General features: G+C 46.2%; 84 protein-coding genes and 4 riboswitches (1 of these 88 running past the window's edge). Of the genes, 39 read left to right on the top strand and 45 right to left on the bottom strand.

Translation table 11 applies throughout. The annotated features are described in order from the left end of the window. Positions 1-44, top strand: the final stretch of a protein-coding gene (locus tag BN8899_RS06550; RefSeq protein WP_065218810.1) for a 4'-phosphopantetheinyl transferase family protein. It extends 634 nt beyond the left edge of the window; only the last 44 of its 678 coding nucleotides appear in the window; its start codon lies beyond the left edge, outside the window; its stop codon occupies positions 42-44. A 69-nt stretch (positions 45-113) separates the two neighbouring features. Here the strand turns inward: BN8899_RS06550 and BN8899_RS06545 are convergent, their stop codons facing one another. The 13 genes from BN8899_RS06545 to cobI all read right to left on the bottom strand — a co-directional run bounded on the left by BN8899_RS06545 (position 114) and on the right by cobI (position 17,398). Further along, the gene (locus BN8899_RS06545; RefSeq protein ID WP_065218809.1) at positions 114-1,193 is read right to left on the bottom strand and encodes a thioredoxin family protein; all 1,080 of its coding nucleotides are present in this window, start codon (positions 1,191-1,193) and stop codon (positions 114-116) included. Positions 1,194-1,195: 2 nt separating this feature from the next. Next, complete coding sequence (locus BN8899_RS06540; RefSeq protein WP_065218808.1) at positions 1,196-2,263, bottom strand: TlpA family protein disulfide reductase; 1,068 nt, start codon at positions 2,261-2,263, stop codon at positions 1,196-1,198. Between the two features lie 95 nt (positions 2,264-2,358). Further along, the gene (locus tag BN8899_RS20710) at positions 2,359-2,865 is read right to left on the bottom strand and encodes a hypothetical protein (protein ID WP_065218807.1); all 507 of its coding nucleotides are present in this window, start codon (positions 2,863-2,865) and stop codon (positions 2,359-2,361) included. A 68-nt stretch (positions 2,866-2,933) separates the two neighbouring features. Next, the gene (locus BN8899_RS21115) at positions 2,934-3,290 is read right to left on the bottom strand and encodes a hypothetical protein (protein ID WP_065218806.1); all 357 of its coding nucleotides are present in this window, start codon (positions 3,288-3,290) and stop codon (positions 2,934-2,936) included. A 429-nt stretch (positions 3,291-3,719) separates the two neighbouring features. Next, the gene (locus BN8899_RS06525; protein ID WP_065218805.1) at positions 3,720-5,294 is read right to left on the bottom strand and encodes a RagB/SusD family nutrient uptake outer membrane protein; all 1,575 of its coding nucleotides are present in this window, start codon (positions 5,292-5,294) and stop codon (positions 3,720-3,722) included. Positions 5,295-5,306: 12 nt separating this feature from the next. Next, the gene (locus BN8899_RS06520; protein ID WP_065218804.1) at positions 5,307-8,909 is read right to left on the bottom strand and encodes a SusC/RagA family TonB-linked outer membrane protein; all 3,603 of its coding nucleotides are present in this window, start codon (positions 8,907-8,909) and stop codon (positions 5,307-5,309) included. A gap of 47 nt (positions 8,910-8,956) precedes the next feature. Beyond that, positions 8,957-10,090 carry a FecR family protein gene (locus BN8899_RS06515; RefSeq protein WP_065218803.1) on the bottom strand — a complete coding sequence of 378 codons (1,134 nt, stop codon included), beginning with the start codon at positions 10,088-10,090 and terminating at the stop codon, positions 8,957-8,959. 104 nt (positions 10,091-10,194) lie between these two features. Continuing rightward, positions 10,195-10,761, bottom strand: coding sequence for an RNA polymerase sigma factor (locus BN8899_RS06510; protein ID WP_065218802.1), 567 nt, complete (start codon positions 10,759-10,761; stop codon positions 10,195-10,197). A 99-nt stretch (positions 10,762-10,860) separates the two neighbouring features. Further along, positions 10,861-12,225 (bottom strand): peroxiredoxin family protein, encoded by a 1,365-nt coding sequence (locus tag BN8899_RS06505; RefSeq protein WP_065218801.1) that lies wholly within the window; start codon positions 12,223-12,225, stop codon positions 10,861-10,863. Between the two features lie 122 nt (positions 12,226-12,347). Beyond that, positions 12,348-13,337, bottom strand: a complete 990-nt coding sequence (locus BN8899_RS06500; protein ID WP_065218800.1) for an aspartate-semialdehyde dehydrogenase — start codon at positions 13,335-13,337, stop codon at positions 12,348-12,350. 372 nt (positions 13,338-13,709) lie between these two features. Further along, positions 13,710-15,407: a lipid A phosphoethanolamine transferase gene (locus BN8899_RS06495; RefSeq protein ID WP_231932284.1), complete on the bottom strand. Its 1,698-nt coding sequence runs from the start codon at positions 15,405-15,407 to the stop codon at positions 13,710-13,712. A 16-nt stretch (positions 15,408-15,423) separates the two neighbouring features. Next, on the bottom strand, positions 15,424-16,587 hold the full coding sequence (locus BN8899_RS06490) for a BamA/TamA family outer membrane protein (protein ID WP_018339249.1): 1,164 nt from the start codon (positions 16,585-16,587) through the stop codon (positions 15,424-15,426). 88 nt (positions 16,588-16,675) lie between these two features. Beyond that, positions 16,676-17,398, bottom strand: a complete 723-nt coding sequence (gene cobI, locus BN8899_RS06485; protein ID WP_065218799.1) for a precorrin-2 C(20)-methyltransferase — start codon at positions 17,396-17,398, stop codon at positions 16,676-16,678. A gap of 70 nt (positions 17,399-17,468) precedes the next feature. Continuing rightward, positions 17,469-17,663, top strand: a riboswitch (cobalamin riboswitch). A 20-nt stretch (positions 17,664-17,683) separates the two neighbouring features. Between cobI and BN8899_RS06480 the strand changes: the two genes are divergently transcribed. Genes BN8899_RS06480 through BN8899_RS06470 form a run of 3 tightly spaced genes read left to right on the top strand, consistent with a single transcriptional unit; the run spans position 17,684 to position 20,914 of the window. Next, on the top strand, positions 17,684-18,838 hold the full coding sequence (locus tag BN8899_RS06480; protein ID WP_369800411.1) for an ABC transporter substrate-binding protein: 1,155 nt from the start codon (positions 17,684-17,686) through the stop codon (positions 18,836-18,838). Positions 18,839-18,869: 31 nt separating this feature from the next. Next, on the top strand, positions 18,870-19,886 hold the full coding sequence (locus tag BN8899_RS06475; RefSeq protein ID WP_026207819.1) for an iron chelate uptake ABC transporter family permease subunit: 1,017 nt from the start codon (positions 18,870-18,872) through the stop codon (positions 19,884-19,886). Positions 19,887-19,900: 14 nt separating this feature from the next. Further along, positions 19,901-20,914 carry an ABC transporter ATP-binding protein gene (locus tag BN8899_RS06470; protein WP_065218797.1) on the top strand — a complete coding sequence of 338 codons (1,014 nt, stop codon included), beginning with the start codon at positions 19,901-19,903 and terminating at the stop codon, positions 20,912-20,914. Here the strand turns inward: BN8899_RS06470 and BN8899_RS06465 are convergent. The 9 genes from BN8899_RS06465 to BN8899_RS06425 all read right to left on the bottom strand — a co-directional run bounded on the left by BN8899_RS06465 (position 20,879) and on the right by BN8899_RS06425 (position 33,334). Beyond that, positions 20,879-21,094, bottom strand: a complete 216-nt coding sequence (locus tag BN8899_RS06465) for a hypothetical protein (RefSeq protein ID WP_065218796.1) — start codon at positions 21,092-21,094, stop codon at positions 20,879-20,881. The genes BN8899_RS06470 and BN8899_RS06465 overlap by 36 nt on opposite strands. A gap of 103 nt (positions 21,095-21,197) precedes the next feature. Then, the gene (locus BN8899_RS06460) at positions 21,198-22,343 is read right to left on the bottom strand and encodes an MFS transporter (protein WP_065218795.1); all 1,146 of its coding nucleotides are present in this window, start codon (positions 22,341-22,343) and stop codon (positions 21,198-21,200) included. Positions 22,344-22,447: 104 nt separating this feature from the next. Further along, the gene (gene cbiD, locus BN8899_RS06455; RefSeq protein ID WP_065218794.1) at positions 22,448-24,226 is read right to left on the bottom strand and encodes a cobalt-precorrin-5B (C(1))-methyltransferase CbiD; all 1,779 of its coding nucleotides are present in this window, start codon (positions 24,224-24,226) and stop codon (positions 22,448-22,450) included. A gap of 14 nt (positions 24,227-24,240) precedes the next feature. Further along, complete coding sequence (gene cobM, locus BN8899_RS06450; RefSeq protein ID WP_065218793.1) at positions 24,241-26,052, bottom strand: precorrin-4 C(11)-methyltransferase; 1,812 nt, start codon at positions 26,050-26,052, stop codon at positions 24,241-24,243. Next, the gene (locus BN8899_RS06445) at positions 26,045-27,238 is read right to left on the bottom strand and encodes a bifunctional cobalt-precorrin-7 (C(5))-methyltransferase/cobalt-precorrin-6B (C(15))-methyltransferase (protein WP_065218792.1); all 1,194 of its coding nucleotides are present in this window, start codon (positions 27,236-27,238) and stop codon (positions 26,045-26,047) included. The genes cobM and BN8899_RS06445 overlap by 8 nt, the downstream gene beginning before the upstream one ends. 15 nt (positions 27,239-27,253) lie before the next feature. Beyond that, positions 27,254-28,660: a precorrin-3B C(17)-methyltransferase gene (cobJ, locus tag BN8899_RS06440; protein ID WP_065218791.1), complete on the bottom strand. Its 1,407-nt coding sequence runs from the start codon at positions 28,658-28,660 to the stop codon at positions 27,254-27,256. 30 nt (positions 28,661-28,690) lie between these two features. Then, a complete protein-coding gene (locus BN8899_RS06435) occupies positions 28,691-30,190 on the bottom strand; it encodes a PepSY domain-containing protein (protein ID WP_026207820.1) in 1,500 nt (499 codons plus the stop codon). 4 nt (positions 30,191-30,194) lie between these two features. After that, a complete protein-coding gene (locus BN8899_RS06430) occupies positions 30,195-31,121 on the bottom strand; it encodes a sirohydrochlorin cobaltochelatase (protein ID WP_065218790.1) in 927 nt (308 codons plus the stop codon). Then, positions 31,121-33,334, bottom strand: coding sequence for a TonB-dependent receptor (locus BN8899_RS06425; RefSeq protein WP_018339261.1), 2,214 nt, complete (start codon positions 33,332-33,334; stop codon positions 31,121-31,123). The genes BN8899_RS06430 and BN8899_RS06425 overlap by 1 nt, the downstream gene beginning before the upstream one ends. 55 nt (positions 33,335-33,389) lie before the next feature. Next, a riboswitch (cobalamin riboswitch) is annotated at positions 33,390-33,598 on the bottom strand. Positions 33,599-33,727: 129 nt separating this feature from the next. After that, positions 33,728-33,929, top strand: a riboswitch (cobalamin riboswitch). Between the two features lie 107 nt (positions 33,930-34,036). Between BN8899_RS06425 and BN8899_RS06420 the strand changes: the two genes are divergently transcribed. From BN8899_RS06420 to BN8899_RS06390, 7 genes are all read left to right on the top strand, one after another. Beyond that, positions 34,037-36,418, top strand: a complete 2,382-nt coding sequence (locus BN8899_RS06420; RefSeq protein ID WP_231932282.1) for a TonB-dependent receptor — start codon at positions 34,037-34,039, stop codon at positions 36,416-36,418. Between the two features lie 143 nt (positions 36,419-36,561). After that, entirely contained in the window at positions 36,562-38,052 is a 1,491-nt protein-coding gene (locus tag BN8899_RS06415; protein ID WP_082986938.1) for a PepSY domain-containing protein, read from the top strand. Positions 38,053-38,226: 174 nt separating this feature from the next. Further along, positions 38,227-38,428, top strand: a riboswitch (cobalamin riboswitch). A 105-nt stretch (positions 38,429-38,533) separates the two neighbouring features. Beyond that, positions 38,534-40,918 (top strand): TonB-dependent receptor, encoded by a 2,385-nt coding sequence (locus BN8899_RS06410; protein ID WP_065219417.1) that lies wholly within the window; start codon positions 38,534-38,536, stop codon positions 40,916-40,918. A 12-nt stretch (positions 40,919-40,930) separates the two neighbouring features. Continuing rightward, positions 40,931-41,971 carry a leucine-rich repeat domain-containing protein gene (locus BN8899_RS06405; protein WP_148375308.1) on the top strand — a complete coding sequence of 347 codons (1,041 nt, stop codon included), beginning with the start codon at positions 40,931-40,933 and terminating at the stop codon, positions 41,969-41,971. A 156-nt stretch (positions 41,972-42,127) separates the two neighbouring features. Beyond that, complete coding sequence (locus tag BN8899_RS06400) at positions 42,128-43,339, top strand: C1 family peptidase (RefSeq protein WP_065218787.1); 1,212 nt, start codon at positions 42,128-42,130, stop codon at positions 43,337-43,339. Between the two features lie 10 nt (positions 43,340-43,349). Next, positions 43,350-44,657 (top strand): cobyrinate a,c-diamide synthase, encoded by a 1,308-nt coding sequence (locus BN8899_RS06395; protein WP_065218786.1) that lies wholly within the window; start codon positions 43,350-43,352, stop codon positions 44,655-44,657. A gap of 115 nt (positions 44,658-44,772) precedes the next feature. Continuing rightward, positions 44,773-45,255, top strand: coding sequence for a ferritin (locus tag BN8899_RS06390; protein ID WP_065218785.1), 483 nt, complete (start codon positions 44,773-44,775; stop codon positions 45,253-45,255). Between the two features lie 100 nt (positions 45,256-45,355). On the opposite strand, the gene cbiB is transcribed toward BN8899_RS06390, so the two are convergent. The 6 genes from cbiB to BN8899_RS06360 form a co-directional block, all read right to left on the bottom strand. After that, positions 45,356-46,333, bottom strand: coding sequence for an adenosylcobinamide-phosphate synthase CbiB (gene cbiB / locus BN8899_RS06385; RefSeq protein WP_065218784.1), 978 nt, complete (start codon positions 46,331-46,333; stop codon positions 45,356-45,358). Positions 46,334-46,341: 8 nt separating this feature from the next. After that, positions 46,342-47,355: a pyridoxal phosphate-dependent aminotransferase gene (locus BN8899_RS06380; RefSeq protein WP_065218783.1), complete on the bottom strand. Its 1,014-nt coding sequence runs from the start codon at positions 47,353-47,355 to the stop codon at positions 46,342-46,344. 2 nt (positions 47,356-47,357) lie between these two features. Next, positions 47,358-48,833 (bottom strand): cobyric acid synthase, encoded by a 1,476-nt coding sequence (locus BN8899_RS06375; RefSeq protein WP_065218782.1) that lies wholly within the window; start codon positions 48,831-48,833, stop codon positions 47,358-47,360. A 33-nt stretch (positions 48,834-48,866) separates the two neighbouring features. Then, positions 48,867-49,439 (bottom strand): cob(I)yrinic acid a,c-diamide adenosyltransferase, encoded by a 573-nt coding sequence (locus BN8899_RS06370; protein ID WP_065218781.1) that lies wholly within the window; start codon positions 49,437-49,439, stop codon positions 48,867-48,869. 59 nt (positions 49,440-49,498) lie between these two features. After that, a complete protein-coding gene (locus BN8899_RS06365; protein ID WP_065218780.1) occupies positions 49,499-50,014 on the bottom strand; it encodes a histidine phosphatase family protein in 516 nt (171 codons plus the stop codon). A gap of 347 nt (positions 50,015-50,361) precedes the next feature. After that, positions 50,362-50,862, bottom strand: coding sequence for a GNAT family N-acetyltransferase (locus BN8899_RS06360; RefSeq protein ID WP_231932281.1), 501 nt, complete (start codon positions 50,860-50,862; stop codon positions 50,362-50,364). Positions 50,863-50,960: 98 nt separating this feature from the next. On the opposite strand from BN8899_RS06360, the gene BN8899_RS06355 reads away from it, so the two are divergent. The 4 genes from BN8899_RS06355 (at position 50,961) to cobS (ending at position 53,824) form a co-directional block, all read left to right on the top strand. After that, on the top strand, positions 50,961-51,350 hold the full coding sequence (locus BN8899_RS06355) for a ribosomal maturation YjgA family protein (protein ID WP_369800403.1): 390 nt from the start codon (positions 50,961-50,963) through the stop codon (positions 51,348-51,350). Between the two features lie 63 nt (positions 51,351-51,413). Next, positions 51,414-51,926: a bifunctional adenosylcobinamide kinase/adenosylcobinamide-phosphate guanylyltransferase gene (locus tag BN8899_RS06350; protein WP_026207824.1), complete on the top strand. Its 513-nt coding sequence runs from the start codon at positions 51,414-51,416 to the stop codon at positions 51,924-51,926. 16 nt (positions 51,927-51,942) lie between these two features. Beyond that, positions 51,943-52,983 (top strand): nicotinate-nucleotide--dimethylbenzimidazole phosphoribosyltransferase, encoded by a 1,041-nt coding sequence (gene cobT / locus BN8899_RS06345; protein WP_018339278.1) that lies wholly within the window; start codon positions 51,943-51,945, stop codon positions 52,981-52,983. A gap of 79 nt (positions 52,984-53,062) precedes the next feature. Then, entirely contained in the window at positions 53,063-53,824 is a 762-nt protein-coding gene (gene cobS, locus BN8899_RS06340) for an adenosylcobinamide-GDP ribazoletransferase (protein WP_065218779.1), read from the top strand. Positions 53,825-53,871: 47 nt separating this feature from the next. Here the strand turns inward: cobS and BN8899_RS06335 are convergent, their stop codons facing one another. Continuing rightward, the gene (locus BN8899_RS06335) at positions 53,872-54,216 is read right to left on the bottom strand and encodes a WG repeat-containing protein (protein WP_148375307.1); all 345 of its coding nucleotides are present in this window, start codon (positions 54,214-54,216) and stop codon (positions 53,872-53,874) included. A gap of 136 nt (positions 54,217-54,352) precedes the next feature. Here BN8899_RS06335 and cobC point away from each other — a divergent pair, with 136 nt between their 5' ends. Continuing rightward, entirely contained in the window at positions 54,353-54,880 is a 528-nt protein-coding gene (cobC, locus tag BN8899_RS06330; protein WP_018339281.1) for an alpha-ribazole phosphatase, read from the top strand. Continuing rightward, the gene (locus BN8899_RS06325; RefSeq protein WP_065218778.1) at positions 54,877-57,633 is read left to right on the top strand and encodes an ATP-binding protein; all 2,757 of its coding nucleotides are present in this window, start codon (positions 54,877-54,879) and stop codon (positions 57,631-57,633) included. Before cobC ends, BN8899_RS06325 begins: the two co-directional genes overlap by 4 nt. Here the strand turns inward: BN8899_RS06325 and BN8899_RS06320 are convergent. The 8 genes from BN8899_RS06320 to BN8899_RS06285 form a co-directional block, all read right to left on the bottom strand. Continuing rightward, positions 57,628-57,903, bottom strand: a complete 276-nt coding sequence (locus tag BN8899_RS06320; RefSeq protein ID WP_065218777.1) for a hypothetical protein — start codon at positions 57,901-57,903, stop codon at positions 57,628-57,630. The two genes, BN8899_RS06325 and BN8899_RS06320, sit on opposite strands and share 6 nt — an antisense overlap. 118 nt (positions 57,904-58,021) lie before the next feature. Then, positions 58,022-59,068, bottom strand: a complete 1,047-nt coding sequence (locus BN8899_RS06315) for a winged helix DNA-binding domain-containing protein (protein ID WP_065218776.1) — start codon at positions 59,066-59,068, stop codon at positions 58,022-58,024. A 64-nt stretch (positions 59,069-59,132) separates the two neighbouring features. Further along, on the bottom strand, positions 59,133-60,941 hold the full coding sequence (typA, locus tag BN8899_RS06310; protein WP_065218775.1) for a translational GTPase TypA: 1,809 nt from the start codon (positions 60,939-60,941) through the stop codon (positions 59,133-59,135). Positions 60,942-61,024: 83 nt separating this feature from the next. Beyond that, entirely contained in the window at positions 61,025-62,020 is a 996-nt protein-coding gene (locus BN8899_RS06305; protein WP_018339286.1) for a class II fructose-bisphosphate aldolase, read from the bottom strand. Positions 62,021-62,180: 160 nt separating this feature from the next. Further along, positions 62,181-62,849: a uracil-DNA glycosylase gene (gene ung, locus BN8899_RS06300; RefSeq protein ID WP_018339287.1), complete on the bottom strand. Its 669-nt coding sequence runs from the start codon at positions 62,847-62,849 to the stop codon at positions 62,181-62,183. Positions 62,850-62,945: 96 nt separating this feature from the next. Continuing rightward, positions 62,946-64,073 carry a glutaminyl-peptide cyclotransferase gene (locus BN8899_RS06295; RefSeq protein WP_018339288.1) on the bottom strand — a complete coding sequence of 376 codons (1,128 nt, stop codon included), beginning with the start codon at positions 64,071-64,073 and terminating at the stop codon, positions 62,946-62,948. A gap of 4 nt (positions 64,074-64,077) precedes the next feature. Then, complete coding sequence (gene cysS / locus BN8899_RS06290) at positions 64,078-65,547, bottom strand: cysteine--tRNA ligase (protein WP_018339289.1); 1,470 nt, start codon at positions 65,545-65,547, stop codon at positions 64,078-64,080. A gap of 296 nt (positions 65,548-65,843) precedes the next feature. After that, on the bottom strand, positions 65,844-66,650 hold the full coding sequence (locus BN8899_RS06285) for a M48 family metallopeptidase (protein ID WP_065218774.1): 807 nt from the start codon (positions 66,648-66,650) through the stop codon (positions 65,844-65,846). 215 nt (positions 66,651-66,865) lie between these two features. On the opposite strand from BN8899_RS06285, the gene BN8899_RS06280 reads away from it, so the two are divergent. From BN8899_RS06280 to BN8899_RS06260, 5 genes are all read left to right on the top strand, one after another. Beyond that, positions 66,866-67,432: an RNA polymerase sigma factor gene (locus BN8899_RS06280; protein WP_065219414.1), complete on the top strand. Its 567-nt coding sequence runs from the start codon at positions 66,866-66,868 to the stop codon at positions 67,430-67,432. A gap of 117 nt (positions 67,433-67,549) precedes the next feature. Beyond that, on the top strand, positions 67,550-68,707 hold the full coding sequence (locus BN8899_RS06275) for a FecR family protein (protein ID WP_065218773.1): 1,158 nt from the start codon (positions 67,550-67,552) through the stop codon (positions 68,705-68,707). Between the two features lie 139 nt (positions 68,708-68,846). Next, complete coding sequence (locus BN8899_RS06270; protein ID WP_065218772.1) at positions 68,847-72,320, top strand: SusC/RagA family TonB-linked outer membrane protein; 3,474 nt, start codon at positions 68,847-68,849, stop codon at positions 72,318-72,320. A gap of 11 nt (positions 72,321-72,331) precedes the next feature. After that, positions 72,332-73,813 (top strand): RagB/SusD family nutrient uptake outer membrane protein, encoded by a 1,482-nt coding sequence (locus tag BN8899_RS06265; RefSeq protein WP_026207825.1) that lies wholly within the window; start codon positions 72,332-72,334, stop codon positions 73,811-73,813. A gap of 2 nt (positions 73,814-73,815) precedes the next feature. After that, positions 73,816-74,622, top strand: coding sequence for a hypothetical protein (locus tag BN8899_RS06260; protein WP_018339296.1), 807 nt, complete (start codon positions 73,816-73,818; stop codon positions 74,620-74,622). Positions 74,623-74,701: 79 nt separating this feature from the next. Here the strand turns inward: BN8899_RS06260 and BN8899_RS06255 are convergent, their stop codons facing one another. From BN8899_RS06255 to BN8899_RS06235, 5 genes are read right to left on the bottom strand one after another with little or no spacing between them, the layout of a single operon-like run. After that, positions 74,702-77,323, bottom strand: coding sequence for a valine--tRNA ligase (locus BN8899_RS06255; protein WP_065219413.1), 2,622 nt, complete (start codon positions 77,321-77,323; stop codon positions 74,702-74,704). 58 nt (positions 77,324-77,381) lie between these two features. After that, positions 77,382-78,224 (bottom strand): zinc ribbon domain-containing protein, encoded by an 843-nt coding sequence (locus BN8899_RS06250; RefSeq protein WP_065218771.1) that lies wholly within the window; start codon positions 78,222-78,224, stop codon positions 77,382-77,384. 3 nt (positions 78,225-78,227) lie between these two features. After that, positions 78,228-79,013, bottom strand: a complete 786-nt coding sequence (locus BN8899_RS06245) for a Nif3-like dinuclear metal center hexameric protein (protein WP_018339299.1) — start codon at positions 79,011-79,013, stop codon at positions 78,228-78,230. Between the two features lie 20 nt (positions 79,014-79,033). Next, on the bottom strand, positions 79,034-79,369 hold the full coding sequence (locus BN8899_RS06240) for a MerR family transcriptional regulator (RefSeq protein WP_197496239.1): 336 nt from the start codon (positions 79,367-79,369) through the stop codon (positions 79,034-79,036). A 13-nt stretch (positions 79,370-79,382) separates the two neighbouring features. Then, positions 79,383-80,357: a M23 family metallopeptidase gene (locus BN8899_RS06235; protein ID WP_018339301.1), complete on the bottom strand. Its 975-nt coding sequence runs from the start codon at positions 80,355-80,357 to the stop codon at positions 79,383-79,385. Between the two features lie 160 nt (positions 80,358-80,517). Between BN8899_RS06235 and alaS the strand changes: the two genes are divergently transcribed. From alaS to BN8899_RS06205, 6 genes are all read left to right on the top strand, one after another. Further along, positions 80,518-83,145 (top strand): alanine--tRNA ligase, encoded by a 2,628-nt coding sequence (gene alaS, locus BN8899_RS06230; protein WP_026207828.1) that lies wholly within the window; start codon positions 80,518-80,520, stop codon positions 83,143-83,145. 116 nt (positions 83,146-83,261) lie between these two features. After that, positions 83,262-84,983 carry a tetratricopeptide repeat protein gene (locus tag BN8899_RS06225; RefSeq protein ID WP_065218769.1) on the top strand — a complete coding sequence of 574 codons (1,722 nt, stop codon included), beginning with the start codon at positions 83,262-83,264 and terminating at the stop codon, positions 84,981-84,983. 121 nt (positions 84,984-85,104) lie between these two features. Continuing rightward, entirely contained in the window at positions 85,105-86,409 is a 1,305-nt protein-coding gene (locus BN8899_RS06220) for a TlpA family protein disulfide reductase (protein ID WP_026207829.1), read from the top strand. A 141-nt stretch (positions 86,410-86,550) separates the two neighbouring features. After that, a complete protein-coding gene (locus BN8899_RS06215) occupies positions 86,551-87,234 on the top strand; it encodes a hypothetical protein (protein ID WP_018339306.1) in 684 nt (227 codons plus the stop codon). 156 nt (positions 87,235-87,390) lie between these two features. Then, entirely contained in the window at positions 87,391-88,989 is a 1,599-nt protein-coding gene (locus BN8899_RS06210) for a sensor histidine kinase (protein WP_065218768.1), read from the top strand. Between the two features lie 45 nt (positions 88,990-89,034). Next, positions 89,035-89,721, top strand: a complete 687-nt coding sequence (locus BN8899_RS06205; protein WP_018339308.1) for a response regulator transcription factor — start codon at positions 89,035-89,037, stop codon at positions 89,719-89,721. Between the two features lie 94 nt (positions 89,722-89,815). Here the strand turns inward: BN8899_RS06205 and BN8899_RS06200 are convergent, their stop codons facing one another. The 3 genes from BN8899_RS06200 to hisS all read right to left on the bottom strand — a co-directional run bounded on the left by BN8899_RS06200 (position 89,816) and on the right by hisS (position 98,787). Beyond that, the gene (locus BN8899_RS06200) at positions 89,816-95,578 is read right to left on the bottom strand and encodes an alpha-2-macroglobulin family protein (protein ID WP_065218767.1); all 5,763 of its coding nucleotides are present in this window, start codon (positions 95,576-95,578) and stop codon (positions 89,816-89,818) included. Positions 95,579-95,774: 196 nt separating this feature from the next. After that, complete coding sequence (gene hutH / locus BN8899_RS06195; RefSeq protein WP_065219412.1) at positions 95,775-97,271, bottom strand: histidine ammonia-lyase; 1,497 nt, start codon at positions 97,269-97,271, stop codon at positions 95,775-95,777. A gap of 154 nt (positions 97,272-97,425) precedes the next feature. Further along, positions 97,426-98,787, bottom strand: coding sequence for a histidine--tRNA ligase (gene hisS / locus BN8899_RS06190; RefSeq protein WP_065218766.1), 1,362 nt, complete (start codon positions 98,785-98,787; stop codon positions 97,426-97,428). 170 nt (positions 98,788-98,957) lie between these two features. On the opposite strand from hisS, the gene BN8899_RS06185 reads away from it, so the two are divergent. The 11 genes from BN8899_RS06185 to BN8899_RS06135 form a co-directional block, all read left to right on the top strand. Next, positions 98,958-99,524 (top strand): RNA polymerase sigma-70 factor, encoded by a 567-nt coding sequence (locus BN8899_RS06185; protein ID WP_065219411.1) that lies wholly within the window; start codon positions 98,958-98,960, stop codon positions 99,522-99,524. Between the two features lie 64 nt (positions 99,525-99,588). After that, positions 99,589-100,941, top strand: a complete 1,353-nt coding sequence (locus BN8899_RS06180; protein WP_065218765.1) for an ATP-binding protein — start codon at positions 99,589-99,591, stop codon at positions 100,939-100,941. Positions 100,942-101,083: 142 nt separating this feature from the next. Further along, positions 101,084-102,241: a FecR family protein gene (locus tag BN8899_RS06175; protein ID WP_065218764.1), complete on the top strand. Its 1,158-nt coding sequence runs from the start codon at positions 101,084-101,086 to the stop codon at positions 102,239-102,241. Positions 102,242-102,412: 171 nt separating this feature from the next. Then, positions 102,413-106,051, top strand: a complete 3,639-nt coding sequence (locus BN8899_RS06170; protein ID WP_187376787.1) for a SusC/RagA family TonB-linked outer membrane protein — start codon at positions 102,413-102,415, stop codon at positions 106,049-106,051. A 1-nt stretch (position 106,052) separates the two neighbouring features. Further along, a complete protein-coding gene (locus BN8899_RS06165) occupies positions 106,053-107,669 on the top strand; it encodes a RagB/SusD family nutrient uptake outer membrane protein (RefSeq protein WP_065218763.1) in 1,617 nt (538 codons plus the stop codon). Positions 107,670-107,688: 19 nt separating this feature from the next. Then, positions 107,689-108,696: a hypothetical protein gene (locus BN8899_RS06160; protein ID WP_065218762.1), complete on the top strand. Its 1,008-nt coding sequence runs from the start codon at positions 107,689-107,691 to the stop codon at positions 108,694-108,696. 46 nt (positions 108,697-108,742) lie between these two features. Then, on the top strand, positions 108,743-109,429 hold the full coding sequence (locus tag BN8899_RS06155) for a DUF4369 domain-containing protein (protein ID WP_065218761.1): 687 nt from the start codon (positions 108,743-108,745) through the stop codon (positions 109,427-109,429). 95 nt (positions 109,430-109,524) lie between these two features. Then, complete coding sequence (locus BN8899_RS06150) at positions 109,525-110,673, top strand: TlpA disulfide reductase family protein (protein ID WP_065218760.1); 1,149 nt, start codon at positions 109,525-109,527, stop codon at positions 110,671-110,673. 16 nt (positions 110,674-110,689) lie between these two features. Beyond that, positions 110,690-111,835, top strand: a complete 1,146-nt coding sequence (locus tag BN8899_RS06145) for a TlpA disulfide reductase family protein (RefSeq protein ID WP_065218759.1) — start codon at positions 110,690-110,692, stop codon at positions 111,833-111,835. A 19-nt stretch (positions 111,836-111,854) separates the two neighbouring features. After that, positions 111,855-113,060, top strand: a complete 1,206-nt coding sequence (locus BN8899_RS06140) for a TlpA family protein disulfide reductase (protein ID WP_065218758.1) — start codon at positions 111,855-111,857, stop codon at positions 113,058-113,060. Positions 113,061-113,160: 100 nt separating this feature from the next. Continuing rightward, on the top strand, positions 113,161-115,343 hold a 2,183-nt coding region (locus BN8899_RS06135; protein WP_065218757.1), incomplete at its 3' end, for an insulinase family protein.

Here is a 115,343-nt window from a genome sequence, read left to right as displayed (position 1 = left end):
AACCCGAAATGTATGATGTTACAATACAAGAGGTCATGTCCTGAAATTGCTTATTGAAGTATTCATCCCTAGTTGTCCCGCGTATGGGAGGGGCTAGGGATGAGAGCGTCGCTCTATTCTTTTGAAAAGCGTGCTATTATATTGTTTATCCGGGAAGAGTTTTCCGGTTGAAGGTTTTTGGCGATCTCCTGTAAGTAGAAGCAAGCTTCTTTTTGTTGTGCAGGGGTTGTAGTCCTTTCAAAGTTTTGCAGTTCTTGTAAAACATTCATGAGTTCCTGTTCGTTCGGTATTTGTTTGGGAAGATTTTGTAATACTTTAAGAATTTCGCCAACTCGCTTTGTTTGTTTATTATTGATGATTTGTCGAAAAAGCATACAATATCTTAGCGATCGGGCTCCTTTGTAGTTATCTTTCTCGAATTGTTTTAAATCTTGCATCCGGCTGTCGAAATTCATGTTCATCATTTTCTGTATACGAAATTCATTTGAATAGGTGTTCATGATTTTGTCTTCGACTTCTTGTTGTCCCAGTTGCCGGCTAAATGCATCCCTGTTATTCACGAGATAACGGAAAAGCGGGGAGTCTATACTTTCAATTTCATTTTTAATAAGATTCCAGTTTTCCGGTTCGCACAATTTGTTTACTCCAAGAGAGAGCATCGTTTCGCTTAGAATTTTCTGAAACTGTTTTTTATCGTGTGTTTGCAAGAAAGCGATATATTCTTTTAAAAAAGCATCGCTACGGTCGCCTTTTTCGTATTGTTGTTTCATTTCGGTTAGCTTCACCACGTTCTTGACTTTTTGCACGAAATCATCTTCCGGTTTGGAAACGGCTCCTCCATCCAGGCGGCAGTAAACGCTTCCGTCGTGATTCAGTATTAAATAAGTTGGAAACATCTTTACGTTGTATTTCTTCGCAATGTCGATGCCTTCGCCTTCCTGCATATCTTTCATGATACAGATATAATTGCTATTGAAATACTCGCCGCATTCCTTTAATGGGAAAATGAACTTGACCATATATTTGCACGGACCGCAAGTTTTCGTGTAGCAATCAATGAATAACTTTTTTCCTGTTTGTTTCGATTTTGCTAACGCTTCTTTAAAAGTCAGGTCTTCAAAATTTGTACCTTTTTGGGCAATGCAATTGCTCGTGAGGCAGATTAGCAAAAAAGTGAGATAAATGAATTTCATAACTATTGTTTTAATGCATTTAGAATTAATTCTTTCATTTCTTTACCGGGACCGGGAGCGAATGTTGTCACGATTTGTCCCTTTTTGTCTATGATACAATAACGGGGAATTCCCACCACGTGATATTCCGTTTCAAAGTTGGACTCTTTCGTCGGTGTTGAAATCAGGTTCAACATATCGGTCATATTATTCTTTTTAATCGCTTTTAGCCATTTGTCGCGGGCGTCTTTGCGGTCAATCGAGACGGTGAGAAATATGATCTTGCTATTTCCCCGGAATTCCTCTTTTAATTGCATGAATTTAGGCATCTTTTCAATGCAATTACAGCACCATGTAGCCCAGATGTCTACGACAATTACTTTCCCTTTGAAATCGGCAAATGTGTAATTTTTACCGTCTACATCTTGTAAAGGAGATAAGGGGGCGGGCTTTCCTTCGGCAAGGGGGGCATATTGTGCGTATAGTTTTAATATCTCTTGCTTTAACGGGGAATCTGCCACGTGCGATTCTATGATCGGTTGTAATTTGGCAATTTCTTTCGGGTATCCGTTATTTCGAAAAAGAAATTTCATCTTTTCCAAGTAAGTGTCGTGTAGTAATGTATTGTTATGAGAAAAAATATCTTTTAATTTGGTATAATCGTTGTGATTGAGCGAGCGTGTGGGGAATTCGGTGGACATGGAAATTCCATCCCGGGCAGCATCAAATGTCTCCCCCTTTTTCAATGCCTGGAGCATGTAGTAATAGTCGGTAAATTTTGCCGTCCCGTGTTGACTCATGAAGGCGGTCACAATGGAATCTTCGATGTTTATTCGGGGGAGGTGCTTCAATAACAAGGAAATATCTTGAGGCTTACCTCGGTGGGAAATAATATATGCTCCTCCTTGCAGGATGAAATGGCACTTGTTCCGTAGATTGGCTGCCGAATGTTTGGGGCTGCAATTAGGGTAAGCAGTTAGGATTTCTCGGGCGGAAGTAAAAGAGTCTTTCTGTTTTTCCGTTGATTGAAGTGTTTGGGCAGAAGAGACAAGGGCAAAAAATAACGAGAGGATGGAAAATACTGATTTCATATAGATTTATTAATGTGATAGGATACCATGATTGTAATACACTTGATTTTCTAATTTTATAAATTAGAGGGTGTGTCGAAACACACCCACCTAATTTATTCTTGTGGTCCGTTCACGATACCGTCAATGTCAAATCCTAAATCTTTCATGTGTTGTACAACCAAGTTGAATTTCTCGTTCACCAAAGGGTATGTTTCCGGTGGATATTCTTTCTGAAATTCTTCTTGAGAATACCAAAGAGCAGCTCTTAGATATGTGATAAAGTAAACGTAAGACTTGCTTTCTGTTTTTTCATCTGGATAAGAGGTTGTTGATAGAGTGTACATGCTGAGAGAGGATACTGCCGTAGAAAAATAAACAGGCGGTCTGCTCGTGGGGGCATCCGTGAATGTAGGATTGATTCGTTTAATAAATCCGCGAGTGATGTAATAATCCTTATCCTCTTTATCACGATCGCTTGTATAGTAGCGATTTGTAAAATCAATGCCATCTTCCATGTTAACAGGTTCACTAAGCACTCCTTCCATAAGGGCAGCGATGAACATGTTTGCCAAGAATGTACAGCGTTTGACTTTGTAGGCTTTTTTATCTTTGTTTGCCATTTCCGATGCGGTAAAGGATACGGCCCAATAATCGAAACCGTCAGTCTTTAAAGGAACAAAGTTTGGGTCTACCGGAGTTGTTGTAGATCCTGTTCCCGTTCCGGTCCCAGTGCCTGTTCCCGTTCCAGTCCCAGTGCCTGTTCCCGTTCCAGTCCCAGAGCCTGTTCCCGTTCCGGTCCCAGAGCCTGTTCCCGTTCCGGTCCCAGTGCCTGTTCCCGTTCCAGTCCCAGTGCCTGTTCCCGTTCCAGTCCCAGTGCCTGTTCCCGTTCCAGTCCCAGAGCCTGTTCCCGTTCCGGTCCCAGTGCCTGTTCCCGTTCCAGTCCCAGTGCCTGTTCCCGTTCCAGTCCCAGTGCCTGTTCCCGTTCCAGTCCCAGAGCCTGTTCCCGTTCCGGTCCCAGTACCTGTTCCTGTTCCTCCAGTCCCACCGGTATCGGATCCGGAATCTTCTGCTACTTTTCTAAAATTATCTAACATATAAATTTTGACAGGTAGGGCATATCGAGCCACTTCCGGGGTAATGAAATTAAATACATGCTGTTTGAAAAAATTGATATAGAACTCTGCCTGCTCGTCATTCAAGGCGTTTCCGGCATAGAGAGAACCGCTACCTAATGACTGCCATTTTCGGTTCAAGTCATAGTCGGTAATGTCCTTGTATAGCAAATATACTTGATACTTCTGGTGAATTTCTTCAGCATCATGATCCCATAGGTTGTCACCTTGCGGAAATTCGAATCGAAGCGTGGAATAGTTTCCCGATGGGGTCACCGGATCCTCATTGTAACATCCTGTCGCTAGGGAAATGAGGCCTGCAGCGAATAGTGATAATAGATGTTTTTTCATGCTTTTATTTTTTAGTTGTTTATTGTTGAGATATCTCCCACGCGCGGAGCTTCTGCCAATGGGTTTTGATGTAGGTAAGCATTTGATTCCAACGCTGTTGAAGGAAGAGGTACGGTGTAACTCGGGTCGTTTTTCTTTAACGTGTATACGATTCTCGTGTTTTCGTCCGGATGCCACGTGTGTTGAATTTCTGGCATGCCCCAACGACGCAAGTCAAACCAACGGTGGTCTTCAAAGCACAATTCTCTTCGCCGCTCTTCCCGAATGAAGTCGATTAAATTCTCTATGCCGGTAATATTTGCTGCGTGATAATTTTCCGGGGCAAAGCGTTTTACACGCAATTTTTCCAAAACATGGATAGCCTCGCCTTGGGCTGCGGTATTGCCTTGCTGTGCCAACATGGCTTTTGCCTCGCAATAGTTCAGGTAAGCTTCTGACAGGCGCAAACTTCTTCCGAAGGTCAATACGGCATTGAATAAAGGTTGATAATAATTTTCTCCGCTTCTCATGGCTATTTTACCGAATGCTTGGTACATGTATCCTTCTTCTCCGGGAGCGATATAGTTGCTGCGGCTGATGTAGCGGGTTTTGCGTAAATCTGTGGATTCAAAGGTATTCAGTAATTTTGGGGAAGCCCGGAAATACGGGTGTTCACCCTCACTACTGCGTGCATTATATAACCAATTTACGCAATCACCTACATTGAAGTACGGGAAGATTGTTTCCGGTGAAGTCTGGTACGTGTGGTAGTCCATGTAAACGGGGATACCCCGTCCATCTTCGTCGGCAACGGAGTTTAAGTCTAACAATTGGAAATTCTTGTTCGACATGACGGAGTCCGCATAAATGGCGGCATTCTCCCACTCTTCCATGTATAAATATGTTCTGGAAAGTAGTAAATGTACCATGGGCAGGCTGGTCCGATAGTTGGCTTCCCATTGTTGGGCCTCAGGTAGTAAATGGTAGAGGCGTCCCGCCTCTTGCAAATCTGCTATCACTTGAGAGTACACCTCCTCGACGCTGTTTCTTGCCAGGTCCTTTAATTCCACTCCGCTATTTAGTTTCAACGGTACGCCCATAGCCGTTTTGTCATAATTGTAAGGGGTTCCGAAAATATTGACTAGTGTCAGGTAATAGAATGCACGCAATGTCAACGCCTGTGCTTTCACTGAATTCATCATTTCTAGGTCTTTGTCATTGATCTCTTCGATGTAATCCAGCACGGCATTTGCCCCTAAAATCAGTTCGTAAAACCTTCTATAGGTGGAAATATTAAGGTTAGAGGCTTCGTACATCTGTTCGTACATCTCCGGTTGCCAGCTAAAAGCGGCGACCCAAAGGTCGGGATTGACTCCGCCTCCTTCTTTAGGTTTTTGATAAGGCGCTCCGTCTACATCGTCATCCAATAAACCGAGAAAGATATTTAGATCTGCCCGATCATAGCGGGGATAAGCCTCTCCCAGCAATAATTCATTCATCGCTGCGGCGTCTTTGGGAACGAATTCGCTTTTGGCTTTCGGTTCTAGGAAATCACCGCAACCGAAAAGAAAGCTGGCTAAAAATATAAATATAGTGAATTGTTTCATAATTTCTATTGATTAAAATCCTACACTCAATCCGAATGAAAATATCTTCGGCATAACACTTTGAGAAGAATTATTGCTTAATTCGGGATCAAACCCGTCGAATCGTTTGCTGGCAATGACAAACGGATTGCTTACCGTTGCGTTAAGACTGAAAGAGGTTGCCCTAAATTTTTGACATAACTTGGGAGACATATTCCACGAAATGGCGATGGATGTGCAACGCAGGAATGAGGCATCCACTACCATAGCATCCGAATTTGCCCACATGTCGTACCGTGAATTAGTCGTAATGCCGTCCGGTGTTGTCAGGTTAAGGATATTGTCCACGGAAGTATACAGTGCCGGAATAATCGTTGATTTCTCATCTCCCGTTTTTTTCCAGCGTTTGGTCAAATCTTTGGACAAATTCTTGATAGGATTGGGTAGTTTACCGCTGGTAAAATTGGCGTATGGATTGGGCAAACGCTTCTTGGCGCCCACCAAAGCGGAGAAATAAGCCGTTACTTGCAATGATTTGTAACGGACGCTGGTATTGAAACCTCCCGTGAAGTAGGGTTCACTTTGCCCGGAGTACACTAGGAAAGTAGTGGGGTCTATTTCCGGATCGGCGGTTTCAAAATCGAGCAGGTTGAATTCCGGGTAACCGTTTTCAGAATTTAAGCCTGCGAAAGAATAGGACCAAAAAGCACTCAGAGGCTTCCCCTTCTTTAAAGGACGTTGGCTGCTACCGTTGATGAATGAGCTTTTAGTGAGTCTATTCGCTTTGGCGGTCAGATCATTGTTTTGCGATGAGTTCCAGTTTTTGGAAGCGTTCAAACCGATGGTCCAGACAAAATCTTTTTGCTTGTATGGGGTCATGTTCATGGAGAATTCCACTCCCTCGTTGTAGATGCGTCCGCCGTTCAAACGAAGGGTGGACATACCGTACTCTTCTGCCACGTCTTCCGATAGGAAAGTATTTGAACGTCTTCCGTAATACTCGAGTACCATGGTAATTCCTCGGAATATTTGCATATCTAAACCGAAATTCCATGTGCGGGTGCGTTCCCATTTCAAATGCGGATTGGGAATGCTGGATATGGTGATGGTGTATTCGTTATATCCGCCAAGGACTCCTTCTTGGTGGGCAATCAAGTCCGGACTGATAGATGTGACCACGTATCCCTGTATTCCGTATGTGGCACGCAGGTTCAATTGGTCAAGCCAAGTGATATTATCCTTGATAAAGTTCTCTTCTGCCATTCTCCACGATAGACCGAAAGAATAAGTCGGGTCGAATCGTTTCCGGGTATCTTGTCCGAATCGGTTGGAACCGTCTCCTCGGATATTTGCGTTGATGACGTAACGGTCTTTTAGTGCGTAGGCTATTGTTCCGAAAAAAGACAAGGAATTATTCGTGACGGTCGTGTTTTTCCAGCCTCCCGAGAAAAGTTCTTCATAAACAGCCCAATCACCGACATTAGGTTTTGCTATAGGTTCGATTTGAGAGGGGGCAGTGGGTCTTACTAAGATTTCTCCTCGTTCCGGAACGTATCCCCAGATGGTATTGGTATTATTTCTATTTACGTTAGAAGTAAGTTCCACCGCAAACATGGCATTCAAACGGTGAATCTCGTTGAACGTGCGTGAAATACTCACTTTGTGTTGCATGTTATAATTGATAGAATTCGTGTTGTTGGTGGTCAATTGGCCTCCATAAGGCAACATGGCAGCATTGAATCTTGCGGAATTAGGTTTTTCCGTTCCGTAATCGTATCCCCGGTAGTTGCGGGCAATATAAGTGGTTTTTTCTCCCGCGTAAGAGGTAGATTGGTTCCCAGAGGAGGAAATGCCGCCAACAAATGAGTATTTCAACCAATTGGTGATATCCCAGTCTAAATTGATCGTCGAGCTTATACGGGTCAGTTTGTTTTTGGAATAACTATTGTCGAATTCATTCATGAAATTGTACCCGAACTCTAAATTTCCCAAGCCATTCCAGGCATACGTTCCGTATTCCTTGTAAAATGCACGCTCTCCGTTTTCCTCGAAAGCGGGAACGGAGCGACTGGTTGTCGTGGCGTATGACAGCGGTGACACACCGGGACCGAAACCGTCACTGTTGCTTAGCGTGGCGTTGATGTTGAAGCTCACCCGAACCTTTTCCCACAATTGAGAAGAGATATTCAAACGGGATGTCAATTGGTTATAGTCATCTCCGATTTCAATACCGCGGCTATTGTTATACCCGAAAGAAGCGTTGTAGGTCGTTTTCTTTGAACCACCGGAAATACTTATATTATGGTTGTGGCTGAAAGAATTGCGGGTCAACAAATCGAACCAGTCCGTGTTGCACGTCTCCAGCCATTCCATTTTGTGCATAAATTCGCTTTCCGAGATTTGGCGTTGGTTATACAAAGCCATTAACCCTTCGTACGTGTAAATCTGGGGAAGTGGGTCGCTTTGATACCGGGCACCGGCATCGTAAGCCTCTTTGCTGAACTGGATGCGCTCCTTGGAGTCCATGAAATTGAACATCCCGTAGTTCGGGCGTGCTCGCATGGAGAAGTTTACCGAATAGCGAACGCTCGTTCTTTCTGTTTTGCCTTGTTTTGTCGTGATCACGATGACACCGTTGGAAGCTTTCGAACCGTAGATAGCGGTTGCCGAAGCGTCTTTCAGTACGGTGATAGTTTCGATGTCCGCTGGGTTCAACCATGAAATTTGGTTCCCGATCAGGTTCTTCAAATCGCCGGCAATGTATTGGGTCGCATCAATGGAAAGCGGGTCCGGTTGGATAATACCGTCTACTACCCACAATGGGTCGGTGTTACCCAGAAGCGTGGAGCGTCCGCGGATGGTGATTTGCGGTTTGCTACCCACGCGGGAGGAACTGTTTACTACCATCATTCCCGGGATCTTTCCTTGCAACATCTGATCGATGGAGTTGGCGCCGGGCATCATGATATCCTCGGCCTTTACCGTGGTGAAGGAACCTACCATATCCTTGCGGGGAAGGCGGCTATAACCCGTTTCCACGATCTCCACCTCTTCTAGTTGTGTCTCGTCCAGTTTCATGACGATATGCAACGGTTTGTCATCCTTGCAGGCAATTTCTTGTCTTTGCATACCGATGAAAGAAAAAATGAGGGTTTGCTCTCCGGAACTGGGAATCGTGATGTTGAAATTTCCGTTCACGTCCGTGGAAACGCCCACGCTGGTACCTTTGATGAGCACAGTCACCCCGGGAAGAGGGTCTCCGTTTTCGTCAACCACGGTTCCTTTGATGACTTTTTTCGTTTGAGGTTCTTCTGTTTTTTCTTTCACCACGACCACGCCTTCTACCATCGAGTAAGTTAACCCGAAATGTGTCAGCACGATGTCAATGGCTTCTTTCACGGGGGCGTTCTTGACGACAAGGTCTTTGCACCTTTTGTCTTTCACCTTTTCCAGGTTGTACATGAATTTAACCCCAGTCTGTTTGCGGAACTCGTTGATGACTTCCACGAAAGAGGCATCTTTGTAGTTCAAGTTTACCGTCTTATCTTGTGCGTAAGTCTGTCTACCGCACAACAATGCAACGGATAAGAATAGAAAACTAACAAAAATGTACGCTGTTCTGTTCTTTTTTTTCATAATATTGATTTATTGTTTGATATGGTTATCCACTGTCGCCGCTGGTATTATTGTATTCCGACGATTAGCTTTCTTCCTTGTATTTCGATTTTTATATCCGAACTTTTCTCGAACATTTCGATGAATGTGCCGATATTTTTGAAGCGGCTCAAGTCGCCCGAGAAGTGCAGGTCTTTTGCCTTTTCCTCCGTGTAGCACACTTGGACGTCATACCATCTCTCGAGTTGGTTCATGATATCTTCCAACCTCATTTCCTGGAACAGGAACATGCCGTTTTTCCATGAAGTAGCGTATCGTGTGTCCACGTTTTTAATTTCTTTCTGCCCGTCTTGGTTTATGGTGATTTGTTGATTGGGAGTTAAGACAAACTTTTCCCCGTCAGGAGAGAGATAGGCTATTTTCCCGTTTACCAGGGTGGTCACGGTTTCCCGGTTTCCCGGGTAGTTGTTCACGTTAAATTCCGTGCCCAGCACAGTGATGTCACCCTTGTCTGTTTTCACGATAAAGGGAATGTCCGAGCGGGCAACGCTGAAATAGGCTTCTCCCGATATGGATACCTCTCGTGTTGTGCCGTTGAAATTTGTCGGGTAGGTAAGCCGTGAATCGGAATTCAGCCACACTTTGGTCCCGTCCTGTAACGTGAGCGTGAACTCTCCGCCCCGGGGGATGACCAACGTGTCGCGGAATGAGCTTGGCGCGGTGGTATCGTTCGTGTGGTATTGCAGTCCTGCCGTGTCGATTTGCATCCTCGTCCCATTTTGTTTGATGGTTTGGCGGGTATTCCGGTTAAGTTCTATCCTCTGTCCGTCGTGCGTGATTAACAATGCTTGTTGTTTGCCTGGATGAATGTTCGATAAGAATATCTCGTTATAATATTCCTCGTTATTATCTTGCTGGCGCGTGTACAAAAATATGCCCGAGCCGATCAGAAGCAAGATGGCTGCGGCGATTTTTAAATAGGGACCGCGGCGCATGGCTTTAGCGGGAGCGATGTTCTTGTGATAGGCTTTCAAGTAATCGAACCGTTCCTGGGCTTCTATTTTTTTACGCAGATACCGTTTGTCGGATAATTTCCGCACGAGATACTCCAGGCGGGCGTCCTCGTGCGAGGATCCTCTTTCCTTGCCCAAAATCTGGCGGAACAGCCGTTCCGATTTGTCTGAAAAAGTATTCCACTTCATGATATAATATTTTTTGCCTATTATATCCCAAAAGTGGTCCTGCGGGTGACAGCTGGAGTGTTTTTTTTTCTTAAAAATTTATTTTCGAGAGCTAAAACGTTCAATTACTTCAATATATCCAGCAAAAGCAATAACCCGAAATAGTCTTTTAAATTTTCTTTTATAAATGAATATGCCCTTTTCTTCTGTGTTTTGACGGTATTGGCGCTTACGCCGAGTTGCAATGCGATTTCTTGGATGGAAAGCCCGTCAATGCTTAATTGCACGATCGCTTGGCGTTGCTCGGGGAGGCGGCTGATCGCGACACGCAATTTACGGATGACGTCTTCCTCTATGGCCTGGTAGAACATGTTATCTTCCAGTTCCTCCTGCGTGAGGCTCCATTCTGTTTTTCGCTTGTCTTCGACCTTCTTGTCCCGGATGTATTTTAACGTGTTATTGTACACAGAACGGTACAAATAAGAGGTAAGTATTTTAACATTCTGGAAATACAAGTCCGATTTCCAGACCACAACTAGGCACTCCTGCACGATATCCTCGACGAAGTTCGTTTCGTTCACGAGCGAGGAAGAATAATTACATAATGCCCCGTAGTAAAAGCGATATAATTCTTTCCATGCGAGAGGGTCCTTGTTGTTTATGCCTTGTATGAATTTATCGGACTTTACCATGATACGGGCGTTTTTCACGTAACAAAAAAACGAAAAATAGTTGAAATAGCAAAGTACAATCCTGTTAATGATTGTACTTTGTTATGATTATTGATCGATTCAAAGCTGTTCTTTCAAATATTTTTCAAGTTCTCCGGAGGAGGCTTTCGGGAGGTGGCTGCCCGCTATTTTCCCGTCCGGGGTGATTAAGATGAATTGGAAAACGTTCCAGGAACTGTAGTGGTATTTCGAGAGGAATTCTCGTGTCCCCTCCAGGTAAAGGTGGGTTCCCGTCTGGAGATTTTTATTCCTGATCACTTCCCTCCACGTTTCGTTTTTGGGTTCAATGGAGAGGTTTACCAGGTGGACGTTCTTTTCCTTGAACAGGGGGGCTAGTTCCTGCAGGTGGGCGAATTCCACGAGGCAAGGGGAGACGTTTTGCCAGATATAGAGGCAGACGTATCCGTTGCGGAAATTTTTTAGGCTATACTCTTTGCCCGTTGAGTCTCTGGCGATGAAATCTATCGCTTCATTGCCCGGTTCCAGGCATTTCCAGCTATCATATACGCTCGTGTAACGGGAGAGTAAGTCTGGGTTTGTCAGTCTCTCTCTCGTGATTTTATCCAGTTCCTCGATTTGCGTGATGCCGTTGCGTTGCACGTACTCGCTAGCCCAAGTGGCGATGAACCTTTGTATCACTTCATCTTGTTTGAAATTTCGGGCGGCGTATTGTATTTGTTTCAGTACATTCTCGTAAGGAGTCGCTGCGTTTTCTTCGTTCCGCGAGCCCAGGAATGAGCATGCATGCGTGACGAATGTCCGGTATTCCGGAAGGTCGAGGTAGTTGTTGTCCTCCTCGATCCAGTTTTCGAGCATGGTGTAGTAATCGGCATCGATGTCCTTTCGGTTTTTCCAGCCGTGGGCGTAAGGATAATTCACGAGGACAGACCCGAGCAGGTATTTCATGCGGGCACGTTCCAGTTTCACGAATTTCTTACTTGCCTTGTTCAATGCACTTTCACAAGAATCCAGCAAACTTGAATTTGTTTGTATCGTTTCTTTCAATTTCATCTCAAACTCGGGCAACGGCAGGGTGTAAATGCTGCGGGAGGGGAATACGGCTTTCCAGCGGGACAGATATTCCGTGATGGGCGGGCGGTCCCCCGTGATCTTGGACGTGCGGTGAAGGTTTTTCCCGTCGAAAGCGAGGTGAATATGGTCTCCTTTTTCCGCGTAAAGTTGTTTGCGTTCACTGAAGCCGTTGTGTAAGGTTAGATAGACGGTTGCGGCGTCTTCTATGATACGTTCCCCGTGTTTGGCGGAATCGAATTCAACGACTCGCAGGTCAGTGGTTGTTGTCGATATGCCTAGCCCGATTTCCGGTAATTCATCAACGTCGACGGAAGTTTTTATATTGTTCCCGTGGCGCAAGGGGGTGGCGCAAGAGAATAGCGCAAATAATAAAAGTAAAAAATAGCATTTCATCTTCGGATATTGTTTAAGTGATTACTATGTATAGTAATCCCAAAAAATGCGAAAGGGTGACAGGAAGGGCGAGAAAAATTTGTGATGAGAGAAGAGCCGCCTTCGTGGCGGCTCTTCCCGTGTTATATTAGATGATGTTCATTCAAGTATTCCGCTATTTGTACGGCGTTCGTGGCGGCTCCCTTGCGGAGGTTGTCGGAAACGACCCACAGGTTGAGGCTGTTTGGCTGGGAGAAGTCTCGGCGGAGGCGTCCCACGAATACCTCGTCTTTCTCGTTGGCGGTGATTGCCATGGGGTAGAGGTTTTGCGAGGGATCGTCTTGAACAACGATTCCGGGTGTGTGAGCCAGCAGGTCTCGGAGTTCTCCCAGGTTATAATCTTGCTCGAACTCGATGTTGACGCTCTCGGAGTGACCGCCTTCGACGGGAACTCTTACCGCGGTAGCGGTTACCTTGATGGTGTCGTCGTTCAATATCTTGCACGTTTCGTTCACGAGTTTCATTTCTTCCTTCGTGTACCCGTTATCGGTGAACGAGTCGCAATGCGGCAGGCAGTTGCGGTCGATCTGGTGGGCGTAGGCTTTTTTTACCTCTTTGCCTTCCCGTTCCCCTTCCAGTTGGTTGATGCCTTTCAGACCGCTTCCGGTGACGGACTGATAAGTGGATACTACCACCCGCTTAATGCGGTATTTCTTGTGCAGGGGGGCGAGTGCCACTAGCATCTGTATGGTGGAACAATTGGGGTTGGCTATGATCTTATCCTCCCGGGTCAGTGTGTCGGCGTTGATTTCCGGGATCACGAGTTTTTTCGTCGGATCCATTCTCCACGCAGATGAGTTGTCGACCACGGTAATGCCAGCGGCGGCAAACTTGGGAGCCCATTCGAGCGAGGTGTCCCCCCCGGCGGAGAAAATAGCGATCTGGGGTTTCATGTCGATAGCGTCCTGCATTCCCATGACTTTATAGTTTTTCCCTTTGAAGGTGATTTCTTTACCCACGGAACGCTCACTGGCGACCGGCAACAATTCTGTAACCGGGAAATTTCTTTCTTCTAAAACCTGCAACATTTTTCTCCCCACGAGTCCTGTTGCTCCTACTACTGCTACTTTCATTTTGAATGGATTTTTTAATGTTTAAATGCCTGTTGTGGCATTTTTGATACAAGTTAGTTTTTATTACCGGGTCAAAAATAGTGAATAAGCCTTGCTTCGGCAATAGGGAAGAGGTATTTTTTCAACACGGTTGCCTTGTGTTAAATATTTAACATCTTTCGGGATGCCTCCTCTCTTCCCCTACTCTTCTCCCACTCTTCCCCTAGTTTTCTAGGGGAATTAGCGTGTTGATATCATATTATAAGTTTATTGTTGTTCTATTTAAATAGAATAGCAATAGAATAGTAATAGAATGACAATAGAATAACGGGTAGGGAAATGTGCGGGAAGACTAGGAGAAGACTAGGCTAAGAGTGGGATAACAAGGATTGTTTAACGGGAGATGTCTACCGTGCAGTCCATACCCCTGTGTTTTACCATTTCCTTGTCTTGTTTTTTTAGACCCACTTCATAGTAATTGATCGGGGTGTCGTGATCGCCGAGGTACATACGCGGTTGCCGCTTGAATACCGGGTTGACAAGCGAGAGTTCCGGCTCGAAGTGTGAGGTGTTGATTTCGGCAAGGTTCAACAGGGTATGGAAAATGTGGTTCGTGGCAACGGGGGCGTTGCTGTTATAGCGTGCCACCTGGTAGAAATTGGGGCGAGCCTCGATGTAGTTGTCCGAGAACCAGATCAGGAACGGGATGTGCAACTGGTAATAAGTCGGGATGGGCGAGGCGTGCAGGAAGCGTTTCCGGCTGTCGTCGAGCAGGTCTTCCCCGTGATCGGGGGAATAGATCATGGTGGCGTCGCTGCCGGATTGCTTTAGAATCTCGATCACGTTGTACAGGAAGTTGTCCGTGTACAGGATGCTGTTGTCGTAGGCGTTGACGAGTTGCGTTTTGTTTTTGTACTCGATTTCCGTGGCGTTCGCCGGGGTAAAGCGGGCGAACTCTGCGGGGTAGCGTTCCTTGTAGTTGAAGTGCGACCCGTAGGTGTGGAACACGATCAGGAGGTTGTCGTTTGTCAGGGAATCAATGTAGTGGCGCATGAGCGGCAACATTTCCTCGTCGTAGTTGTTTATCGTGATTAACCCGCCGTCCTCGATGGGGCGGATGTTCACGTAAAAGTCCGCCTCTTTACCGAAATAGTCGGTAAACGAGCGATTGGGCACTTGATTGGAGAGAAACACGGTTTTGAAGCCCGCTTCCTTGAAGGCTGTCAGAACGCTTTTCTGCGTGTATAGTCGTTCGTAGTGGCAGGCGTCCGCTGCGGAAAGGATGAGCGGCACGCTTTTGTGCGTGGTGTTCGATTGCGTGATGGCGTCTTTATATAGTACGAGTTGCGATTCCTGCTTCAATTTCGGGTTGGTTTCCCGCCCGTAGCCCCACAGTTCCCAGTTTTCGGCACGTCCGGCTTCCCCGATGACGAGGACGTATATTTCCCGGCGTTCATGGGCGGAGTCCCTCGTGGCACGGAACTCGAAATCTTTGGAGGTGACGGGATAGTTCATGCTGCGGTTCCATTTCTCGCAGGCAAAGTAGAAGTTGTACATCACGTTCGCGGGGTAGATGTCTGTTTTGACTTCGTAGGTATTGTCCCGTCTTTTCTCGTAAGCGGTAAGTCCCGCGCTGATAATAAGGAGGACGATGCCCCACGTGATCATCTTCCGGCGGAAGGCGGCAGGGCGTACCACCTTGTGGTGGACGGCGATGGAGGCAAGCGTGATGACGGGGACGTAGAGCACGCACACGATGATGATGGAAGGCCAGATATTGCCTAACAATTCACCCGCCTCGGAGGCATTCGTGGTGGGTAGGTTCAGGAACATATCCACGGCGATGACGGATTCCCCGAAGAGGTAGAATAGCACGAGCTGGAAGGCGTGCAGGATAAGCACGGGTATGAGTATCAGTTGCATGATGCCCGCCCGTTTGAGCAGGGAGAGGACGATCATGTAAATGCTTAACGGCGCGAGAATGAGGATGACTTTTCCCACGAGGGAAAGTGGTTCCGTGAATAACAGGCAAAAGTTCGGGACGAGGTTCAACACGATGAAGAGCCAAAACAAGGTTTTGCTCTTTTTCACGAAGTTGACAATTCCCCTAGAAAGCCTCGTTAATATTGAAGTAGAATGCTTTGACGCCTTTGCCGATTCCATAGTCTAGTCTTACGTTAATTCTATTTTTAAATTCCCAACGGTAACCGATACCGTAAGTGGGTAAAGTTTGATCCCATTTGAACCCGTCCATGTCCGGGAACACGTTGCCGGCACCTCCCCAGAGGGTGATCCCGTGGCGGTTGTATATCTTTTGCCGGAGTTCTACCTGTGCCTGTACGAGGTCGTTGTCCCGATAACGTCCCTCGTAATAGCCTCTCATGCTGTACGAGCCTCCCATCAGGGCGACCATGCTCCACGGGGTGTCCCCGTAATTGAATATGCCCTGTAATTGCGATGCCACGATAGCTCCTTTCCAGGCTTTCCTGTAATACCGGAAGTCAAAGCTGGTGCGTTTGAAGTCCTGGTCGTTGCCGAGGAAGCCGGGGAAGAACTGTTGTTCCAGTTGTACGAATATTCCTCGTGCCGGGTTCGGGATGAAGTCCCTTGAATCATACGAAATGATGATACCGGGTCCGAAGGTGGTAACGTTCTTGGGGGCGCCGTTCAAGTAACTGATGTCGTCGAAGTCTTTCGCTACCACGTTACGGAACATGAGGTTAGGGCCCACGTACAGGTTAGGCGCCAGCCGCCAGAGGAATTCGAATTTGACTTGTTGTTCCAGGCGTTTGTATTCGGTACTATTGTCGCTGTGTCCCGCCTCGTAACCGATACCCCAGAATTCGCTGGGGAACGAGAAAAAGTACATATTGGCGTTGAGCCGGAAACGGTCTTGCGGGAAAATGACGTTGCCTCGGATACCCAGCAGGTAGAATCCCGTGGTGGTGATGTCCCCGTAAATGGAAATGTTGGATGGGGATATGCTCTTGTCATTCCGATCGATGCGAAATAACCCGGAAGCGACTAGCCCGAGCCCGAGTTTCGTGTCACTCGAGAAGTGGGGGCCCCCGATGACGGAGAAGTCGAATCGTTTCTCTTCTTTTTCTTTGTTGGCGTCTGCGAAATAGCGGTAGAAGCGATGGAAGAAACCGTTTTTCGAGGTTGTCGTGTCCGTGGAGCTGTTGGTTGCCAGGTTATTGTCCTGGGTTTGACCAAAAACAGAGAGCGACAAAACGCACAATAACGTGATATATAACGTACGTAAAATCATTTTAGGTTGATAAAGTTATATTAGCATAGATTAAATAATCATTCGTTCCGTGATTACGTTGTACGCAATATTTGTGCCAATTGTTTAGTTAGCCGAGAGAGTTTCTGCCCGCGGGACGTATAATCATCAGGGAGAAATAAGGGAAATCCATGTCGAGAAGGCTGCTCGGTTCCGTTTCGTGGCGTTCGTCGGGAGTGCCCACGTTCTGGTAATAGTGAAACTCGGCGGGGGGATTCCGGCGAATGAACTCGTGTACTTCCCGGGTGCACTGGGATAGCTTCATGATGACAGCAACGTGGTTCGTGGCTATCAACTCGCCGAGTTCTTCCGGGGTGGTTTTGCCCGGCAGGACGACCAGCCGTTCTTCCTGTTTCACGATATGAAGCCCCGATGCGGCTCCCGCAGCGATGAATGCGGGGACTCCGGCGATGACGGAGATAGGAACGTGCATGGATGCTAGTTTCCCGAACATGTAATTCCCCGAGGAGTAGAAGCCGGAGTCGCCTTCCGCCGTGACGGCAACGGTTTTGCCCGTGGCGGCAAGTGACGCCACTTCCATGCTGAGGGCGTCATAAGCCCGGTTGGCAAGCGTGCGGTCTTTGGACATCGGAACGTGGAAAAGGCTGATTTTGGTAGTGTCGACAGGTAACGCTTCGATGATGTTCCGGGCGTATGATTTGAAGTTGCCTTCTTTGTCTTTCGTGCCGGGACAATAGATCACGTCGGCTTCTTGCAAGGCTTTCAGTGCCTTGACCGTGATCAGTTCGGGGTCGCCTGGCCCCAGGGATACGCTAACGACTTTACCTTTCATATGATGAGTTTATAAACTGATTTCGGGTGCAAAAGTCGTTAAAAAACGGATACGCTCAAAATAATATTTATATATTTGCAGGCGTCTTGGTGCTTCCTTGTTGGAAGAAAAGGGAATCCGGTGAAATTCCGGGGCTGTCCCCGCAGCTGTAAAGTCGTTTCCTGCCTCGAAGGTGGGCAGATCTTTTCGGTAAAACCACTGGATCGAATCTGGGAAGGAGAAAAGATGACAAGCCAGAAAACCTGCCGGACGACACGAATGATTAATACTTTCGGAGGAAAAGAGATGAATGGATTAGTACGTTTATTATGTTTTTTGTGTGCCTGCGGCGTGTTCTGCTGCTGCAAGTCAGGCACGGGTAAGAAATCCGCGGATAAACAAGCGGTTCAGGCGGGGAAGGATTCGATTCCCCGGGTTCAGATTAGATATGCCAAGGGGTTCTGGTTGGAATACCGGGAAGGGTATGCCGTGTTGAATATCAAAGACCCGCAGGAGAGTAGTCATACCCATTACCAGTACGTTTTGATTCCCCGGGGGACAAAGGTACAAACCCCGGCGGAGCTGCCCGTGGTGGAGATCCCGGTGCGGAGCGTGGTGTGTATGACTTCTTTGCAGTTGTCGAATTTTATCAAGCTGGAGGCGATTGATAAGGTGGTGGGGATTACGAGTACCCGTTTCCTTTTCAACGGGGAGATGCAGCAACGGGTAGATGAGGGGAAGACCCGCCGTATCGGTATCGAGGGAAACTTTGACAACGAGGTGATTATGAGCTTGAATCCCGATCTGATGCTGATTTCTCCTTTCAAACGCGGGGGATACGATGCCGTGAAGGATATTGACATTCCTCTGGTGCCGCATCTCGGTTACAAGGAGATGACCCCGCTCGGACAGGCGGAATGGATTAAGTTCGTGGGGCTGCTGTTGGGGATGGAAGATAAGGCTAACGGGGAGTTCGACCGGATAGAGAACCGGTATAATTTGCTGAAAGCCCTCGTCGGAGAGGTGAAACGCCGTCCGGTGGTGTTTAGCGGGGAGTTGCGGGGAGGGGTATGGTATGCAGTGGGAGGCAAAAGTTTCTTGGCTCAGCTTTTCCATGACGCGGGGGCGGATTATTTCCTGAAAGATGATCCCCGGTCGGGCGGGGTGACACTAGACTTCGAGACGGTGTACAATCAAGCGGAGAGTGCCGATTACTGGCGGATAGCGAATAGTTTCGCCGGGGAGTATTGTTATGACGCATTGAAGGCTCAGGACGAGCGTTATGCGGACTTCAAGGCTTTCCGGGATAAACGTGTGATCTATTGCAATATGCGTGAAAAGCCGTTTTACGAGAGTATGCCTGCCGAACCGGAGGTGGTACTTGCCGATATGATTCGGGTGTTCCACCCGGAGATATTGCCCGATCATGATCCGGTGTATTACGATCTGCTCAAAAAGTAAAGGTATGGGACGAGGACGGAATACTATATGGATGTTTTTTATCACGGTGTCGATCGTCGTGTTTCTGTTGTTGAATATGTTGCTGGGTTCCGTGTCGATCCCGTTTTCCTCGGTATGGAACGTGCTGGTGGGCGGTGGTGACGAACCGGTGGCATGGCAGAATATTATATTGAAATCCCGGTTGCCACAGGCGTTGACGGCGTTGGTGGCGGGTGCGGGACTTTCTATCAGCGGGTTACAGATGCAGACTATTTTCCGCAATCCTTTGGCGGGACCTTCCGTGTTGGGTATCAGCTCGGGGGCGAGCTTGGGGGTGGCTTTTGTGGTGCTGTTGTCTGGTAAGTTGGGTGGGGTAGCTTTGAGCCGTTTGGGATTTATCGGGGAGGTCGCCTTGTCGGTGGCGGCTATCGTGGGCGCCCTGTCGGTCATGGGGTTGATCGTGTTCGCTTCCCGGAAGATACGGGGAAGTGTCACGCTGCTGATTATCGGGGTGATGATCGGGTATATCGCGAATGCCGTTATCGGGGTGTTGAAGTTTTTTAGCGTGGAGGAAGATATTAAGGCATACGTGATCTGGGGATTGGGTAGCTTTGCCCGGGTGTCGGGAAACCAGATGATGTTGTTCGTGACGATCATGGCGGTGATTATACCCCTGTCTTTTCTACTGATTAAACCCTTGAATTTGTTGATGCTGGGTGACGGGTATGCCCGTAACCTGGGACTGAATATCAATCGTGCCCGGGTGTGGGTGATAACCTGTTCCGGGGTATTGACGGCGATCGTCACGGCTTATTGCGGTCCGATTATCTTTTTGGGATTGGCGGTGCCTCACTTGTGCCGGGCGATATTCCAGACTTCCGACCACCGGATATTGATGCCGACCTCGATGCTGGTGGGGGCGTCGCTGGCGTTGCTTTGTAATCTAATTGCCCGTTTGCCGGGGTTCGAGGGGGCTTTGCCCGTGAATTCGGTGACGGCATTGGTGGGTGCCCCCGTGGTGGCATCCGTGTTGTTCAGGAAAAGGAAGAGGAATGAGGTGGAAATCTGAATAAATTTTAAACTATGTCTACGGTTCGTTTGGTAAATCTTTCTATCGGGTACAAGAGTAAGCATGACACGAAGGTGGTGGCGGAGGGGATTTGTACGGAGATAAACGGGGGTGAGTTGACTTGCCTTTTAGGGGCGAATGGGGTTGGAAAGTCCACGCTGTTGCGAACTTTATCGGCTTTTCAGCCCAAGTTGAGCGGCGAGATTTTTATCATGGATCGGGAGCTCGGGACTTATTCCGACAAGGAATTGTCAAAAACGATCGGCGTGGTGTTGACCGAGAAGTGCGATGTCCGTAACATGAGTGCCCGGGAGTTGATCGGTATGGGGAGAAGTCCTTACACGGGTTTTTGGGGAACGTTCGGGGAGGAGGATAGCCGGATCGTGGAGGAGTCGATTGCTTTGGTGAAGATCGAGAATCTGGCATCCCGCATGGTACACACGCTGAGTGATGGCGAGCGGCAGAAGGTAATGATTGCCAAGGCTCTGGCTCAACAGACACCCGTGATCTTTTTGGATGAGCCGACGGCGTTTTTGGATTTTCCCAGCAAGGTGGAAATCATGCAATTGCTCCATCAGTTGACCCGGGAAACGGGAAAAACGATATTCCTTTCCACGCATGATCTTGAACTAGCCTTGCAGATTGCCGACAAGATATGGCTGATGGATAAGCAACACGGTATCACGATAGGGACGCCGGAAGACTTGGCTTTGGAAGGTCACTTGAGTAGTTTTTTTGCCCGGAAGGGGATTGTCTTTGACATGGAAACCGGGTTATTCCGGATCGAGAATCAATATACTTCCCGGATTCGGTTGATCGGGCACGGGCAGAAGTATGCCATGGTACGAAAAGCGTTGCAGAGGAACGGTGTGTTGGCGAACCGGAACGTGGAGGCGGACGTGTGGGTGGAAACGGGAGATCTGACGACATCGGGCTTCAAGATTAATGCGCCCGGGAAGCCTGTTATGGAGGTGGCAAATATCGCGGAGTTGTTAAGCGCGGTGGCGAACGTGTTGCCGAGAGGGTAAAAAATAAGGCAGATCCTTATTCAGATCCGCCTTATTCCGTTTGCGGTTGTAAACTTTCTTTGACTTGTGTACCCTGTTAATGTTCACGGGGTGGAGATGTTCCCTGATCTCTTCTTCTCTCCGGGCTTTCCTCATGGCTTTCAAGTAGTCTGCCCGGGTAATTTTGGTTTTGTTTTTCATTGTAAATTGTTTTCGCAAAGATAGTAACCTTTGACGAAGGTTGCAAATTCAGGTGAAATCGTATTCTGTAATGGCGTTTTTTTGCACTTTCTGGATAAATCGGCTACATACGTTTCTCGTGATAATACAACGTGTAGAGTGCAATTGCCCCGACGATGGCGCAAGGAATTCCTGCCAAAGCGGGTGAGGCCAATCCGAAGCCATGTTTGATGACCGCTCCACCTAGTATCGCGGCAACAGCATTGGAAACATTGAAGGCTATCTGTATTCCTGCACCGCCAAGCATCTCTCCTCCTTTGGCATAGCGTACAATAAGATACTGCAACGGTCCCCCAAGACCGAACAACAAACCCGGGGCGATGAATGCGAATAGCAGCGATGGGATTTTATAGCTGGCAAACATATACATCATTGGCATAAGCACGATGGTGAGGGTCGCGATGATTGCTGTAACGATAGAGGGGGTATATTTGTCCGATAGTCGCCCGGCATAGAAATTGCCGAATACCATGCCTGCACCGACTAAAACCATGATGAATGTCATTGAGGATTCGGAGAAACCGGCAACTTTTGTCATGATCGGGGATATATAGCTTAGCCAGCAATATACGCTTGCCTGTCCGAAAAAGACTCCGGCATATATCAGCCACGGGGCTGGCTTTGACAGGAACCGGAACTGCCCTTTCATGCCGGAATCAGGTAGTGGCGACAGTATGGGTACCCAATATTTTATCGCGATGAATGTAATTAACCCGAATAAGGCAACCATTCCGAAAGGTAAACGCCATGAGAGTATATGACACATAAAAGTAAAGCCCGGTACTCCGATCAGGTTTGCAATGGTCATGCCGCCAACAAGAACCGCAACAGCAGATGCCCCTTTACCGTTATCAGCCAATTTAGAACAGACTATGGCACCGGCACCGAAAAATGCCCCATGGGGCAAACCGGCAATAAATCTTGCTGACAGCAGACAAACATAATTGGGCGACAGGGCAACCAAGGCATTTCCAACAGCTATTATAGCAGCTAGTAGTAACATCAGACGGCGCAATGGAAATTTGCGAAGGAATAACAATGATGGCGCTCCTACAGCCACACCTGCCGAATAGGCAGAGATTAAATGCCCAGCCTTGATGATGCTTATATTTAAGTCATTGGCAATATCACTCAGAATCCCCATCATACCGAATTCGACTATCCCGAGTGCAAACGTACCAAATGCGAGTGAAAGTAACGATTTCTTCATGACGATCTTTCCTTTGGTTTTTAGCCCACAAAAGTACTTAAAAATGTGAGTTGCGATTTTTTCCAGTACTAATTTTTAAATGAAAAATCAGTGCGTATTTGTCGTTAATCCGGAATAAGAATGATCTCCAGTCGAGTGTCGGTTAGCAGAGGGAGGCAGTGGGAGTAACAATGCTGCACGAGAGTGTCGAAGAAGGCGGGGACGTCGGCGAAGATGTCCCATAGTTCACGGGCGAGGGTGATGTCGGCAATGCGGGCGATGGCAGGAGCGGGACAGTGGCTCTCGGAGGCAAGGCGGGTGATGAAGGCTTTGTTCATGACCACGTGTTTGCTGTGCGTGTCGAGGTTGCCTTCGGCGAGTTTGACGGCTTTGCCGATCATGATGCCCATGGTGACGGAAGCGATGGACTCGGCTTCTGCTAGTTTGAGGGTTTCGCCGATGAAGTTGCCGTAGTGGATAAAGGCTTGCTGGGGTAACTCGGGGAAACGGGCACGGAGGGTCTTTTCGCTTTTGGCTCCGGAGTTGATGACGATACGGGAGCAACCGAGGGCTTTGGCTACTTGTATTTCTTTACGGATGCTGTTGACAAAGGCTTCCGAGGAGAAGGGGCGAACGATGCCGGAGGTGCCGATGATGGATATACCACCCGTGATGCCGAGGCGGGGGTTGAATGTCTTGGCAGCGAGTTCTGTACCGCCGGGGACGGAGATGCGGATGTCGATGCCGGAAGTGACCTCATGATGATGAATCATGCGTTCCGCTTCCCGGATCATCATGGCTCGGGGAGTGGCGTTAATAGCGGGATCGCCGAGGGGGATACCCAAGCCCGGGAGAGTGACTGTGCCAACGCCTTCACCGTGCAGGAAACGGATGCCGGGGGTATCGGACAGGGATACTTCCGAATAGATGGTGTAGCCGTTCGTGACATCAGGGTCGTCGCCGGCGTCTTTGGTGATGCCACAGGTGCAGGAGCGTGAGGCAAAGGTACACGAGGCGACGGGGAAGGTGATCGTTTCGTCGTTGGGAAGGGTGATCGTGGCGGTATGTTGCGGCATACCCGAGAGAAGTCCTTGCAGGGCGGCAACTGTGGCAGCCGTGGCGCAAGAACCCGTGGTGAATCCGCTGCGCAGGGGATAGAATCCCGGCACGAGTCGTTCCACCCGGTAGCGTAGTCCGTGTTCGCCGTTCACCGTGTAGAAACTTTCCGGTAGCGGGGGACGGCGGATAACCAGCACGGGGATGCCGAGGCTTTTGGCGGCGGCGATCTTCTCGGAGTAGAATCCCGATTCTCCGCTTTCTTTGGTGAGTATGGCATCCGGTTGGATTTCCCGGAATAGAGCTAGTTCGTCTTGTTCATTTTGCCAAAAGAGTAATCTTTCCCGGGGAAAGCCAGCCCGCAGGGCTAGGGCGAGTGATTCTTCCCGATCGAGCACCCGGAACCAGCAAGGAGTCTTTTCCCAGTAGCGGCGCATTTTAGTGATGGTCTGTACTCCCGAAAGGGCGAGAAGGTTGCGGATATGATGTTGTTCGAGGAATTCGATGGCGTCGTCAAAGGTATCACACCAGAGGAGTGATTCGTCCCGCTCGGGGTAAAGGCGCTCGAAGCGAATCACGGGGAGTTCAAGGCGTTCGGATACGGTGGCGATATTGGCGTGCAGGAGGCTGGCAAAGGGATGGGCGGCATCGACAATCAGGCGGATGTCATGGCGGGAACAGAAATCTGCTATGGTGTCGGCATCCATACCTCCGGAGACACGGGAACCGTGCTTGCACTCGATTTGCTGCGTGTCGCTCTTGGTCGAGTAATAATAGGGGGAACCTGCCTCGTCAAGTACTCGAACAGCTGTTCTGCCTTCTGTTGTGCCACCGAAAATGAGAACCATAATGATTGAGTGATTTAATTTCTAAACAGGTGTTTGAATTTATGCGAGTACAGCTTCGATAGTCCTTTCCGGTTGTCGATGGCGTCACCGACGACAATCATGGTGGTGAGGGTAAGGTTGTTTTCCTTCACGATGCGGGCGAGGTTTTGTAGCTGTCCCCGGAAAATGCGTTCGTCCTTCCACGTGAGGTGGTAGCAAGCTGCCACGGGGGTGGTTGGCGGGTAGTGTTGCAGGAGTTCATCCTGTACTTGGTCGACAATGGAGGCACTGAGAAAGATGCACATGGTGCTTTGCGAACGGGCGAGCAGGTGCAGTTTTTCTTTCTCGGGCATAGGGGTACGTCCTTCGCCCCGCGTGAGGATAATCGTCTGTACTTTTTCGGGTATGGTAAATTGTGATTGCAGGGCAGCAGCGGCGGCGAGGAAGGAGGATATGCCGGGAGTGATGTGGTAGTCCATGTCGTACTCGTCGAAGAATGCCATTTGTTCCTGTATTGCCCCGTAAATGCAGGGATCACCTGTATGTAAGCGTACGATGAAAAGTCCCTTGTTATAGAATTCTTTCATGAGAGAGAATTGTTCCTCCAAGGTCATGGAGGCAGAACTGCGTACCGTGGCGTTGGGTTTGGCGTAATAGGTCAGTTCCACGGGCACGAGGCTTCCGGCATAGAGAATCAGGTCAGCCGCCTCGAGGAAGTTTTTGCCCTTCACGGAGATCAGTTCCGGGTCACCGGGTCCGGCTCCCACGATCTCGATGAATCCCCGGCGTTCAGCTGTCCGGTCGAGGGCGACGGCAAAGGTGAAGTCATTGCCGTCGGACAGTTTCTGCTTCTGTTTTTCCACGAGCAGGCGAGTGTTCCTGGCGCTCTTTAAAGCACAGGCTTCTGCCACTCCCGGTACGGAGGTGACTTCCGTGACTTTCTCCGAGGGATTGGGGACTTCTATTTCCTTGAGATCATCCGCCGTGTAAACGTGAAGCGGGATGCCGGCTTTTCGGGCGATGTCATGCACGAGCGGTTCATCTTGCTTCAAGTCTATTGTCGACACGCTGGCGAGGGAGTGCGGGGACAGCTTTTCCGCTGTAAGGGTTCGGGTGATGCTTTCCCATACTCCAGTCGGGTCGCAGTTCTTGCGACAACCGACACCGAGGTGCAGGACAGCAGGGCGATAATATAGGGTTTGTACCGGGCTTTCGTGTTGGTATGGGGTGACCGCGACGAGCAATTCAACGGCTTGAAAGTCGATGTCCTCGAAACGGTAGAATATTTTCACGTGCTCGGGAGCGGTACGTTCCAAGTAACGGGTACCCTCGTCCTTCACGTCGAGAAGCAGTGCCGTGGGGCGGGTGTTGACGAAAGCCGTGATGATGGCGTTCATGGGAACGGTTGTTTCCGGATGCCACCTGTGTTCCCGTGCGAGGGTGTCGAGTGCCCAAAGCCCGGTGTTGTCGCTTTGTGTCGTGATGACGGCTTCTGCCCCGAGAATGTTTGCTACCCGGCGGGTAAGTTGATTGGCTCCCCCGATGTGTCCCGACAACACGGAAATGACATGCCGTCCGGTGGAATCCACGTTAATGACGGCGGGGTCGGTGTATTTTGATTGAACGGATGAGGCTATGGCACGGACGCATATCCCGAGAGCCCCTACGAAGATGAGGGCGTCGTATCGAGAGAATTGTTCGGACACGAAAGCAGTGATCGAGTCCACGGAGGTGCAACTTTCCCGTTTCCCTGTCGCGAATAATTCTGCCTCGGGCAGTTCTTGCCGGATCGTTCGGGCGATTTGTACGCCTTGGTCGGAGGATATGATAATAGCTATTTTATTCATGTGCGGTTGTTTTTTGTACTTGTATAATGTCTATCGGGTTGTGTGCGTCCACCGTGAGGCGGTGTTCTCGGGTGACCGAGAACCCGTGGCGGGCGGCGCATTCGATGAACAGGGTTCTGCTCTCGGGTGATACCGAATTGAAGACGATGACTCCGCTGGGAAGGAGTACTTCGTCAAGGCGGCGGATGATTTCGTCCATTTTGCCACCATGTCCGCCAATGAAAACAGCGTCCGGGGCGGCAATGCCAGAGAGTTCGGTCGCGGTGAAGTCTCCGATATGTACCTCTATGCCGGGGGTGCCAAAGCGTGCGGTGTTGACGGTCATCAAGCGTTCTCCTTCCGGGCGTTGCTCGAAAGCTACCACGCGGAGGTGGGGAAACTGGAGTTTTGCCTCAATAGAAACCGAACCCGTGCAAAAGCCCACGTCCCAAAACGTGTGCCGTTCCCGTAAGTCTAGCAGGGCGAGGGTGAGCAGGCGGACAGGCATTTTCGTGATCATCCGGGTACGACCGTCGAGCAGCTCAAAGTCGCTTTCCGGTATGCCGAAAGGACGGTTATGTGTTCGGGTACGTTGCAGGATGACGCAATTGGGAGCGAGGAATGTATTTTCCTTGGCTTCTTCTAGTGTGAGGGTACGAACACGTTCGTGTTCGTTGCCAAGGATTTCGCCGGCGTGCATCATGTAATTGTCATACCCGTAAGCGAGCATCCGCCGGGCAATAGCGTCGGGCAAATGTTGTTCGTCCGTGAGTAAGCCTATTTTCTCGTGTCCTTCGATCAGAGCCCGGTCGAACTCGTGCCACGGTCTTCCCGTGAGCGACACGACGTGCATATCGTGATAAGGAAGCACGAGCCGGTGTGCCAGTATCTGCAAGGAGTTGAAGCAGGGATACAACCGGATGTTCGCTTCGGAAAGGCGTTTGCGTATGGTGTTGGCAAAACCGAAGAAGAGCGGGTCACCGGAGGCAAAAACGACAATCTCGTTGTGCCCCTCGTACTGCCGGAACACGTCGTCTAGCGGCACGGTGATGTCTATCCAGCGGTAGCCTTCCGGTAAGAGCGTCCGCACGATGCCGTGGTGCCGCTTCCCTCCCGAGAATACGGTGTGTGAGGCGATAAGCCCGAGAATCTCTCTCGTGAATTCCTGCTGTCCGTTGTCGTCAATGCCGATGATTATAAAGTTCATAAGGTTTACTTTTGTTTACACGTCTCTTCCCGGGCGCAGTCCTTCCGCGTCATCGAAGCAGAGGAGGGCGTTGACGAGGGTGGCGGCTAAGTTGCTGCCTCCCTTGCGTCCATCGATGATGAGCTTCGGGATGTTGGTGAAGGATTTTAGCATATGCTTGGATTCCCGCACGTTGACAAAACCGACGGGAGCTCCGATGACCCCGGCGGGGTGCGCTTTCCCGGTACGCGTCAAGCGACAGAGTTCCATGAGGGCCGTGGGGGCGTTGCCGAAAACGTAGAGGGCGTCGGGGTGTTCTTCTGCGGCAAGGCGGATGCCCGCCTGCGTGCGGGTAATTTTCAGCCGGGATGCAATCTCCGCGGTACGTTCGTCAGCGAGGTAACATTTTACCTCTATCCCCAGCCGTTCGAGTGCTCCTTTGCGGATACCGGATGCAGCCATGGTGACGTCCGTGACGATCGTGTTGATCTTCCCGTCATGCAGGAGAGCGTGAAGGGTTTCCACGGCACGGTCGTCGGTGTAGAGAATGTTTTCCATGTCGAAGTCTGCGGTCGTGTGGATGGCGTGCAATAGAGCCCACTTGCGCCCGAGGGGTATATCTTTGTTTTTCAATTCCGACTCGATGGTGCGGAAACTGCGTATCATGATCTCCTGCCCGATGCCGACGTCTTCCGTGAATTGTTCCCGGTAGTAGCCGCGGGGAGTGATGATTTTATCGTTCCATGCGTAGGATTGCGAGTTGCCGATAATCACGATGGTGAACATATCGATCTCCTCGGGGTCGAAGTCGGCGAGAGTGGTGATCTTTATCTCCTGTTCCTCCCGACCAGCCTGGCGGATAAACCCGATAGGGGTGTCCGGGGTACGGTGTTGCCCGAAGATTTCTTTCAGGCGGTAAAGCTGCCAGTAACGCCCTTCACTCTTGGGGTTGTACACGGCAGTCACGAAGTCGGCAGAAGCAGCTGCTTCTACGCGGCGTTCGATTCTCTCCCACGGGGTCATGAGGTCGGAAAGGGAGATGATGCAAAAGTCGTGACCGATGGGTGCGCCGAGCAATGCCGCTCCTTTCTGGAATGCACTGATACCGGGCAATACCTCCACTTCCACGGGGCTTGCTTTCTCCTTTTTCATCTCGAGAACGAGGGGGGCCATGCCGTATATCCCGGCATCACCGGAACTGACAACGCAGACTGTTTTGCCCTGTTCTGCATACTCAAAGGCGAGGGCGGCACGGTCTTTCTCTTTTTTCATACCCGTGTCGATACATTCCGTGCCGGGGTGAATGATGGTGCGGATAAAGTTGAAGTAGTACTTGTAGCCGACCACCACGTCCGATTGTGCGATTGCCGCACGTACTGCGGGGGTGATGTCTTCTTCACTTCCCGGTCCTATGCCGGCAACGTATATTTTTCCTTGATTCATAGACTAAGAATTTTGTTGTAGAGGACAAAATTACATATTAATTTTAAATTTAGAGGTTCTCGGTCTTTTAAACAGCCGGATAATGTATTTCACGGAAAGAATAATTCCCGTGAACGAAACGGCAGCTCCTCCCAGTAAAAGAGTCCAAATGACAATCGTCCACAACACGGGGCGTTCGACGAGGAACTTGATGTCCAACGTGTGTAGTCCCCGGTATAGCCAACGTTTCCAGCGTCCGTTTGTATCGTAGTGCATGGGTTGGAAGGATTCCAGGTTATAGTAATAGACATCTTTTGCCTCGTTGTCGAGGGCGACTTTGTATGCGGGTAATGGCAGGGAACGGCGGCGTGAAATGTAATAATTGTCGTATTCGTCCATGCGGGTTACCTTGTAGGGAACCGAGTCCCGGGTGAGCCGTTTGATGGCGGCAAACAGGTGTTCCTCCGTGATGCGGAAGGGGCGTATCGTGTCGACCGAAGCGTCGAGGGTGATCGTGGAGTCAGCCGTCCGCAGCCTGTACAAGGGGATGCCCTGGTAATGGCTCCATTCTACTTGTTTCACGTTGCCGACTGTTTTATTGATTCCGGCTATAGCATGGCGATAGTCCAGGGTGTAGTTTGCGGGTGTCGGGGCGTCCCTTTCCGAACTGCCTTGCCGCATCGTACCGCGTTTTTTTTGTTCACCGAATAGCCACGAGGGGAGCGGTGCCATGGACATATACCCGCTCAGTAACCACGTGAATACGAATATTCCGAAGAAGAATCCGGTGATGTGGTGCCATTTGAACCACTGTTTTTTGTACGGCGAGCGTAAGAATCCTTTCCGGCGGTTTAGCCAGTAGGAGCGGATGCCGAGGATGAATCCTGCGAAACACATGAACATGCCGAGGTAGCATGACCAGTACATGAATTGCGTCCACAAGTTTTGGTTTTCCCGGAGTATCCTGAAATATACCCAGTGAGGAATAGCCCCGAACCATGCCCAGAGGCGTTCGTCGGAGTCGGTGAATTGTAATATTTTGCCGCTGCGGGAAGATATATATAGCTGGTAACCTTCCGACCCGTCGTAGTGGAATTTGTAGATAGGCAATTCCTGCTTGTAATGGGCGAGGGGGATCCATTGGTCTAGCGACCGGAGGGTGTCTACCCGGGTGATGCGGTGGGCAGGGCACCAGTTTTTAGCCCGCCACTCGCAGAGGGCGTAATCCACCACGGGGGTGACGGCGTTGGTGTCGGCATAGACGTCGAGGCTTTTTCGCCAGTTGCCGAAATGGAACTGGGCTTGCCCCTCGGGATTGTCAAGGCTCATGCCTTGGGTACGGGTGTCAGTGGGCAAACGGCTGGTGATTTCCTGTATCGAAGGGAGTCCCGCCGTGTCGAGAACGCATTGCCGGGCGAACCGTTCTTCTTGGCTAACCCGGGGAAACGAGTGGTAAATCATCACGATGCCGGAGATAAACCACATGAAACACAGGATACAAAGAAGTAATCCCAGTATCCTGTGCGTGTGAATGAGTAATCTCGTTAACATATCTTTAGTTGATGTCGTCCGTATTCTCGTATTTCTTTTTCTTCACGATGATGTCCTCCCGTTGGTGGGTGGCGGCGAATTTGGCCTGACCGATAAAAAGGTCTTGTATTGCCGGGTTCTGCCCCAGTCCTTCAAGGATGACGTTGACTGTATATCCTTTCTTTTCCAATTCGTCTTTCCAGTCACCGGCGATGTCGTTCTTGGCATGGTCACCTGCCACGAACATGAAAGGCACGAGGGTGACTTCTTTCGCGTTATTGGCTTTTAGTTCCCGGAGCACGTCATCCATGGTCGGGTAACCTTCGATGGTGCCCACGTGGAAATTTTTGTGTCCTTGTGCCTTCATCACGTAATCTAGCATCCCGTAAGTAGAGTTTGCCGGGTGGTAAGTGCCGTGGCACACGAAGACGCAATCGCCTTTTGCCTTCCCTTTCAGTGATGCGGCAATCGCTTTCACGGTAGCCTGATAATCTTCCGGGGAATACAGCAGGGCATTGCCCAAGCGGATGTCCTTGAATTTGTTCCGGTAGGAAGCCACTTCCTTGCGCAGGGCTTCCATCTCGATGCCCTCGATGATATTCGAGGGTTGTATGATCAAGTGAGTGTACCCGTCGGCGATGAGTTTGTCCATTGCTTCCGTGGGGTTCAGTTTCACCATACCTTTTTCTTTCAAACGACGCATGATCATGCGCGAGGTGTAGGCTTCCCGGAGTTCCACACCGGGGAATGCTTTTGCCATTTTCCGGTTGATGGCGTCGATCGTTAGAGCCCGGGTGTCGTCATGGGTGGTTCCGAAATGTACCATCAGGATGGCTATCTTATCGTTTGGACCAAGGGTTTTGAATATATCGGAGTCTTTGAATCCGTCGTCCCCGTGACCGAAAGCGCTTAAACTCGTGAAAATGGACAGTAGGATAATGATTGTTTTCATTATTTTTTGAATTTGATGGTTAAACTGGCAAAGAAGCTTCTACCCGGGCTTAATGTCCCGAGATTCGAGCCATAGGGAAGGTTTTGGGAGTAGTCGAACAGGTTCTCGATTCCCGCATTCACTTCAAAAATGAACATACCCACGGGGGCGAAGGAATGATTGGTGGTCAGGTTCCAAATCTGGTATTTTGGCGCATCGATCTCGTCTACCTTGACGAACTTCTTGCCTTGTAGCCGCCCGTTAAGGTTCACGTTAAGGCGATAGTTGTCCCACTCGTGCATGTAATTGACTCTCATGCTTCCGGAGTGGCGGATGCTTTCCTCCAGCCGGATTTTGGTCTTTCTGTCACGGGCATCCACGTAGCTGTAACCGCCGCCCACGGAGAAGCCCGCGCCGAGATAGCTGTTGACGGAAATATCGATACCCTGTGTGCGTGCTTTGTCTAAGTTCTCATAGGTGGAACGGGAAGTAACCTTGTTTGCTTCGTCTTCTGCCGTCAATTCTAATTTTTTTGTTTCAATAACATCCCGGAGGTCGTTGATGTATCCGTTCACGGAGATGTTGAGGTATTTACCCGCGTACTCGGTGTTGAAAGCATAGTAGTTCGATTTCTCCGGTTTCAAGTCCGGATTTCCGATGACGATGGTCAGTTTCCCTTTTTTAGCCGATTCTTTATAGTAGTAGAGGTCAGTCAGGAGGGGAGCCTTGAATCCAGCAGCATAGGAGAGCCGGAAGTTGAAGTCACCGAGGCTGTACATCGCCGCTAGCTTGGGTGTGATTTTGTTTTTAAATGTTTCGTGGTATAGGTAGCGGAAACCGGGTACCAATTGCAACTTCTTGAAAATGCGTATTTCATCTTGGGCGTACAAGGCAAGTGTATAGGCATTTTTGCTTTCCGTGAGATCTGTGGGGTTTTTGAGATAATCGTTGACGTACTCCGTTCCCACGGAAAATTTGTTGTATTTGCCGACTTTAAATACCCCTTTCAAGTTGGCACTTAGGTAACGTTGCCGTTTGGTCAGAATGTCTTCCCCGGCGAGAGCCGTCGTGTCGTTTTTCTCGATCACGGTACGGGTATATACTTTCGAGTATTCGTAGTTGTTCGCGTTGATGTCAAGGCTGATGTACGCGGAGTTCCCAAACAGGTATTTTCCTCCTAACCCGATGCCGTAGTTCTCGTATTCCATGTTGTAGTCGAAGCCGGATTTGTCATCGGCATCTTTGTTGACGGGGCGGTCGAGTTTTTTGGTGAAATAATTTCCTTCCACGTATAGGTTCAGACTCTTCGACGGGTCGTAAGCGAAACGCTGGGTCACTATGTCCGAATGAAATTTGTCGGATACCTGGCGGCGGGTATAAACACTGTCTTCCGTGATATTGCTGAGCTTCCAGCCATTGGATTGTCTTCTCTGGTAAGAGGTCGATGACGAGAATTTGCCTGTATTTATATCTGCATTTATATTCTCGATAAAGCTGCCTTTTCCCCCGAAGCGGGTGGTGGAGGCGATATTGAGGGCGTCATGTGGTTGATCCGTGATGATATTGATAACCCCCGCGATGGCATCCGAACCGTAGAGAGAGGAGGCTGCTCCCTTGAGCACCTCGATACGTTTCACCTTACCCATGTCTACACGGGAGAGGTCTACATACCCGGAGATGTCCCCCATCATCTTTTTCCCGTTGACAAGGATGAGGATATATTCCCCTTTCATTCCGTTGAGTGTCATGTTAGTCCCCATGGCTGTCGGGCGGAAGCTGAACGAAGGGTTGAGCATCACGAGTGCATCCTCTATGGTGGAGATGCCGCTTTTCTTGATATCTGAAGCGGTCATGACTTCCACGGGAACGGGGGAGTCTTTCAGCTTCCGGTGGGTACCCGTACCGGAAACGACTACTTGATCGAGGTTAATCGGAGTAACTTCCAACCGGAAGATGATATCACTCTTGCTGCTGTTGATTTTCATGGAACTTACCTCGTATCCCGAGTAACTCGCCCGGAGCGTGTAGCTCCCGTCCGGGATGCGGTTCAATGTAAATTCACCTCGGTTGTTCGTGGCGGTACCAATGCTTGTGCCGACCAGACGGACATTTGCCCCGACAAGGGCTTTTCCCGTTTTGGCGTCCGTGACTTTTCCTTTCAGGGTGATTTCTGCGAAGGAAACACTCACTAAAGCTAATACGAATAATGTAGTTAGCGCTACAAATTTCTTCATGTAAGATTAAGTTTAAAAAGTTTGTAATAGTATTCCTGACCCCGGGAATACGCTATTATCTTTTTTTTGCTTTGGCAGGTCTCCTGACTACGCCCAAGAAAAATACCTTCCCGTCCCTCGGGACAGTGGTGTAAGAATCTTTCTTAGAATCTCCCGGTGGGAGAAACGGGCATCACAGTAGCGGGCACTGTGCCGGATTCTAACCGGCTTCCCTCTTGTGTGTTATTTGAATATTAACACATCACCAAAGACTTCGCAAATGTAGGCAGATTCAAGTAAAAAATGCAATTTAATGTAGAAAAATTTATAGCAACAGGTAAACCTGCCCAATGGTTCATGACTTGCAGAAGAATAAAAAATAAGTCAGAAAATGTATAATATAGAAAAATATATTACTTTTGCCCCTGTTTTGGTGTTACACCTTCTCTCGTGGAGGTGATACTTAATAGGGAATCCGGTGAGAATCCGGAACTGTACCCGCAGCTGTAAGTTCCTTTAAAAGGATTTTGTACTTCAAATGTCACTGGTGTTACAACCGGGAAGGCAACAAAATCTGGAACAAGTCAGAAGACCTGCCGAACGAGATAGACCATAGCTTTCGGGAAAAAAAGCGAGAGGGAAAAGATGTAATTTTACCTTGAAACTCATGTTGCCCTAAAGACTATGTTAATAATGCTTTATTCATTATTAATATATAGTTGTATGAAAAAAGTTGTAGTATTAGCATTAATGCTATTTGTGTGTGCCGGGTCACTCTTTGCTCAGGAGAATGACAAACGGAAAAAGAAAAGTATCACGGATTCTATTTTCGAGATCAAGAGTGTGGAGGTGATGGGGAAAAAGAATCATGCGGATGTGATGGGGTTGAATGTTCCCCTTCGATTTATCCCGATCAATTTGGTTAAAATGCCTTCCGAAATGCTGGAACGTAAAGGAATTACCGAGTGGGTGGATGCTGTTCGCTTCTTGCCTGGGGTGCGCATGGCTGATCAGGGTGGTTTGTGGAAACGATTTTATGTCGGGGGATCTAATATGCCGGCAGTACTGATGATCGACGGTATCCGGGATGACCGGCAGAGTATCAATACTTTCCCCTTGGGCGACCTCGCCTCGGCGGAGTCTATTGAGGTTTTGCGGGGTCCTGCGGCAATATTAGCCGGTTATGGAGCGATGGGTGGCGTGATTAATATCGTGCGCAAAAAGGTTTCTCCCCAGTTTTCTGCGGACGCCCGGTTCAGTTATGGGCGTTGGGACGTGAAGAAGGTTAGTCTTGGGTTCGGCGGTAAGTTGATCGGTCCCGTGGAATACTTGGCAAACTTGCACTACGCTACTCACGGGGGATGGCGGCGTATGTCACCAGAGCGTTTGTCCGGAATGGCGGCGTTGGGTGCCACGTTAGGCAAAAGCCGGGTAGATTTTACTTTCGGTTTTGAGAACGACCATTATACTGTTGAGCTGGGTGCCGCACCTTATATGCCGGGGGATATGCTGGATTTGGAAAATGAGAAAGTCGTACTCAAGAAAGGTGATAAACACCCGACTGCCGACATGGGACAAACGTACAACGACTTTGCCAACGATTCTCACAGCCGTAAGGGTTATAATTTCAAACTTAGTTACGTGTATTCCTTCTCGAATAGTTTGAAGTTGAAAGAAGTATTTGCCTTTGATCATAGTTATCACCGTACTTCAGGAGCCGGGAGTTTAGCTTACAAGAGCTCTACATCTCCTTTTGATGGGGCGGATTACAAGTATTATACCACGAAGAACGGCAAACAAGTTGCTAATTACGTGGATCTTGATTCTTTGCGCCGTTACGGACCAAGCGGTTTTTTCCCGAAACATGATACCTATAATAATACGGTGGAATTGACCGGTGACGCAGAGCTCGCTTCCATGCAGCACCACTATGCTATTGGTTGGAATTGGACGTATTTTGAACATTTCCAGTATAACGGTTGGAATTCGGGCGACACGTATGGTCCCGGCTCTGATGTGATGTTATCTGTCAAAGACCCCCAGCTCGTACAGGGATGGTGGGATCAGAATGTTTCCGATATTTATATTCGTAAATTTTGGACTCAAGGGATTTATTTCCGCGACGTGTTCGAGTTGAACGAGAAATGGAAGTTCATGGCTTCCGGGCGTATGGATTTCTACAAGCGGAAATACTCTGGTTATTTCCCCACGATTGACGGGAAATCATTCGACTATAAAAAAGAGGACATTGGCGAATGGCAGAGTTTCCATACTTCCGCTTTCACGTGGCACGTGGGAGCCGTTTATTTCCCGACACCGGAACTTTCCATACACTTGGCTCACGGGTCTGCTTTTACCCCGAATACCACGACTTACGCGGTGAATAACATTTACCTGGATAAAAATGGCAACGAGATTAATCCCGACACGGAAGGGGACAAGATTTTTGATCCCGAACGCGATTATTCTTTTGAGGTGGGCGCACGCTATACGCCGTGGGAATGGTTTGATGCCAGCGTGAATTACTCGTATGTCCGCCGTAATAATATGGTGACCAACGTGGGAACGCGTGAAGTGGACGTGGAACAACCGGATGACTCGATGCAACCGACGAAAATGACGGTTAGGGCACAAGTGGGACGTGCCGACATGAGCACGATCGATATGGATGTGACAGTTCGCCCAATTCCGTCGTTAGCGTTGCACGGGGCTTTGTGTTTCTCGGACTACCGGGTACGTTCCATCCGGGAGAGTGATGCTTTTCCCGAGTACAAACAGACAGGAAAGAATATGCGCACGACGGGAGTGCCCCGCACGACATACTACCTTATGGCTGATTACACGATCCCTTCTGGGATTTTCCGCTTCCTTTCCTTCCACTTGAGTGGTAATTTCCGGGATAAGGTGTACCGTGACGTGGCGTCTAACTTGTATTATCCCTCTTTGTGGTTGATGGATGCCGGAATATTCTATACGATTCACAATCATGTGACGCTGTCTTGTAACGTGAATAATATTCTGAACAAGAAATATTTTGAAACGACGAATGCTCCCGTGCAAGGTGCGCCGGTGAATTATCAGTTTTCACTTTCTTACAAGTTTTAGGACAATTGTTCCCCGGGATTGTTTGTTATAGGGATGAAGTGAAGAATTTCTTGAAAAGAGGTTTTTCACTTCTCTCTAAATGAAGAAAGTAAGTGAAACGGAGTTTCGGACCAGTCCGGGGAATTGATATAAATGGTATTGTTATGATTAAATTTTTTATTCATGTTCACCGCTTGCTGGGCGTATTGTTGTGTATTTTGTGTTTCTCGTGGTGTATTTCGGGGATTGTACTTATCTATCATGGTTACCCCCGCGTGGGTCCGGATAAACGTTTGCCCCGGCAGGAAGCCTTGGATAGTGCTCAACTTCCCTCCATGCAGGAGGTGTGGCAGCGTCTGCCTAAAGACGTGTTAGGCAAAAATCTCACGCTCAATAATCCTTACGGTCGACCGGTTTTCCATTACGGTCGGTGGAGGGACATTGAGGACGTATACATGGACACGGCTTACGTGCTGCCGGATAATACTTATCCGCTTTGCGAGGAGCACGCCCGCTTATGGTGTCCCGATCATCATATTGTGAAGGTGGACACCATGCATAAGTTGGACGTGTGGATTCCTTTCGGACAATTGAAGCGGGATTTGCCCGTTTATGCTTTTTATTATGATGGACCGGAGCATTATCGCTTGTATGTGTCATCCCGTACGGGCGATATTCTTCATTTTTCTTCCCGTGAGCAACGTTTCTGGGCATGGATCGGGGCGATTCCGCATTGGTTGTATATTACTTCTATTCGGCAAGATATGCAGTCGTGGAATGCTTTGCTCTACTGGAGCACGTTGGTAAGCATGATTATGTGCGTTGCCGGTGCTTTCCTTGGTGTCCGGGCTTACTGGTTGAACCGGCGCAAAGGGCTGTTACGTTCCCCGTACAAAAAGCAATGGTTTCGCTGGCATCACATTACGGGGTTCTTTTTCGGTATTTTCTTGTTTACTTGGCTTTTCAGCGCTTGGGCGCCGATGTCGTCGACCTTTTCAAGTTTGTTTAAACAGCAGAAGGGAAAAGACATGGCATCCCGTCCCCAGGTATCTGACCGGGGTGCTTTGCCCGCTGAAGCTTATCAGTTGGACTACCGGGCGGCAATAGCTTCGATTGCCAAGGAACACGGAGAGGTGAAAGAGATATCGTGGGGAAACTATCAGGATATCCCGCTTTACAAGGTGCGTACCGTGGATGAGATTTATACGCTGGACGCTTCTGCAGATTCTGTGTGTCCGTTCCGTATAACAGAGGAAATGGTGTATGCTGCTGCCAAGAAATTAGCTGGAGATACGGTTCAATACACGATTAGCAGGATGGAAGAGTATGACAATTATTATATTTCCCGGCGGAAAGGGAGATTACCCCTTCCGGCATACAAAGTAACGATGGAAACGGAAAATAATGATGTTTACTATTTTAATCTCGAATCTGAAAACCCGCAGCATTATGATGACAATGGCAGATGGCGAAGATGGGCTTTCCGGGGATTGCACCGGCTGGATTTTAAGTTCTTGTTGGATCGTCCCGTGTTGTGGACAGTGGTCATGTGGATGTTGTTGCTGGGATGTGCGTTTGTATCTCTATCCGGGATCGTGTTGTCCGTGAAATACATTATCCGATTGATAAGAAGACCCCGGAAATGTAAAGGTTAAAGTAGAGTGAAGGAGTTTTGATCATTTCTTCCGTCAGCCGGAATATCGTGAAGAATCTCTTGCCAGAAGTTCCTGTGTTTGAGATTCTTCATTTCGTTTAGAATAATAAATGAAGATTTTGTCCGGAGGAACGGAAAAAATAGGTCTGGAAATTATAAAATAAGAAAATTGTATTACTTTTGCCCCTGTTTTGGTGTTACACCTTCTCTCGTGGAGGTGATGCTTAATAGGGAATCCGGTGAGAATCCGGAACTGTACCCGCAGCTGTAAGTTCCTTTAAAAGGATTTTGTACTTCAAATGTCACTGGTGTTACAACCGGGAAGGCAACAAAATCCGGAACAAGTCAGAAGACCTGCCGAACAAGATAAACCATAGCTTTCGGGAAAAAAAGCGAGAGGGAAAATACAATTTTACCTTGAAACTCATATTGCCCAGAAGACTATGTTAATAATGCTTTATTCATTATTAATATATAGTTGTATGAAAAAAGTTGTTGTATTGGCATTATTGCTGATGATGTGTATTGGTTCTCTTTTTGCGGAGGACAAAGACAAGCGGAAAAAGAAAAGTATCACGGATACCATTTTCCAGATTGATGAGGTAAACGTGGTGAAAACTAAAAAGACGAATCGGGTTCAGCTATTAAACCTGAATGTGCCTTTACGTTATGTACCCATGACAGTAACTTCTTTGCCGGGGGCGGTGATCGAACGCAAAGGAATGGTAAACTTAGAGGATGCAGTACGTTTTTTGCCGGGAGTAACGATTTCTAATCAACTTGGTCCTTTTAAGGCTTATTCTGTACGCGGGGGACGGCAGGCATTGGTGATGATCGATGGAATACGCGATGACCGGGCTATCATGAACACGGCACCGTTTGGAGATTTGGCTTCAGTGGAAAGAATCGAGGTAATTAAGGGTGCGGCATCCATTCTGGGCGGACATTCTGCCATGGGGGGAATAATCAATATCGTTCGCAAGAAGGTGACTCCTGATTTCACGGCAAATGCCCGTATCAGTTACGGGAGTTGGAATGAGAAACGGGCAACCATGGGATTCGGGGGCAAATTGGTCGGACCTATTGAATACCGGGCAAATTTGCATTACTCCCACGGGGATGGGTATCGGGATGTGACATCCAATCGCTTTTCCGGTTTGGCTGCATTGGGGGCTACTCTCGGGAAAAGCCGGATTGATATGCGTTTCGGTTTTTGCGATGACGATTACACGACGGAAATCGGATCGGCTCCTTATATGCCCGGGGATATGTTTGATGTGGAGACAAATGAACTCGTGTTGAAGAAAGGGGATTTAAATCCTTTTGCCGATTATGACCAGACTTATGGGGATCACGCGAATGATTTTATGAATCGCAAGAATTGGAATATCGATTTTCAATATGTATATAGTTTCTCCAAGAGTTTGAAACTGAAAGAGCGTTTTGCCTTTGACCATAGTTTTATGCGTTATTGTACCGTGGAAGGTATCAGTTACCTGACTTCAAAAACTCCAAGAGATGGTTATAATTACGTTTATTATAAGAAAAATGGAGGTGCGTTGACCCCAACATATGTTTGCCTCGATTCTTTGCAGCGGTCATACCCGTTAGGTTTTTACCCGCGGCATGATACGTGGAATAATACGTTGGAGTTAACTGGAGATCTCGAAACTGGTAGTTTGACCCACCACTATACAGTAGGTTGGTCGTTTGATTTGTTTGATTATTTGCAATATAACGGTTGGACAGAAAAGGAAAATGATAATATTGGTCCCGGAGTAAAAGCTAAATTAACAGTTGTTGATCCACACTTGGTACAAGGGTGGTGGGAAAATCGTGTTTCTGCTGTTACCATGCGTAAGGATTATACGAACGGATTTTATATCCATGACGTGATTGAGTTGAACGAGAAGTGGAAAGTAATGCTTGCCGGACGTATGGATTTCTTCCGTCGCCAGAGTGCCACGGCAACCCCTACCGATAAAGAGCGGCATTACGATAAAGAGAATCGTTCCGAATGGCAGAAGGTAAGCACTTCCGCTTTCACGTATCGTGCCGGAGCGGTATATATTCCCATGCCTCAACTTTCGTTCTATGCTTCTATGGCGTCATATTTTACTCCGAATACGACAATTTATAACCCGAATACGATTTATCTCGATCGTAATGGTAAGGCGTATAATCCGGATACGGATGGCGGAGAGGTGTTTAAACCAACGAGAGGATACCAGGCAGAAGTCGGGATTCGTTACACCTTAAATGATTTTGTTGATTTTAATGCCAGTATTTTTTACTTGCGGCAATTGAATTTAGTGAGAAAGGTCGGAACGCAAAATGTGGAAACGGAAGATGAGAACGGAGAGATCTTTGTGGAAGAGAAAACGATACAAGCCCAAATCGGTACGGCTGACTCCAGAGGATTGGATATGGAGATTATCCTTACTCCCGTGTCGACTTTACAAATTACTGCGGGTTTGGGCGTGTCCGATTATCGCACGCGTGCAATCTTGAAGAGTAGTGCTTTCCCGGATTATGTGGAAACAAGTAAAAATATGCGTACAACAGGAGCTCCCCGTACCACTTTCTATGTTTTTGGCGACTATACGATCCCGCACGGGGTATTTAAAAACTTGTCATTCCATTTGAGTGGTAATTTTGTGGATAAAGTATTCAAGGATGTGGCAGCTCGTACTTATACTCCGGCTTTGTGGTTAATGGATGGAGGTATTTTTTATACTATTAAACGTAACGTGATGTTGGCAGTGAACGTGAATAACTTGTTTAATAAAGATTATTTCACGCAAGGCAACAAACCGGTGAAAGGGATGCCGCGGAACTTCCAGGCATCTGTGTCATATAATTTTTAATATTTGCAGGCTATGAGAAAAATATTTGTTGTAATGCTAATGATATGGGGCGCAATGTTTACTTCTTGCTCCGATAACGTGGACCGGGTGTATGAAGATATGACAACCCCTTGGGAAATATCCATGAGTGTAACGAAAGCTGAAGCGGGAAAAGTTAGTTTTAACTTGTTCCGGGGAAGCTATCTCGGGGCGTTAGTAGATGAGATTAATTGGGGGGACGGGAAAACGGAAAAGCCGGGTAGTATGTCGGTTTACAGTCACGAGTTTGAAGCTGGCACATATACGATTGTCGCGAAAGGGCGAGGACCTGTTTTGTTGTGGATAGCGGAAAAGGATTTGACCTCGCTCGACTTGAGTAAATGTACATTATTAACAGAATTACAATGTTCTGCCGGGAAATTTACTTCTTTGGATTTGAATGATTGCCAGGAATTGACGGCTGTTGTTTGTAAAGCTGCTTTGACTTCTTTGAGTGTGGATGCTTGTAAAAATCTGACGAGCTTGGATTGTAGCAAGAATCAATTGACGGAATTGCCGAAACTCCCGAGTTCTGTAACATCAATCGTGTGTAGTAATAATAAGCTTGTTTCTTTAGATCTTTCTTCATATGATAATCTGGCTAGTATTACTTGTGCGAACAATCAATTGACGGGTTTGAAAATATCCCCAAACGTGACGTCCTTGGATTGTAGCGGGAATAAATTGACCTCTTTGGATTTATCTGCCAACGAGAGTTTGACTTCTTTGACGTGCTCTAAGAATGAGTTAATCTCCTTGAAAGTGTGTACTTCCAATAAGGTATTGGCTTGCCTAACCTCTATTTCTTGTGGAACGAACCAGTTGACAGAGTTAGATTTATCAAATTGCCGGGCTCTTGTGACTGTGTCTTTTGAGAATAATCAAATGGATAAAGATGCTGTTGATGCTGTTTATACACGGCTTTATAAAACGACGAATAGTAAGGCTACGGTAACCGTTTATGGAAATAAATCTGTCGGCACTCCTTCTATAGCTATTGAAAAGGGATGGACTGTGGTTTCCGAGAAAAAATAGTATTTTCCGTGCATAATTAGGAATGAGGTTGTCTGAAGTGAAGTAGGACAACCTCTTCTGTTTATCTGTAGTACAATTTTTGATTGGACGAAAGACAGAATACGGACTTATTGGCTACTTTTGTCAAAAATAAAATAGTCATTATAACATAAGAATATGAAAAAGTTTGTATCGTTTTTATTGGTACTGTTTCTTGTAGCCCGTGTGGGTGTCTACGCGCAAGATACGGTAAAACAGGATACCGTGAAGCCCGAGGGGTATAAGTTCACGGATATCAAGAGATTGCCTGCCACGTCCGTGAAAGACCAGTTCCGATCCGGTACTTGTTGGGCATGGTCTACGGCTTCTTTCCTGGAATCGGAAATGATGCGGTTGGGGAAAGATTCAGTAAACCTTTCGGCAATCTATTTCGTGAAACACGCGTACAGCGACAAGGCTGACAAGTATGTCCGTTTGCATGGCGTGTTGAATTTTGCCGTGGGCGGAGCCTCGTCAGATGTCATTAATATGGCAAAGAAATACGGGATTGTTCCCCTGGAAGTTTTCGAGGGGTTGAATTACGGGGAGCCGAATCACGTGTTCGGGGAGATTGATGCTGTGCTGAAAGCATACGTGGAAGCGGTGGTCGAGAATAATAACAGACGATTGAGCACCGCGTGGAAGAAAGGATTCGACGCGATTCTGGATGTTTATCTCGGCGAGGAACCCGAGAAGTTCGAGTACAAGGGGAAAGAATATACCCCCCGTACTTTTGCCGACGAGGTCGTTGGGTTGAACATGGATGATTACGTGAACTTGAGTTCGTTCACGCATCATCCATTCTACACGGAGTTCGCGTTGGAAGTCGCCGATAACTGGGGATGGGATAAGGTGTATAACATCCCGTTGAACGAGTTGATGCGGGTGATGGAAAGTGCTATCGATAACGGATATACCTTTGTTTGGGGGGCTGACGTGAGCGAGAAAGGGTTTGCCTCAAAGGATGCAGGCGTTGCCGTGGTCCCCACGACGAACACGAAAGAGATGACCGGGGCTGAAATAGCCAAGTGGGAAAAGTTATCCAAAGAACAGCAAACGATGGAAGCATTTAAACTGGCTCCGGCTCCCGAGAAGAAAATCACCCAGGAGATGAGGCAGGAAGAATTCGACCGTTACCTGACGACGGATGACCATGGAATGCATGTTATCGGTAAGGCAATGGATCAGAACGGAACGCCTTATTTTATCGTGAAGAACTCTTGGAATAAATACAATAAGTTCGGCGGGTATTTTTACGCCTCTTATCCTTACATGGCGTTGAAGACGATGGATATACTGGTACACAAGAACGCTATCCCGAAGGATATCAGGAAAAAGTTAGGTATTTAAAAAGGTGAAGATGCAGAAACCACAGGTATTGATCGGTGCGGCAACTTCTGGAAGCGGAAAGACGACTTTCACGTTGGGTTTGTTGCGGTTGTTGCGGAAGCGGGGCATGAAGGTACAGCCTTTCAAATGCGGACCGGATTATATTGACACGAAACATCATGCGATGGCAGCCGGAGAGGAGGCTGTCAATTTGGATACTTTTATGGCTTCGGCAAGACACGTGCGGCAAATTTACACGCGTTACGGGACAGAGTGCGATGTTTGTGTGACGGAAGGTGTTATGGGGTTGTTTGATGGGTATGACAAGATGAGGGGCAGTAGTGCCGAGATTGCCGGTTTGCTGGGGATTCCCGTGGTGCTGGTGTTGAATGCCAAGTCGACGGCTTATTCCGTGGCTCCCGTGTTGTACGGTTTTATGCACTTTCGCCCGGAATTACGTGTCGTTGGGGCGATCTTTAATTTCGTGGCATCGGAGTCACATTACGCTTACCTGCGGGGGGCTTGCGAGGACGTCGGTATCGAGGTATTGGGTTACATCCCTAGGGACGAACGGATTGTCATTCCTTCTCGTCACTTGGGATTGTCTATTGACGAGAGTGTTTGTTTTGATGAATTTGCCGATACCGTGGCGGCGGTGATCGCCAAAACCGTGAATGTCGATCGGTTGTTGGAATTGTGTACGGTAGATTTTCCCGGACAAGAGGTGCGGGAGGAATCCCGGCAGGGGAATAAACGGATAGCGGTGGCTCGGGATGAAGCTTTTAATTTCATGTACCGGGAGAACCTCGAAGCGTTGAAGCGGGAGGGAGAAGTCGTTTTCTTTAGTCCGTTGCGGGACACGGTATTGCCGGAAGCCGATTTGATATATTTGCCGGGAGGGTATCCCGAACTCTTTCTTCCCGGGTTGAGCGGGAACGAGGGCATGAGGCAAGCTCTCCGGGCATACTGCGAAACGGGGGGAAGATTGTTAGCCGAATGTGGGGGAATGATGTATCTGTGTGAGCATATCACGGGTACTGACGGTGTCACGTATTCTATGGTTGGGGTTCTCCGGCAGGAGGCGACGATGGAGCAAATGAAGTTAAAATTAGGCTATAGGGAAGTGGTCTTGGGCGATAAGACAATCCGGGGACACGAATTCCATTATTCCCGGGTAAAGCCGGGAACGGTAGGAGACGCTAATGGGGTGAAAGTGTATAACGCCAAGGGGGAAAAAGTCGATACACCTGTTTATCGGTATAAAAATGTAGTAGCGAGTTACATCCACTTTTACTGGGGAGAAGGCAGAATGGAGCAATTGTTAGATATGTTGTTGTAGATTTCGAGATGACAAATTGTCCGTAAGGGAATATTTCTGCATAGTCGTTGCGTGTGGCATATATTTTGTCTTGTTTCGGTTAGTTTGAAAAAAGTAAATTGTAAATAAAAGAGTTATGATGAACGAAAATTTAGTGAAAGCATTTAATGCTCAGGTGAATGCTGAAATGTGGTCTTCTAACTTGTATTTATCTATGTCCGTGTACTTCGCGCAAAGTGGATATACAGGAATGGCATCGTGGATGAGAGCACAATCTAAAGAAGAGTTGGAACACGCTTATGAAATGATTGATTTCGTGATCAAGCGAGGAGGAAACATCGAGATTGGACAAGTCAACGTGGTTCCCACGGCATGGGGATCTCCTTTGGAAGTGTTCGAGCATGTTTATCAGCACGAGTGCCACGTGTCTAAATTAATCGATGATTTGTTGGATGTTGCTATTAAAGAAAATGACAAAGCGGCACAAAATTTCATTAATGGATTCGTGAATGAGCAAGTTGAAGAGGAAGATACCGCTCAGGCTATTGTGGATCGTCTTAAAATGTTGAATGGGCACAATCTTGTATATATTGATGATAAGTTAGGAGAACGGAAATAGGTATAAAAGAGGGTGATTAAAACTTGAAATAAACCCTAAAAGTTAGACACAAAACTTTTAGGGTTTATTTTATATGGAAAAGTACATTTATAAAAAAAGGCTAGAAAAATGGAAGTGGAGGACAAAGAAGGGTGTAAATAATACAGACGAGGATTACCGTCAGCAGGCACACCGATTGATTCACGCGGGCGGCACGTTTGTAATCCTTGCCGGATAGTTCCCGGTCGTTAACCCCGATATAAGGTTTCTCGACCAGAATCCCGTGGTAGATATTCGGTCCCCCGAAACGGCAATCCAAGATGCCTGCCATCGCGGATTCGGGATAGCCGGAATTGGGACTGGCGTGTTGACGGGCATATCTCCGGATGAAGGCGAAGATGCCTTTCCGGTAACCGGATAACGCCATCAGCAGTGCGGTCAGCCGGGCAGGGATGTAGTTTAAGATGTCGTCGAGGTGTGCGGAACAGCAACCGAAGTCTTTGTAGCGGGCATCTTTGTAGCCGATCATGGAGTCGAGAGTGTTAACCATCTTGTACATCATCATGGTGGGGAAGCCGCCTAGCGCATAGAAAAATAGCGGGGCAACCACTCCGTCGCTGAGGTTCTCTGCCATAGTTTCGAGAACGGCGGTATATATCTTCTTGGGAGGCAATTGGCTGGTATCCCGCCCCACGATCCAGGATAACCGTTTCCTCCCGGCTTCCAGTCCTTGGGTTTCCAGCGTGCGGATCACTTCTCCGCCTTCTTGTATCAGGCTATGGTTTGCCAACCCGTAGAAGACGAAAACGGAGGCGATGATGTAGTAGGTCACGGGATGAATGACCCACGCTCCCCATGCCAGGAGTCCGCCGAGGCAGAGGGTGGCAAGGGGCAATCCGATGGCGACGAGGCAACCTTTCGTTTTACGGTGTCCCCCTTTGTTCAAATGTTGTTCACACCAGCCGATGATGTTCCCGAATGCCACGATGGGATGAGGCAGCTTTCTCGGGTCCCCGAAAAGCAAGTCGAGCACGTACCCGATGACGAGCGGGACGATAAGAATTGAGAATTGAGAATTGAAAATTGAAAATGAGTTCATTTTAAATTCTAAACTTTAAATTCTAAATTTTTCAGAGCTTCCACGAGCATTCGGTTTTTCTCCTCGGAGAGGGTGTTTATCCGAAAATAGTGTTCATCCAGTCCCCTGAAATTCGAGGCTTCCCGAATCAATATTCCATGTTTATCTATGAGATATTGTTTCAGTTCCTTGACGTTATATTTGGTGTGCACGAGGAAGAACGAGGTGCCTGAATTTAAAGGGAGGAAACCATTGATTTCATCCAAATGTTGAACGAATGCTTCTTTGCGTTTCAGCAGTCGAAACGTGTCCGGGAGCAGGTATTTCCCGTTTTTCATGAGGAATTTCCCTACCTCGATGGCGAGAGAATTCACGCTCCACGGGAATTTGAAAGCTTTGATGCGTTCGATCAGTGCTTCGTTACCCAGCATGTAGCCCAGGCGCAGACCGGGGATGGCGAAACTCTTGGTCATGGAATGAACGATCAGTAGATTCGGGTAACGGGACAGCAGTGGTTCGCTGGGTTCTGCCGTCGGGGCGAAATTGATAAATGATTCGTCCACGACGAGTGTCATGTCCGGATAGCATCGTAGGATGCGCTCTATGTGCTCCCGTGTCCAGATGTACCCGTTCGGGTTGTTCGGGTTGCAGATAAACATTAAGTCCGCGGCTTCCGGTTCGAACAATTCGACGCGGGAGAATAGTATATTGTGCCTGTACAGCGTGCAAGCGTCCTCGTATTCCCGGAACGAGGGGATCGGCAATAGCGTTTTTGCCCCCTCGAACGCGTGTGCGATTAAGTAGAACAATTCCGTGGCTCCGTTTCCGGCAATGACGTTTTGAGGGGTCACGCCGTGGAATGCAGCCACCTCGTTGACGAATGATTCGGCAGACGGTTCCGGGTAATGGAATATCGTGTCGATTTGTGTTTTGAGGACAGACCGGATAATATCCGAGTCCCCGTCATACCACACGTTCGTGGAAAAATTGGCTTTTATCTTGTTGCCAGATTTGTAAAGGTCGTCACCGTGTCCGTTAAGCATAGTTATTTTGTTTTAAGTGTGGAGTATATATATTCCATATCAACACATGAACGCACGTGTTGAGCCAGTTTGTCGTATTGTTGGTTTTTAAATTCGGCGTAATCGAACTTCTTGGGTGTGGCGCGGGTTAAGCCTTCTGCCAGGTCGTTGAGTACGATGTCGTTGTCCAGAATCCCGTGGAGGTATGTCCCCCAGCATTTATCGTCGAGCAGGTAACCGTCCTCCTGTCCCTCGTGCATCCGGTTAAGGGGCGACGGTTTTTCCCCGTCGAGCAGCGTGGTGTGTCCCATGTGAATCTCGTATCCCTGGCAAGTTTCCGGGTGGTTCCGGAACTTGAACTGGCGTTGGCGGGTCACTTTTTCCGCTTCCATGACGGTTACTAGCGGGAGGATTCCCAAGCCCGGGATGGCGGGCATATCACCCTCGATCCCGTCAGGGTCTTCTACGCGGGCTCCCAGCATTTGGTAGCCGCCACAGATGCCGATCACTTTCTTGCCGTCCCTGTGTGCCCGGATGATGGCTTCGGCAATGCCGTTTTCCCGAATGTTTTGCAAATCGGCGATCGTGTTCTTCGTGCCGGGGAGGATGATAATGTCGGCTTTGCGGATTTCTTCCGTGTTGTTCGTGTAATAAGCGTGGAAACGGTCGTCCCTTTCCAGTACGTTGAAATCCGTGAAGTTTGACATTCTTTTTAGCAGGACGATTGCCACGTTGATTTTACCGCTTTCCGCCTTCACGTGTTTGGTTTCCAGGGCGACGGAGTCTTCTTGCTCGATATAAATATCCCGGAAATACGGAATCACTCCCACCACGGGAATGCCCGTTAATTCTTGAATCAGTCGGCGTCCCTCGTCAAATAGGGATATATCTCCCCGGAATTTATTGATAATGATACCTTTCACTTGTCGTCTTTCTTCTGCCGACAGCAAGGCGATAGACCCGTAGACGGAAGCGAAGACGCCTCCCCGGTCGATGTCTGCCACCAGATACGTCGCGGCATCCGTGCGGACTGCCATACGCATATTCGTGATGTCCCTGTCCCGAAGGTTCAGTTCCGAGATGCTCCCGGCACCTTCCAGCACGATCGGGTTGTAACGGGCATGCAGGCGTTCGTAGGCGGCATAAGCTTGGTCGAATAGTCCGGCTTTGTTGTTGGACATGAAGTATTCTTTGGCGGACATATTCCCGATGGGCTTACCGTTCAACACGACTTGCGAGCTTTGGTCGTTCGTGGGTTTGAGCAACACGGGATTCATATCGCTTTCCGGGGCTATGCCGCACGCTTCGGCTTGCACGGCTTGGGCTCGCCCGATTTCCAGCCCATCGGGGGTGGAATAGGAATTCAAGGACATATTCTGTGCCTTGAACGGGGCGGGATGATGACCGTCTTGCTTGAATATACGGCAGAATGCCGTGTTGATGATACTTTTTCCCGCGTCCGAGCAGGTACCGACAAACATGATAGACCGAAGGTGCATATATTGATTCTAGATTAGATGATTTCTTCCATTTTAATTGTTTTTCTTCTTGTAAAGAAAGGCTTTCCATCTTTCTTCTTCCGATCCCTCCTTGTCCATTTCCCAGCGAGCCAGGGTGAAGAGCAGGTCGGAGAGGCGATTCACGAAACGGAGAATAAGAGGGGGAACCTCATCAGTTCGGTTGAGCGTCCAAAGGCGTCTTTCGGCTCTCCGGGCGATGGTGCGTGCCACGTGGCAGTGGGCGGAAACCGGAGTGCCTCCCGGCAGGATGAAATAAGTTGACGGGTGTTGCATCTCGTTGTTCATGCGATCAATATGTTGTTCGCAGAACGCGTCGAGGTCTTCCGGTAGTTTGTTCGGGTTTTCTTCACGGATAGCAGACGGGGTTGCCACTTGCGACATCACGATCATCAGCGAGCGTTGCAGGTATGCCAGCATTTCCTGGCGTTCGTCCTGTTCATCCAGCAGAGCCCGTATCACGCCCAGCGATGCGTTCAGCTCGTCGAGTGTCCCGTTTGCCTCGATGCGGATGTCATCTTTGTCAACCCGGCTTCCCCTGAATATTCCGGTAGTTCCTTTGTCTCCTCCTTTCGTGTAAATCCTCATAATAATTGAAAGTTGAAAATTGAAAATTGAAAATGCAGGTTTCCAATTTTCAATTGGGTTTATATTTTAAAGTAAATGCGGGTCGTGTTTTCCATGATGGGAAGATCGATCATTTCGATCGCTTTCTTGCCTTCGAGGTACGTGATGATAGCCCGGTTGAATGCCCCGTGCCCGATGGCTATAATGCGCCGGTCGGGAAAGTTATCTTGCAGGTAACGGATGAAGTCGGTCGCCCGTTGGTAAAGGGCTTCGACAGATTCCACGCTGGGAGGCAGGTTGAGCCAGTCGACATCGTCGAGCCGTTGTCCCGTGTATACCCCCCAGTCCATTTCCCGCAACAGGGGTGTTTGGTGGGGTGTCAGCCCGTGGCGTTTTGCCACGGCTAGTGCTGTTTCGTAACTCCTAGCCAAATCGCTGGACACGACGGCATTAAGCCGTTCGTCCTTCAATATCTCCGCCAGGTTCTCCGCTTGCGCTTTGCCCAGTGGGGAGAGCGTGCCGGGGAGTTGCCCTTGCAGGATGTGTTGTTGGTTTTCCAGGGTTTCTCCGTGTCGGGAGAGTATCAGTTCTATCATCACTCTTTTTTTAGAATCCAGATGACAAAAGTAATAAACAATTTCATTCGATAGATTGAAGAGAGATGAAAATGCGTGTCCCGGGATGAGGACGTCGTGTATCGGGAAATCGGGAATGTGTAGCCTGAAGAATGGCAATTTGCTCTCGCGTTAGGTGACTATTGGGTGACTATTGGGCGGCTTATAGGCGGGTCCGCCCACTTATCGCCTACAGTTTGCCCACTCTTCGCCCACGTTTTAACGAAAGATATGCTTTTTTAACGTGGGTAAAATTTTAGGTATGCCACGTTATTCAAGAACAAACGGGAGGCTACACGGGAGTGACGCGGGCGGTCATCCCCTGTTGTTCACAAGTTTTTTTGCATGATGATGACATCGAAGTCTTCTCCGAATTTGTGTCCCACTTTTTCCAGTCGGGCACATGGCGTGAAGCCGAATTTCTCGTGGAACGAGATGCTTTGCGGTTTTTTAGACGAGATGTCGGCGAGAATGATGCGGATTCCCCGTTTCTTGGCGTCAGCTTCCAGTAGGTCGAGGCACATTTTGCCCGCCCCAGCGTGGGTGTAGTGTGGAAGGATGAAATAGCTGATTTGTGCCGTGTGTCGGAAGGTCGGCAGGGGATGATAGGGACTCAGGTAACAGAATCCGGCGGTGGCACCCGAGTCGGATTCTTTGATGGCGTATGCCGGGTAGTCTTGTATTTTCTCCAGTATTTTTTCAAAGAAAATATCCGGGAGCCGGTGTTCCGCGAAGGCGGCGAAGCTGTTTTCCACGTAGTAGTTGAAGATGTCCATAACCTCTTTCTGGTGTTTGTTCCCGAGTTTCTCGAATGTGATGTTCATTGTCATTCAGATTATTAGTTTGTTCAAAGTTATGGAAAATATTATATAATTGAATGGATTCTTTGTAAATTTGTGACCTGCCGGAAGAGATGAAAAGATACAATATGATGAAAGGAATGCGGTTCAAGTATTTGTTGTTGACTCTGGGAATGATCGTTTTGGGATTGCTTTCCCGGAAGACAGACGTCTGCACGATTGATTTCGTGAAGATGTACGTGGGTGATGTCCTTTGGGCAGCGATGGTGTATTTCGGTTGCCGCTTTCTGTTCGTGAGGATGAGTAGGAGTGTGTCTTTCGGGGTGGCGTTGGTATTTTCATATTTGGTCGAGATAAGTCAGTTGTACCATGCCCCTTGGATAGATGCTATCCGGGGAACGACTTTGGGCGGGTTGGTGCTGGGCTTCGGCTTTTCGTGGAGCGACCTCGTGTGTTACACCGTGGGGGTGCTTTTGGGGGTTGTCCTTGACGTGTTGTTGGTGTGGAAGCGAAAATAAATGTTTTATTTTCCGGAATAATACTTTGAATTTCTTAAAAAAACAGAGAAATTTGCCGCTATGATGAAAAGAAAAGTAATATTGGTTACGGGAGGGCAACGTTCCGGGAAAAGTCGGTACGCGCAGGATTTGGCTCTGCAGTTGGCGGAGAATCCCGTTTACTTAGCCACCTCGCGGGTATGGGACGAGGAGTTCCGGGAACGGGTGAGAAGGCACCAGGCTGATCGGGGAGTGCGATGGACGAACATAGAGGAGGAGAAATTTTTGAGCCGGCATGACGTGCATGGGCGTGTGGTGGTGATCGATTGCGTGACGTTGTGGGGAACGAATTTCTTTTTTGATAACGATTCGGACGTGGATAAATCCCTCGGGGAGATGAAGGAGGAATTCGACCGGTTTACCCGGCAGGAGGCTACATTTATCTTCGTGACGAACGAGATCGGGATGGGGGGAGTTGCCGTCGACACGGTGCAACGCCGTTTCACGGATCTGCAGGGATGGATGAACCAGTATATAGCCCGTGCCGCCGACGAGGTGGTGTTGATGGTGTCGGGAATAGCCATGAGAGTGAAGTAAATCAATTTTCAATTATATGAGAAATTTTGTAATTCAGGAGACGGACAAGGCGATGTTGCCAGCCTTGATAGACAAGATAAATAATTTGACAAAACCGAAAGGATCGTTGGGTTTGTTGGAGAAGGTGGCGGCGCAAATCGGTTTGATACAACAGACGCTTTCCCCGGAATTGAGGAAACCGCAGAATATTATTTTCGCTGCCGATCACGGTATCGTGACGGAGGGGGTTAGTTTTTCCGCACCCGAGGTGACGGCGCAGATGATTTCTAATTTTATCAAGGGCGGTGCCGGGGTGAATATGTTCGCCCGGCAGCACGGTTTCGGGATTAAGCTGGTGGATTGCGGGGTAAATTGTGATTTCGGACCGATGGAGGGGTTGATCGACCGGAAGATACGGAAGATTACTTCCAATTATCTGCACGAGGCGGCAATGACGGAAGAGGAGTTCGATCGGGCAATCGAGATCGGTGCGGAGATCGTGGATATGGTGCACGCGGAGGGGACGAACGTGGTGAGCTTCGGGGAGATGGGGATTGCCAATACTTCTTCTTCCTCGATGTGGATGACTTATTTGACGGGTATTCCCTTGTCGGATTGCGTGGGTGCGGGCAGCGGGTTGTCCCGTGAAGGGGTGGAACACAAGTACAACGTGTTGCGTCGTTGCATGGAGAATTACACTGGCGACGGTTCGGCGAAAGACGTTATCCGTTATTTCGGGGGATTCGAGATGGTGGCTGCCGTGGGAGGGATGCTTCGGGCTGCCGAGCTGGGGATGATTATCATCGTGGACGGTTTTATCATGACTAACTGCGTGTTGGCGGGTCGGGCGTTGTATCCCGCGCTGACCGATTACTGTATATACGGGCACCAGGGCGACGAGTGCGGGCATAAGCTCGTGCTGGATTACTTGAAAGCGGAACCTTTGTTGAATCTTGGTTTGCGGTTAGGTGAAGGTACGGGGGCTATTTGCGCTTATCCCTTGCTGGTTTCTGCCGTGAACATGATTAACGAGATGGCTTCTTTCAAGGCGGCTGCAGTGACGAAATACTTTAAATAATTGAAAATTGTAAGTAAGGGGGGAGTTGAAGTGATGGCTTGTGCGGCAGGAATCTAAAATCATTAAATCTAAAATTACTATGTTTTCTCTTTTGGCAGCATTGATGATGTTTACGCGTTTGCCGCTGTGGCGGTTGGTAAACGTGGATAAACGCTATTTCGCGGATGTGATCAAGTTCTGGCCTTTGGTGGGTTTTCTGACGGGAGCGACAACCGGAGGTGTCCTGTGGCTTACGGCTCAGGTGTTGCCGTTGGGGGTGGCGTGTGTCCTGGCGATTATCGCGAGGATACTGTTGACCGGTGCTCTGCATGAAGACGGTTTGGCGGATTTCTTTGACGGTTTCGGGGGCGGCACCTCGAAGGAAAAGATTTTGGCGATCATGAAGGATTCACATATCGGGTGTTACGGAACGATCGGGCTAGTGCTTTATTTCGGGTTATACTATTCCTTGTTGTCGAGTTTCGATCCCGCGATGATTTTCCCGATCGTGATTGCTGCCGATTGTTTTTCAAAGTTATGTGCTGCCGTGATGATAAATACGTTGCCTTATGTTCGTAAGGAAGAAGAGAGTAAGACAAAGGTAATTTACAGTAAAGTACAGGTACTTATTTTCGTGCTCGTGGGAGCGGTCACGATGATTCCTTTCTTTTTTCTGAAAGATGCCTCTTTCTGTTGGGCGATGGTTCCCGCGATATTGACGGCAATCGCTTTACGCTTCTTTTTTAAAGCAAAGATCGGGGGATACACCGGAGATTGTTGCGGTGCTTCCGTTCTGATTATCGAGCAGGTATTTTATTTGAGCGTGCTGGTGATCTGGTGTCGTTACCAGTTTTTATTTTAGTTCTTGATTTTTACCCGTATCACGTGCCCGTCGGTCTGTTGTTGTACTTACAGGGTGCCGTCTTCTTCGATCGGGTAGACTGATTTGTATTTACAGGGGACTATTTCTTTGCCGGTGTTGGCGATGATGTCCTGGCAACGGTTGAAACGAATTTTGGCGAGGTTGTTGCGAAAGGATTCGGCAGCCTCGTATTTCAAGGGGATCACGACGTCCCTGGGCGTGTTGATATACCCGTATTTGTTTCCCATTTTGATGGCTGCCAGACCTTCGCTGAAATCAAGGGCGTGGTCGTATTTGTAGGAAATGCCCCCCATTTGCCGTTGGCAAGCTGATGAGCGTATCCCGTGAAGGAACGGTCGTCTTGACAGGAGTATATAATTGTCACGTGACAAATGCCTAACAGGAATGTGATAAAACTTTTCATGGCTGCCTATTTGCTTGTAATAAAGTCAAAATTATAAATTAATTGATGAAATTCTAGCAAGATACGAAAAAAAAAGCGATTTTTACGAAGTGAAAGATTGTATTATGGAGATAGTTTTGGTTAGACATACGAGGGTTGATGTCGTGCCGGGTACGTGTTATGGCAATACGGATGTAGATGTGGCTCCTTCCTTTAAAGAGGAAGCGGAACGGGTGCGAACCGCTTTGTCCGGGTACACGTTTGATGCCGTTTATTCCAGTCCTTTACAAAGGTGCCGTAAGCTGGCACTCTATTGCGGGTTCGGGGATTTTATCCCGGACGAGCGATTGAAGGAACTGAATTTCGGGCATTGGGAAGGACTGCGCTGGGACGAGATACAAGATCCCCTTTTGCAGGAATGGTACGATGATTGGTTGAGTATTCCCGCGGGGGGAGCTGAAAGTTTCCTCGAACAGTATAATCGGGTGTCCCGTTTTATGGATGATTTGAAGGAAACGAAGTACCGGAAAGTCTGCGTGTTTGCTCACGGGGGAACAATCCGGGCTGCATTGATCTATGCTGGTAAATATAATTTCAATCAGGCTTTTACGGATGATGTGGATTATGGATCTCAAATCAGAATCACGATATGAGATACATTATCATTGCCTTATGCTTGTTGTTTGCGATAAATCTTTCGGGGGAAAACAAAGAGCGGGATGATTATATCCTGTTGATTAGTTCATATAGTAGCCGTTATCCCTGGCCGAAGATGATCGAGAATTCATTTCGTGAGGAACTTAATCTTCATGTCGATTCGGTTAAGGTTTACAGTGAATACTTGAATTGCGACCGCTTCTCGTCCTCCGAAATATGGGTGGAGCGAATGAAGGTGATTCTACGGCAGCACTCGGCTTGCCCGCCAAAGATCGTCGTCTTGCTGGCGGATGCCTCGTGGATGGCATACCGGAAGGCTTATAACGGGGAATGGGGAGAGGTGAAAGTGCTTCTTGCCGGGGTCAAGGATTGGGGTGTCGATTATGACCGTTACTGCGACAAGCAACATTTGTCTGCCAAGGATTTCGTGGCGACAACCGACTTGTGTAAACAATACAACGCGACGGGACTCACTGAACGCGTGGGCGTGAGCAAGACGATACACATGATGAAGCGTTTATTCCCGGACACGAAGAATGTTGTTCTTGTCGGGGATAATTGTTTTTACGGGATATTTGCTTCTTTGCTCGCGCAAAAGTTTGTCCCGGAAGATCATCCGGAGTTGAATCTTATCTCGTTGGACGGGCGTTTCCTCACGACAGATTCGTTGTTGCGGAGTTTGGAACATCTACCGGAACACACGGGGATCGTGTATGCTTCCTGGTTGCAGGATATGACTAGCCAGACGAATGATTTTGATTATATCAATGCCAAGATATTCGCCACGGTCGATCAGCCTGTGTTCACGCTTGCCGACTGGGGGAAGGGCAGCAAGGATTTCATGGGTGGATATTATTATTCGACGGTCACTTACGGGCAGCAGTTAGCGGAGATCGCTATCAGGCTGTTGGACGGGGCGGAACCGGGAGATATTCCGTTGAATGACGCGGGAGAGGGATTCGGGGCGCATCTGAACAAAAGCCTGGTGTTGAAATATAAACTTGACCCGGCGGTTCTGGGCGATCCGGTGGCTTATTTCAGCTATCCCAGTTCTTTCTGGGAAGAGAATAAGAATGTGCTGGTGGGAATGTTGATCGGGACGCTGGTTTTCGTGTTGGTGTTGATGATCGGTTTTTATTTTTACCGGACAAGGAATTATTTGAGGTGGCAGCAGGAGTTGAGTGATAGTTTGAAAGACTCTCTGGAGAACCAACGGCATATATCGGAATCTTTGGAGGTTTTCCTGCAAGAGAAGACAGAGGAGGAGGCGGTGAACCGAATGTTGCTGCGGATCATGGAGGAATACCGGGCTGACCGGGCGTATATATTTGAATTCGACCGTTCCGGTTTGTTTTGTGATAACACGTATGAAGTCGTGGCGGAAGGAATAGAGCCGCAGAAGGAGAATCTGCAACACGCTCTTGTTGCAGATTCGGCAGATATGTGCTCTGCCGTGTTGCGGAACGAATTGTTCGCGGATGATGATTTGGATGCCCAGGGTATTCGTTCCATCCTCGTTGCCCCTTTGAATTCGAACAACCGCACATGGGGATTTGTGGGAGTCGATTTCGTTCGGGAGAAACGGGAGTGGACGGAACAGGATAAGTTGTATATTAGTACTTTATCTCATGTTTTATGTATCGGGATGTCGCATTTCCGTTCGGAAGTGTTGCAAAAAGAGAGTGAACTCCGTTTCGGTTATCTTTACCGGAATACGTCATTGGCGATCTGCCTTTTTGATGCCAAAGGGGTTATGCAGGAGGTGAACGAGTGTTTTCTGGAAGCGACGGGGATCACGGATAAAAAAGACTTGATCGGCTTGTCCTTGTACTCCCTCCGGTTTATATCGGATGAATGCTGGGAAGTACTCGACGGGACGGGACAACTGGTGATCGATTACGAGTTTTCGCCCAAGGCATGGAAGGAGGCATACGAGATTTGTTCCAAGAAGAAATCTTCCCGTTATTTCACGGTTCACGTGAAAGGGCTGAAGGACGAGGCGGGTAATACGCTCGGGTATATGATGGTTTGGATTGACAACACGGTACTCGTGGAAGCGAGAGCGAAAGCCGAGGAGTCAGACCGCTTGAAGTCTGCTTTTATCGCCAATATGTCACACGAGATACGGACACCTTTGAACGCGATTGTCGGTTTTTCCGAGTTGCTCACGATGGACGAGGAATTGGAGAAAGACGAGCGGGACGAGTATATCAAATTGATACGGACGAACACGGATTTGTTGCTGCAACTGATAAACGATATTCTCGATCTCTCGAAAATCGAAGCCGGGGTATTGGATTTTATCCCCGAAAAAGTTGAGGTGGATTTGCTTTTGTCGGGGATCGAGTCCTTGTACAAGATGAAAGTAGATGGGGACGTGGAGATGAAGTTCGTTGGCGAGCACACAGGTGTGAATAGCTTGTTCGTGGATAAAAACCGTTTGAGCCAGATTATATGTAATTTCTTGAATAATGCCTTGAAATTCACTACAAAAGGGTATATACATTTCGGGTATGAAGTTCGGGAGAGCGATATGTATTTCTTCGTGGAAGATACCGGCTCCGGGATTCTGCGGGAGAAACAAGAGGCTATTTTTCAACGGTTTGTCAAACTGGATTCTTTCAAGCAAGGCACAGGACTCGGGCTTTCGATATGCTCGACGATCGTGGAAAAGTGGAAAGGGCAAATCGGGGTTGAATCAGAAGAAGGACACGGGTCGAAGTTCTGGTTTACGGTACCGAGGCTATAAAGGGTGCTCGTACAAACGATTTTCCTCTTTCTTCTTCTCGGCACGAAGTTTTTTGCGCAAGCTCATCTCAATGGAAAGTACCAGGAATACAATTAAAAATATCACACCCACGTTAATCCACGTGCGGAAATTTGCCTCGTAAAAGTCAGTCATGGCAATCTTGGCTATTGCCGCCAGTACCAGTATATACAAGCAGGTGCGAACATTCCGAAGCTTCTTTTCCGTGGAAGCGATAATGTCGTTATCCGGGGAGGTATTTTTTGTTTTCATGACCTAAAAGTTTAATAATGCACCAATATATCATGTAAAGGTATGAAATTTCTTTTGATTTTAAGCTTAGAGTGATGAAACAACAAATGAAAAAGGTAAGAAATCGGAAATCATTCTATCACGGCATTAAAAAAAACGCTTTATGCTTCTCTAAAGCATGATTGATGAGTTCCTCGCTGATCTCGGGATGATCTTCAAAAAAAGTAGTTTCTATTTTTATCTGATTTTTTGAGGCTTTCTTGTGCCAGTTTCCTACTACCTTGCCGTTGTACAGGATGACAGGATAGAATATACCCCAGTTGTTGAATGCTTTGGGGTGGTGAACGGGATCCATTACCGTGCCTCGCTCTTTATAACTGATGAGGTATTCATCGTAGGAGGGCAGGAGGTGAAGTTGTGCCCGGGAGGAAGGTGCGTTCTGGCAGGATTCGTGCACGTACAATTCGAGCGAGCCGTATTTTTCCACGTGCAAATCCGGTTTAATGGCTTCTATCGCTTGTTTGGCTTCCGAGATGAGCAAGCCGGACCACCACGTGAAATCCTGTAAGCTCGCCGGGGAATGGCTTCTAAAATAATTTGTTGCCAATTTCGCCAATGCTTCTTCTTTGGACAAATCTTTAACCGGGGGAATACGTTCTTCCAGAAGGGCATACGTCGGTTTTTTGTTTTTATCCGCTCCGCTGCAAATAATGCCTTCCGATTCGGCACGGAATAGATAGTGGTTCAGTCGGGTCTGGTCGACAATGTTACCGAGACGGGCTAACTCTATCCCCATTTCTTCTCGGGTAAGGTGCTTGCCTTCGAGTATCTTTTCGATCTCCCGGTTGCATTTCAGGTATTCTTTTTCCTGAATACCGACTTGTCTGCACCACGACTCGTTGGCAGCCTTGATGCGTTGGTAGCATAGTTTTAACATCCAACGCAAATCTTCGGCCACGACAATATGCCACGTGGGGCGCATGACGTGGGTGCGAATGATGTCACCCTTTTGCAGGGCTTCTTCAACGATCGATAAAGAACCTGATTTTAATCTTATTCCGATTGCCCATTTTACCATCGGGTAGTTTTGAGCCTGTAAGGCACCCATCCATGCCACGAGTTCTTTCGGTGTCGTGAATTGCGGGTTTGTCAACTGTTGGCATTGCAGGCGGATGTTTGTCAACATAGGCAAATGGGGTGGAGAAATGAAGGTGTGTCAAAAATGACTTTTGGCACACCCTCATTCATTGCTATTCTATTGTTTTATTTCTTCTTTTGCGTTCGTTCTCGTCCAAGTAAATCTTGCGAAGGCGCATGGATTTTGGAGTAATTTCCACGTATTCGTCTTCCTTGATATACTCGAGAGCCTCTTCCAAACTGAATAATATTGGCGGGGCGATGTTCGTCTTTTCGTCTGAACCGCTGGCACGCATATTTGTCAGTTTTTTCGATTTGCACACATTAATCACGATATCGTCCTGACGGGTGCTTTCCCCAATAACCTGCCCGGCGTACACTTCGTCACCCGGGTTAATGAAGAACCGACCTCTGTCTTGCAATTTATTGATCGCGTATGCAAATGAATCTCCTGTTTCCATGGCAATCAGCGAACCGTTGGTACGCATTTCTATTTCTCCGGCATACGGTTCAAAACCTTTCAGGCGGTGTGCCATCACGGCTTCTCCTGCGGTTGCGGTCAACAGGTTACTTCTTAAACCGATGATACCTCTGGATGGAATGTCAAATGTCAGGTGTACCCGTTCGTCGCGGTGTTCCATGTTTGTCATAGTTCCTTTGCGGCGGTTGACCATTTCAATCGCTTTGCCGGAGACTTCTTCCGGAAGGTCAATGGTCAATTCTTCCACGGGTTCGCATTTCACGCCGTTGACCTCCTTGATGATTACTTTCGGTTGTCCTACTTGTAACTCGTATCCTTCGCGCCGCATGGTTTCGATCAGCACGCTCAAGTGAAGAACTCCCCGACCGAACACGATGAATGAATCGGCTGATTGTCCCGGTTCCACTCGTAGGGCGAGGTTCTTTTCCAATTCCCGATCCAAGCGATCCTTGATATGGCGGGAAGTCACGAATTTTCCGTCCCGTCCGAAGAAGGGGGAATCATTGATCGTGAACAACATACTCATGGTCGGCTCGTCAATAGCGATAGGGGCGAGAGCTTCCGGGTTCTCGAAATCGGCAATTGTATCCCCGATTTCAAAACCTTCGATACCGACCAGTGCGCAAATCTCGCCACATTCCACTTCTTCCACCTTTTGTTTGCCCATCCCCTCGAAGGTCATCAAATCTTTAATACGGGTTTTTATAAGGGTAACGCCATCTCTTTTGCAGAGAGTTACGGGCATTCCGGATTTTAACGTTCCGCGGGTTAATTTGCCGATAGCAATTCGTCCCACGTATGAAGAATACTCCAAAGAAGTGATTAGCATCTGGGGAGTCCCTTCCTGTACTTTCGGGGCGGGAATATCTTTGATGATTGCGTCCAGCAATGGGGTAATATCTGTTGTCGGTTTGTGCCAGTCCGTGGACATCCAACCTTGTTTCGCGCTACCGTACACTACCGTGAAATCCAATTGTTCTTCCGTGGCATCGAGGGAGAACATTAAATCGAACACTTGCTCGTACACAAAGTCCGGGCGGCAGTTCGTTTTGTCAACCTTGTTTACCACGACAATCGGTTTTTTACCCAAAGCCAGTGCTTTCTGGAGCACGAAACGGGTTTGCGGCATAGTCCCCTCGAAGGCATCAACCAGCAATAGAACACCGTCTGCCATATTGAGTACACGCTCAACCTCTCCTCCAAAGTCGGCGTGCCCCGGGGTATCAATAATGTTTATTTTGTAATCTTTATAGTGAACTGAAACGTTCTTGGCTAGAATAGTAATTCCTCTCTCTCTCTCCAGGTCGTTATTATCGAGTATTAGATCGCCTTTGTTTTCGGTATCTCTGAATAAATTTCCTTGAAAGATCATCTTATCAACCAGAGTCGTTTTCCCGTGGTCAACGTGTGCGATAATCGCAATGTTTCTAATTTTCTGCATTTTGCTCCTATGGTATTAAATCCAAATAGGGCGCAAAGGTAGTGTTTTTTTCATAGAAAAGGGGCTTATTAAGCCCCTTTTTTTTATTCTACTCTGTTGGCACTTCCCAAAACGTTAATGGTTTTGTGCTTGTATAATTCCTTCAAAGCATCTCTTGCCGGTCCCAAATATTTGCGGGGATCGAACTCTGCCGGTTTGTTGGCAAATACTTCGCGAACGGCGGCAGTCATGGCAAGACGACCGTCTGAGTCGATATTTATTTTGCAAACAGCGGAAGTTGCTGCCCTACGTAATTGTTCTTCCGGGATACCCACGGCATCTTTTAACGCTCCACCATATTTATTGATCGTGGCAACTTTATCCTGCGGTACGGATGATGACCCGTGGAGTACGATCGGGAATCCGGGGATTCTTCTTTCGATTTCTTCCAGGATGTCGAAACGCAATGGAGGAGGAACTAATATCCCGTCAGCATTGCGGGTACATTGTTCCGGTTTGAATTTGTTGGCACCGTGGGAAGTTCCGATGGAGATCGCTAACGAGTCAACACCCGTTTTCTTCACGAAATCTTCTACCAAGTCCGGGCTGGTGTACACGCTTGCAGCGGCAACCACGTCGTCCTCGATTCCTGCCAATACTCCAAGTTCACCTTCCACCGTAACGTCATATTTGTGAGCGTACTCCACTACTTTTTTCGTCAGAGCCACGTTTTCCTCGTAAGGAAGGGCAGAACCGTCGATCATCACGGAAGAGAACCCCATCTCGATACAAGAAACGCACAACTCGTAAGTATCGCCATGGTCAAGGTGAAGACAGATAGGAATATTGCATCCTAATTCTTTAGCGTACTCTACTGCTCCTTGTGCCATGTAGCGCAAAATCGTTTGGTTTGCGTATTTGCGCGCACCGCTTGATACTTGTAAGATAACAGGCGATTTTGTTTCCACGCAAGCAGCAACGATCGCTTGCATTTGCTCCATGTTATTGAAATTGAAAGCGGGAATAGCGTATTTACCTTCCATTGCCTTCTTGAACATTTCTCTGGAATTAACCAGTCCTAAGTCTTTGTAATTAACCATAGCTGATATGTTGTTTATATTTCGTGCACCAAAGTTATATATTAAAAGCCGACTTTCACAAGGAAACGAGAGAAAAATTTCAAACGTTTGCGTAGTTTGGAAATTCCATGAATTTCCAAGTTGCAACTTGAACTCAAACGGGCAGAAAAAATAGAGCGGTTTACCACTCTATTTCTTGCAGTCCATTTGAGTTCAAATAAGCATTAGCTTGACTGAACTGGTGATTGCCGAACCAGCCACCCCGGTTTGCCGACAGAGGCGAGGGATGGACGGATTTCAATACCAGATGACGGTTGGTGTCGATGAAAGCCCCTTTACGTTGGGCGTATGATCCCCAAAGGAAGAACACGAGGTTGTCTTTCCGTTCCGCTATGGCTCGGATCACGGCGTCCGTGAATGTTTCCCATCCTTTGTTTTGGTGAGAACCTGCCTGATGTGCCCTCACGGTCAGCGTGGCGTTGAGCAGGAGTACACCCTGTTCTGCCCAGCGTTCCAAGTTTCCAGAGCTCGGGATGGGTGTCCCCAAATCATTATGAATCTCTTTGAAAATGTTCTGCAAGGAGGGTGGTTGTTCTATGCCTTCTGGAACAGAGAAACAAAGCCCGTGTGCCTGTCCGGGACCATGGTAAGGGTCTTGCCCTAAAATGACAACCTTTGTCCGATCGGCTGGACAATGGTCGAATGCGTTAAAAATAAGTTTTCCGGGAGGATAGATTCTTGTAGTACTGTATTCTTGTTTCACGAATTGGATTAACTCGGAAAAATAAGGTTTCTCGAATTCATCTTTTAGTAATTCTTTCCACGAGGGCTCGATTTTCACGTCAACCATAACTATTTAATTTTAGATTTATGGATTTCGTGATTGCCGATTTGATGACTCTGTGATTGATTTAATCACGAAATCGGCAATCATTAAATCACAGAATTAATAAGTTTTTATCTCGAACAACTTCGGCCAGTGTTTCCCGGTAACGTAAATCGTGCCCTTCTTTTCGTTGTACGCGATACCATTCAACACGTCGTCATTTTCGTCCAATTTGGCTTTCTCCGCGGGAGTCAGCATATTCGGTAACAGTAGTTCCTGTACGACTTCTCCGGTTTCCGGGTCGATAACCACGATGCGATCCGTGAGCCATTCGTTAGCCCAAATGTAACCGTTGATGTATTCCAATTCGTTAAGGTTGGTTACCGGACCATTGTTGTCATATACCTCGACATTCTTCACGACGGAGAATAATTCCGGGTCGAGATGGTACAGGCGATGCGTCCCGTCGCTCATGACAAGTTTGTCCCCCATGGTGGTGAGTCCCCAGCCTTCTCGCATGGAGTAGTCGAACGTGTTCTGCAACGTGAAGGTTGCCAGATCATACACGAATGCTTTTTGGGATGTCCACGTGAGCTGGTAGATTTTATCCTTGTACACGGTGATCCCTTCCCCGAAATAACGGCTGTCCAAGCTTAATGAAGCCAGCGTTTTATTGTTTTCCAGGTCGATTTTGCGCAACGTGGACTGACCTTTTATCCCAGTGCCCTCGTAGATAATTCCATCAATGTAGACCAAGCCTTGTGTGGAAGCATCCGTCGCGTGGTTATACGTCTTGATTAACTTGTAATTCAACCTTTTCGGGGCTTTCTCCGGTTTCACGATAAATGATTGAGTGGCAACTCCTTGCTTGTTATCCGGGTGGAAGGCAATTACTTTCAACGTGTTCGTGCCGCATTTTTCCCGGGGGATTTTGAATACATATTTTTTTGTGACGCTGTCGAGTGTGGCAATCTTTCTTTGATTAAAGAAAAGGTGTGCCGAGTCGATAGGGTAGCGCTTGTTATTGGCGTACAGGATTTCTAATTCCTGGTCGAAACGACAAGTATCTCCTTTCATGGGATAGACAAACTGTACGCTTTTCACGTATTTAGGTCCGGTGCCGCGGGAGGCTTCCGTGTTGCCTGTAACCGCTGTACCCTCCGTGCTTTTGGCTTTATTCGCACCTTGACAAGCTGTGATTAAAATAATACTGAATAATATGTATTGGTAGCAAGAGGTCATAATCATTGTGTTATTCTAGTTCCCATTCGTAACCGTCCTTCGTGTCCTTGATCTGGATTCCGGCATTTTTCAATTCATCCCTGATTTTGTCCGAGGTTGCCCAATCTTTATTTGCCCGTGCTGCTTTCCTGACATTCATCATGGCGTCAATTACTTTACCGAGGGCTTGATTGCTGGCACTGGCATCTTGTTCTCCCTTTAATCCCAAAATGTCGAATGCGAAGCTATCGAACAATTCGGTTAAGATCTCTAAGTTTTCTGCATCTATTTTTTCACTTCCGGCGGCAATGGAGTTGATCATGCGAACGCCGTCGAACAGATGCGCTATTAAAATAGGGGTGTTCAAATCGTCGTTCATAGCCTCGAAGCAATTGTCCCGTAGAGTTTTTACATCCACGGTATTTTCGTTTGATGCTTTCAGTTTATGCAACTGCACGATGGCTGACATCAAGCGCTCGTAGCCTTTCTCTGCCGCTTTCAACGCTTCATTCGAGAAATCCAGCGGGCTGCGGTAATGGGCTTGAAGGATAAAGAAACGAACGGTCATCGGTGAATAGGCTTGTTCGAGCACGTCGTTATCCCCGGCGAAAAGTTGATCCAGGGTGATGAAGTTCCCGAGCGATTTGCCCATCTTCTGCCCGTTGATCGTTACCATGTTGTTGTGCATCCAGTATTTCACAGCCGGGTGTCCTTGTGCTGCGGTGCTTTGGGCAATCTCGCACTCGTGATGCGGGAATTGCAGGTCGAGTCCGCCGCCGTGGATGTCAAACGTGTCACCGAGATATTTCTGGCTCATGCAGGAACATTCAAGATGCCAACCCGGAAAGCCTGCCCCCCACGGTGAAGGCCAGCGCATGATGTGTTCCGGTGTCGCTTTTTTCCATAAAGCGAAGTCCATGGAATTCCGCTTTTCGTCTTGCCCGCTGAGTTGGCGGGTATTTACCAGCAACTCGTCGATCTTCCGTCCGGAAAGAATCCCGTAATGGTATTTTTTATTGTAACGTTCCACGTCGAAATAGATATTTCCTTCGCTCTCGTAAGCGTATCCGTTGTCGATCAGTGTTTTGATCATTTCCTGTTGCTCGATGATGTGTCCCGAGGCGTGAGGTTCTATGCTGGGGGAGAGCGTGTTCAGTTGCTCCATGTTTTTGTGGTAACGATTCGTGTATAATTGCACGACTTCCATGGGCTCCAGTTGTTCCAGTTTTGCTTTCTTTGCGACCTTGTCTTCTCCGTCATCCCCATCATTCACAAGGTGTCCCACGTCCGTGATATTGCGCACGTATCTTACTTTGTATCCCATGTATTTGAGATAACGAAACAACAAGTCGAACGTGATCGCTGGGCGTGCATGTCCCAAATGGGCGTCCCCGTACACGGTGGGTCCACAAACATATAATCCCACGAACGGGGGATTTAGCGGTTCAAATAACTCCTTTTTCCGGCTTAACGTGTTGTATATCGTTAACTTGTTTTCCATAATACTAAACTGCTTTATTGATATGATTCAACAAAAGTATGAATTTTATCATTGAAAATTGAAAATTGAAAATTGAAAATGAAGAAAATCACGAATTATTGCCCGATTTCAATCTTTTCCCCTTCTGTTCGCTAGCGGTGTTTTATCCTTTCCCTACCTTATGAAGGTTATATGAACGAATCAATATCGTTGCATATTCGCATCCCGTCGATTATGCTACGTTTATGCTACGTTTATGCTTCGTTCATGCTTCGATGGTGAGGTAGGGAAAGGGTAGGCTTCGTGTAGCCCAAGTATTATTGAGGTTTATATTTCAATGCTTCCGGAATGGCGGCTTTTAGTTTCGCTATACGATTCTGGTCGGCAGGGTGGGTGGAGAGGAACTCGGCAGGTTTGCTTCCTCCCGAATTTGCCATTCTACTCCAGAATGCCACGGCTTCGTTGGGATCATAGCCCGCCATTGTCATGAAGATCAAACCCAAACGATCTGCCTCGTACTCGTGTTTCCGGGAGAAAGGCAGGGTGACTCCTAAATTTGTACCCATGCCGATCGCCGCGGAAAGCAGGGCTTTGCGTGTATCGGATTGGTTGTGCCCGAGGATTTCCGTTGCGGCGGCTTGCCCGTATTGAAGTAGGGCTTGCTGGCTCATGCGCTCATTGCTGTGGTGCGCCACGGCGTGGGCTATCTCATGCCCCATAACGACAGCGATACCAGCGTCATTCTGGCAGTAGGGAAGGATGCCCTCGTAGAATACAACTTTCCCGCCCGGCATACACCATGCGTTCGGTTCGTTGCTGGCGACGAGGTTAAATTCCCATTGAAAGTTTGCGATCTGGTCTTGCATTCCGTTGGAGGCAAGGTATTGTTCTACGGCTTTTGAGATGCGGGCTCCCACGTCTTTGATTCGTTTTTTGTTTGCCTCGTCCGTGGACAGCTTGTTTTCTTTCAAAAAGCTGCTATATGATGTCAGACTCATGGATACCATTTCGTTTTCTGGGAAAAGGATCAGCTGGCGGCGTCCCGTGATCGGTACGGTGGCACATTGTGCGAAAAACAACAATATAATTATTGGTAAAGCAATACGTGAAATCCGTGTTTTCATATTCCTGTAATAAATCTTGTATGTTTATTATTTTGTGTGCTAAAATACTATACGAATTTGAGAATTGCAATGTTTTAGTAGGTTTCGTGGCGGATGCCGTGAAATGGGTGAGGGTAGAGTAAAATTTTTGATGAGAATCGTGGGAAGGTGTTAATATTATGGTATTAATTCCTATTTTTGTCCGAGGTAACTTTATGTTTCACGAAATTGAGGTTATGACAATAGACTCGGCAGAGATTCTCAGGGCTGTAAATGAAAAAGATGTATCGGGATGGAAGTGTATTTATACGGCTTACTATACGGCTTTGTGTGTTTATGCCAATAGGCTGATTAATGATGTTCACGGGGCGGAAGATTTGGTTCAGGAGGTGTTGTGTAACGTGTGGAAGTCGGATAGCAAGTTCGAGGACGTGAATAATTTCACGTATTATCTGTATCGGGCGGTTTACAATCAGGCGATGATGGAAATTCGCAGTAAAGGGTATCGGGAACGTTATGCTCGACAGGTGATACAAGATTCGGAGGGGTTTTCGGATGAGGTTTTTGTGGAAACGGTTCGGGAGGAGCTGACAAGACATTTATATCGTTATATTGATGAGTTACCTAACGAACAACGTCAGATTATTTTATTGAGTATTAAAGGGTATACCGGAAAAGAGATTGCGGATGAATTGGGGATTGCGATAAGTACAGTAAAGACGCAAAAGAATAGGAGTTTTAAATATTTGAGAGAAAAACTTAAAAATACGGTATTGTTTTTTCTGATTAGTTGTTTTTGGTAATGGGTTCATAAAGAGAGTGTTCGTTGGCTTATTTTTTTCATTTTCGTTAAAATATTATTTTTCTTGTCATACCAAATTTGGTTTCGTGCATCTTGATATATAAAATAATGCACGAAAATGGACCAGAATTTTAAACGGTTTGTAGATTTATTCAGGAAAGCTCTTTCCGGGTCGCTGACGAAAGATGAACAAGAGGAATTTGATGTCTTGTTGCAAGATCCGGTGATACATGAGGTTTATCTGGAAATGCAGGATGCGGATTATTTAGCGGAAAGGTTGGCTCCTTATTTACTGTTTCCTTCGGAGAAGGCTTATCGAAAATTTGAACATCGCTTCGGGAAAAAATATGTTGCACGCAGATTATTTACGCGTTGGTCGGTTGCTGCCACGATACTTATTTTGATCGGTGTTGCTGTCGGTGTTCAGTCAACTCGTGAAAAGGAGATGCAGAAAATCGAAATCCCGGGGAATACAATTATTTCTCCCGGGATACCGCAGGCGCAGTTGAAACTGGCGGATGGTCGGAAGATTGCGGTTACGCGTGTAAACGAAGGGAAAATCAATGAACAGGGAGGGACGCTCATTCAATTTGAAGAAGGGAAGTTGACTTATCATCATGCGGGACGAACAGCTTCGACTATCGTGTATAACGAGTTATCTGTGCCTCTTGGTGGAGAATGTTATGTCGTGCTGGAAGATGGTTCCAAGGTATGGATTAATGCCGGGAGTGTGCTGAAGTACCCAACTTGTTTCGGCGATACGATTCGGGAAATTTATTTAGAGGGAGAGGCTTATTTTGAAATAGAAAAGAATACCCGTCCTTTTGTGGTACATTCGGGGTTAGGTGACGTGAGAGTGTTAGGGACAGCTTTTGGAATCACTGCATACCCCGAGGAAAATATGTTGACCACGCTTGTAAGCGGGGAAGTTGCTTTTGAACAAAATCAGCGGGAGTCCTTGACGATAACACCGGGAGAGCAGATTGTGGCTTACCTGTCGGGTAAGATTGAGCGGAAGACGGTGGAACCGGAAGAGTACGTGGGATGGAAAAGCGGTATATATGTTTTTAAAGATCGAAAGCTGGAAGAGATCATGTTGAATTTGGAGAGATGGTATAATGTAAAAGTTTTTTATCAATCCCAACAAATGAAAGACGTGCGTTTCACGGGTAACGTGGAACGATATAATACGATCAACGCTTTTATGCAAATTTTGGAAGGAACAGGAGATGTGAAATATAGGATAAACGGTAATACGGTTATCTTGTATCAATAAAAAAACACGGATACCAGACCTAGGAAATTTGTTATCCGTGTTATAAATTTATTACTAACTAATACTTTACAAAGCTATGAAAAAAAAGCTATTGCCGAGGTTAAGATGCCTTATCAAGTGTAAAAAAAAGATCTTATTGATGATGAAATTGAATGTAGTCTTTTTGTTCTTGTTTAGTTTAAACATTTTTGCAGATGTTCAAGCTCAGGACAAGGTGTCATTAAAGCTGGAAAATGCGACGCTCGAGGAGTTTATTAATGCCGTGAAAAAGCAGGCAGGTGTTCGGTTTCTTTATAACTCCGGGGTGGTGCAAAACTCGGGGACGTTGTCAATAGAGGTGAAGGATGAATTGATAGCTTCCGTGCTGGAGAAAGTGTTGCCGACATTCTCGCTGGAATACAAGATTATCAACAACGTGATCGTGTTGAAACGCAAAGGAGAAGCGGGATGGATGACCGAGGAGGAGAAAGAAGTGATCAAGGGGAAAGTCGTTGACACGAAAGGAACACCGATCCCCGGGGTTACGGTTTTGTTGAAAGGTACGACATGGGGAACGTCGACGAATGAGGAGGGCGTGTTTTCACTGGAATTTAAGGGGAAGGTCGATACCTTGATTGTGTCGTTTATCGGAATGAAAACCCGGTACGTGAAATTGGAGAAGGGGAAAAAAGAGTATTCTATCATCATGGAAGAGGATGTGCAGATGATGGATGAAGTCGTGGTTACCACCGGATACCAGCGGTTTAGCAAGCGGGAATTGGCTAGTTCTATCGTCACTTTGAAGGCTGAAGATGTGGTGGTTGCCGGGGCAATGACAATAGACCAGATGTTGCAGGGAAAGGTGCCGGGAATGTCGGTTACTTTAACTTCCGGAGAACCGAGTGCTACCCCGAAGATCCGTATCCGCGGTACTTCCACGATAGCCGGAAATAAAGCTCCGGTTTGGGTTATTGACGGGGTGCCTCAAGAAAACCCTTTGCCTTTTAATGCTTCCGATATAAACGGTCCTGACGCGGAGTACCTGATTGGTAATGGTGTTGCCGGGTTGAACCCGCAGGATATCGAGTCGATCAATGTCCTTAAGGATGCTTCCGCGACGGCAATTTACGGGGTAAAGGCTGCCAACGGGGTCATCGTGATTACCACGAAGAGAGGGAAGAAGGGAAAGCCGATGGTGGCTTTTAATTCTAATTTCTCCGTGAACCAACGTCCTTCTTACAGGCGGCTGAATCTGATGAACTCTCAGGAACGGGTAAAGTTGTCTCAGGAGATTATCGAACATGGGTTACGTTATAAGCGAATGCCGAAAAGGATTGGTTACGAGGGGATTGTCATGGATTTGTATGACAAGAAAATTACCCCGCAGGAATTCGAGAAGCAAGCCCGGGTGCTGGAAAAGAGAAATACGGATTGGTTTGATATTCTTTTCCGCAATTCTTTGTATCAGGATTATAGCTTGAGCGTGTCGGGAGGCGGAGATCATAATAGTTACTATATTTCCTTGGGTTATAATAATAGCCGGGGTGCGGCAATCGGTTCCGACAGCGAGAGGTACACGGCAATGTTGAAAATATTGAATGATATTACGCCTTGGTTACGTGCTTCTTTCAAGATCAGTGGTTCTATATCGGATAATAAGGGTTTCTACCAGGTGAATCCGCAAGATTATGCTTACCATACTTCACGGGTGATTCCTTTGTATGACGAGGAGGGAGATTTGTTTTTCTATAATAAAGGGGGAACCACGGATAGACCGGAGTCGTTCAACGTGCTGAATGAATTGAATGAGACCGGATCGAAGGGGCATACGGAAGAATTCGGTTTGCAGTTGAATCTGGATGTTGATTTGTACAGGGGATTGAAATATCGGGGATTGTTCTCATATGCCACTTCAAATGCCCGCACGGAGAATCATGCAACAGAGCGATCTTATTATATCGCCCATATTCGTGGGTCGGATTTAGGTTTCTATCCTCCTTTTAGTGATGATGAGAATAAATCCAAATTGCCTTATGGTGGAGAACTTTCATACGGGCACACGAACAATCACACGATGTTGTTTCAAAACGGATTGGAATATAATCGGGTGTTTAATGATAAACATTCGTTACGGGGGTTGTTTATTCAAGAGATATCGATTAAAAATTATAAAGGTCATTCTGCGAGGGCTTACGGTTATGATAATGAAGGGGGAGAGCGGGTTACATGGCCGAATCTGGACAACGAGAGGGTGAGGGATTTTATTCAAAGTAGCGCTTACACGAATATTACCGACCGGGAAACCAGAATCGTTTCTTTTATCGGTTCGGTGGATTATTCTTACGAGAATCGTTATATCCTCAATGCGAATATCCGTTCGGACGGTTCGAACAAGTTCGGAACGAACCCGAAATATCGTTTTCTGCCAGTATGGTCTGTTTCCGGAAAGTGGAATATTAACCGGGAGAATTTTTTGAAGGATATAGATTGGTTGACTCACTTGGCTTTGAAAGCGTCCTATGGTATCCAGGGAAATATTAATGATGATTCTTCACCGGATTTGATCGTGAGATTGGAGGGGCGGCATGAAGTGTCGCAATTGAAATATTCTACCTTACAGCAATTGCCTAATCCTGACCTTAGGTGGGAGAAAACGAAATCCGTGAACGTGGGCTTGGAGTTCGAGTTCCTTGACCGATTTTCCGGGGTGGTGGAGTATTACAACAAGAGGAGTAAAGATTTGATTATGAATAAAGAGGTGTCTATGGCAACGGGGCGCAATTACGTGAAGATTAATTCCGGCACCATGGATAACAAGGGTATCGAGGGTATGGTGTCCTGCGATATTATCCAGAATAAAACTTGGAAATGGAATGTACGTTTAAATGCAGCCTATAATGAGAACAAGATTATAAAATCGCAATTACCGGAGTCTACTTCCGACGAGTTGGCGAAAGATATGATTAAGGGGAATATTACGACGGAAGGAACTGCGGTAGGGACTTTTTATTCTTTGGATTTCGTGCGGTTGAGCGAGACAAACGGATACCCCCTGTTCCGGGATAAGGAGGGCAATGAGGTGTATGATATTGATTACACGACGGCTGCCCTGGTGAAAAGCGGGAATTTTAACCCGAACGTGACCGGAGGTTTTGATACTTATTTGACATATAAAGGTCTTAGCCTGTCTATCGGTTTGTCATTCGGGTTGGGAGGAAAAAGCCGTTTGCCGGCTTTGTATGGAGAGATGAGAGCCGTGTTTGACCCGGTGGAGAATGTGACCACGGAAGTTGCCCGGAGGTGGAAGCAGCCGGGAGACGAGGCGAAGACTAAAATACCGGCTTTGTATGATGAAAGAATATCGGAAGGGTATAGTTTTCAGACTTATTACGATCAGACGGATATACGGGTAGCCAAGACGGACTTTTTGCGATTGCGTTTGATTTCTTTGAGTTATGCGGTTCCCTCTCATATTGTGAATCGGATTTATCTGAAAGGGCTTACGGTTCGTTTCCAGGCTAATAATGTGGCTGTTTGGGCTCCTAAGGCTTGGCATAATCTTGATCCGGAAACGCCTTCCGCAAATATACCTGTACTTCCTAATTATAGCTTCGGCTTGAATTTAACTTTTTAACGTGTAGTGCTATGAGAAAGATTATTATATTTTTAGGAGTTGTTTTATCTGTTTTGTTCGTGAGTTGCGACCGATTTCTTGAGCATTCGGATAAAGACTTGATTATTCCGGAAACCGCAGAGCAATACCGGCAATTACTTATCGGGGAGGGGTATCCTCATGCTTTCCAGACAGACGTGGCATACATGAAGTTGATGGATGATGACATTGAAATCTGGTACGGGAGTAAGGATAAGGAGCAAACTTCGGACGTGCAGGCTATGAAGGGTGTCTTTACTTGGCAGAGAGATCTCGAGGAGGAGATGAATAGCATGGACGGAGCCTATCCGGCAAGGTATAAGAATATTTTGGGATGTAATTTGATTATTAATGACAGGGAGAGGATTGAGGGGCACGAGGAAGATGTGAATCTGCTTGTCGCCCAAGCCTTGACCTTGAGGGCTTACAATTATTTCTGTCTGGTCAATTGGTATGCGAAGCCTTATGACAAATCTACTGCGGATTCCGATCCGGGGGTATGTGTCTGGTTGGATACGAAGCCTTCTATGGAACGGTTGTACCGGGAGAGCGTTGCGAAGGTTTACGAATTGATCCATGACGATATTACGCAGGCATTGGAGTTGTTCAAGAATGCGTCGGTTCCGGATAATAAATTCGAGATCACTCGTGAAGCGGCTTTGCTTTTGGCTTCTCGGGTGGCGTTGTACCAGGAAAATTGGGTGGACGTGAAGAAGTATGGGGAACAGGTGTTGAACGTGGTGCCGTCATTGTATGATTTGAAAGGCGGTGAAATTACGTTTGGCGAGACCTCTTTTTCTTTTATCGATCCGTTAAAGAATCCGGAGATACTTTTCAATTTCGGAGATCTCAGAACTTCATATAAGTATATATATAGTATAAAGGGAAATACTGCCGGACCGTTCTTTCAGGTATCCCGTTTTTCGGATGATGCTTTGTTGAAATTGTTTGATATGGATAACGATTTGAGGATGAAAGCATTTTTTGGCGAGGAAGGCTACCAGTACGAGCCGATTAAGTTTTCAAGATCGCCTTCTTCCGGCACGGGTGAAGCGTGGCGCGTGGCAGAGGTCTATTTGAATCTGGCGGAAGCTTATGTCCGGGATGAGAACGAACCGGATTTGGGACGAGCCGTGGAATTGATAAATGAGATCAGAAAGAATCGAATCGTGGGTTATCAGGATGTGCGGGCTGAAGATTATGATGTAACGACTTTTTTGCCTGTGATTTATGAAGAGCGACGGAAAGAATTGTGCTTCGAAGAAACTCATCGTTGGTGGGATCTTCGGCGGCAGGGGATGCCCGAGTTGAAACATGTGTTGATTAGCAGGGGCGGGGTGGAAGAAACGTTCATGTTGGAGTGCGGAGATATGGGGTATGTTTTAGAGATTCCCCGGAAAGAGCGAGAATATAATACGGCGATGGAACTGAATCGCCGTCCTGAAAGAAGATCGGTAGAAACAAATATTGAATAGTTATGAGGAAGATTATATATTTAGTTATTTGCATGTTTGCCGTGCAAGCTTGTTCGGAAGACAGTATTACTCCCGAACTGGATTTCGACGTGAACCCGGAACTTTCCACGTCCACGTCGTTGGATAAGAAAATATCGGATTTTTACCGGAAGTACGATACGTATATTGTTTATAATTATTCGAAAGAGGATATTAATTGGAACTGGGATTCGTATCGCCATTACGTGTATTCTTTCCCGGAGAATGCTGAATATGCGGAGAAGTTGCTGGATTTTATAGAAACGAAGTTTTTAAGCGGTTTTGCGGATGATATCTTGAAAAAATATCTTCCTTACCGTATCTATCTGGCAGATACATTGTGGGAAACAAGTAGTAAGAAAACACAGCGTTATGCTTTGGAGGGGGTAAATTATTTTGTTTTCGGTGGCGCAAGTGAGAAAAATTTCCCGGCGGAAAAGAATCAAAGAGCTGCCGTGCAGGAGTGGCATGAATGTTTTGCCAGTAGTTTGATCGCTAAGACGACAGAAACTCCGGAGAAGTTTTGGTCTGTGAGTACTTATTTGCGGGAAGCTATTAGAACCGATCAAGAAATGTATGAACGCGGTTACGTTTGGCGAAATCGTATTTTGCCTCCCTCAAAAGAAGAAGATTTCTTTAAATGGGTGGCATGGTTTGGCGGAACGACGAAGGAAGCGGCAATGGAACTATGCAATCAGTATCCTCTTATGAAGAAAAAGTACGCTTATCTTGTAGAGTATTATAAAGAAACTTTTGATATCGATCTGGAAGGAATACATTGGAAAGAATGATTTTTTTCACAATAGTGTAAAAAAGCCCCCGAAATCTTTATTTAAAGTTCTCGGGGACTTTTGGTTGTTTCCTATTTATTTATAGTTCTGCCAATTGCTGTTCGATCGCCTTGATTTTAGCTTCGGCATCGGCTTGTTTTTTGCGTTCGTTCTCGATGACTTGTGCGGGAGCGCCGCTCATGAATTTCTCGTTACTTAGTTTTTTCATAACGGAGTTCAGAAAGCCTTGAGCGTAAGCTAGGTCTGCCTCGAGTTTGACTCTTTTTTCTTCGGTGTTGACTTCACCCACGGCGGGGATAAAGTATTCTACCGTGTTGCAGATGAAACTCCATGCTCCTTTTACGGTGTCGTCTACCATCTCAATATCGCTGATGTTACCCATTTTGCTGATTACGGATTCAAAGCGTAACGGGTAACGGTCATTGTTTTTTATTCTAAACGAGATGGCATCTTTGAAGGCAACATTGTTTTGTTTCCGAATCGTACGGATACCGGCGATGACTTCTTTCGTGTTTTCAAATTCACTTAGGAAGTTTTCGTCATAATTGCCGGGTTGCGGTTGCACGGAAACCATGATACTCTCGCCATCTTTTCGTTCACGCAGGTTCTGCCAGATCTCTTCCGTGATAAATGGCATGAAGGGATGGAGCAATTGCAACATTTCCTCGAAAAGAGCAATTGTTTTGTCGTAAGTCGTCCGGTCGATGGGTTGCTCGAAGCCGGGCTTGATGATCTCCAACAGCCATGATGAGAATTCGTCGCGGAATCCGGTGTAGACGGTCATGAGTGCTTCCGACAAACGGTATTGGTCGAATTGGTTATTCAACGTTCCCTTGCACTTGTTGAGATATTGTTCAAACCATTCGAGTGCCAGTTTGGAGTGTTGCGGTTGTTCGATGTCCGCCACTTTCCAGTTGCTGACCAAACGGAAAGCATTCCATATTTTGGTCGTGAAGTTGCGTCCTTGTTCCGGCAAGCTTTCATCGAATAGCAAGTCGCCTCCCGCGGGTGCGCATAGGAGCATACCGACACGTACTCCATCTGCCCCGTATTGGTTGATGAGGTCGATCGGGTCGGGCGAGTTTCCAAGCGATTTGGACATTTTTCGATGTAGTTTGTCGCGCACGATACCTGTCAGGTAAAGATTTTTGAACGGTTTTTCGTGCCTGTATTCGTATCCGGCCATGATCATGCGTGCCATCCAGAAGAAAAGGATGTCTGGTCCGGAAACCAAATCCGTGGTCGGATAGTAATAGTTGATATCTTCGTTGTCCGGTTCCAGTATCCCGTTGAACACGGAAATGGGCCATAACCAGGAGGAAAACCAAGTGTCGAGGCAATCTTCATCCTGGCGCAATTGGTTAGCCGGGATCTCTTTGCCGAACTTGTCTTTTACCAGTTTGGCGGCTTCTTCTTTATTGTTGGCTACAACGTAATCATTGCTATTGGGAAGGTAAAATACCGGAATTTGGTGTCCCCACCATAATTGTCGGCTGATGCACCAATCCTTAACGTTTTCCATCCAGTAGCGGTAGGTGTTTTTGAATTTTGGCGGAGTCAGGCGGATGGCGTCGTTCATCACGGCATCCAATGCCGGTTTTGCCAAATCTTTCATCTTCAGGAACCACTGCATGGAGAGCTTCGGTTCGATCACCACGTTGGTGCGTTCCGAGTAGCCTACTTTATTGTTGTAATCCTCGATCTTAACCAGATTGCCCGCTTGTTCCAGTGCTGGGATGATTTCTTCACGAACGACAAAACGGTCTTTGCCTACAAAAAGTTGGGCATTCTCGTTTAATGTACCATCGTCATTAAATATGTCGATAGATTCAAGATGATGTTTGAATCCGATTTCGTAGTCGTTAATATCATGTGCCGGCGTGATTTTCAACGCTCCGGTTCCGAATTCCATGTCCACGTACTCGTCCTGAATGATCGGGATAACCCGGTTCACAAGCGGAACGATACATTTTTTGCCTGCCAGATGGCGGAAACGTTCGTCGTTGGGATTCACGCATACGGCACTATCCCCGAGGATGGTTTCCGGTCGGGTGGTGGCGATGGTAATATACTCGTCGTTAGCGCCTTCTATTTTGTAACGAAGGTAATACAGCTTGCTGTGTTCTTCCTTATAGATTACTTCTTCATCGGATACGGCTGTTTTGGCAGCCGGGTCCCAGTTTACCATGCGGATACCCCGGTAGATCAATCCTTTGTTGTAGAGGTCGACAAATACTCGGATCACGCTTTCTGAACGGATTTCGTCCATGGTGAAGCATGTTCTGTCCCAATCGCAGGATGCCCCGAGACGTTTCAACTGTTCAAGGATGATTCCCCCGTGTTTTTCTGTCCATGCCCAAGCGTGTTTCAGAAACTCTTCCCGGGTGAGATCCCGTTTCTCGATGCCTTCGCTTTTGAGTTTTGCCACCACTTTGGCTTCCGTGGCTATAGAGGCGTGGTCGGTGCCGGGAACCCAACAAGCGTTCTTTCCTTGCAAGCGAGCCCGTCTGACGAGTACGTCCTGTATCGTGTTGTTCAACATATGTCCCATGTGCAGGACTCCCGTGACGTTAGGCGGGGGAATAACAATACAATACGGAGTTCTCTTTTTATCAACCACAGAATGGAAAAAACGATGTTCCATCCAGTATTGATACCATTTCTCTTCGCTCTTTTGCGGATCGTAGTTTGTTGGAATCATTTTGAGTAAAATTAAAATTTTAGATTCTAAAAAGGCTGCTTGATGAGCAGCCTTGTTTTTATTCTTCTGATTTTCTAATCCTTCTTCCTTTTTTCTTTTGTGCATCAAGAAGGGCGTCAAGGTCTGCTTTTTGTTGCGAGCCGTCGTAGTCACAGATATATTTATCGATGAGGATACGACCACAGTATTCACAGACGATGATTTTTTTCCGGGAACGAATATCCAGTTGTCTTTGTGGCGGAATCTTGTTGAAACATCCACCGCAAGCGTCACGATCCACGGTTACAACGGCAAGACCGTTGCGGGCGTTGGAACGGATACGGCGATAAGCTGTCAACAGACGATCATCGATTGTGGCAGCCAATTCTTCCGACTTTACTTTCAGGGCTTCTTCGTCTTTGTGAGTTTCGTTGACAATGTCGTTCAACTCACCTTTTTTGGCTTCAAGGTCAGAAACTTTCTCTTCATAACGTTTCTTGGATTCCTCCATGAGAGCCTCTTTTTCTGTTTTAGCCTTTGTCGCTTCCCGGATTCTTTTTTCTTGTAATTCGATTTCGAGTTTTTGAAACTCGATTTCCTTGCTTAACGCATCGTATTCACGGTTGTTACGCACGTTGTCAAGTTGTTCGCTATATTTTTTTATAGACTCTTCCGCTTTCTTGATTTCTTGCTTCCTCGTGGAGGTTGTTTTATCAAGTTCGCTTAGTTCAGCCTTCAAGTTTTCGATACGTGTTTCTAGCCCCGCGATCTCATCCTCAAGGTCTTGAACTTCCAAAGGCAATTCTCCTCGAAGAGTCTTGATTTTGTCGATCTCGGTGTCAATTCGTTGTAATTCATACAGGTTCTGCAGTTTCTCTTCAACTGTCAGTTCTTGCATTTTCTCATTGTTATTCGTCACCATATATTATAAGTACTTAATCGGATTTGTATTTATCTCTGAAAACTGAACCGCAAAGGTAGATATTTTTTTTGTAAGTATCTCATAAAATATCTCTTTTGTGAATTGTTCGCTTTCATAATGTCCTATGTCTGCTATCATAATACGGTTTTCCGTGAGGAAAAAATCGTGGTATTTGAAATCGCCGGAGATGTAAATATCCGCGGAATTTGCCAATGCCCGGTAGAAAAAGGAAGCTCCTGCTCCCCCACAGACGGCAACCCTGCGAATCGTCGACATATGAGGCTGCGTATAGCGTAACCGGTCACAATGGAATACCTCTTTTACTTGTTGCAGGAATGTCATGCTTTCGATCGGAGTATCGAGTTCCCCTATAATGCCGAATCCATTGCCTTCCGATGGATCGCCTTCCGGTTGTAGAATTTGCCTGTTGTTCAGGTGAAGTTTGTCTGCCATGCGTCCGCTGACCCCGTTGGCAACGACGTCCATATTGGTGTGGGCGGCATAAATCGTGATGTCGTGTTTGATGGCAGAGATCACGCAACGTTCCACGTAAGTGGCGGGAGTGATGTGTTTCAGCCCGCTGAAAATAAGCGGATGGTGCGAGATGATTAAATTGTGCCCGTGGGCAATTGCCTCGTTCACTACTTCCTCCGTCACGTCGATGCATAGAAGTACGGAAGTTAATTCTCGCTCGGGATCCCCGCAAAGTAGTCCGGAATTGTCAAAACTCGCTTGGAATTTTAGTGGGGCATATTCTTCTATCAGCGAAATTATTTCTTTGATGTACATGGTCGGAGCTTATAAAATTATTACGGTAACTGGTTCTTGATGGACAGTAATTCTTCTTTTATGTTCTTCAAGTGTTTCACGACTTCGAAGTGAAGTTCCGTTTCTTCTTTACGATTCTTCAATTGTTGCTGTGCTCCTTTCAAAGTCATCCCTTTTTCTTTCACTAGGTGATAGATGAGGTGAAAGTTGTCGATATCCACTTTTGTGAATTGGCGGTTCCCTTTCTTGTTTTTGTGAGGTTTGATTACATCAAATTCTTTTTCCCAAAACCGGATGAGGGAGGTATTGACTCCAAACATTTCGGCTACTTCCCCGATAGAGTAATACAGTTTTAATGATTCTTCTTCCACCATAATAATTGAAAATAAGTTAGTCCATGCTTTGTCCTGTGTTGTTTGCTATTTCTACCAATTTTTCGAACTCATCCGGGGTTAAGTCATTAAAGTAGAAATTAATCGGGTCTATGGGTTTGTCGTTTTTCCTAACTTCATAATGCAAGTGAGGCCCGGTGGAAAGACCTGTGTTACCGAGGTAACCGATAACGTCGCCTCGCTTGACTTTCTGTCCTTTCTTCACGAGTATTTTTTCCATGTGGGCATACATGGTTTTATAGCTGAAGCCATGATCGATGATAACATGGCGACCGTATCCTTTATCGAATTGGCTTTCTGTAACCACTCCGTTGCCGGTGGCGTAAATTGGGGTTCCGATGGCTCCGGTGAAATCCATGCCGGCATGGAATTTCGGCGTTTTATATATGGGATGCATCCGGTAACCGAATGAAGAACTTACTTGATGTGTCGTTTTTTCTTTTAATGATACGGGCAAGATAGCCGGGATAGAGGCTAGCATTTCGATTTTGTTCTTGGCTAGGCTTTCGATAGCATCAAAAGATTTGCTTTGAACGAAAAGAGCTTTTGACAGTTCATCAATCTTTTTAGTTGTTCCGACGATGAGGTCTGCATTGTCAAGATGTTTTAAATGCTCGTATTGGTCGACACCTCCTGAACCGGCACGCCGGATGGAGGAAGGAATAGGTTCGGTTTCAAAGATAACCCTGTAAATATTGTCATCCCTTGCTTCCACATCTTTTAATATGTTGTCCAAATATTCGACTTTGTTGCTTAAAAGGCTGTATTGTGTAAGGACTTCTTCGTATTTGCGTTTTAGTTGTTTCTCTTTCGGGGAATCGATGAAAGCATACACGAGGTATAGCATTACGATTGCCAGCGAGAAACTAGAGAAGAATTTTTTGACCAACCGCCAGATTTTTTTCTTTAAAGTTGATTCTATTTTATCAAAAGATAATGTGTCCGAATTAAAATGATACCCTGCTTTCCGCATAGTTATTCAATAAAAAATAGTATTTGCGATGCAAAGTTAAAGAAATAATCTAAATTTGCAACTTGGAAAAACAGGCAATCGATATGATTACATGATATTTCCGTTTGAATGTGAGAAGAAACATTCGTTGTTTTACGTGGATTTACTAAATAGAGAATGTATGAAGTCGGCAGAGATCAGACAGAAATTTTTAGATTTTTTTGAGAAGAAATCACATACAATAGTACCTTCGGCACCGATGGTTATCAAGGGTGACCCAACCCTGATGTTTACAAATGCCGGAATGAATCAATTTAAAGATATTATACTAGGTAATGTTCGTCCGAAAGCGACCCGGGTGGCGGATTCGCAAAAGTGCCTGCGGGTGTCGGGAAAGCACAATGACCTGGAAGAAGTGGGGCATGATACCTATCATCACACGATGTTCGAGATGCTGGGGAACTGGTCTTTCGGTGATTATTTTAAGAAAGAGGCGATTGCTTATGCGTGGGAATTTCTGACCGGTGAAATGAAATTGGATAAAGACCGCTTGTATGCCACTGTTTTCGAGGGAAGCCAGGATGACCATTTGGATGCCGATAATGAGGCGTTGGAATATTGGTTGCAATATTTGCCTAAAGAGCAGATTCTGTATGGGAATAAGAAAGATAATTTCTGGGAAATGGGGGATATGGGACCTTGTGGCCCTTGTTCTGAAATACATATAGATTTGCGCCCGGAAGCAGAACGTAAAATAAAGTCGGGGCGTGATCTCGTGAATAAGGATAATCCTTTGGTAATTGAGATATGGAACCTTGTCTTTATGCAGTACAACCGGAAGGCGGACGGGAGTTTGGAGAATCTGCCGAGCCATCATGTGGATACGGGTATGGGATTTGAGCGGTTGTGTATGGCGGTACAAGGAAAAACGTCTAATTATGATACAGATGTATTTACTCCGATTATCGGGGAAATAGCCCGGTTGAGCGGAAAGGAATATGGCAAGGACAGTGCGGCAGACGTGGCAATGCGTGTGATTGCCGACCATTTACGTACGATAGCTTTCTCCATCACTGACGGACAATTGCCGTCGAACGTGAAAGCCGGATACGTGATTCGCCGTATTCTGCGTAGGGCTGTGCGTTATGCTTATACTTTCTTGGATCAGAAAGAAGCTTTTATGTATAAGCTGGTTCCGGTGTTGATCGAGGTCATGGGGCAACATTATCCCGAATTGATAGCACAAAAGGTGTTGATTGAACGGGTAATTCAGGAGGAAGAAAATGCTTTCTTGCGTACCCTGGATAAGGGTATCAAGTTATTGGATAAGATTATAGAAAAGACTAAGGCAGAAGATTATCTGACCGTGCCGGGTAACGTGGCTTTTGAATTGTACGATACTTATGGTTTCCCGTTGGACTTGACAGAATTAATCTTGAAAGAGAACGGATTGGTAGTGAACCGCCGGGAATTTAAGGCGGAGATGGAAGCCCAAAAGGAGCGTTCTCGTTCTGCTGCAGCAGTGAATACGGATGACTGGGTGGAATTGATCGCTGACGATACCCAAGAATTCGTGGGATACGATTACACGGAAACGGAAGTGCAGATCACTCGTTACCGCCGGGTGAGTGCGAAAGGAAAAACTTTCTATCAGGTGATATTTAATATTACTCCTTTCTATGGCGAGAGCGGGGGACAGGTTGGAGACCGGGGGTGGTTGATTTCCGAAACCGAGAAAATTGATATTTTAGACACGCAGAAAGAAAACGGGTTGACGATGCATCTCATGGATCGCTTGCCCGAGGATTTGACGCAGGTGTTCACGGCTAAGGTTGATTTGGATAAGCGAATTGCGACAGAAAATAACCATACATCGACTCACTTATTGCATTATGCTTTAAGAAAAGTCTTGGGAACTCACGTGGAGCAAAAGGGATCGTTCGTGAGCGATGAGTACTTGCGGTTTGACTTCTCGCATTTCCAAAAGGTGACGGATGAGGAATTGGAAAAAGTAGCCGCAATCGTGAACCAGGAGATTCGCAAGAACTATCCGCTGGAAGAAAATCGTGCAATTCCGATTGGTCAGGCAAAGAAAATGGGAGCGATGGCAATATTTGGAGAGAAGTATGGAGACCTGGTACGTGTGGTGAAATTTGGGGAATCTGTGGAATTGTGTGGAGGTACACATGCCCATGCCACAGGGCAAATCGGCTTCTTCAAGATTATTTCGGAAAGTTCCGTGTCTGCGGGAGTACGTCGTATCGAGGCGATCACTGCAGCTAAGGCTGAGAACTATATCTTAAATACGTTTAAGATGTTGAAGGAGATGGATAGTATGTTTAAGTCCAATCGCGGGATACTGGAAAATATTAAGGCGTTGATCGACGAGAATGAAGGGTTGAAGAAAGATGTGGAGAAGTTTACCAGTGAGAGTTTGAAGATATTGAAAGAAGGTTTGAAGAACGAAAAGCGGGTGATCCGGGACATTAACCTGATCGTTCGGACGGTTGGAATGGCTCCGGCAGCCGCGAAAGATATTGCTTTCCAATTGAAAGGAGAGTTGAATAATCTGATTCTTGTGCTGGGAGGCGTATTTAACGGGAAACCACACTTGACGGTGATGATTGCTGATGCGCTAGTGAAGGATTATGGTTTGCACGCCGGGCAGATCGTGAAGGATGCCGCGGTGGAAATGCGAGGTGGAGGAGGTGGTCAGCCATTCTTCGCTACAGCAGGAGGATCTGATCCGGATGGGGTGGCTCGGGCACTTGAAAGAGCCGAAAAATTAATTTTGGACAAAATTAATTAGAGTTTGGTATAAAATTTGTGCAAGGAATTCCGTATATAGATAAAATTTTATACATTTGTTTTGTGAAAAAACACGTGAACTAATTTGAGTATTACAAATAAAATTAAGAAATCATTATGAAAAGAACATTAGGTCTGGTTGCTGTTGTTGCCTTGTCTGGGTTAATAACTGTTTCCTGTTCTTCCTTGAACAAGATGAAGAAACGCGCAGGAGAGATAACTTACTCCGTAACTCCGGAAACCTTAGTGGCTAAAGGTGGAATGGTTGATTTGAAAATCGACGTGACTTTCCCTGCCAATTATTTTAACAAGAAAGTTGCTTTGGAAGCGACTCCCGTGTTAAGATTTAAAGATGGTGAGAAGGCTTATGAGATGAAAGCAATCCAAGGAGAAAAAGTACAAGGAAATGCTGAAGTTATCCCTTATGAAGCTGGAAAAACGATTACGTATGTAAGCCGTGTTCCGTTCGAGGATGCCATGAGGCTTTCTGATTTGGAGATTGATATCACCGGATCTAAAGGTGCTAAAGTGGTAAAATTTGACCCGAGAAAGATCGGTGACGGTGTGATCGCAACTGAAATGTTGGTAGTCAATGCTCCTGCAACCTCCATTGGTGCTGATAAATTTCAAAGAATCATCAAACAACAAGAAGAAGCTGCTATCTACTATTTGATTAATTCAGCTAATATCCGTTCAAAAGAAATGACTTCTGAAGAAATGAAGAAGTTAGAAGCTTATATCAAAGAGGCTGCTTCAAAAGAAAATATGAACTTGAACGGTATTGACGTTAGATCATATGCTTCTCCTGACGGTGCTTATGACTGGAATGATAAATTAGCTAACAAACGTGAAGCCGGTTCTTCTGATTTCTTGAAAAAACAGATGAAGAAAAGTAAAGTTGAGCAATACAAAGATGAGAATTTTTTCAAGAAATTTGTGGTTGCTGAAGACTGGGACGGATTCAAGAAAGCTATGGAAGCATCAAATATCCAAGACAAAGAATTGATCCTTCGCGTATTGGAAATGCATTCAGATCCTGAAGTAAGAGAAAGAGAAATCAAGAATATTGCTTCTGTATTTGCAGTAGTTGCCGATCAAATCCTTCCGAAATTGAGAAGATCTTTGTTCGTGGTTAACGCTGAATTGATTGGTAAATCAGACGACGAATTGAAAGCTTTGGCTAAATCTAGCCCTGCTGAATTGAACGTGGATGAATTACTTTATTCTGCTACATTGTTTGATAATAACAACGATAAGTTGGCTATCTATCAATCTTGCATGAAACAATTCCCAAGTGATTGGAGAGGTTTCAATGACGCAGGTATGATTCAATTCGAGATGGGTAACGTTGCAGAAGCTCAGGCTAACTTCAATAAAGCAAATTCTTTGTCAGCTAACAATCCTGTTGTTCAAAATAACTTGGGTGCTGTTGCTTTGAAGAATGGAGATTTGAAACAAGCTGAAGTTTATTTCGGTGCTGCTACTGGAGTAGGTCCTGAAGTGGATTACAACAAAGGTATCATCGCAATCAAGAGCGGAGATTATGCTGCAGCTGTAAATTATTTCGGAAAATGCAATTGTGTGAATGCTGCTTTGGCAAACGTACTTGCTGGAAATAATAACGAGGCTTTGAAGAAATTGAACGCTGAAAACAAAGAATGCCCGATGTCTTATTACTTGAAAGCAGTTATTGGCGCTAGAACCAACGATGCTAATGCGGTAATGAGTAATTTGAGAAAAGCATGTTCTTTGGATGCTTCATTCAAACAATTGGCTGCTACCGATATGGAGTTTGCTAAATATTTTGAAAACAATGATTTTACTGCAATTGTAAAATAAGTTATTGTTAATATATGTAAAATGGCGACCCTGAGGTCGCCTTTTTTATTTACCTTTTTTTTAACACATACTTTTCTGCTGAATACATATCTTTGTATCCTTAAAGTTAACACGATAAAGCATGAGGAGTTTGCTAGGTATATTATTTATTGTTCTTCTGGCTGCCTGTGTACAAGATAAAAGCGTACAGGTTTCCGGACGGATTGATACTGGACGTACCCGTGATTCTGTCATCGTCTTTGAAGTGAATGGAGAAATGCATGAGTTTAAGTTAGACAATAGGTATTTTTTCTCTGGTAAAATAAAATTGGAGAAAGGTAGTTATGCATATATTTATCAACCTTATTACATACCCGTGTATTTGGCTCCGGGAGAAGATCTGGAAATAAATATAGTTCGTAATACCGGAATTCCTCAGTTCAAGGGAACATTAAGTGCGGTCAATAATTATTTGAAAGAACAGGGACGAGGGATGGCTTTTATTTCTAATGCTGATTATAAGTTAGAAGAAGAGGCTTTTGTACAACGGATGCAGGATATACTCAACATGAACATTTTGTTGTTGGAAGCCAAGAATCTTGGAGAAGATTTCACGAATCAGGAGAGGGAGAGAATAAGATACGGGATAGCAGGGCAAGCTATTATTTACCCGAATACACATATGGCATCCGATTCAATGGAATATAAACCGGGGGCTACATTTGATAATTTTGTTACCAGTTTTGACTTTAATAATGAGGATTTACTTTCATATCCCTCTTATAAGCAATTCTTGATGTATTATTTCTATTATTACAAAGGAAAGAATATGAGTGTCAGAAGATTGATGAACTATATTCTGACCAATGTAACGAATCTTAAAGTGCGGGACTTCTTATTATCTGAAGTAGTCTATAATTATTTTGCCCATAACGGTTTGAGAGATTCGGATTACTTGCTTTCGATATGTTGGAATGAGGTGTCCGATACGAGTAAGCTTGCAAAGGTGACGCAGTTGGTCGATCGCTGGCGGAAGTTATCTGCTGGAGCAACGGCTCCGAATGCACTTTTGGTTGATAGCTTGGGGAAAGAAACCCAATTGAAAGATATGCGAGGAAAATATCTTTATATCTGTGTGGGGATGCCTGATTTTGGCGGTATGGGTGGGAGTAAAGAGCTGTCAGCCTGGGGAGAGTTAGTGAAAGAATATGAAGGAAAAGATATTCGATTCCTGACATTTTGTCCGGATACGAATATATTTTTGCAAGTAAAAGATATTCCGGGAGAACATTTTTTATTAAAAGATGTTTCCAATTTTTATGCTACTTATATGGTTAGCACCTTACCTAGATACATGTTGATCAACCCGGACGGTAGGATTTCCGTGGCAGATGCTCCGAAACCTACAGGTTCTGTGAAATTACTTTTGCAGAATATGGGGTTATAATTTATTTTTGTATATTTGTCGATGTTTACAGCAAGTAAATTTTACTTGTTGTGATGTTTGGTTAATTATTAGAGCTAGTATAATAACAGATGACATTTACATTTGTAGTAAGCTATAAATGATAAACAAAATTTATTAGACATGAAAAGAATAGGTTTATTTTTAGTGCTTGTGGCATTTTTATTGAGTGCGTGTGATAGCAATTCAGTAAAAGTACGTGGTGAAGTAGAAGGATTGAAAGGGAAAGTAAAATTGTTGGCAGAACTTCCAGGGGAACCGGGATTAACTATTTTGGCTGAACAAGATGTTACAGATGGAAAGATTGATTTGAGAACAGAACAATTCCAGATACCGGGTAGAGTGTGGGTTGATATTGATGGAAAAACTACGGTTGAAGCTATTCTGGACACTAAAGATATGATCTGGATTCAGGGGAAAATTAAGTTCCCGGATCAAATAGAGGCTAAGAATTCAGGTTTAATGGACGAATATGCAGAGTTGAAAAAGCAGTATAAAGAAAGATATGGCAAGGATATTGAAAAAGTAGACCGGTTAATAGGAAAGATCAGCAAGAAAGAGAAGTTGTCTAAAGACGATGAGGTAATGTTAGGTATTCACCAATTGCAAAAGCAACGTTTCTTGAGAAATCGTGCTAATTGGACGAAATCATTGGTGGAAGCTAATCTTGGTAGAGAATTGTCGTTATTCTTGATTAAAGATGAATTGCAAGATAGTTTAGCATTGCAGAAAAGACTTTTCAAAAAGATGAAGGTTGAAAATAAAGAGAGTAATATTTATAAAGTATTGGAAAGTCGTTTACAATAAAGTATAAAACCATTTATTGGTTTTTATTTTCCCGTTTTTATTACTTAGTTGTTTTTTTAGAGGTACCTACCCGGGTACCTCTTTTTAATTTTTCAGGTCAAGCGTTGCATGGTGAGATAAAAAATATTAACTTCGCTAATTGTATAGTGTCAGCTTATGATTAAGAAAATTATTATCAGGATTCTGTCTATTGTCATGCTCATAGCCTTTATCGCCGTGGTAAGCGTGCAGTGGATTTGGATTAAATATAGTATGAAAGAGGGAGAAGCACGTTTTACTTCAAAAGTGTATGACGTGTTGGGGAAGGCTGTCAATTTGGTTGATCAATATAGCGAGCAGAGCCTATACCAGAATATGATGGAGCAGTATAATAAGTTGGAGGAAAAAATTGCTGCTACTGATCAGATATTGGATTCATTGGAACAGGGGAAAGTGTCTTATCAGGAGATGTTCCCTACTTGGTCTATAGAATTTACGCGGACTGACGGACGGACTACGGTAACGCAAACGCAACGAATGATGCCTTTAGAAATATATTCCAGACAACTTCAGGAAACTTCCAGACGATTGCAAGAAGCCTCGGATAGAAGTTTTCCGCACCAATTAATTAAATCTGCGGAGGAAGAGGCTAGTTTGGAAGTGGATTCTTTGGATCGACGGCGTTTGGTAGATATGGTCAGAAAAGCGTTGATTCGCTATATGAAAGAAGAGGATCCGCACAATGCTGACATTGCCAAACGGCTTCAGGGGGTGGATATGGATCCTTATCTGCGGGAAGAAATGGTAAACACGGGAATAAAGAATCATTTCAAGTGGAAGATCATGAAGGGGGAGGAGTTGTTGAAGTATATCAAAGAACATGGCAAGAAAGGATTTTATTACACGGAGTTGTTCCCGAACGATCAGATAAAGAAAGATGCTAACTTGTGCATCATGTTTGACACGAAAGATTCGCTTTTCTATAATAATATCGGATGGATGTTTATCGCTTCCGGTTTCTGTATTATCGGTTTAATGTCCGTGTTTATAATAACAATCGTCGTGATCATGCGGCAGCAAAAACTTTCCGTGATCAAGAATGATTTTATTAATAACATGACACATGAATTTAAAACTCCTTTGGCGACAATTTCTTTGGCGACGGCAGCCATCGAGAAAGAGAAAGTGCTGAATGATAAAAGTCAGTTGTTGAAATTCAATTCGATGATTCGAAACGAGAATGAACGGATGAATAAATATGTGGAGCGTATCCTATTACAGGCTAAGCTCGATCGTCGGGAGGTACATTTGAAAAAAGTGAACGTAAACTTGAACGTGTTGGTGGACGAAACGGTTGAACATTTCCGTTTGCAAGTCGAGGAACGAGGTGGGATAATCAAGGCAGACCTGGATCCGGAAGGTTATGTCATGAGTGCGGACGAAGTGCATATGCTGAACGTGATATGTAATTTAGTAGATAATGCTATAAAATATTCGCATGATTCGTTGAATGTGTATATATTTACAAAGCGGGAGGACAATCGTTTTATTATCGGGGTCAGGGATACCGGCATCGGAATTCCTAAGGAAGCTCAGGATAAGGTGTTTAAACGATTCTACCGCGTGCCGAGCGGAAACGTGCATAATGTAAAAGGTTTCGGCTTGGGATTAAGTTACGCCAGGTCTATTGTGGAATTGCACGGGGGAGAAATTCGCCTGACTTCTAAAAAGAACAAAGGTACCTTGGTGGAGATTATTTTTAAGATGGAAGAGTAACCGGACAAAAATTAGAATTTGAAGTAGTAAATTAAAATTGAATATATGGGACATAAAATACTTTTAGTAGAAGACGATCCTTGTTTTGGTTCAGTATTGAAATCCTACCTGGAATTATCCGATTACGATGTGATACATTGTACGAACGGGGTAGACGGGTTCGAGGCATTTCGTAAAGAGAAGTTTGATTTGTGTCTTTTAGATGTGATGATGCCCGAGATGGACGGTTTCACGCTGGGGAAAAAGATACGGGAATTGGATGTAACAGTACCTTTTGTCTATATCACGGCAAAAAGTATGAAAGATGATATGAAGTTAGGCTACGAAATAGGGGCGGATGATTATATCGTGAAACCTTTTGATTCGGAATTGTTGATATTTAAGATCAAAGCAATCTTGAGCCGTTGCGAGCACGAGGAAACGGAAGTTAAGCCGAAACTTATCGAGTTAGGAGCCTATTTGTTCAACACGGAGTTGCGCACGATCACGAAAGGGGATGAGGTTATTAAGCTAACCCCGAAAGAATCCCGTTTGTTGGAATTATTGTACTACCACAGAGATGGTTTATTGCAGCGGGATAAGGCATTGAATGAAATATGGGGTGCCAGTGATTATTTTACAGCTCGTAGTATGGACGTGTACGTGACAAAATTAAGAAAATATTTCAAGGATGATCCATCGATCAAGATTGAGAACGTGCATGGTTCTGGCTTCCGCTTGATTCTTGATTGATAGAACGAGAAGATAAGAACTAAAAGTTAAAAGCTAAAAACTAAAAGTTAGGAATATACCTCTTTTAGTTTTTAGCTTTTATCTTTTAGCTTATTCAGTGAACAGTAATGCTTCCTGCATGACTATTTGCTGAATATTGAGGAGCGTAAATACATTGTAATGTACTGATACCGTCTTGATAAGTTCCGCTTTGAGCGATCCATGCCGTGTACTCGAACACGTGTGTACCTTTCGGAAGGAAATCAAAGAAGAAGTTTGTGGCGACGTCAGTCGTTTCCTGGTAATACACGAGATTTTCTTGCCAACGATTGCCGGAGAGTTGTTCCGTGGGTTCAAAACATCCGGCTCTCAGATCTTTCAGGTGTACGAATTGCATATCCTGGTCGTTAGTTACCGTGATGCGGATATTAATTCGGTCACCGACTTTCAATGTTTGTCCTTCCAGGGGAACAAGTATATTCCCGTTTTCGCTTTCCTGTTGGATAAAGAGTTGCTTTTGCACGGAAAGGCCTCCCGAATGGCTAGTAACTTTATCGAGTTTTTCGAAATATTGCAGGTATAAACCTCCCCAGCTTACTTGAGCCTCTTTTTTCGTGAGAGTAACATTCGTCATTTTCGGGGAGATTTCTTTACCCGTGAAACTTTGTTTGATATACCCGAGAGTTGTTTCTTCGGGATTCACGTCCAATTTCTTGTTCCCGAGTTTTACGCTTAGCTCTTCCCGTGTTGCCAGTTGGTTATTGCCCGTGAGCAGTAAGGCGTAAATCGCATCGACAGTTGCGGGGGTAGATCCCCAGTTCTGGGTTTGTTTCTGGCGTAACAACCACTGTTTCATCAGCTCGGTATCCGGGCTATTCCCTTCAATTTCCCGGAATGCACTCATGAGCGCCACGTGGGTTTGGATGGCGGAATTGGTAAACAGGGTAGAACGATTGTTCGCCCAATACATTCCGATCCCGGGTGTGGTGGTCGAGAACTCTTTCAAAGACCGGATGATTTGTTTCGCTGCGTCTGTTTTACCGTAGCGATAGAATGCTATGGCGGTCAATGCTTTCTCGTAAAGGGAAAGTTTTGTCCACGTGGACTCCAGTTGTCCCAAGTAATATTTGTGTGCTTCCAGGGCATTGGTCAAAGGAATATCCCGGTATGCACTACGCGTGTACAGGTACAGTATTTGGGAATATCCCGCGGTCTTGGAATGTTTGTAGGACTCCTGAATTTGTTTGTCCAGAAAGTTTAGTGCTTTGATTTGCATCTTTTTCACTTGTTCCGGGTGGCTCGTGACATTTAAAGTGACCAACCGTGCCATGGCTTCAAGTACATTTTCAGTCATGAAGGCACTGGAGCCAAAGCCTTTGAACCATGACCAGCCACCGTCTTCGTTTTGTAGTTCAGTCAGCTTGTCAATGGCTTGTCGGGCTATATAATTCTGGCGGTTCACGTCCAGGAGTTCTCCTAGGGAGTGCATTTGTTGGGTTTCGTTTTGTGCTTCCGTCACCCACGGGGAGAGTTGTAATAGTATTGATTTTAACTCTTGATTCTTTTCCAGCGGAGAGGTTAATGCGGCGTCCGGCTTTTGCATCCATTTCTGAATGGCACCCGTGATTTGCGGATTGGCGTTCGCGATAGCAGAAGCCAAAGAGCTCACATAGTAGGATGCCGTAATTTCGGTTACGTTCTCCGTTTGTGGCGTGTTGATGGACGGGAGAGCCAATACGGCATACCAAACGGGATTTGCCGTGAGTTCTAGTGTCAGACGGTACGGGGTGATCCCTTTCGGGGCATCCAGTTTGAATGTTTGTACTCCTTGCTTGCTCGTGAATATCGGTAAGGTCTGGGTAACCAGTGTCGCATCCGGAACCACGGGGAGTACATATTGCTCGCCATCACTGAAGCGTGAAGAGGAAGCAACAATACGGCATCCGAGTAAATCTGTGTTTTCGGGGGCAGTAAATTCAAAACTTACTGTTTGATTCTCTTGGGCTTTCACGTCAAAAGCTACCTGTTGTTTGCTGATTACTGCATTTGTCGCTGGAATAAACAATTCGAGGTAAGCTTCGCCTTGTTGCGTGTCGGTCGTGAGATTGTTGATTGTGGCTTGTAACACGACTTTATCTCCCGTGCGAACGAATCGAGGCAGATTGGTATTGACCATAAATTCTTTATTTGTAATGACCGACTTTTCTATTTGCCCGAATTGCATATCCGGGGTATGCGCCAGAGCCATAAACTTCCATGTCGTGGTAGATTCCGGGACTGTAAATTTGATGACCACATTACCCGTTGAATCCGTTAGAAGTTGTGGGTAAAAGAATGCAGTCTCCTGAAAGTTTTGCCTGATTTGTGAAGTTGCATTGATACCGTTTTCTTCTGACAAGATACCTGGAACTCCCGTGTCGGCTGCTGCTTCGACTGAAGTTAATCCTCGGACGTAAAATTTGGTGTTAGCACTATTTTCCGCAAGATCGGCAACTTCCCCGAAGGCAACCGTGTTTACGGCTTTTTGTTTTATTGCCCCTCTGGACTTGCCATATCCTGTTACAACGACATCATCTAAACCAAGGAATGTAAATTCACTTAATCCGTAGAGGTTTAATCTATCGAATTCAAATCTTGGTATATCTATACGTTTCAGATTATATCCGATGTTTCCTCCTAACGAATAGTTATTGAATCTCCATTGGGGTGTTGTGTTGTAGTCATAGTAAACCGGGTTAAAGTTCCATGTATTTGGACGAATGTTATCCAGCGAAGCATCGTACATTCCTGCCATCATTTCGGCAATGACAGCCTTGCCTTGTCCGTTTTTAATGATGAATGACCACTCTTCTTGCTGCCCCGGGGTCAGATGATCCCGGAAGGTTTTGGTGATAATATCCAGTTTATTGTCTACTTCTTCACGGGTTAGCATGAAATTGTTCGTGAAGAATTCGCCGTCTTTGATAAAGCTGACAATCACTTCTGCTTTTTTTCCGAAATTCTCTTTATACGGTATTGCCAGTGTGGTATTGGAATTGTTCAATACCAGGCGTTTCCGCTCCATGAGTTTCTGGTCTGAGTATATTTCGTATAATACATACACTTCTTTGGCAGATGAACCCAATAAGATTTTGGCATCTTCCCCCGGGGAACACGTCGTTTTTTCTTCCACGCTCCAGAAATAGGTGAGATAAGGCGGGCGCTTGTCTTGGGGAGAATAAAGATATATGATATTTTCGTCAGTAATATTTTTATCATCTCCCGTGCCGGAAAGTTTCAGCAGATATGCGCCGGATGGCAGTGATGACAAGTTCAATTCCAATTGTTTGTCCTTGTCGGTTGTAAATGTACCTTCCAATACTTTTTTATCCACGGGTAGATTATTCCGGTCGTATTGTTCCCCTAGTTTTTGTAGCGGTTTTAATGCGAGTAATTCATAGGTGATATTTTCGGTTAACGGATACCCGTTGTAGTTTTGAGTTGTGATTGAAATATTACTGTTTTTTTCCTTGTCGATATAAGGATAAATGGAAGAATTCAGTTGATAGCGTTGGGGTGTTGCTTGTATCGTGTATTGTGATTCTTGTGTTTCACCATTGGGAGTGGTGACTGTAACCGAAACGATATACGTGACGAAGTTTCTATAAAGAGCCCCGGGGAAATTATTTGCTATTTTTTCTGTATCGAATGCAATACTGAATTCGCCTTTCTCGTTTGTTTGAGTTTTACCGGCGGCGACAGTATTTTCTTGGAATCTCCACGGGAAAGCACGGCATGAGATGGAGTAAGTGACTTTACTGCTGCCCGCATTGGCTCCGGAATAATTTTTGGCGATACCGAAAACCGTGAGGCGGTCGCCTAATTTGTAAGCCTCTTTTATCGGGTTGAAGGTAATCTCAAATTTCGGGCGTTTGTATTCGGCTACCGTGATGACGTGGTTCGATTCTCCCGCGGTGATGAAAAAAAGTCCATTCAACACCTCTTGCGGTAACGTGAATTTGCCGGCAAAGGAACCGAATTCGTTGGTTTGTACTTCTTCTTTTGCCACGACTTGATTGTTGGCATCCGTTAATGTTACCGTGTATTTTTTGCCCGTGACGGCTTTTGAGGCTTCGGCGGTTGCTTCCCAAGAAATTCCGCTGAAATAGACGATTTGTCCTGGTCGATATATTGCCCGGTCGGTAAAAAGGCTAACTTCTTTTACAATAGGTGTCGAGGAATTGAAATATTGACTCGGGAGGCGAGTTACAACCCCGTGGTTATCATCCCCTAAAGTAACCTGATAAAGACGGTCTTGGGGGATGTTCTTTATCGAGGCAATTCCACTTGCGTTGGAAGTGAATTCTGTGTCCAAAACATATTTACGTCCGTTTCTTTTATAAATTTTCACTTTTGCACCTTGAATCGGTTTCCCGCTTTGGAGATCGCAGACAAGCACGTTATAGTTTTTGTCTGCGGTTTTGCTGGCAACGGTCGACAGGCGGCTGGAACTGAAAAACGAGGAATCCGCTTGTTGCTTTGCTGCCCCGTAAGACACTGTTAATAGGTAACGCCCGGTGCTTGTTACTGGAATTTGCAAAACGGTATCTTGTGTGTACAGTTCTTTGGGAAGGCGGAACGTGTGTGCCGACACCTTCTTTAGTTTTGGTGTTATTTTATCAAGATACAAGTAGTCTAATGTCGTTTCATCAACTTTGTATAGCGTGAGTGAAATATCGGACAAATTCTTGAACGAAAGTCGTATATTTTGATTGCGTCCCGGATACACGTTCGGTTCAATATTATAGGATACGTTTGTTTGTGTTATCTCTTGGACGATTTGTTTCAATATATTGATACGAAAATAATTCGGGTATTGGCGAATACCTTTATTACATATGTCCAATGCTTTTTGGTACTCCGGTTTATCCGGAATGTCGGGATTTTCAACACTGGATCTGGTCGGGGTATAGTAAGTTTGGGCAAGCTTGTAAAGAACTTCTACATTATAAGGGCTATTGTTATATTGACGGGATAATTGTTCTAAAGCGTGAGTGTATACTGATTCCCAGTCATCCGTGTTAACCACTCTACGAATATAATCCAAACGATCCAGGTCGGAAACGAGAATGGCATTCGTACGTTTGGCTGTAAGTTCCGATTGTAATAAAGATTGATAGAGTTTGATGATATTCCAATGAATATCAAAAGGTTTTGCTTCAATAGCCATTTCCACGAAATCTGCCACGGGGGCAAATAATTGGTTATCGGTAACCGGAGATTGTTTGTAATATTCTGAAATGTTATAAAGACCGTTTAATATATCGATGCTACGATATACCAAAAAATCATACATTGTCGGGCGAAGAGCCGGGGAGTTTTTCCCGACAATCATAATTTCCTTGTAGGTGAGGCAATTTACTTCAGCAAGTTGCGGTTGTGCTTTCACTGCTTCCAGTGCATGTTGAAATATTTTCTCGATATATATGTTGCCAGTCCATTCTGCCATATCGCGAGGAATATATCCGGTGACAGGAGTCCTGTTATATAGCTTGGATCTTTGACTTTGGTAATACATCCGATAGAGTTCGGCAATCAATGAATGAAGAATACTTTTTTCCACGATATCCCGGTCTTCCCCGATGTATTTTTCCAAATCTTGTAACATGGGGGGAATACTATCCATGTCGATCAAAGCCTGGTACTTGATTTGTCGGATCAAGGATTGTATCAACAAAGGAGAGTTTTTTTCTTTGACAGCTTTTCGGTAATCATTTTGTGCCTGAAGCAAAGCTGTTTTCGGTGCGGCTTCATTTTCTTTGTCGGGCACGTTATGTTGGCTGAAAGCAACACTGGCTCCGAACAATAATACCGTCATAATAAGTAATCTCTTCATCATATCGTAATCTGTTTAAATTGTACTTTTCATTCTATGTTTATTCGCAATTCCCAGAGGGAAAGTTATTACATAGATGCTGATCTCACAGAAATTCCATAAATGTACGAATAAAAATAATGTATAAGAATACAAAAAGAGGCTTTATCAAAAGCCTCTTTTAATTTTTTCCGTGTTAACGGAAAGAAAATCATATCTATTATTGGAAATTAGCGAATTCTCCTTGTTTCAGGAATTCAACGGCAGCCTCGATGTCTTGATACATCACGCGGTCTTGACTGTTGAACGGTACGATAGTACGGAATTCTGCCAAGAAATTTTCCAGATACTCGGAAGTCTTGGTCGGACGTTGCAGGTCGATGGCTTGCGCGGCATTCATCAATTCGATGGCAAGCACACGTTCCACGTTTTCGATGACCTGTACCGTTTTTACCGCGGCGTTTCCACCCATGCTGACGTGGTCTTCCTGTTCGTTGGAAGAGGGAATGGAGTCAACAGAGCACGGGCTGCACAATTGTTTGTTCTTGCTTACAATTGCGGCGGCGGCATATTGTGGGATCATGAAGCCGGAGTTCAAACCGGAGTTAGCAACCAAGAATTCCGGAGTTTTGCGGTCGCCGGCAATCAGGCGATATACACGTCTTTCGGAGATACTCCCTAATTCGGCGATAGCTATGCTCAAGAAGTCGAGAACTAATGCTAGCGGTTCGCCGTGGAAGTTACCACCGGAAATAATCAGGTCATCCTCCATGAAGATGGTCGGGTTGTCGGTTACGGAGTTAATTTCCCGTTCTACCACGGAAGCCACGTAAGCCACGGTATCTTTCACGGCACCGTGTACCTGTGGCATACAGCGGAAAGAGTACGGGTCTTGCACGTGTGTTTTTTCCACTTTCTGGAATTCAGAACCTTCCAGCAAAGTACGGATATTACGTGCTGTTTCGATTTGTCCCGGGTGAGGGCGAGCCTCGTGGATTTGCGGCAAGAACGGATCAATACGCCCGTCGTATGCTTCAAGGGAAAGAGCCCCGATGATGTCGGCGTATTTCACCACCTTAAATGCGTTCAATAAAGCATAAACGGCGTGTGAACTCATGAATTGAGTCCCGTTCAACAAAGCCAATCCTTCCTTGGCGCCCAATTGTATCGGTTCCCAACCGAATTTTTGGTTGATCTCTTTAGCGGGATAAATTTTGTTCTTGTAATAAACTTCACCTTCTCCGATTAACGGCAGGAACAAATTGGCAAGCGGAGCCAAGTCTCCGGATGCACCCAGTGAACCTAATTCTTTCACCACGGGCAACACATCTTTGTTGAACATATCGATGATACGCTCCACGGTCACAAGTTGAACTCCTGATTTCCCGAGAGAAAGAGCGTGAGCTTTCAACAACAGCATCAAACGGATTATATCCTGGTGTACAGGTTTGCCTACGCTGCAAGCGTGCGACATTACGAGGTTGGCTTGCAACTGGCTTAGATCTTCGGGTGAAATCGTGATCTTGCACAAAGAACCGAATCCGGTCGTGATCCCATACAAAGGTTTTTCGGAAGTGGCAATCTTGTGATCCAGATATGCCTTACAGTCATTGATTAATTTTTTGCTCTCGTCCGATAAAGCGAGTTTATATTTTTTATTCAGTATTTTTTCGATTTGATCGAAGGTCAATTTCTCCGGGGTAATATAATGAGTCATGTTAATTGAAAATTGAAAATTGAAAATTAAAAATTGCACACACGCAGGGCGTTGCCCCTTGACTTTATAAACAATTTCCTTGTCAGGGGAAACGGGTGTCAAAACCATGGCTTTTCAGCGGGCGTTGTTCTTTGCGATATAGTTGCATACGCTTTTATTTTAATTTCTCAACCAGATCGGGGATAGCTACGCTTTCTTGTTCTCCCGTGACCATGTTTTTAAGTGTGACTATATTGTTCGCGATTTCATTTTCTCCGGCTAATGCCACGTAGGGGATAACCTTTTTGTCGGCATAAGCCATTTGCTTTTTCATCTTGGCGGCTTCCGGGTAAATCTCTGCGTTAATACCCGCTGCCCGCAGGGTTTTCAGGATCGGAAGACAGAAAGCCTCTTCTTTCTCCCCGAAGTTCACGAACAGGATACGGGTAGTTGCCGTGGAATCTTTCGGGAAAATATCCAATTGGTTCATCACGTCGAAAATACGATCCGCACCGAAAGAGATACCCACGCCGGACATATTTTTCATGCCGAATATCCCGGTCAAGTCATCGTAACGTCCTCCCCCGGTGATGCTTCCGATCTCCACGTCCAGGGCTTTGACCTCGAAAATAGCACCCGTGTAATAACTCAATCCGCGGGCAAGCGTGAGGTCTAGTTTTACCTCGATTTGTATATCCAATTGTTTCAGATAACGGAATACGGTACTCAATTCTTCCACGCCCTTCAATCCGGTTTCACTTCCCTTCAGTACGTCTTGTAAGCGGGTTAATTTTTCCTCGTTCGTCCCTTCCAGATGCAGAATAGGCTGCAATTTTTCAATAGCCTCTTCCGATACACCTTTCTCCCGTAATTCGGCATTCACGTTTTCCGCCCCGATTTTATCCATCTTGTCGATAGCCACTGTGATATCAACCAGCTTTTCCGGGTGACCGATGGTTTCGGCAATTCCGGCTAACACTTTCCGGTTGTTGATCAGTAGGCGAACATGAATCTTCAAGCGTTTGTAAACCTCGTCCACGATTTGCACTAGTTCCACCTCGTTCAGTAATGAATCACTTCCCACGACATCCACGTCACACTGGTAAAATTCCCGGTAACGTCCTTTTTGCGGACGATCGGCACGCCACACGGGTTGAATTTGGTAGCGCTTGAACGGGAAAGTAATCTCGTTTTGGTGTTGCACCACGAAGCGGGCGAAAGGCACGGTCAAGTCATAGCGCAATCCCTTCTCGCAAATCTTGTTTGTCAAGCGGGGGATATTGCGTTCCTCCATCTCGCTATCGCTAACGGAAGAAAGAAAATCGCCGGAATTCAATATCTTGAAAAGTAATTTATCACCCTCTTCCCCGTATTTTCCCATCAGCGTGGAGAGATTCTCCATGGCAGGAGTTTCCAGCGGCAGATAGCCGTAGAGTTTGAATACGGATTTAATCGTGTCGAATATATAATTTCTTTTCACCATAATTTCCGGTGAATAATCTCTTGTTCCTTTCGGGATAGATGGAGTCTGTGCCATTTTCTATATTAAGCTTTAGATTTAAATGTGTTGCAAATATAAATGATTCTACTGCTTTTTGAAACTTCTCGGGAAAATAAATCATGGCTGTTCCAAGATTGTAACGTTTTTTTTTGGCTTTGACGTGAAAAAAACAGATATTTGTTCCTAGATGTCTAGGATTGTGTGTTATGCAAGAAGAAGAGAAGTTATTCAATAGGATGCAAGAGGGGGATTGGAGTGCTTTTAACTCCTTTTTCGAATGTTATGCGGAACAATTGTACCATTATGCATTGGGATTCGTGAAACATCGGGAGGAGGCGGAGGATATCGTGCAGGATGTTTTTATTTATTTGTGGACTAATCGGGATAAGATCGCTTACACGGGTTCCGTGTATGCTTACCTTTGCCGCGCCGTGAAAAATTCCTGTATTGATTACAAACTTCACGAGAAAGTGGAGGAGCGTTATCGTCAAGAGATAATGATGACCGAGGTGGATGATGCTGGCGAGAATGATAATTTCGAGGAACTTTATGCCCGTTTGCAATCTATCATGGAAACATTACCCCCGAAATGCAAAGAAATTTTTGTTCTAGGATGCGTGGAAAGTATGAGCTACAAAGAGATTGCCGAGCAACTGGATATTTCCGTGAACACGGTGAAGACTCAGATGAAAACGGCGTACAAGAAAATCAAGGATGAATTCAACGATAAAGACAAGAGATTTATGATGATTCTTTTAGTCGCTTTCGAGTAAAATTATTATTTTTGCAACAGCAGTTGATTCAACCGCTGTTGCAAAAATAATAATTTTAGTTCGTATGAAGTTTTATAATCGAGAAAAGGAAATTGAAGAATTGAAGCGGGTGCAGGGACTTGCTTTCACGCGAAATTCCCGAATGCTTGTTGTAACAGGGCGGAGGCGTATCGGGAAGACTAGTTTGATAAAGCAGGCATTTCAGGATGATGGTTCTGTGACGCTTTATTTCTTTGTCGGTCGGAAGTCGGAAAGTGTTTTGGTTTCCGAATTTGCGGGACATGTGCGTGAAGTGTTATCCGTGTTTGTACCGGAAGGGATGATTTCGTTTTCAAATTTGATGCAATATCTTTTTGAATTGGGTAAAACACGTTCCTTCAATCTCGTGATAGATGAATTTCAAGAGTTCTATAATATTAATGAAACAGTTTTCAGTGATTTGCAAAATTTGTGGGATTCATATCGGCAGGATACACGTGTAAATCTGGTCATTTGTGGTTCCGTTTTTTCTTTGATGCAGAAGATATTCACGGATCATAGTGAACCCCTGTTCGGGCGGGCGGATAATATCTTACAGTTGCGTCCGTTCAAAGTAGAAGTTTTGAAACAGATTATGGAAGAATACGCTCCCGGTTATAGTAACGATGATTTGCTTGCTCTGTACACGATTACCGGGGGAGTCCCTAAATACGTGGAGTTGTTTTGTGATAACGATCGATTGACTGTCGAGAAGATGTATCGGTTTGTTTTCTCTGAAATGTCGCCTTTTTTAGATGAGGGTCGGAATTTGTTAATCACGGAATTTGGGAAGAATTACGGGACATATTTTTCTATACTCCAAGAATTGGCTAACGGGTATTACACGCAGGGCGAGATTGAAGCTCGTTTGGGTGGAATTGCCATCGGGGGACATTTGAATAAACTGGAAAATGTTTATCATTTGATCACGCGTGAACGTCCTATTTTCGCGAAGCCGGGTAGTAAAAAAAATGTTCGCTATATTATAATAGATAATTTTTTGAGTTTCTGGTTCAAATATATAGAGGGTAATCGTTCCTATGTCGAATTACAAAATTTTGATGATTTGTATCACTTGGCGCAGGCTGATTATCCGACTTATTCCGGACGGGTATTGGAAAAGTATTTCAGGCAAAAACTTGTGGAAGCCGGAGGTTTCAAAGAAATCGGCTCGTGGTGGGAAATGAAAAGTATGTCCGGTAAACAGAAAATAGAGGCTTTTGAGATTGATATTATCGCTTTACGGGCACGAGGCAACGAGGCATTGGTGGCAGAGGTGAAACGAAATGTGAATAACTATAATCATAAGTTGTTCATGGAGAAAGTGGAACACGTGAAGCAAAAGGAAATGGCGAAATATTCCATTGAAACGAAATTCTTCTCATTGAAGGATATGTAGGCGTTTTTTTGCAACAGCGCTTGAAACAACTGTGGTTGAAATAATATGGGATGAGATTTTTTTCAATTTTTGAAAAAAATCTCATTTTCTTTTCACCCTTTTTTCACCCCTTCTCGCTTAGATGGTAGAAAATAGAGAAATTATGAGTATAAAAGACGAAAAAGAATGGTTACGAGCGGTGCTAGAGGGGAGAGTGAAGCCTGGGGATGCCGGATGGCGGAAAATTTGGCAGGATGCGGATTTCGCGAGGGTGCGGGGCGTGTTGCGAGAAGTGGGGATGATGGAGCGAAGTGATGTGGCGTTCGACCGGGAGAAAATGTGGCGTGTTATCGAGGGATACCGGGGAGAAGGTCAGAATCGGCGTCGGATGGCAATGATGTGGCGTTGGGTTGCCGCGGTAATGATCCCGTTATTCGTGAGTGGCACGATATGGCTCTCATTGCGGGAGATAAAAGAAACACCTGTGGCGCAAATCCCGGTATTGGGAGCTGGCAAATCTCAAGCTGTGTTGATTATGGCGCAGGGGGAACGGATTGATTTGACGTCGGTGGCAAAAGATACCTTGTTGGATAAGGCTGGTGTACGTATCCGGTTGGATTCCTCCCGGGGTGTTACCTACGAGCAAACGGGAGGGTTGCCAGTTAAGGTGGAATACAACACGATTGTCGTCCCGCGTAAAGGAGAATACCAATTGATGCTGGCAGATGGAACTAAAGTCTATTTAAATTCGGACTCGGAACTACGCTTCCCTACACTTTTTGCTGGGGAAGAGCGTAAAGTGTATCTCAAGGGGGAAGCTTTTTTCGAAGTGGCACGTGATACAGTGAAACCCTTTATCGTGGAGGCGAGGGGGATGGACGTTCGTGTATTGGGAACTCGGTTTAACGTGAATGCTTACACGTCGGAACGGGCGATACGTACGACATTGGTATCTGGAAAAGTACAGGTAAGTGATCGGCAGGACGGAACATTCGCTATTCTTGCGCCCGGACAGCAAGCCGTGTGGACGGAAGGGGAACTTTCGACCCGTGAAGTGAATGCTGCTGCCATATCGGCATGGGTGGACGGAAAATTCTATTTCGAGGAAGGTGCGACGTTGGAAGAGATTTCAGAACAATTGCGACGGTGGTACGATATTGATTTCTTCTTTGCCTCCGAACAGGTGAAACATTTCGTTTTTGCCGGGGTAATCAAGAAGGAATATACGGCTAACGAGATATTCTCGATTATCGAGAAAACTACTCGGGTGAAATTCAACGTGAACGGTAGAACGGTTATTGTATCAGAATTGAATAAATAGATATAAAAAACCGGGGATTGTGGCAAACAATTCCCGGGATAAAAGAAAACATCCTGAGAAATTTGCGATCCCTGAGGATGTATGTTTAACTCTTATCACAAAACTATGAAAAAAAATCGAACGGGCACGTGGTTCTCGCTAAAAAAAACATGTGCGAAAATTTTAATGATTATGAAATTGACATTTTTGTTAATGTGTGGTATTGTCTTTTCGCTTTCGGCATCTGTGAGGGCACAAGATCAGATGGTAACATTGAAAGTTAATGGGGTGACCTTCACGAAAGTGATTACCGAACTGAAACGACAGACACAATTGGATTTCTTTTACAGTTTTAACGAGGTGGATGTGAACCAAGCCATTTCGCTTGACGTGAAAAATGCAAAAATAGATGATGTCTTGCGACGGGTGTTGGGCGATCGATTCGTGTGGGAATATGTCGATCAAATGGTGATTATTAAACCAGTGTCGTCAACTGCACCGGAAAAAAAATCTGTGCGAATTAAAGGATTCGTGTATGATCCACAAAAAGCGCCGATGCCGGGAGTAACGGTAAAGGTAACGGGAGTGGCTTTGGGAACGACAACCAACGTTCAAGGATGGTTCGCTTTGGATTTACCGATAACGGAAGGTTCTTTGGAGTTTACATTTATCGGTTTTAAAAAACAGACAGTGCCTTTCAATGCACAAACCGATACTTTGCGCATCACCCTCGAAGAGGATTTGGAAGAATTGGAAGAGGTGGTGTCCCTAGGATATTACAACATGGACAAGCGGAAATCCACCAGTGCCATTACTTCCTTGAAGATGGACGAAATCATGCAACCGGGTGTCAGCACGCTGGACCAGATGCTGGAAGGTCGGGTGCCGGGGATGATTTTCATGCAAAACACGGGACAGGTGGGTGCCACTCCGAAAATTAAGATACGGGGTACAACCACGATTCTGGGTTCCACACAGCCGCTTTACGTGCTGGATGGGGTTATCTTGCAAGATCCTGTAAATATCGATCCGCAGGAAATCAACAGCTTGGACTACGTGAATTTGTTGGGTAATGCCATTTCCGGTTTGAACCCGAGTGACATTGATCAGATCGACGTGTTGAAGGATGCATCCGCCACGGCGATTTACGGACCGCAGGCTTCCAACGGGGTGATTGTCATCACCACGAAAAAAGGTAAAGTCGGTAAGCCCGCTATTTCCTATGGTTTGACCGGTACTTTCCGCCAGCGTCCGCGCTATACCGATCGGGCGGTGAACGTGATGAACTCTATGGAGCGTATCGATTATTCGCGTGAAACGTTGAAAGCCGGGTGGAAGGTGCCGACGTTGGGTGCTTGGGTCGGTTACGAAGCGGCTTATTCCGATTATTTGGATAACGTGATCACTCATGCCGAGTTCGAGAAGCGGGTGGCAGAAATGGAAACGGCGAATACCGACTGGTTGGGGTTGCTTTTGCAAGATACCTATTCGCACAACCATACCCTGAGTATTTCCGGGGGATCAGAAAATATGCGTTATTACTCTTCTGTCGGGTATATGGATGAGAAAGGAAATATACGGGGGGAAGTAAACAAACGCTACACGGCGATGGTCAATTTGAACCTGTCTTACAATAAATGGGATATCCGTTTCGGTTTAAACGGGAACTTGCAGAAAAAGGAGTACACGCCGAAAGATGTGGGGGTTGCCGATTATGCTTACAATACTTCCCGCTCTATTCCTGCCTACACGGAAGATGGCGATTTGCTTTTTTATGACACGGATCCGGGAGGGGGTGTTAGGTCTGATTTCAATATCATCAACGAGATGAAAAATTCTTGGAACCACATCAACACGGACCAGATCGGGATGCAAGTTTCGTTGGGATATCGTATCATCCCCTCGTTAAAGGCGGATGTAAACTTTTCGTACAACGTTTCCCATACGGAGGACGATACTTGGTATGGAGAGGAGTCAAATTACATCCAAAAAATGAGGGCGATTGTAAAGAATGCAGGACCGACGGCTGTGTATAAAGATGGGGAACAAAATCCTAAGAATACAACTTGTATTACCGGGGGTGAATTGAAATTGGCAAATACGACGAGTGAAACTTATTCTCTTCGAGGTACGTTGACCTGGAACAAGGCATTGAATGACGACCAAAGTTTGTCGGCATCTTTAATCGGGGAATTGAGTTCTTCCAAGTATTCCGGATTCAGTATTACCCGGAGGAATTATCTTGCGGATCGAGGAATGATTTTTGACAATTGGGAAAAGAATAAATATACTGCATTTGACGAATGGTTACATTCCGAGGAGGCCCGGGGGCGTTTGCAGGATGACCTGACCCGGAAAACCGGGGCGATAGTTTCGGTGTCTTGGGCGTGGAGAAATACTTACGTTCTGAACGGTAATATGCGTATGGATTGGTCGAATAAATTCGGGGACCGAAGCAACGAGAAGTTCTTGCCGATTTGGTCAGTTTCCGGTCGTTGGAATATGCACGAGAATTTGCTGTATGGCTTAAGTTGGGTCAATACCTTTGCTTTGAAACTCTCTTTCGGTTACCAGGGAAATATGTCCGAAACGGAGTCACCGAGGTTGATTATCACGAAAGGTGGAACCAATACTTTCTTCGGGGAATACCAATCCTCGATCAAGAATTTTCCCAATCCTCTCTTGAGTTGGGAGAAGACGGTCAACTTTAACGGAAGTATAGAGTTTTCCTTGTTCAATCATAAATTAACAGGTAATTTTGGGTATTACTATCGTCACACGAGCGATGCCTTTATGCAGAAGACTGTGGCTCTTTTCAACGGGACGGAAAATTACACGGTGAATGCCGGTACGTTAATCAACCAAGGATTCGAGTTCGATTTCTCGTTCACCCCGATCAACAATATGATTAATAAAGCCAATTCGGCTCTGTCTGCATCGGGCGAGCGTCGTGGATTCCGTTGGCGGTTTGACCCGAATTTCGGATCCGTTTTCAACCAGTTGCTGGATAAAGTGAAGCCGAAGGATAAGATATTGCAGGATAACGAGGTGAGAGTGGAGGATTACTTGAACGGTCGGATTCAGGTGGCAGGCCGTCCCATGAACACGTTCTACAGTTATCGTTTCAAAGGATTGAACCATGACACGGGGGCTCCGGAATTTTATGGTACCGAGAATTTCGACGAGGAGGGAAACAATCTCCATGAAAAGTACAAGGAAATGGATAAAGAGGACGTGTGGATGTCTACGGTACTGTCCCATACCGGTTGCAGGGAACCTTTCTTGCAGGGGAGTATTTCCAACACGTTTGAGTACAACAATTGGGTGTTGTCCTTCAATTTAGCGTACAGCATCGGTGCTAAAGTCCGTTTATTCCGGATGTACAATGATAATGGTTCCATCCCGGCTCCCGAGAAAAACATGCGCCGCGATTGGGTGAAACGTTGGCGTGTGCCGGGTGACGAGAAATACACGACGATCCCGGGCATCATGGGTGGTGACGACTATCGTGCAATGTCTACGAATTTGTGGTCCGGTTATCCTCACAGCACGGGACAAAATTATTGGACCATGTACGATTATTCGGATTTGCGCGTGGCGTCGGGCGATTACTTGAAGTTGTCCAGTATCCAGTTGCGATACGTGGTGCCCGACCGGATCTGTAAATACCTTTATATGCAATCGGCTTACGTTTCCGTCAGCGGGACCAATCTGTTCACGATCTGCAATAAAAAATTGAAAGGGCAGGATCCGTCGCAATCTGGTAGCACGCAATTGATTAATATATCGGTACGTCCGACTTATTCATTAACGTTAAATGTAACATTCTAAGATGAAAAATATGAAGGGTAAACTTTTTAGTACATGGATGGTGGTGTTATGCCTGGCGTTGTTGGGTTCCGGGTGTGGCGATTTTCTGGAAGTCTATTCCAAGGATCAGGTGTATGCCGCTTCGACTTCCGATTTGGATGAGGTGTTGATCGGGAATGGGTATATGAATAGTAAAAATACCTATTATCCTTGGCTCTTCTTGTTGGATGACGATGCCGAAGAATTGATCGTGGCTACGGCTGAATTCGTGATGAATGATTGTCCGATTGTCAGTTACCGGGAAGCCGCTACTTGGCAAAAAGATCCTTTCCGTCGGTCGAATACTGCTTACACGCCCGTGGAGGATGTCACGGTGAAACAGTTGTACGCTCACGTGGCTTACGTGAACACGATTATCAATTACGTGGATGAATTCCCCAATGATCCGATCGAGGATCGCGTGAGGGTGACGGGAGAAGGGCAGTTCTTGCGGGGAGCTTATTATTTGTTGTTGAGTAATCTGTATGGTTGGGCTTATGATGTGAAAAATGAGGGTGCCGATCCGAGTGTGCCGTTGAAGTTGTACGAGTGGGTGACGGACGCAAAGTTTTCACGGGCAACAGTGGGTGAAGTGTACTCCTCTATCGTGAGCGATCTGGAACAGGCTTGCGAAAATTTGCGCGGGGTGGTTCAAAAGAATTATTATCGGGCAAATCAATTGGCTGCACGTACTTTGTTGAGCCGGGTATATCTGTACATGGAGAACTACGACAGGGTGATTGCACAATGTGATTCCGCTTTGGTGTTGGGGTGCCCGTTGTCGGATTTGAACACGTATTTCACAGGAACCTCCGCGAAGCATTTTTTTGACAGGGATTATCTTTATGCAGAGTCTAATCCGGAAATCATATTCACGATGGGGAATGCAGACCTTCGAGATATGTTCCATCCCGGAAGGTTTGATATATGGGGTTCTGGTGATGCGCAGTATGCAGCTTCTCCGGATTTGGTGGAGGAGTACCAAAAATACCCGGGAGACTTGCGTTTGGAACGTTACTTGCAACGTCATAGTACGGCTGTTGGGCGCTATGCCGTGGTGAAAAATATGTATGGTGATGCTGAAGGTAGCATTAAGAATGTCACTACTCCGCAGCGTAAAGTATTTGAAACTTTTCTTCTTCGTACCGTGGAGGTATATCTGAACAAGGCGGAAGCACAAGCCATGAAAGGAGATTTGGCGGGAGCCGTTTCCACTTTACAGCCTTTGCTGGCAACTCGTTATGCCGCGGGGCAGTTGCCGGAGGTTGCTGCTTTGGGAGAGAAGGAATTGGTGGAATTTATTCGCTCCGAACGTCGCCGGGAACTTTGTTTCGAGGGACACCGTTGGCCGGATCTGCGCCGTTATGCCGTGAACACGAAATATCCCGATAAGCGGCAAATCGTTCACACGGTTTACTCGTATAGCGGTCTTAATACCGGAGGAAATGTGGCAGGACATTACGTGTTGAAGCCCTACGGCGAGGACGAGGGATGGATTATGCCTTTCCCCGAGAATCAGATTACTTTCGGGGAGGGAGCGCTCGAGAACCCGGATCGCCCGGAACGGGAGATGGCAGGTGCCGAGGATAAAAAAGAATAATCAGTATAAATATAAAGGTATGATGTTTAAAAAAGGTTTATTATATACGGTTTTGGGAATGCTGGCATTCGCTGCCTGCAACAAGGACGACGAGGAGATTGATACTCCTTCCGGCAAGGATCGGGACTTTTTTGCGATCGAGGACAAACCGGGCGAATTCAATCAGTTGGTGTACCGGATTTATAAGGATACGGGAATACCTATTTTCGTGAACGATACCATCGGCGAGGAGGTGTATGCTTATGATGCGGCGGGTAACCCGATCATGCGTGTGGAGAAGTTGGATTTCCTTTATCAGATGTTCGGTGATTATAAAAATGAAGAGGGAACGGTTTTGACACGCCTCGTGCAAAGTGCCGACACGGCAAAGATGATCGAGGCAGCGGAGTTGATTCGGGACAAGGTGCTTCCGTATATTCCCGAGGCGGGAAACGCTCGTGCAAAATCTTATTTTTTAGTGGATTCGATTTGTCACACGTGTGTAGAAGCTAGTTGGATGGGTGCCACTTATTACCCGACGACACTCCCTGTTTACGTGGCACAGAAAGGAGTGGTCGTGCAAATGGGAAACTGGGAAAAGGAGGATAAGGACATATGGTGCGGACGGATTATCGCTTCCAAGATTGCCACTTGGATGTTGGCGGGGAATATCGATTTGACGGATTGGTATAACATTACCTTGGAGTCGGTAAATCCGGTTTGGGGCGTAATCAATTATAACACTTTTATAGCCCCGTCGGAAGCGAACCCGCTCGATTTGTTGGCGGATGCGGGTATGTTCGATTGGCAGGTGGTGGGACCTATCGTAGAGTCAACGGTTTGGGGACAAACAATAAAAACACAAAAGCGAGGCACTATGACACAGGAGCAGGATGTACGGGAATACGTGGCTCGTGTTTATGCTTATCGCGGACGGGAAAATGAGTTCCGGACGGAGTATGCCGCATACGATAAAGTGTTACGCAAGTTCGAGATGATGCTGGAATACGTGGAGCTTTTCGAAAAGACATTTCATGTGAAGCGATAAATGTTGGATGTAAATCATATTGTATAATTAAAAGGTAAAAGTTGAAATGAGAAAGTTTGTATTGACAATGGTTGCCGCTTTGGCGATGTTTTTCTGTAACGCGCAGAAAGGGTATAAAATTGATGGAACTGTAGCCGGGGTTCCGGAAGGCGAAGCCTATTTTATCTTGATAGAGAAAGGTAAAGCCGACACGCTCGGGCGTACGGAAATCAAAGGTGGAAAATTCGAGTTTACAGGAACAGTAGAGGAACCGACCGTGTATGTCGTTTCCGTGAAAGGTTGTCCGAATGGATTTCGTGTATTTTTGGAAAATAAGGTGACTACTATAATGCAAATAGATGTAGTTCAGTATAATAATACAAAAATTCAGGGTGGGGAGCAACAAGCGATCTTGAACAAGTATCAGGAAACCATCGCCCCGTATACCCAGAAAATGATGGAAATTTCCCCGAGGTTGATGCAGTCGAAAAATCGTGAGGAACTGAGTAAAGTTCAAGCAGAAATGGACGAAGCGCGTAAAGCAGAACAGGAAGCTATGCATAAATTTATCAAGGAGCACGGAGATTCTGCAGCTGCAGCCTATATTGCTACGGAGGGAATTGGAAATTACCTTCAGAGCTATGTGCAAAAAAGATATGATTTGCTTTCCGATAAAGGAAAAGCCACGAAATATGGAAAGCTAATTGCAGCAGAACTGGCAAAAAGAGCTGAAAAAGCAAATAATATCAAGTAAAGCGGCGGGAGGTCTATCTCCCGTGTAATTGACGATCCATATACCTCCCTCCCGTGGGAGGGAGGTATATATAATTTTAGCCTAAATCTTTATTTATGAAACGTTTTATCCCAATATTATTGCTGGGAAGTATGGCTTGTTGCCAAACTCCGACAGATCATTTCGTGTTTCGGGGACATATTCCCGGGGCAAAGGATAGTACGCGGGTGACCTTGTATCCTAAAAGTAACTTCAAGTCTTTTTCCGGGTATGTCAAGGACGGGAAATTCGAAATCCAGGGAGCGGTGAAGGAGGCAACGCTTTGCTTGTTGCGTGCGGACGACCACGTGCTTGTCAGGGGAACGCGGAAAGATATCACGTATAAGGATCTTTATTTTTTTATCGAGAATGGGAATCTGGCGTTTGAAACCCCGCATATCGACAGCTTGCCGGCAGGATACGGGGGTGACGATCTTAAAGAAAGAAATTACACGCTGAAAGGTTCGGTGGCACAGGATGCGTTCTATCGTTATCAGCAACAATCGCTCCCGTACCGGTGCGAAATTGAACGGTTGAAGAAAAAAAGTAAGGAGTCGCAAAGTGTGGAGGATTACGAAGAACTTTTTCAGCGGCAGGATGAACTGGATCGGGTAGCCCTGGAATTTATTAAAAGCCAGCAGTGCCTGCCCGTGAATTTGTACGTGGCGGAACAATTGAAGAGAAGACCTTTGACTTACGATGTGACCTGCGTGGAAGCTTGGGAACAGGCATTTGTATCATATCAAGATACTTGTGCGCAACTTCGGGATTTTCGGGAATATTTGCGGGTGGCGAAAAATCTTGCGACGGGCAGGGAGTTGGAAGATGCCGGATTGTTAACGCCTGAAGGCAAGGAGGTACGCTTGCTCGATTGTTTGAATAAAGAAGGATACACGTTACTTGATTTTTGGGCATCGTGGTGTGGGGCTTGCCGGGCGGGATTGCCCGCGGTGAAAGCTTTGCACGAACGTTACGGGAAACGTATAAAATTTGCCAGTATAGCCCTCAGCGATCGGGAGGATGCTTGGATGCAAGCCGTGAAAGAGGAAAATATGCCATGGGTGCAGTTGCGGGATAGAGGGGAATTGGTGAATTTGATGCAGCAATGCTACAAGATAACTTCGATACCCACTTTATTTTTGGTGTCACCCGAGGGAAAAATCGTGTGGCGGGCTTCCCGGGCGGGGGAGATGGAAGTGTATTTGAAATCGTTACTCGGAATTTAAAGAAATAATTTGAGATATGAAATTAGTAAGTTTATTGATATTGTTGGGTACAGCCGTTTGTACCGGTCCTTGGCAAGACGGGTTCGTGTTGTGGGGAAGTGTCCCTGGCGCTTTGGACAGTACAGTGGTGAAATTGACCTCCACGGTAGACGAGAACGAACAGGTCTCGGGGTATATTGTCGGGGAAAAGTTCGAATTGTGCGGGAAGTGCCCTGTGCCTACTTGCTACAAGTTGAACATGGATGACGGGGATATCGCTAAAAAGAAAGGGAAAAAATTCCATTGCCAGGAAATTTGCTTTTTCTTGGAAAATGGAGAGTTGGAGTTTTCCACGCCTCATATAGACAGTTTGCCGATGCCTCCTATTTTCGTGGGATTCGATGAGCGAAAAGAGAAGAATTATACGGTGACGGGATCGCCGCTACAGGATCGTTTCTATCGTTTCCAGGCACGAACGGCACCATTGAAATACACGATGCACCGGTGTGCTGAAAAATTCCGTTTTAATCAGGATATCGAGGTGGCAAGAGAATTGCAAAAAGCGAAGGAGGAAGTGGCGCGTATTGCCTGGGAAACGGCAGAGCAAGAGCGGGATATGTATCTTCGCCTTTACCTGACGGAGTACTTGAAAAGGGACAAATTCATGTACGATCAGGCTTACTTGGACCGGATGGCCCGATTGTTCGAGGGAAATCAAGAGGAGTATGCCCCGTTGGCGGAATTTTGGTCATACCTGGAGAGAGCGAAAGCGTTCGTGCGGAATACCCCTTTGCTGGTGACCGATTTGGAAACACCTGACGGGAATCGTGTTTCGCTGCAAGCGCACTTGAATAAAGAGGGGTACACGTTGCTTGATTTTTGGGCATCTTGGTGCGGACCGTGCCGGGCGAGTTTCCCGCACTTGAAAAAGATACACGAGCGTTCTCAAGGGAAGTTGAAAATTATCGGCATCTCCCGGGATCGTGAAAAGAAAGCCTGGTTACAGGCTTTGGAGGAGGAGAATTTGCCGTGGACGCAATTGTATTCGACCCAGGAACTCGCGAGTTCACTGGACATCACGTTTATTCCCTCCTATTTTCTCGTGGATGCCGAGGGAAAGGTGGTTTTCTTCGGGGGACCTCGCGGGGAACTGGATTTGAAATTGGAAGAATTAGGTTTATAACTGATAAAGATTGAAATTTATGAGAAGATTATTTTTGTTTCTGTTTGTGTGTCTTGCATTTGGGGCTTGCCGGAAACAGGTGGACGGATTTCGTGTGATGGGTACCGTTAATAAAGAGTCGGGCAAAGTCTTGCTGAAAAGAATGTATGGCGGATTATTGGGAGATACTTTGGCTATTGCTGAGATTAAAAACGGGAAATTTGAATTGACCGGAAAAGTAAAGAACTTGGAAGCGGCTTTTTTGGATTTCGGGATACAGAAAAAAGATGCGAATGACTTCTATTATAAAGATGGCGTGTTGCTTTTTGTGGATAGCACTTCGGTGTACAACTTGAATGTCGATGTGGAAAATAACGAGTGCGAGGTCAAATGTGATGGGAAAGAGTGGCTGGTGTACCAGCAAGCCGTGGCGGTCAATAAGGAATTTGGTGACAGGGTAAACGAATTGGAGAAACAATTGATCGCGTCATGGAGGAGTTGTCCGGAGAAAGCGGATTCTTTGAATGCTTTGTTAGTTCCTATTTATGCCGAAATACAGGCAAAAGAGGATGTTATAATCAAGGCAAATCCGGATGCGATGATGTCCGGTTGGTTAGTGGCAAAAACGGTTGCCCCGAAAACGTTGAGGGGGAGTGTATGGCTTACGGATCTCGAATTTGCTGAAATGAATATGTTAGGAGGCAAAATGCACTTGTTGACGCTGGATCAATTGAAAGAAAGATATGGCTGGTTGTCCGATAGAGTGAAAGCGTCCGACAAAGGGAAATTGATCGCCGACAAAATCGCTTTCCGTGAGAGAACGGAAGTGGGGCAGATGTCTGCCGACTTGACGTTGCAAGCTCCGGATGGAACCTCTTTCAAACTGCATGAAGTGAAAGGAAAATTGAAACTGGTGGATTTTTGGGCTTCCTGGTGTAAACCTTGCCGGGCGGGAAATCCGGAGTTGGTGGAAATATACAAAGAGTTCCATGACAAGGGGTTGGAAATTATCGGCGTGTCATTGGATGATAGCAGGGAACTTTGGGCAGAGGCTATAAAGAAAGACGGGCTTCCGTGGATACACGGTTCGACGCTGGAGAAAGACGGGTTCCGTTCTAAACCGGCGCAAGTTTATGGAGTCGGCGGAGTACCTCGTTTTTATTTGTTGGATGAGAATAACAGAATTATTTCCAATGGTTTAAGGCATGACGAACTGAGGGATAAAATAGCAGAGTTGTTGAAGTGAACGGGATGGAAGATGAAGACTTCCTTTCGGTTTACAATTGCGGTCCCGAGTCGGGTAAAATCTGTAAAGTAATATTTGATATTAATAAAAAATAGTTTGTATGGTAAAAAGATTTTTCATTGTATGTATGTTGTTCGTCCTGGCGAGTACCAGGCTGTTTGCCCAGTATGACATGGCGGCCCCGCTTCCCCAGGACTCGAACGTGAGAGTCGGGAAATTGCCTAATGGGATGACCTATTACATCCGTCATAACAAGGAGCCGATGGGACGGGCAAGTTTCTATATTATCCAGAACGTGGGAGCCATCCTCGAGGAGGATAACCAGAACGGTTTGGCTCACTTCCTGGAACACATGGCGTTCAACGGGACAAAACATTTCCCGGGGCGTAAGGGTATTACCAATATGCTCGAGAAGTACGGGGTGCAATTCGGACGGAACGTGAATGCCTACACGGCTCAAGATGAAACTGTTTATTTGATAAACGATGTCCCGACCATCAATCCCGGTTTGCTGGATACCTGTTTGCTCGTGTTGCACGACTGGTCGCATTACCTGACTTTGGTTGACGAGGAGATTGACGGGGAAAGAGGCGTGATCTCCGAGGAGTGGAGAACGCGTCGGAATGCTGATTCCCGCGTGCGGGCGAAGACCATGCCGGTGTTGTTGAATAATTCCAAGTATGCCCGTCGGGATGTGATCGGGGATTTGAATGTCATTAAAAACTTCGACTACCAGACGTTGCGTGATTATTATCACAAATGGTACCGCCCCGATTTGCAGGCGATAGCCATTGCCGGGGATTTCGATGTGGATGAAATGGAGCGGAAGGTGAAAGATTTGTTTTCCCAAATCCCGGCTGTGGAGAACCCGGCACCGAGAGAAGTGTGTGTGGTGGAACCTCATGATGACGTGAAATTCGTTTGTGCGACGGATAACGAGTTGACGAAATCCAGCGTGGCTGTATTTATCAAGAAACCGGCGCTCACGAGAGAGCAGAAAAATACTCACCAGTACTTGAAAGACGGTTTGGTCATGATGCTTTACAATACGATGCTGGAACAACGTATCAAAGAATCGGTACAGGCGGGGACGGCTGATTATATTGAAGGAAAGATTATGTTGGGAGCCAAAATCGTGAGGGGCGTGGATGCTTTCGTCTTGAATGTCACGCCTAAATTGAATGAAGAGGCAAAAGGCTTGGAAGCCCTTTGGCGCGAAAGTGAACGGGCTAGAAGATACGGTTTTACCCCGACTGAATTGGAACGGGGAAAAGGGAATACAATGATGTTTTTGGATTTTTTCAAGCAACAACAAGAGAAAACCCCGTCCGAGTCTTATATCCGGGAGATGCAGCAACATTTCTTGAATGGAGAACCGATGCTGAATATGGATTACCAGTATAATTTTATTAAAACCATCATCGAAACCGTCACGAACGAGGATTTGATTGAGATTGCGAATAGATACATCACTCCGGGAAATATGGTGATTGCCGTGCAAGGACCTGAAAGCGATAATCATATCACCCAGGAGGAAGCTGTCGCCGTAATCGAGAAGGTAAATAATTCGGAAATAGAGCCGTATGTTGACGAGGTGGTGGACGTACCTTTGCTGGATGAAGAATTGGAAGGAAGCAAAATCGTGAAAACGAAAAAGTTGCCTCAATTTGATGCCGAGGAATGGACGTTGGAAAACGGGGTGAAAGTGGTATTTCGCAAAGCCGATTACCAGAAAGATGAAGTAAGCGTGACTTCTTACAGTAAGGGGGGAACCTCGTTGTATGACTTGGATAAATTGCCTTCAGCCAAAATGGTGAACTCGTTCGTGAAGTATTTCGGCCTGGGAAATCATGATGCCAATACTTTGGCTAAGATATTGAGCGGTAAGCGTACATCTGCTGCGGCGAGTGTCGGGGAATTTTCCGAGTCGGTAAGCGGGTCTACTTCTCCCGAGCATTTCGAAACTTTGATGCAATTGATCTACATGAGGTTCGAGAAACCGCGTTTCGACAAGGTGGCTTTTGATGCAGCCATGGAGCGCAATCGTTCGGCGATTGCCAATATCGACAATAACCCGAAAAACGCGATGATGGATTCCATCCAGTTGAACCTGAATAATTACCACCCGCGCGTGATGCCGTATAGTTTGACGTTCTTGGATAAAGTGAATTTCGAGGATATAGAGGCTGTTTATCGCGACCGTATTAAGGATATCAGCGACTTTACTTTCTTTATCGTGGGTAATATCGATGCGGATACCGTGAAACCGCTCGTGGAAAAATA

The sequence above is a fragment of the Butyricimonas sp. Marseille-P2440 genome, from assembly GCF_900091675.1.
Taxonomy (GTDB): domain Bacteria; phylum Bacteroidota; class Bacteroidia; order Bacteroidales; family Marinifilaceae; genus Butyricimonas; species Butyricimonas synergistica.
Note: the sequence above shows the minus strand (reverse complement) of the source record. Positions and strands in the feature narration are given on the sequence as shown.

Excerpts from the sequence above, each read along its gene's own strand:
- BN8899_RS06545 (WP_065218809.1), bottom strand. The coding sequence starts at position 1,193 with ATGAAATTCATTTATCTCACTTTTTTGCTAATCTGCCTCACGAGCAAT.
- BN8899_RS06540 (WP_065218808.1), bottom strand. The coding sequence starts at position 2,263 with ATGAAATCAGTATTTTCCATCCTCTCGTTATTTTTTGCCCTTGTCTCT.
- BN8899_RS20710 (WP_065218807.1), bottom strand. The coding sequence starts at position 2,865 with ATGGCAAACAAAGATAAAAAAGCCTACAAAGTCAAACGCTGTACATTC.
- BN8899_RS06525 (WP_065218805.1), bottom strand. The coding sequence starts at position 5,294 with ATGAAACAATTCACTATATTTATATTTTTAGCCAGCTTTCTTTTCGGT.
- BN8899_RS06520 (WP_065218804.1), bottom strand. The coding sequence starts at position 8,909 with ATGAAAAAAAAGAACAGAACAGCGTACATTTTTGTTAGTTTTCTATTC.
- BN8899_RS06515 (WP_065218803.1), bottom strand. The coding sequence starts at position 10,090 with ATGAAGTGGAATACTTTTTCAGACAAATCGGAACGGCTGTTCCGCCAG.
- BN8899_RS06510 (WP_065218802.1), bottom strand. The coding sequence starts at position 10,761 with ATGGTAAAGTCCGATAAATTCATACAAGGCATAAACAACAAGGACCCT.
- BN8899_RS06505 (WP_065218801.1), bottom strand. The coding sequence starts at position 12,225 with ATGAAATGCTATTTTTTACTTTTATTATTTGCGCTATTCTCTTGCGCC.
- BN8899_RS06500 (WP_065218800.1), bottom strand. The coding sequence starts at position 13,337 with ATGAAAGTAGCAGTAGTAGGAGCAACAGGACTCGTGGGGAGAAAAATG.
- BN8899_RS06490 (WP_018339249.1), bottom strand. The coding sequence starts at position 16,587 with ATGATTTTACGTACGTTATATATCACGTTATTGTGCGTTTTGTCGCTC.
- cobI (WP_065218799.1), bottom strand. The coding sequence starts at position 17,398 with ATGAAAGGTAAAGTCGTTAGCGTATCCCTGGGGCCAGGCGACCCCGAA.
- BN8899_RS06480 (WP_369800411.1), top strand. The coding sequence starts at position 17,684 with ATGAATGGATTAGTACGTTTATTATGTTTTTTGTGTGCCTGCGGCGTG.
- BN8899_RS06475 (WP_026207819.1), top strand. The coding sequence starts at position 18,870 with ATGTTTTTTATCACGGTGTCGATCGTCGTGTTTCTGTTGTTGAATATG.
- BN8899_RS06470 (WP_065218797.1), top strand. The coding sequence starts at position 19,901 with ATGTCTACGGTTCGTTTGGTAAATCTTTCTATCGGGTACAAGAGTAAG.
- BN8899_RS06465 (WP_065218796.1), bottom strand. The coding sequence starts at position 21,094 with ATGAAAAACAAAACCAAAATTACCCGGGCAGACTACTTGAAAGCCATG.
- BN8899_RS06460 (WP_065218795.1), bottom strand. The coding sequence starts at position 22,343 with ATGAAGAAATCGTTACTTTCACTCGCATTTGGTACGTTTGCACTCGGG.
- cbiD (WP_065218794.1), bottom strand. The coding sequence starts at position 24,226 with ATGGTTCTCATTTTCGGTGGCACAACAGAAGGCAGAACAGCTGTTCGA.
- cobM (WP_065218793.1), bottom strand. The coding sequence starts at position 26,052 with ATGAATAAAATAGCTATTATCATATCCTCCGACCAAGGCGTACAAATC.
- BN8899_RS06445 (WP_065218792.1), bottom strand. The coding sequence starts at position 27,238 with ATGAACTTTATAATCATCGGCATTGACGACAACGGACAGCAGGAATTC.
- cobJ (WP_065218791.1), bottom strand. The coding sequence starts at position 28,660 with ATGAATCAAGGAAAAATATACGTTGCCGGCATAGGACCGGGAAGTGAA.
- BN8899_RS06435 (WP_026207820.1), bottom strand. The coding sequence starts at position 30,190 with ATGTTAACGAGATTACTCATTCACACGCACAGGATACTGGGATTACTT.
- BN8899_RS06430 (WP_065218790.1), bottom strand. The coding sequence starts at position 31,121 with ATGAAAACAATCATTATCCTACTGTCCATTTTCACGAGTTTAAGCGCT.
- BN8899_RS06425 (WP_018339261.1), bottom strand. The coding sequence starts at position 33,334 with ATGAAGAAATTTGTAGCGCTAACTACATTATTCGTATTAGCTTTAGTG.
- BN8899_RS06420 (WP_231932282.1), top strand. The coding sequence starts at position 34,037 with ATGAAAAAAGTTGTAGTATTAGCATTAATGCTATTTGTGTGTGCCGGG.
- BN8899_RS06415 (WP_082986938.1), top strand. The coding sequence starts at position 36,562 with ATGATTAAATTTTTTATTCATGTTCACCGCTTGCTGGGCGTATTGTTG.
- BN8899_RS06410 (WP_065219417.1), top strand. The coding sequence starts at position 38,534 with ATGAAAAAAGTTGTTGTATTGGCATTATTGCTGATGATGTGTATTGGT.
- BN8899_RS06405 (WP_148375308.1), top strand. The coding sequence starts at position 40,931 with ATGAGAAAAATATTTGTTGTAATGCTAATGATATGGGGCGCAATGTTT.
- BN8899_RS06400 (WP_065218787.1), top strand. The coding sequence starts at position 42,128 with ATGAAAAAGTTTGTATCGTTTTTATTGGTACTGTTTCTTGTAGCCCGT.
- BN8899_RS06395 (WP_065218786.1), top strand. The coding sequence starts at position 43,350 with ATGCAGAAACCACAGGTATTGATCGGTGCGGCAACTTCTGGAAGCGGA.
- BN8899_RS06390 (WP_065218785.1), top strand. The coding sequence starts at position 44,773 with ATGATGAACGAAAATTTAGTGAAAGCATTTAATGCTCAGGTGAATGCT.
- cbiB (WP_065218784.1), bottom strand. The coding sequence starts at position 46,333 with ATGAACTCATTTTCAATTTTCAATTCTCAATTCTCAATTCTTATCGTC.
- BN8899_RS06380 (WP_065218783.1), bottom strand. The coding sequence starts at position 47,355 with ATGCTTAACGGACACGGTGACGACCTTTACAAATCTGGCAACAAGATA.
- BN8899_RS06375 (WP_065218782.1), bottom strand. The coding sequence starts at position 48,833 with ATGCACCTTCGGTCTATCATGTTTGTCGGTACCTGCTCGGACGCGGGA.
- BN8899_RS06370 (WP_065218781.1), bottom strand. The coding sequence starts at position 49,439 with ATGAGGATTTACACGAAAGGAGGAGACAAAGGAACTACCGGAATATTC.
- BN8899_RS06365 (WP_065218780.1), bottom strand. The coding sequence starts at position 50,014 with ATGATAGAACTGATACTCTCCCGACACGGAGAAACCCTGGAAAACCAA.
- BN8899_RS06360 (WP_231932281.1), bottom strand. The coding sequence starts at position 50,862 with ATGACAATGAACATCACATTCGAGAAACTCGGGAACAAACACCAGAAA.
- BN8899_RS06355 (WP_369800403.1), top strand. The coding sequence starts at position 50,961 with ATGATGAAAGGAATGCGGTTCAAGTATTTGTTGTTGACTCTGGGAATG.
- BN8899_RS06350 (WP_026207824.1), top strand. The coding sequence starts at position 51,414 with ATGAAAAGAAAAGTAATATTGGTTACGGGAGGGCAACGTTCCGGGAAA.
- cobT (WP_018339278.1), top strand. The coding sequence starts at position 51,943 with ATGAGAAATTTTGTAATTCAGGAGACGGACAAGGCGATGTTGCCAGCC.
- cobS (WP_065218779.1), top strand. The coding sequence starts at position 53,063 with ATGTTTTCTCTTTTGGCAGCATTGATGATGTTTACGCGTTTGCCGCTG.
- cobC (WP_018339281.1), top strand. The coding sequence starts at position 54,353 with ATGGAGATAGTTTTGGTTAGACATACGAGGGTTGATGTCGTGCCGGGT.
- BN8899_RS06325 (WP_065218778.1), top strand. The coding sequence starts at position 54,877 with ATGAGATACATTATCATTGCCTTATGCTTGTTGTTTGCGATAAATCTT.
- BN8899_RS06320 (WP_065218777.1), bottom strand. The coding sequence starts at position 57,903 with ATGAAAACAAAAAATACCTCCCCGGATAACGACATTATCGCTTCCACG.
- BN8899_RS06315 (WP_065218776.1), bottom strand. The coding sequence starts at position 59,068 with ATGTTGACAAACATCCGCCTGCAATGCCAACAGTTGACAAACCCGCAA.
- typA (WP_065218775.1), bottom strand. The coding sequence starts at position 60,941 with ATGCAGAAAATTAGAAACATTGCGATTATCGCACACGTTGACCACGGG.
- BN8899_RS06305 (WP_018339286.1), bottom strand. The coding sequence starts at position 62,020 with ATGGTTAATTACAAAGACTTAGGACTGGTTAATTCCAGAGAAATGTTC.
- ung (WP_018339287.1), bottom strand. The coding sequence starts at position 62,849 with ATGGTTGACGTGAAAATCGAGCCCTCGTGGAAAGAATTACTAAAAGAT.
- BN8899_RS06295 (WP_018339288.1), bottom strand. The coding sequence starts at position 64,073 with ATGATTATGACCTCTTGCTACCAATACATATTATTCAGTATTATTTTA.
- cysS (WP_018339289.1), bottom strand. The coding sequence starts at position 65,547 with ATGGAAAACAAGTTAACGATATACAACACGTTAAGCCGGAAAAAGGAG.
- BN8899_RS06285 (WP_065218774.1), bottom strand. The coding sequence starts at position 66,650 with ATGAAAACACGGATTTCACGTATTGCTTTACCAATAATTATATTGTTG.
- BN8899_RS06280 (WP_065219414.1), top strand. The coding sequence starts at position 66,866 with ATGACAATAGACTCGGCAGAGATTCTCAGGGCTGTAAATGAAAAAGAT.
- BN8899_RS06275 (WP_065218773.1), top strand. The coding sequence starts at position 67,550 with ATGGACCAGAATTTTAAACGGTTTGTAGATTTATTCAGGAAAGCTCTT.
- BN8899_RS06270 (WP_065218772.1), top strand. The coding sequence starts at position 68,847 with ATGATGAAATTGAATGTAGTCTTTTTGTTCTTGTTTAGTTTAAACATT.
- BN8899_RS06265 (WP_026207825.1), top strand. The coding sequence starts at position 72,332 with ATGAGAAAGATTATTATATTTTTAGGAGTTGTTTTATCTGTTTTGTTC.
- BN8899_RS06260 (WP_018339296.1), top strand. The coding sequence starts at position 73,816 with ATGAGGAAGATTATATATTTAGTTATTTGCATGTTTGCCGTGCAAGCT.
- BN8899_RS06255 (WP_065219413.1), bottom strand. The coding sequence starts at position 77,323 with ATGATTCCAACAAACTACGATCCGCAAAAGAGCGAAGAGAAATGGTAT.
- BN8899_RS06250 (WP_065218771.1), bottom strand. The coding sequence starts at position 78,224 with ATGGTGACGAATAACAATGAGAAAATGCAAGAACTGACAGTTGAAGAG.
- BN8899_RS06245 (WP_018339299.1), bottom strand. The coding sequence starts at position 79,013 with ATGTACATCAAAGAAATAATTTCGCTGATAGAAGAATATGCCCCACTA.
- BN8899_RS06235 (WP_018339301.1), bottom strand. The coding sequence starts at position 80,357 with ATGCGGAAAGCAGGGTATCATTTTAATTCGGACACATTATCTTTTGAT.
- alaS (WP_026207828.1), top strand. The coding sequence starts at position 80,518 with ATGAAGTCGGCAGAGATCAGACAGAAATTTTTAGATTTTTTTGAGAAG.
- BN8899_RS06225 (WP_065218769.1), top strand. The coding sequence starts at position 83,262 with ATGAAAAGAACATTAGGTCTGGTTGCTGTTGTTGCCTTGTCTGGGTTA.
- BN8899_RS06220 (WP_026207829.1), top strand. The coding sequence starts at position 85,105 with ATGAGGAGTTTGCTAGGTATATTATTTATTGTTCTTCTGGCTGCCTGT.
- BN8899_RS06215 (WP_018339306.1), top strand. The coding sequence starts at position 86,551 with ATGAAAAGAATAGGTTTATTTTTAGTGCTTGTGGCATTTTTATTGAGT.
- BN8899_RS06210 (WP_065218768.1), top strand. The coding sequence starts at position 87,391 with ATGATTAAGAAAATTATTATCAGGATTCTGTCTATTGTCATGCTCATA.
- BN8899_RS06205 (WP_018339308.1), top strand. The coding sequence starts at position 89,035 with ATGGGACATAAAATACTTTTAGTAGAAGACGATCCTTGTTTTGGTTCA.
- BN8899_RS06200 (WP_065218767.1), bottom strand. The coding sequence starts at position 95,578 with ATGATGAAGAGATTACTTATTATGACGGTATTATTGTTCGGAGCCAGT.
- hutH (WP_065219412.1), bottom strand. The coding sequence starts at position 97,271 with ATGACTCATTATATTACCCCGGAGAAATTGACCTTCGATCAAATCGAA.
- hisS (WP_065218766.1), bottom strand. The coding sequence starts at position 98,787 with ATGGCACAGACTCCATCTATCCCGAAAGGAACAAGAGATTATTCACCG.
- BN8899_RS06185 (WP_065219411.1), top strand. The coding sequence starts at position 98,958 with ATGCAAGAAGAAGAGAAGTTATTCAATAGGATGCAAGAGGGGGATTGG.
- BN8899_RS06180 (WP_065218765.1), top strand. The coding sequence starts at position 99,589 with ATGAAGTTTTATAATCGAGAAAAGGAAATTGAAGAATTGAAGCGGGTG.
- BN8899_RS06175 (WP_065218764.1), top strand. The coding sequence starts at position 101,084 with ATGAGTATAAAAGACGAAAAAGAATGGTTACGAGCGGTGCTAGAGGGG.
- BN8899_RS06170 (WP_187376787.1), top strand. The coding sequence starts at position 102,413 with ATGAAATTGACATTTTTGTTAATGTGTGGTATTGTCTTTTCGCTTTCG.
- BN8899_RS06165 (WP_065218763.1), top strand. The coding sequence starts at position 106,053 with ATGAAAAATATGAAGGGTAAACTTTTTAGTACATGGATGGTGGTGTTA.
- BN8899_RS06160 (WP_065218762.1), top strand. The coding sequence starts at position 107,689 with ATGATGTTTAAAAAAGGTTTATTATATACGGTTTTGGGAATGCTGGCA.
- BN8899_RS06155 (WP_065218761.1), top strand. The coding sequence starts at position 108,743 with ATGAGAAAGTTTGTATTGACAATGGTTGCCGCTTTGGCGATGTTTTTC.
- BN8899_RS06150 (WP_065218760.1), top strand. The coding sequence starts at position 109,525 with ATGAAACGTTTTATCCCAATATTATTGCTGGGAAGTATGGCTTGTTGC.
- BN8899_RS06145 (WP_065218759.1), top strand. The coding sequence starts at position 110,690 with ATGAAATTAGTAAGTTTATTGATATTGTTGGGTACAGCCGTTTGTACC.
- BN8899_RS06140 (WP_065218758.1), top strand. The coding sequence starts at position 111,855 with ATGAGAAGATTATTTTTGTTTCTGTTTGTGTGTCTTGCATTTGGGGCT.